Annotated in this window: 108 protein-coding genes (2 of these 108 only partly in view); 62 read left to right on the forward strand and 46 right to left on the reverse strand. The window is 58.9% G+C overall.

The features are described from left to right. Positions 1-263, forward strand: partial view of a plasmid partitioning protein RepB gene (repB, locus tag HQ945_RS19735; protein WP_113280383.1) — the 3' portion only. Its footprint begins 703 nt before the window's first position; 263 of the gene's 966 nt are visible here — the last part of the coding sequence; the start codon falls outside the window, past its left edge; its stop codon occupies positions 261-263. 159 nt (positions 264-422) lie between these two features. Then, positions 423-1,700, forward strand: coding sequence for a plasmid replication protein RepC (gene repC, locus HQ945_RS19740; protein WP_113280384.1), 1,278 nt, complete (start codon positions 423-425; stop codon positions 1,698-1,700). 165 nt (positions 1,701-1,865) lie between these two features. Here the strand turns inward: repC and HQ945_RS19745 are convergent, their stop codons facing one another. From HQ945_RS19745 to HQ945_RS19760, 4 genes are all read right to left on the reverse strand, one after another. Continuing rightward, a complete protein-coding gene (locus HQ945_RS19745; RefSeq protein WP_091924607.1) occupies positions 1,866-2,210 on the reverse strand; it encodes a DUF779 domain-containing protein in 345 nt (114 codons plus the stop codon). Between the two features lie 60 nt (positions 2,211-2,270). Beyond that, positions 2,271-3,788: an aldehyde dehydrogenase gene (adh, locus tag HQ945_RS19750; RefSeq protein ID WP_113280385.1), complete on the reverse strand. Its 1,518-nt coding sequence runs from the start codon at positions 3,786-3,788 to the stop codon at positions 2,271-2,273. A gap of 158 nt (positions 3,789-3,946) precedes the next feature. Then, a complete protein-coding gene (locus HQ945_RS19755; protein ID WP_113280386.1) occupies positions 3,947-4,915 on the reverse strand; it encodes a GAF domain-containing protein in 969 nt (322 codons plus the stop codon). Between the two features lie 81 nt (positions 4,916-4,996). Beyond that, complete coding sequence (locus HQ945_RS19760) at positions 4,997-5,449, reverse strand: Lrp/AsnC family transcriptional regulator (protein WP_027232945.1); 453 nt, start codon at positions 5,447-5,449, stop codon at positions 4,997-4,999. Between the two features lie 122 nt (positions 5,450-5,571). On the opposite strand from HQ945_RS19760, the gene HQ945_RS19765 reads away from it, so the two are divergent. The 4 genes from HQ945_RS19765 to HQ945_RS19780 all read left to right on the forward strand — a co-directional run bounded on the left by HQ945_RS19765 (position 5,572) and on the right by HQ945_RS19780 (position 11,803). Next, complete coding sequence (locus HQ945_RS19765; RefSeq protein WP_113280387.1) at positions 5,572-8,625, forward strand: aminotransferase class III-fold pyridoxal phosphate-dependent enzyme; 3,054 nt, start codon at positions 5,572-5,574, stop codon at positions 8,623-8,625. Between the two features lie 127 nt (positions 8,626-8,752). After that, the gene (locus HQ945_RS19770; protein ID WP_091951863.1) at positions 8,753-9,769 is read left to right on the forward strand and encodes an amino acid ABC transporter substrate-binding protein; all 1,017 of its coding nucleotides are present in this window, start codon (positions 8,753-8,755) and stop codon (positions 9,767-9,769) included. A 167-nt stretch (positions 9,770-9,936) separates the two neighbouring features. Then, on the forward strand, positions 9,937-10,719 hold the full coding sequence (locus HQ945_RS19775; RefSeq protein ID WP_174208428.1) for a ThuA domain-containing protein: 783 nt from the start codon (positions 9,937-9,939) through the stop codon (positions 10,717-10,719). A gap of 34 nt (positions 10,720-10,753) precedes the next feature. After that, positions 10,754-11,803: a Gfo/Idh/MocA family protein gene (locus HQ945_RS19780; RefSeq protein ID WP_174208429.1), complete on the forward strand. Its 1,050-nt coding sequence runs from the start codon at positions 10,754-10,756 to the stop codon at positions 11,801-11,803. Between the two features lie 4 nt (positions 11,804-11,807). Here the strand turns inward: HQ945_RS19780 and HQ945_RS19785 are convergent, their stop codons facing one another. Genes HQ945_RS19785 through HQ945_RS19795 form a run of 3 tightly spaced genes read right to left on the reverse strand, consistent with a single transcriptional unit; the run spans position 11,808 to position 16,666 of the window. Then, entirely contained in the window at positions 11,808-13,358 is a 1,551-nt protein-coding gene (locus tag HQ945_RS19785; RefSeq protein WP_113280390.1) for a SpoVR family protein, read from the reverse strand. Between the two features lie 11 nt (positions 13,359-13,369). Continuing rightward, a complete protein-coding gene (locus HQ945_RS19790) occupies positions 13,370-14,695 on the reverse strand; it encodes a YeaH/YhbH family protein (RefSeq protein ID WP_174208430.1) in 1,326 nt (441 codons plus the stop codon). A gap of 21 nt (positions 14,696-14,716) precedes the next feature. Continuing rightward, on the reverse strand, positions 14,717-16,666 hold the full coding sequence (locus HQ945_RS19795; RefSeq protein ID WP_027232938.1) for a PrkA family serine protein kinase: 1,950 nt from the start codon (positions 16,664-16,666) through the stop codon (positions 14,717-14,719). Positions 16,667-17,133: 467 nt separating this feature from the next. Between HQ945_RS19795 and HQ945_RS19800 the strand changes: the two genes are divergently transcribed. The 4 genes from HQ945_RS19800 (at position 17,134) to HQ945_RS19815 (ending at position 21,939) form a co-directional block, all read left to right on the forward strand. Further along, positions 17,134-17,868 carry a DeoR/GlpR family DNA-binding transcription regulator gene (locus HQ945_RS19800; RefSeq protein ID WP_174208431.1) on the forward strand — a complete coding sequence of 245 codons (735 nt, stop codon included), beginning with the start codon at positions 17,134-17,136 and terminating at the stop codon, positions 17,866-17,868. A gap of 254 nt (positions 17,869-18,122) precedes the next feature. Further along, a complete protein-coding gene (gene deoC, locus HQ945_RS19805) occupies positions 18,123-19,052 on the forward strand; it encodes a deoxyribose-phosphate aldolase (RefSeq protein ID WP_228017049.1) in 930 nt (309 codons plus the stop codon). Positions 19,053-19,056: 4 nt separating this feature from the next. Then, entirely contained in the window at positions 19,057-21,441 is a 2,385-nt protein-coding gene (locus HQ945_RS19810; RefSeq protein ID WP_113280393.1) for an aldehyde dehydrogenase family protein, read from the forward strand. Between the two features lie 42 nt (positions 21,442-21,483). After that, the gene (locus HQ945_RS19815) at positions 21,484-21,939 is read left to right on the forward strand and encodes an RbsD/FucU family protein (protein ID WP_113280394.1); all 456 of its coding nucleotides are present in this window, start codon (positions 21,484-21,486) and stop codon (positions 21,937-21,939) included. 60 nt (positions 21,940-21,999) lie between these two features. On the opposite strand, the gene HQ945_RS19820 is transcribed toward HQ945_RS19815, so the two are convergent. Then, the gene (locus HQ945_RS19820; RefSeq protein ID WP_027232933.1) at positions 22,000-22,659 is read right to left on the reverse strand and encodes a peroxiredoxin; all 660 of its coding nucleotides are present in this window, start codon (positions 22,657-22,659) and stop codon (positions 22,000-22,002) included. Between the two features lie 277 nt (positions 22,660-22,936). On the opposite strand from HQ945_RS19820, the gene HQ945_RS19825 reads away from it, so the two are divergent. Then, on the forward strand, positions 22,937-23,215 hold the full coding sequence (locus tag HQ945_RS19825) for a HigA family addiction module antitoxin (protein WP_162737156.1): 279 nt from the start codon (positions 22,937-22,939) through the stop codon (positions 23,213-23,215). A gap of 22 nt (positions 23,216-23,237) precedes the next feature. On the opposite strand, the gene HQ945_RS19830 is transcribed toward HQ945_RS19825, so the two are convergent. Beyond that, positions 23,238-23,459 carry a cysteine rich repeat-containing protein gene (locus HQ945_RS19830; RefSeq protein ID WP_081815964.1) on the reverse strand — a complete coding sequence of 74 codons (222 nt, stop codon included), beginning with the start codon at positions 23,457-23,459 and terminating at the stop codon, positions 23,238-23,240. A 228-nt stretch (positions 23,460-23,687) separates the two neighbouring features. Between HQ945_RS19830 and HQ945_RS19835 the strand changes: the two genes are divergently transcribed. The 3 genes from HQ945_RS19835 (at position 23,688) to HQ945_RS19845 (ending at position 29,107) form a co-directional block, all read left to right on the forward strand. Then, complete coding sequence (locus tag HQ945_RS19835; RefSeq protein WP_036815042.1) at positions 23,688-24,833, forward strand: efflux RND transporter periplasmic adaptor subunit; 1,146 nt, start codon at positions 23,688-23,690, stop codon at positions 24,831-24,833. Continuing rightward, positions 24,830-27,979: an efflux RND transporter permease subunit gene (locus HQ945_RS19840; protein WP_113280396.1), complete on the forward strand. Its 3,150-nt coding sequence runs from the start codon at positions 24,830-24,832 to the stop codon at positions 27,977-27,979. Before HQ945_RS19835 ends, HQ945_RS19840 begins: the two co-directional genes overlap by 4 nt. A gap of 105 nt (positions 27,980-28,084) precedes the next feature. Continuing rightward, complete coding sequence (locus HQ945_RS19845) at positions 28,085-29,107, forward strand: FecR family protein (protein ID WP_113280397.1); 1,023 nt, start codon at positions 28,085-28,087, stop codon at positions 29,105-29,107. A 24-nt stretch (positions 29,108-29,131) separates the two neighbouring features. Here the strand turns inward: HQ945_RS19845 and HQ945_RS19850 are convergent, their stop codons facing one another. Next, positions 29,132-31,303, reverse strand: coding sequence for a CHASE2 domain-containing protein (locus tag HQ945_RS19850; protein WP_113280398.1), 2,172 nt, complete (start codon positions 31,301-31,303; stop codon positions 29,132-29,134). Between the two features lie 271 nt (positions 31,304-31,574). Next, a complete protein-coding gene (locus HQ945_RS19855; RefSeq protein WP_174208432.1) occupies positions 31,575-32,642 on the reverse strand; it encodes a diguanylate cyclase domain-containing protein in 1,068 nt (355 codons plus the stop codon). A 308-nt stretch (positions 32,643-32,950) separates the two neighbouring features. On the opposite strand from HQ945_RS19855, the gene HQ945_RS19860 reads away from it, so the two are divergent. Further along, the gene (locus tag HQ945_RS19860; protein ID WP_091951839.1) at positions 32,951-33,580 is read left to right on the forward strand and encodes a P-loop NTPase family protein; all 630 of its coding nucleotides are present in this window, start codon (positions 32,951-32,953) and stop codon (positions 33,578-33,580) included. Here the strand turns inward: HQ945_RS19860 and HQ945_RS19865 are convergent, their stop codons facing one another. After that, positions 33,581-36,100: an EAL domain-containing protein gene (locus HQ945_RS19865; protein WP_174208433.1), complete on the reverse strand. Its 2,520-nt coding sequence runs from the start codon at positions 36,098-36,100 to the stop codon at positions 33,581-33,583. Between the two features lie 155 nt (positions 36,101-36,255). Between HQ945_RS19865 and HQ945_RS19870 the strand changes: the two genes are divergently transcribed. Next, positions 36,256-36,492 (forward strand): hypothetical protein, encoded by a 237-nt coding sequence (locus HQ945_RS19870; RefSeq protein ID WP_027232927.1) that lies wholly within the window; start codon positions 36,256-36,258, stop codon positions 36,490-36,492. Between the two features lie 5 nt (positions 36,493-36,497). Here the strand turns inward: HQ945_RS19870 and HQ945_RS19875 are convergent, their stop codons facing one another. Beyond that, positions 36,498-37,094, reverse strand: a complete 597-nt coding sequence (locus tag HQ945_RS19875; RefSeq protein ID WP_027232926.1) for a transglycosylase SLT domain-containing protein — start codon at positions 37,092-37,094, stop codon at positions 36,498-36,500. A gap of 189 nt (positions 37,095-37,283) precedes the next feature. Here HQ945_RS19875 and HQ945_RS19880 point away from each other — a divergent pair, with 189 nt between their 5' ends. The 5 genes from HQ945_RS19880 to HQ945_RS19900 all read left to right on the forward strand — a co-directional run bounded on the left by HQ945_RS19880 (position 37,284) and on the right by HQ945_RS19900 (position 46,984). Then, a complete protein-coding gene (locus HQ945_RS19880; protein ID WP_174208434.1) occupies positions 37,284-39,731 on the forward strand; it encodes a patatin-like phospholipase family protein in 2,448 nt (815 codons plus the stop codon). 281 nt (positions 39,732-40,012) lie between these two features. Further along, positions 40,013-41,722, forward strand: a complete 1,710-nt coding sequence (locus HQ945_RS19885; protein WP_174208435.1) for a thiamine pyrophosphate-binding protein — start codon at positions 40,013-40,015, stop codon at positions 41,720-41,722. Positions 41,723-41,775: 53 nt separating this feature from the next. Further along, entirely contained in the window at positions 41,776-44,628 is a 2,853-nt protein-coding gene (locus HQ945_RS19890) for a peroxidase family protein (protein WP_174208436.1), read from the forward strand. After that, positions 44,625-46,022, forward strand: a complete 1,398-nt coding sequence (locus HQ945_RS19895) for a hypothetical protein (protein WP_113280406.1) — start codon at positions 44,625-44,627, stop codon at positions 46,020-46,022. Before HQ945_RS19890 ends, HQ945_RS19895 begins: the two co-directional genes overlap by 4 nt. Before the next feature lie 152 nt (positions 46,023-46,174). Further along, entirely contained in the window at positions 46,175-46,984 is an 810-nt protein-coding gene (locus HQ945_RS19900) for a DUF2189 domain-containing protein (protein ID WP_027232922.1), read from the forward strand. An 80-nt stretch (positions 46,985-47,064) separates the two neighbouring features. Here HQ945_RS19900 and HQ945_RS19905 read toward each other — a convergent pair whose 3' ends face one another. The 10 genes from HQ945_RS19905 to HQ945_RS19945 form a co-directional block, all read right to left on the reverse strand. Then, on the reverse strand, positions 47,065-47,400 hold the full coding sequence (locus tag HQ945_RS19905) for a cytochrome C oxidase subunit IV family protein (RefSeq protein ID WP_027232921.1): 336 nt from the start codon (positions 47,398-47,400) through the stop codon (positions 47,065-47,067). 10 nt (positions 47,401-47,410) lie between these two features. Beyond that, positions 47,411-48,136: a heme-copper oxidase subunit III family protein gene (locus HQ945_RS19910; protein ID WP_027232920.1), complete on the reverse strand. Its 726-nt coding sequence runs from the start codon at positions 48,134-48,136 to the stop codon at positions 47,411-47,413. A gap of 10 nt (positions 48,137-48,146) precedes the next feature. Then, on the reverse strand, positions 48,147-48,851 hold the full coding sequence (locus tag HQ945_RS19915; protein WP_113280407.1) for a cytochrome c oxidase subunit 3: 705 nt from the start codon (positions 48,849-48,851) through the stop codon (positions 48,147-48,149). Next, positions 48,848-50,623: a cytochrome c oxidase subunit I gene (ctaD, locus tag HQ945_RS19920; protein ID WP_162737158.1), complete on the reverse strand. Its 1,776-nt coding sequence runs from the start codon at positions 50,621-50,623 to the stop codon at positions 48,848-48,850. Before ctaD ends, HQ945_RS19915 begins: the two co-directional genes overlap by 4 nt. Before the next feature lie 49 nt (positions 50,624-50,672). Then, on the reverse strand, positions 50,673-51,488 hold the full coding sequence (locus HQ945_RS19925; RefSeq protein WP_113280408.1) for a cytochrome c oxidase subunit II: 816 nt from the start codon (positions 51,486-51,488) through the stop codon (positions 50,673-50,675). A 395-nt stretch (positions 51,489-51,883) separates the two neighbouring features. Next, positions 51,884-53,779, reverse strand: coding sequence for a CHASE2 domain-containing protein (locus HQ945_RS19930; RefSeq protein WP_174208437.1), 1,896 nt, complete (start codon positions 53,777-53,779; stop codon positions 51,884-51,886). A gap of 4 nt (positions 53,780-53,783) precedes the next feature. Next, positions 53,784-54,317, reverse strand: a complete 534-nt coding sequence (locus HQ945_RS19935; RefSeq protein ID WP_425500677.1) for a FecR domain-containing protein — start codon at positions 54,315-54,317, stop codon at positions 53,784-53,786. Positions 54,318-54,469: 152 nt separating this feature from the next. Beyond that, positions 54,470-54,868 carry a polysaccharide deacetylase family protein gene (locus HQ945_RS22980; RefSeq protein ID WP_246272738.1) on the reverse strand — a complete coding sequence of 133 codons (399 nt, stop codon included), beginning with the start codon at positions 54,866-54,868 and terminating at the stop codon, positions 54,470-54,472. After that, positions 54,865-55,218, reverse strand: coding sequence for a polysaccharide deacetylase family protein (locus tag HQ945_RS22985; protein ID WP_343051280.1), 354 nt, complete (start codon positions 55,216-55,218; stop codon positions 54,865-54,867). Before HQ945_RS22985 ends, HQ945_RS22980 begins: the two co-directional genes overlap by 4 nt. A gap of 88 nt (positions 55,219-55,306) precedes the next feature. Next, complete coding sequence (locus tag HQ945_RS19945; protein ID WP_027232913.1) at positions 55,307-56,254, reverse strand: LysR family transcriptional regulator; 948 nt, start codon at positions 56,252-56,254, stop codon at positions 55,307-55,309. 121 nt (positions 56,255-56,375) lie between these two features. Between HQ945_RS19945 and HQ945_RS19950 the strand changes: the two genes are divergently transcribed. From HQ945_RS19950 to HQ945_RS19990, 9 genes are read left to right on the forward strand one after another with little or no spacing between them, the layout of a single operon-like run. Next, positions 56,376-57,425 carry a class 1 fructose-bisphosphatase gene (locus tag HQ945_RS19950; RefSeq protein ID WP_113280410.1) on the forward strand — a complete coding sequence of 350 codons (1,050 nt, stop codon included), beginning with the start codon at positions 56,376-56,378 and terminating at the stop codon, positions 57,423-57,425. A gap of 12 nt (positions 57,426-57,437) precedes the next feature. Further along, positions 57,438-58,310 (forward strand): phosphoribulokinase, encoded by an 873-nt coding sequence (locus HQ945_RS19955; protein WP_027232911.1) that lies wholly within the window; start codon positions 57,438-57,440, stop codon positions 58,308-58,310. Between the two features lie 10 nt (positions 58,311-58,320). Further along, positions 58,321-60,339, forward strand: a complete 2,019-nt coding sequence (tkt, locus tag HQ945_RS19960) for a transketolase (protein WP_113280411.1) — start codon at positions 58,321-58,323, stop codon at positions 60,337-60,339. A 5-nt stretch (positions 60,340-60,344) separates the two neighbouring features. After that, positions 60,345-61,424, forward strand: coding sequence for a class II fructose-bisphosphate aldolase (gene fba / locus HQ945_RS19965; RefSeq protein ID WP_113280412.1), 1,080 nt, complete (start codon positions 60,345-60,347; stop codon positions 61,422-61,424). 31 nt (positions 61,425-61,455) lie between these two features. Then, positions 61,456-62,916: a form I ribulose bisphosphate carboxylase large subunit gene (locus HQ945_RS19970; RefSeq protein ID WP_027232908.1), complete on the forward strand. Its 1,461-nt coding sequence runs from the start codon at positions 61,456-61,458 to the stop codon at positions 62,914-62,916. 9 nt (positions 62,917-62,925) lie between these two features. After that, on the forward strand, positions 62,926-63,345 hold the full coding sequence (locus HQ945_RS19975; RefSeq protein WP_113280413.1) for a ribulose bisphosphate carboxylase small subunit: 420 nt from the start codon (positions 62,926-62,928) through the stop codon (positions 63,343-63,345). Further along, complete coding sequence (gene cbbX, locus HQ945_RS19980; RefSeq protein WP_113280414.1) at positions 63,338-64,273, forward strand: CbbX protein; 936 nt, start codon at positions 63,338-63,340, stop codon at positions 64,271-64,273. Before HQ945_RS19975 ends, cbbX begins: the two co-directional genes overlap by 8 nt. Before the next feature lie 5 nt (positions 64,274-64,278). Then, positions 64,279-64,968 (forward strand): ribulose-phosphate 3-epimerase, encoded by a 690-nt coding sequence (gene rpe / locus HQ945_RS19985; protein ID WP_113280475.1) that lies wholly within the window; start codon positions 64,279-64,281, stop codon positions 64,966-64,968. Between the two features lie 15 nt (positions 64,969-64,983). After that, positions 64,984-65,541 (forward strand): thioredoxin family protein, encoded by a 558-nt coding sequence (locus HQ945_RS19990; protein ID WP_113280415.1) that lies wholly within the window; start codon positions 64,984-64,986, stop codon positions 65,539-65,541. A gap of 40 nt (positions 65,542-65,581) precedes the next feature. Here the strand turns inward: HQ945_RS19990 and HQ945_RS19995 are convergent, their stop codons facing one another. Beyond that, on the reverse strand, positions 65,582-65,971 hold the full coding sequence (locus tag HQ945_RS19995; protein ID WP_027232903.1) for a c-type cytochrome: 390 nt from the start codon (positions 65,969-65,971) through the stop codon (positions 65,582-65,584). A gap of 312 nt (positions 65,972-66,283) precedes the next feature. Between HQ945_RS19995 and HQ945_RS20000 the strand changes: the two genes are divergently transcribed. The 6 genes from HQ945_RS20000 to HQ945_RS20025 all read left to right on the forward strand — a co-directional run bounded on the left by HQ945_RS20000 (position 66,284) and on the right by HQ945_RS20025 (position 70,901). Further along, positions 66,284-66,493, forward strand: a complete 210-nt coding sequence (locus tag HQ945_RS20000) for a hypothetical protein (protein WP_027232902.1) — start codon at positions 66,284-66,286, stop codon at positions 66,491-66,493. Between the two features lie 10 nt (positions 66,494-66,503). Next, the gene (locus HQ945_RS20005) at positions 66,504-67,487 is read left to right on the forward strand and encodes an ABC transporter substrate-binding protein (protein ID WP_343051282.1); all 984 of its coding nucleotides are present in this window, start codon (positions 66,504-66,506) and stop codon (positions 67,485-67,487) included. Between the two features lie 81 nt (positions 67,488-67,568). Continuing rightward, positions 67,569-68,303 carry an ABC transporter permease gene (locus HQ945_RS20010; RefSeq protein WP_027232901.1) on the forward strand — a complete coding sequence of 245 codons (735 nt, stop codon included), beginning with the start codon at positions 67,569-67,571 and terminating at the stop codon, positions 68,301-68,303. Beyond that, positions 68,263-69,021 (forward strand): ABC transporter ATP-binding protein, encoded by a 759-nt coding sequence (locus HQ945_RS20015; protein ID WP_244532991.1) that lies wholly within the window; start codon positions 68,263-68,265, stop codon positions 69,019-69,021. Before HQ945_RS20010 ends, HQ945_RS20015 begins: the two co-directional genes overlap by 41 nt. A 38-nt stretch (positions 69,022-69,059) precedes the next feature. Then, positions 69,060-69,968, forward strand: coding sequence for a quinoprotein relay system zinc metallohydrolase 2 (locus tag HQ945_RS20020; RefSeq protein WP_162737163.1), 909 nt, complete (start codon positions 69,060-69,062; stop codon positions 69,966-69,968). A gap of 81 nt (positions 69,969-70,049) precedes the next feature. Then, positions 70,050-70,901, forward strand: coding sequence for a quinoprotein dehydrogenase-associated SoxYZ-like carrier (locus HQ945_RS20025; RefSeq protein ID WP_051615265.1), 852 nt, complete (start codon positions 70,050-70,052; stop codon positions 70,899-70,901). Positions 70,902-70,904: 3 nt separating this feature from the next. Here the strand turns inward: HQ945_RS20025 and HQ945_RS20030 are convergent, their stop codons facing one another. Then, complete coding sequence (locus HQ945_RS20030) at positions 70,905-71,255, reverse strand: hypothetical protein (RefSeq protein WP_174208438.1); 351 nt, start codon at positions 71,253-71,255, stop codon at positions 70,905-70,907. A gap of 501 nt (positions 71,256-71,756) precedes the next feature. Between HQ945_RS20030 and HQ945_RS20035 the strand changes: the two genes are divergently transcribed. From HQ945_RS20035 to pqqE, 9 genes are all read left to right on the forward strand, one after another. Further along, positions 71,757-73,610, forward strand: coding sequence for a methanol/ethanol family PQQ-dependent dehydrogenase (locus tag HQ945_RS20035; protein WP_162737164.1), 1,854 nt, complete (start codon positions 71,757-71,759; stop codon positions 73,608-73,610). Positions 73,611-73,778: 168 nt separating this feature from the next. Next, positions 73,779-74,303: a c-type cytochrome, methanol metabolism-related gene (locus HQ945_RS20040; RefSeq protein WP_051615263.1), complete on the forward strand. Its 525-nt coding sequence runs from the start codon at positions 73,779-73,781 to the stop codon at positions 74,301-74,303. Position 74,304: 1 nt separating this feature from the next. After that, a complete protein-coding gene (locus tag HQ945_RS20045) occupies positions 74,305-75,168 on the forward strand; it encodes a substrate-binding domain-containing protein (protein WP_113280420.1) in 864 nt (287 codons plus the stop codon). 15 nt (positions 75,169-75,183) lie between these two features. After that, positions 75,184-75,735 (forward strand): PQQ-dependent catabolism-associated CXXCW motif protein, encoded by a 552-nt coding sequence (locus HQ945_RS20050; RefSeq protein ID WP_162737159.1) that lies wholly within the window; start codon positions 75,184-75,186, stop codon positions 75,733-75,735. 77 nt (positions 75,736-75,812) lie between these two features. Beyond that, positions 75,813-75,908 carry a pyrroloquinoline quinone precursor peptide PqqA gene (locus HQ945_RS20055; protein WP_113280421.1) on the forward strand — a complete coding sequence of 32 codons (96 nt, stop codon included), beginning with the start codon at positions 75,813-75,815 and terminating at the stop codon, positions 75,906-75,908. Positions 75,909-76,024: 116 nt separating this feature from the next. Beyond that, entirely contained in the window at positions 76,025-76,963 is a 939-nt protein-coding gene (gene pqqB / locus HQ945_RS20060; RefSeq protein ID WP_113280422.1) for a pyrroloquinoline quinone biosynthesis protein PqqB, read from the forward strand. Further along, the gene (gene pqqC, locus HQ945_RS20065) at positions 76,960-77,715 is read left to right on the forward strand and encodes a pyrroloquinoline-quinone synthase PqqC (protein ID WP_113280423.1); all 756 of its coding nucleotides are present in this window, start codon (positions 76,960-76,962) and stop codon (positions 77,713-77,715) included. The genes pqqB and pqqC overlap by 4 nt, the downstream gene beginning before the upstream one ends. Further along, positions 77,712-78,011 (forward strand): pyrroloquinoline quinone biosynthesis peptide chaperone PqqD, encoded by a 300-nt coding sequence (gene pqqD / locus HQ945_RS20070; RefSeq protein ID WP_027232890.1) that lies wholly within the window; start codon positions 77,712-77,714, stop codon positions 78,009-78,011. The genes pqqC and pqqD overlap by 4 nt, the downstream gene beginning before the upstream one ends. Continuing rightward, positions 78,008-79,132 carry a pyrroloquinoline quinone biosynthesis protein PqqE gene (gene pqqE, locus HQ945_RS20075; protein WP_113280424.1) on the forward strand — a complete coding sequence of 375 codons (1,125 nt, stop codon included), beginning with the start codon at positions 78,008-78,010 and terminating at the stop codon, positions 79,130-79,132. Before pqqD ends, pqqE begins: the two co-directional genes overlap by 4 nt. On the opposite strand, the gene HQ945_RS20080 is transcribed toward pqqE, so the two are convergent. From HQ945_RS20080 to HQ945_RS20105, 6 genes are read right to left on the reverse strand one after another with little or no spacing between them, the layout of a single operon-like run. Next, positions 79,122-79,754 (reverse strand): hypothetical protein, encoded by a 633-nt coding sequence (locus HQ945_RS20080; RefSeq protein WP_051615261.1) that lies wholly within the window; start codon positions 79,752-79,754, stop codon positions 79,122-79,124. The two genes, pqqE and HQ945_RS20080, sit on opposite strands and share 11 nt — an antisense overlap. Continuing rightward, positions 79,751-80,554, reverse strand: a complete 804-nt coding sequence (locus HQ945_RS20085) for an ABC transporter permease (RefSeq protein WP_051615293.1) — start codon at positions 80,552-80,554, stop codon at positions 79,751-79,753. The genes HQ945_RS20080 and HQ945_RS20085 overlap by 4 nt, the downstream gene beginning before the upstream one ends. A gap of 59 nt (positions 80,555-80,613) precedes the next feature. Then, positions 80,614-81,420: an ABC transporter ATP-binding protein gene (locus HQ945_RS20090; protein WP_174208439.1), complete on the reverse strand. Its 807-nt coding sequence runs from the start codon at positions 81,418-81,420 to the stop codon at positions 80,614-80,616. A gap of 33 nt (positions 81,421-81,453) precedes the next feature. Continuing rightward, a complete protein-coding gene (locus HQ945_RS20095) occupies positions 81,454-81,948 on the reverse strand; it encodes a cupredoxin domain-containing protein (RefSeq protein WP_113280426.1) in 495 nt (164 codons plus the stop codon). A gap of 33 nt (positions 81,949-81,981) precedes the next feature. Beyond that, complete coding sequence (locus tag HQ945_RS20100; protein ID WP_091924740.1) at positions 81,982-82,956, reverse strand: YVTN family beta-propeller repeat protein; 975 nt, start codon at positions 82,954-82,956, stop codon at positions 81,982-81,984. 18 nt (positions 82,957-82,974) lie between these two features. Then, positions 82,975-84,207 (reverse strand): ABC transporter substrate-binding protein, encoded by a 1,233-nt coding sequence (locus tag HQ945_RS20105; protein ID WP_113280477.1) that lies wholly within the window; start codon positions 84,205-84,207, stop codon positions 82,975-82,977. A gap of 161 nt (positions 84,208-84,368) precedes the next feature. Here HQ945_RS20105 and HQ945_RS20110 point away from each other — a divergent pair, with 161 nt between their 5' ends. From HQ945_RS20110 to HQ945_RS20130, 5 genes are read left to right on the forward strand one after another with little or no spacing between them, the layout of a single operon-like run. Continuing rightward, positions 84,369-85,562, forward strand: a complete 1,194-nt coding sequence (locus HQ945_RS20110; protein WP_113280427.1) for a (5-formylfuran-3-yl)methyl phosphate synthase — start codon at positions 84,369-84,371, stop codon at positions 85,560-85,562. Further along, positions 85,559-86,194 carry an amino acid kinase family protein gene (locus HQ945_RS20115; protein WP_113280428.1) on the forward strand — a complete coding sequence of 212 codons (636 nt, stop codon included), beginning with the start codon at positions 85,559-85,561 and terminating at the stop codon, positions 86,192-86,194. The genes HQ945_RS20110 and HQ945_RS20115 overlap by 4 nt, the downstream gene beginning before the upstream one ends. Continuing rightward, positions 86,191-86,742 carry a flavoprotein gene (locus tag HQ945_RS20120; RefSeq protein ID WP_113280429.1) on the forward strand — a complete coding sequence of 184 codons (552 nt, stop codon included), beginning with the start codon at positions 86,191-86,193 and terminating at the stop codon, positions 86,740-86,742. Before HQ945_RS20115 ends, HQ945_RS20120 begins: the two co-directional genes overlap by 4 nt. Next, positions 86,735-88,135: a DUF6513 domain-containing protein gene (locus HQ945_RS20125; protein ID WP_113280430.1), complete on the forward strand. Its 1,401-nt coding sequence runs from the start codon at positions 86,735-86,737 to the stop codon at positions 88,133-88,135. Before HQ945_RS20120 ends, HQ945_RS20125 begins: the two co-directional genes overlap by 8 nt. Next, entirely contained in the window at positions 88,132-88,740 is a 609-nt protein-coding gene (locus HQ945_RS20130; protein WP_091924753.1) for a DUF447 domain-containing protein, read from the forward strand. The genes HQ945_RS20125 and HQ945_RS20130 overlap by 4 nt, the downstream gene beginning before the upstream one ends. Here HQ945_RS20130 and HQ945_RS20135 read toward each other — a convergent pair. After that, on the reverse strand, positions 88,731-89,816 hold the full coding sequence (locus HQ945_RS20135) for a hydantoinase/oxoprolinase family protein (protein ID WP_113280431.1): 1,086 nt from the start codon (positions 89,814-89,816) through the stop codon (positions 88,731-88,733). The two genes, HQ945_RS20130 and HQ945_RS20135, sit on opposite strands and share 10 nt — an antisense overlap. On the opposite strand from HQ945_RS20135, the gene HQ945_RS20140 reads away from it, so the two are divergent. Next, positions 89,815-90,537 carry a HisA/HisF-related TIM barrel protein gene (locus HQ945_RS20140; RefSeq protein ID WP_175585071.1) on the forward strand — a complete coding sequence of 241 codons (723 nt, stop codon included), beginning with the start codon at positions 89,815-89,817 and terminating at the stop codon, positions 90,535-90,537. The genes HQ945_RS20135 and HQ945_RS20140 overlap by 2 nt on opposite strands. Before the next feature lie 130 nt (positions 90,538-90,667). Here the strand turns inward: HQ945_RS20140 and fae are convergent, their stop codons facing one another. The 7 genes from fae to HQ945_RS20175 form a co-directional block, all read right to left on the reverse strand. After that, positions 90,668-91,174, reverse strand: coding sequence for a formaldehyde-activating enzyme (gene fae / locus HQ945_RS20145; protein ID WP_027232877.1), 507 nt, complete (start codon positions 91,172-91,174; stop codon positions 90,668-90,670). Between the two features lie 166 nt (positions 91,175-91,340). Next, positions 91,341-92,192, reverse strand: a complete 852-nt coding sequence (locus HQ945_RS20150) for a triphosphoribosyl-dephospho-CoA synthase (RefSeq protein WP_113280432.1) — start codon at positions 92,190-92,192, stop codon at positions 91,341-91,343. Then, positions 92,189-93,103: an ATP-grasp domain-containing protein gene (locus HQ945_RS20155; RefSeq protein ID WP_113280433.1), complete on the reverse strand. Its 915-nt coding sequence runs from the start codon at positions 93,101-93,103 to the stop codon at positions 92,189-92,191. Before HQ945_RS20155 ends, HQ945_RS20150 begins: the two co-directional genes overlap by 4 nt. 11 nt (positions 93,104-93,114) lie before the next feature. Beyond that, positions 93,115-94,074 carry a methenyltetrahydromethanopterin cyclohydrolase gene (gene mch / locus HQ945_RS20160; RefSeq protein WP_113280434.1) on the reverse strand — a complete coding sequence of 320 codons (960 nt, stop codon included), beginning with the start codon at positions 94,072-94,074 and terminating at the stop codon, positions 93,115-93,117. Then, a complete protein-coding gene (locus HQ945_RS20165; protein ID WP_246272740.1) occupies positions 94,071-95,252 on the reverse strand; it encodes an ATP-grasp domain-containing protein in 1,182 nt (393 codons plus the stop codon). The genes mch and HQ945_RS20165 overlap by 4 nt, the downstream gene beginning before the upstream one ends. Then, complete coding sequence (locus tag HQ945_RS20170) at positions 95,230-96,126, reverse strand: NAD(P)-dependent methylenetetrahydromethanopterin dehydrogenase (protein ID WP_113280435.1); 897 nt, start codon at positions 96,124-96,126, stop codon at positions 95,230-95,232. The genes HQ945_RS20165 and HQ945_RS20170 overlap by 23 nt, the downstream gene beginning before the upstream one ends. Positions 96,127-96,162: 36 nt before the next feature. Next, the gene (locus tag HQ945_RS20175; protein ID WP_174208440.1) at positions 96,163-97,128 is read right to left on the reverse strand and encodes a beta-ribofuranosylaminobenzene 5'-phosphate synthase family protein; all 966 of its coding nucleotides are present in this window, start codon (positions 97,126-97,128) and stop codon (positions 96,163-96,165) included. A gap of 103 nt (positions 97,129-97,231) precedes the next feature. Between HQ945_RS20175 and HQ945_RS20180 the strand changes: the two genes are divergently transcribed. From HQ945_RS20180 to HQ945_RS20200, 5 genes are all read left to right on the forward strand, one after another. Beyond that, a complete protein-coding gene (locus tag HQ945_RS20180; RefSeq protein WP_113280437.1) occupies positions 97,232-97,621 on the forward strand; it encodes a 4a-hydroxytetrahydrobiopterin dehydratase in 390 nt (129 codons plus the stop codon). An 83-nt stretch (positions 97,622-97,704) separates the two neighbouring features. After that, a complete protein-coding gene (locus tag HQ945_RS20185; protein WP_113280480.1) occupies positions 97,705-98,796 on the forward strand; it encodes a molybdopterin-binding domain-containing protein in 1,092 nt (363 codons plus the stop codon). Beyond that, positions 98,790-100,424 (forward strand): formylmethanofuran dehydrogenase subunit A, encoded by a 1,635-nt coding sequence (locus tag HQ945_RS20190; protein ID WP_113280438.1) that lies wholly within the window; start codon positions 98,790-98,792, stop codon positions 100,422-100,424. The genes HQ945_RS20185 and HQ945_RS20190 overlap by 7 nt, the downstream gene beginning before the upstream one ends. Beyond that, positions 100,412-101,320, forward strand: a complete 909-nt coding sequence (gene fhcD / locus HQ945_RS20195; protein ID WP_113280439.1) for a formylmethanofuran--tetrahydromethanopterin N-formyltransferase — start codon at positions 100,412-100,414, stop codon at positions 101,318-101,320. The genes HQ945_RS20190 and fhcD overlap by 13 nt, the downstream gene beginning before the upstream one ends. Next, positions 101,317-102,132: a formylmethanofuran dehydrogenase subunit C gene (locus HQ945_RS20200; RefSeq protein WP_113280440.1), complete on the forward strand. Its 816-nt coding sequence runs from the start codon at positions 101,317-101,319 to the stop codon at positions 102,130-102,132. Before fhcD ends, HQ945_RS20200 begins: the two co-directional genes overlap by 4 nt. A 13-nt stretch (positions 102,133-102,145) precedes the next feature. Here HQ945_RS20200 and HQ945_RS20205 read toward each other — a convergent pair whose 3' ends face one another. The 3 genes from HQ945_RS20205 to HQ945_RS20215 are packed head-to-tail and all read right to left on the reverse strand — an operon-like array spanning position 102,146 to position 104,610. Beyond that, a complete protein-coding gene (locus HQ945_RS20205) occupies positions 102,146-102,847 on the reverse strand; it encodes a hypothetical protein (RefSeq protein ID WP_113280441.1) in 702 nt (233 codons plus the stop codon). A gap of 4 nt (positions 102,848-102,851) precedes the next feature. After that, positions 102,852-103,790, reverse strand: a complete 939-nt coding sequence (locus tag HQ945_RS20210) for a hypothetical protein (protein ID WP_113280442.1) — start codon at positions 103,788-103,790, stop codon at positions 102,852-102,854. A 1-nt stretch (position 103,791) separates the two neighbouring features. Beyond that, entirely contained in the window at positions 103,792-104,610 is an 819-nt protein-coding gene (locus tag HQ945_RS20215) for a hypothetical protein (protein ID WP_113280443.1), read from the reverse strand. Between the two features lie 445 nt (positions 104,611-105,055). Between HQ945_RS20215 and HQ945_RS20220 the strand changes: the two genes are divergently transcribed. From HQ945_RS20220 to HQ945_RS20230, 3 genes are all read left to right on the forward strand, one after another. Beyond that, positions 105,056-106,156, forward strand: a complete 1,101-nt coding sequence (locus HQ945_RS20220) for a helix-turn-helix transcriptional regulator (RefSeq protein ID WP_051615245.1) — start codon at positions 105,056-105,058, stop codon at positions 106,154-106,156. Positions 106,157-106,430: 274 nt separating this feature from the next. After that, on the forward strand, positions 106,431-107,183 hold the full coding sequence (locus HQ945_RS20225) for a helix-turn-helix transcriptional regulator (protein WP_051615243.1): 753 nt from the start codon (positions 106,431-106,433) through the stop codon (positions 107,181-107,183). A 423-nt stretch (positions 107,184-107,606) separates the two neighbouring features. Continuing rightward, positions 107,607-109,235, forward strand: a complete 1,629-nt coding sequence (locus HQ945_RS20230) for an MFS transporter (protein ID WP_027232861.1) — start codon at positions 107,607-107,609, stop codon at positions 109,233-109,235. A 6-nt stretch (positions 109,236-109,241) separates the two neighbouring features. On the opposite strand, the gene HQ945_RS20235 is transcribed toward HQ945_RS20230, so the two are convergent. The 4 genes from HQ945_RS20235 to HQ945_RS20250 all read right to left on the reverse strand — a co-directional run bounded on the left by HQ945_RS20235 (position 109,242) and on the right by HQ945_RS20250 (position 111,899). Further along, entirely contained in the window at positions 109,242-109,664 is a 423-nt protein-coding gene (locus HQ945_RS20235; RefSeq protein ID WP_113280444.1) for a YybH family protein, read from the reverse strand. Between the two features lie 80 nt (positions 109,665-109,744). Beyond that, entirely contained in the window at positions 109,745-110,986 is a 1,242-nt protein-coding gene (locus HQ945_RS20240) for an RNA polymerase sigma factor (RefSeq protein WP_113280445.1), read from the reverse strand. Next, positions 110,983-111,357, reverse strand: a complete 375-nt coding sequence (locus HQ945_RS20245) for a YciI family protein (RefSeq protein ID WP_091951744.1) — start codon at positions 111,355-111,357, stop codon at positions 110,983-110,985. The genes HQ945_RS20240 and HQ945_RS20245 overlap by 4 nt, the downstream gene beginning before the upstream one ends. 128 nt (positions 111,358-111,485) lie before the next feature. Beyond that, positions 111,486-111,899: an SH3 domain-containing protein gene (locus HQ945_RS20250; protein WP_113280481.1), complete on the reverse strand. Its 414-nt coding sequence runs from the start codon at positions 111,897-111,899 to the stop codon at positions 111,486-111,488. Between the two features lie 156 nt (positions 111,900-112,055). On the opposite strand from HQ945_RS20250, the gene tam reads away from it, so the two are divergent. The 3 genes from tam to HQ945_RS20265 form a co-directional block, all read left to right on the forward strand. Next, entirely contained in the window at positions 112,056-112,832 is a 777-nt protein-coding gene (tam, locus tag HQ945_RS20255; RefSeq protein WP_343051284.1) for a trans-aconitate 2-methyltransferase, read from the forward strand. 295 nt (positions 112,833-113,127) lie between these two features. Further along, positions 113,128-114,420, forward strand: coding sequence for an NCS2 family permease (locus tag HQ945_RS20260; RefSeq protein ID WP_091924801.1), 1,293 nt, complete (start codon positions 113,128-113,130; stop codon positions 114,418-114,420). A 72-nt stretch (positions 114,421-114,492) separates the two neighbouring features. Further along, positions 114,493-114,559: the beginning of a deaminase gene (locus HQ945_RS20265; protein WP_113280447.1), read on the forward strand. Its footprint extends 539 nt past the window's final position; only the first 67 of its 606 coding nucleotides appear in the window; its start codon is at positions 114,493-114,495; its stop codon lies beyond the right edge, outside the window.

Genomic DNA, 114,559 nt, shown 5'->3' on the forward strand with positions numbered 1-114,559 from the left:
CGGGCGACGCGCGCTTTGGGCAACTGTTCGATTTGTTGAGCAAGGCCAACAAGCGCCCCGCTAAGGCCGCTGCTTCGCGCAAGAAGGCCTGGGCGCCGACGGACAAGTCGCTCCGCGTCGATATCAACGACAACGGCAAGGCGTTTACCCTGGCGCTCAAAGCCAAAAACGCTTCGCGCTTCGGATCCTATATTACCGACAGGCTGGAGGAGCTTTACCGCGAATTCCAGCAATCGGAAACGGTCAATAAATCAGGAGATTAACCCGCAAAAGAAAAAAGCCCACCTCAACATCGCTGTCTCGGAAGGCTTCTCTCATATCTCTAGCAGGATCGAGAATCGCATTTCCCCGAATCAGTGTCAAGATATTTTGACGTCGTTCTGGCGAGTGGATTTCTTTTGCCTTTAGAAAGGTAAGAGGCAATGCAGACGGGGAATGCATTCACGACGCCCTTTGGGCGGCGGTCGCTATCGCTTGGCATGTTGGCAACCCAACACCTGGCCCTGGAGATAGATCCGGCAACGTCGATCGACAAATGGAAGCTGTTCAGGAGCCTGTGCGAGGCGAGGGCGCTGGTAGGAATTTCGGACCGCGCTCTGGTGGTACTGAACGCTCTGCTGACGTTCTATCCACAGGCGGAGCTCAGCGAAGCAAACGGGCTTGTTGTCTTCCCGTCAAACGCGCAGCTGTCGTTGCGGGCGCATGGAATGGCTCCCGCCACATTGCGTCGCCACCTCGCTGCCCTGATCGAAGCGGGGCTCATTTTCCGCAAGGACAGCCCCAACGGCAAACGCTTCGCACGCAAGGCGCGGGGAGGGGAGGGTGGTGAAGCATTCGGCTTCTCGCTGGCTCCCTTGGTGGCGCGGGCCGAGGAACTCGCAGGAATGGCCGAACAGGTGAGAAGCGAACGGCTTCAGCTGAAACTGATGAAGGAGCGCGTAACGCTGCTCCGGCGCGATATCGTCAAACTCATTGAACTCGGCTTCGAGACTTTGCCCGATCTCGACTGGAGCGTGCAGTACAGGCGGTTTCGCAGTGTCATTGACGGGATTCCGCGTCAAGCGACCATCCACGATCTGGAACCCGCTGTGGACGGTCTGGAATGCATCCACATGGAAGTGTCTAACAACCTGGAGAAACAGTTAAATTCTGAGAATATGAGCGCCAAAGAGTCTCAAACTGAGCGCCACAAACAAAATTCAAACACCCAATCCACCTCTGATCTTGAACCTAGCTTTAGAAAAGACCAGGGGGCAAAAGTCGTGGATCAAACGGGAAGCATGACAGAGACAAAGCAGTCGGTATCAGACAAGATGGCCAGAAGCGCGCAGACGCCGGAAACTGCACAGACCGACAGGCCTATCCCGCTTGCATTGGTTCGCCAGGCATGCCCGAGCATTGCCGCCTATGGGCGCGACGGTATTTCAAGCTGGCATGACCTGATGGCCGCGGCCGTGGTCGTGCGCTCGATGCTTGGGGTGAGTCCTTCGGCCTATGAGGAAGCTTGCGATATACTGGGCCAGGAAAATGCGGCGATTGTCGTAGCATGCATCCTCGAAAGGGCAGACCATATCAACTCGGCCGGCGGTTATCTGCGTTCCTTGACGGACAAGGCGGCACGCGAGGAGTTTTCGGTCTGGCCGATGCTCCTTGCTCAGCTGCGGGCCAATGGCAGCCACGTTCAACTGGTGAAAACATGACGAAGGCCGGATTTATGACAGCCAGGCATGGCGAGCGAACATATGGATGCGCCGATGAAGCGGAAGTGAACGTCGTTTTGTCTTCCGCTTCGACAAAAACATTAACCTAAACAGAGGATTAACGGGTGGGCTGCGCTTGGCCTTTCGGGGGGAGCAAAGCCGCGGTTAGTCGTTGCTGCCAACGGCACAGATCGTGGACCGCGTGAGGAACCGCACTTCACGCCCATTGTCGAGCGAGAACATGCCACCCCGTCCCGGAACGACATCGATGATCAGGTCGGTGTGTTTCCAGACATCGTACTGGGAGGCGCTGATATAGACCGGCGCGCCGCCGATCTCGCCAAGCTTGACGTCCTGGTCACCGATGATGAAATCGCCTTGCGTATAGCACATGGGCGAAGAACCGTCGCAGCAGCCGCCGGACTGGTGAAAGAGGATCGGCCCGTATTCCGATTGCAGGGTCGAAATCAATTCGAGTGCAGCAGGGGTGGCGGTGACTTTTTCTTCCATGCGAGCCTCCAAGTGAAATTGATGGCGCCGGCCTTCCAGCGCCATCAATGATCCAACCGGTCAGAAGAAGCCGAGTTTCTTTGGACTGTAGCTCACAAGCATGTTCTTCGTCTGCTGGTAGTGGTCAAGCATCTTCAGATGATTTTCCCGGCCGATGCCGGACTGCTTGTATCCGCCGAACGCGGCATGCGCCGGGTAGGCGTGGTAACAATTGGTCCACACGCGTCCGGCCTGGATGGCGCGGCCAAAGCGATAGCAGGTATTGGCGTCGCGGCTCCAGATCCCGGCGCCGAGACCGTAGAGCGTGTCATTGGCAATCGACAGGGCCTCGTCATTATCCCGGAAGGTGGTCACGGAAACCACTGGACCGAAGATCTCTTCCTGGAAGATGCGCATGCGGTTGTGACCCTTGAACACCGTCGGCTTGACATAGTAGCCGCCGGCAAGATCGCCTGGAAGTTCGTTGCGACCGCCACCGATCAGGACCTCGGCGCCTTCCTGCCTGCCGATGTCCATGTAGGAGAGGATCTTCTCGAGTTGTTCGCTGGAGGCCTGCGCGCCGATCATGGTCGCTGGATCGAGCGGGTCGCCCTGGACGATAGCCTCGACGCGCTTCAACGCACGCTCCATGAACTTGTCATAGATTGCTTCATGAACGAGGGCGCGGCTCGGGCATGTGCAAACCTCGCCCTGATTGAGCGCGAACATGACGAAACCTTCGATCGCCTTGTCGAAGAAATCGTCATCCTCGGCCGTGACATCCTTGAAGAAGATGTTGGGTGATTTGCCGCCGAGTTCGAGTGTGACCGGAATGAGATTCTGGCTGGCATATTGCATGATCAGGCGGCCAGTCGTCGTCTCGCCGGTAAATGCGATCTTGGCAATGCGCGGGCTGGAGGCGAGGGGCTTGCCTGCCTCAAGGCCGAAGCCGTTGACGATATTGAGGACGCCTGGCGGCAGAAGGTCGCCGACCAATTCAGCGAAAACGAGGATCGATGCGGGGGTCTGTTCAGCAGGCTTCAGCACGACGCAGTTGCCCGCAGCGAGCGCGGGAGCAAGCTTCCAGATCGCCATGAGAAGCGGGAAGTTCCACGGAATGATCTGGCCGACGACGCCGAGCGGTTCGTGGAAATGATAGGCGACCGTGTCGTGGTCGATCTCGGAAATGCCACCCTCCTGCGCGCGGATGGCGCCGGCGAAATAGCGCAGATGGTCGATCGCCAGTGGCAGGTCGGCTGCGGTCGTTTCGCGAATGGGCTTGCCGTTGTCCCAGGTTTCGGCTTCGGCCAGGATGTCGAGGTTGTCTTCCATCACCTGGGCGATCTTGTTGAGGATGACGCTGCGCTCGGCCGGGCTGGTGCGGCCCCAGGCCTCCTTGGCAGCATGCGCTGCATCGAGTGCTGCTTCGACATCACTGGCGTCAGAGCGGGCGATTTCGCAAATTACCTGGCCGTTTACGGGCGACGTATTTTCGAAATATTTGCCGGACCTCGGCTCGACGAATTTACCGCCGATGAAGTTGCCGTATCGCGACTTGAATTTGGGTTTGGCTGTGCGGTTGAACTCTACCTTGTTCATGTGATTTCCTCCCTGACGCGAGCCGGTTTTGACGAACTCGCGCGTTAAATACCGCCTCCTGCGGCAGGGTTGGAGCATCGGCGAGAAAGCCCGGCCTGTCAGCCGGGTGCCGGCAACATGACAGTGCGAGTGTCGCAGATCTGAGACAATTGCCCGCGCTAATTGAGTCCGAGGCGCTTAAGCTTCCGATGCAGCGTGGCGCGGCTCATGCCAAGGATCCCGGCCGCAAGGGAAACATTGCCGCCTGCATTGCTGAGAGCGCGGCGGATGACGCTGCGCTCGGCTGAGGCGAAACCGCGTTCGGGATCGATCTCCTGGCCAAGGAGGTTGGCGGCCGGCAGCGGACCGCTGAGGCTTTCATCGGTTAAGCCGAAGACGTGGCGTGCGGACCGTGACGCGCCGATGACGAGATCGTCCTGGTCGACGGCAATCAGCGCATTGACGACGCGATCACCCGCAATATTGTCGCCGGCCATGACGATGCGCGCCTTGGGAAAAGCAAGACGGAAATTCTCGGCCTCGACCCGGCGGGCCGCATCGACGACCGCCATGGCAATAAGCTTGACAAAGTCTTCCGTGAGATCGGACCGCGCCGACGAGACATCGATCACGGCCATCAAGCGACCGCGATGGTCGAAGATGGGCGCGACAGTGCAGGAAAGAGCGGTATTGCGACTGCGAAAATGCTGGTCGCGGTGGATGGTCAGCGATCGTTGCTCGGCGATGGCGGTTCCAATCCCGTTCGTGCCTTCGCTTTCTTCGCTCCACACGGCTCCCGTCCAAAGGCCGATCTTGTAGAACGTCGTATCGTCACCAGCATAGCCACGACGATCGACAGGCACGCCCTCCTTGTCGGCGAGGAGAACGCAACAACCGGCACCGCCGACGGCTGTATAGAGCCGGTCGAGTGTTCCGGACGCCGTGTCGATGAGCGAACCGAGCCGTTCGCGCGCCTCCGATAGTTCGCGGTCGGTCAAAACGTTCGGCGGGGTGTGTTCCTCCGGGTTGAGACCATAGAGGCGCATGGACCGTCCCCACGATGCGACAAGTGCTGACTGCGCCGCAGCATCGCCGGCAAGCGCCGTTTGGATGTGTTCCGCGTGCAAGCCCTCATGCAGTCTTCCCATGCTCTCCTCCCACAGAGTGCTGGCGATCCGCCGATCCATAGCAGCATAGGTCGCGGCGGTCCGCCGTCAAGTCGGCAACAGCTAAAGTGCGAGGCTGGCGTCGCCTCGGTCGATGTCGCGCCGCAGGATGATCGACGTCGTTACATCGTCGACCTGATCCATCGTCGCGACCCTGTCGCGAATTATGTTGAGGTGATTGATCGATGGCACTTCAATTTCGACGATCAGGTCAAGTTGGCCGCTGACTGACGAGACACGCCGAACTTCGGGATAGGCGGCAAGGCGGTCGAGGACGCCGAGCGAGGGCGTGCGAACCAGGCTGATGAGTAGAAAGGCGCAAATCAGCCCTTCGTTCAGCTGGCCGATATCGGCGCGATAGCCGCGAATGACACCTGACTTTTCGAGAAAGAGTATCCTTTCGCTCGTCGCGCTGCGCGAAAGACCGATCTCGCCGGCGAGAGTCTTGATGGGAATTTTGGCATCGCGCGAAAGAATGCTGAGGATCGCGCGGTCCTTGTCATCAAGCTCTTTCATTGCACTTTCATCCTCGCCGACCAAATGCCGGTCAGGGCCGTCAAAACGACGATGAAACCGGCGGATTAACGGATGCCCGATTTTTTGACCCATGCCAAGCTTGAAGACAATGGAGCCTGCGCATGATTGATCTGTCTCATCCGGCACCGTCGTTCTCGGACGCGGAAGCTCTCATAATCGCTCGTGAGCACTTCGGTATCGAAGGCCGGATCAGCCCGCTTGCCAGCGAGCGGGACCAGAATTTCAGGATCGATGCGAACGAGGGCCATTCCTTCATCCTGAAAATGGTCAACGCCTGCGAGCCGCGTGACCAGAGCGATTTTCAAACGGCATTGCTTGAGCACCTTGAGAAGCACGCCTGCGAACTTGCCATGCCCCGGCTGCGCCGCACCTTGACCGGCCTTGCGCTCGCAAGCGTCGAAGGGCCGAGCGGCGAGCATCACGCCGTTCGCATGGTGTCCTGGCAGATCGGCGAACCACTCGCGACAATGGAGCGAACGCCCGCAACGCTTGGCAATCTCGGCAAAGTTCTCGGCGAGTTGGACCGGGCATTGCAGGGCTTCATCCACGCCGGTGCCCTGCGAACTTTCGATTGGGATATTCGGGCGGCGGGGTTGTCGCGGCAGCGAGTGCAATATGTCAACGACGCAGGCGATCGCGCCTTGCTGGAACGCTGGCTCGATCGCTTCGACCGTGATGTAGCCCCGCGCCTGCCTGCCTTGCGCGCTGCCGTCATTCACAATGATGCCAATGACTGGAATGTGCTGGTCGATGCCTCCGACCCCACTCGCATCGCCGGCCTCATCGATTTCGGTGATGCACTGCACAGCGTGGTGATTGCGGAGGTCGCAGTTGCCTGCGCCTACTCCATTCTGGAGGTTGAGGACCCGATCGGAGCTGCTGGGTCGATTGTTGCAGGTTTCAACGCGCAGTACTCGCTTCTGGAGGAGGAAGTCGACCTGCTCTTCGACCTGATTGTAATGCGGCTCGTCATCAGCGTAACCATGTCGGCACAGCGCAGCGACAAGACTGCCGAAAATCCGTATCTGCAAGTGAGCGAGGCACCTGCCTGGAACTTGCTAAGGCGGCTCGACCGGATGAACCCGGGGCTTGCCACCGCAATCCTGCGACAGGCCTGCGGCTACGACGCATTCCCCGGCGCAAAAGCAATCGTCCGTTGGATAGAGGACAACAACAAGTCCTTCCAGCCGATTCTTGCGACGCATCCGGCGCGGTTCGGGAAGGGCATCGTGCCATATGGCGATCCACAGAACCCCATGACCTTGCTTTCGGCAGGAAAGGAGCCCGAGAAGGCGACCGAGTGGTGGGATGCTTATGCTGCCGACCATAAAATTGCGCTCGGCATCGGTCCCTGGGGGGAGGAGCGCTCGGTCTACACCGGCACGATGTTCGAGTCGCGCTTCATTGCAGGAACACGGCGCACGCGGCACCTCGGGCTCGATCTCTTCATGCCTGCCGGGACGAAGCTCTACACCCCGATCGACGCCATCGTCAGCGAAGTGATGATCGAGGAGGACCCTCTCGGTTATGGCTGTCTGGTCAAGCTGGAACATCGGCCGGAGGGCTGTCCGCCTTTCGCGACGCTTTGGGGGCACCTCGCGCATGAGGCAGTTGGTCGCTTGCGTCCTGGTGAAAAACTCCCCGCCGGCGACCTGATCGGGGAGATGGGTGGTCCTTCGGAAAATGGCGGTTGGGTGCCCCATCTGCATCTCCAACTATCGGTCGATGCGCAGCTGGCCGCGATGGAGATACTGGGTGTCGGCGAGCCGGCATTTCTCCCGGTCTGGGCCGAGCTTTTCCCCAATGCCGCAGCCTTTGCGGGATTGCCGCCGGAGACGTTCGAGCAGTCAGGGCGGAGCCGGAGCGAGATCGTTGCCGAGCGCAAGTCCATCCTTCTGCCCAACCTTTCCATTTCCTATGCCGAGCCGATCAAATTTGTCCGCGGGGAGGGCGCCTGGCTGATCGATGATCGCGGCAGGGCGTATCTCGACTGCTTCAACAATGTCTGCCATCTCGGCCATGCCCATCCCGATGTCGTAGAGGCATTGCGCAAGCAGGCCGGAATTCTGAATACGAACACGCGCTATCTCCACGACAACATCGTCGATTACGCCGAGCGACTGACAGCGACCCTTCCCAGTGACTTGTGCGTGGCAACCCTTGCCTGCAGCGGCAGCGAGGCGAACAGCCTGATGTTGCGGATGATGCGCGCCCATACGGGCCGCGAGGAGGCGATCGTGCTCGATTGGGCGTACCACGGCACGACCCAGGAGCTTATCGATCTCAGCCCCTACAAATATAAGCGGAAAGGCGGCAAGGGCCGGAAGTCGCACGTCTATGAAGCGACTATACCTGACACCTACCGCGCGCCTGCCGATTGGCCAGCGGATAAGATCGCGCAGCGGTATGCCGAGAGCGTTGCCGAGCAGATCGCGGTGATGCGCAGGGCCGGCAAGGGACCGGGCGTCTTCCTGGCCGAGTCCATCCCCAGCGTGGCGGGACAGGTCTTTCTGCCCGAAGGCTACCTTAGGGAAGTCTATGCCATGGTGCGCGCCGCCGGCGGAATTTGCGCGGCGGATGAGGTGCAGGTCGGGTTCGGGCGCGTTGGGAGCCATTGGTGGGCCTTCGAGACGCAAGGCGTCGTGCCCGACATCGTCACCATGGGCAAGCCGATCGGAAACGGCCATCCGATGGCAGCCGTGGTGACGACCCGCGAGGTGGCCGCCTCGTTCAATAACGGGATGGAATATTTCAATACATTCGGTGGCAACCCTGTTTCCTGCGCGGTCGGGCTTGCCGTGCTTGATGTAATCGGGCGTGACGATCTGCGCGGCAACGCGCTCTCGATCGGCAACTATCTGCTGGAGCGTTTCAGGGCGATGCAGGCGCGTTATGAAGTGATCGGCGACGTTCGCGGCCAGGGTCTGTTCCTCGGCATCGAACTTGTTACCGATCGCAAGACCAAGCAACCGGCCACGGAGATTGCCCGCACGATCAATAACGGGGCAAGGGAGCGGGGCGTGTTGATGGGAACCGAGGGACCGCACGACAACGTGCTGAAACTGCGTCCCCCGATGATTTTCAGCCGCGCCAATGCGGATCTGCTGATCGAGGTCATGGAGGAGACCTTCGCAGCGGTCATGGCCGAGGTATAAAAGGCGCAAGCCCGGCACAGTCTGCAGCAGGCGACGCCGGTAAACTCAAACATCGAAACCAATGGGTCTTCGGACATGTGTCCGGCGGCACGGACAGGCTTTGCCTGCCAAAACGAGGGAGAACACAATGAAACTGACATCCGTTATTGCACTGCTGCTGGCGTCGGCAGCGTTCGCGGCATCGCCCGCGTCGGCCGATACACTCGCAACGATCAAGGAGCGTGGCAAGCTCAATTGCGGCGTAAGCGAAGGCGTGCTCGGCTTTTCCAATGCCGACGACAAAGGCGTCTGGACGGGCTTCGACGTTGATTTCTGCAAGGCCGTGGCGGCAGCCGTCCTCGGCGATCCTACTAAGGTGACCTATGTTCCGCTTTCGACGAAGGCGCGATTTGCGGCTCTTCAATCAGGCGAAGTCGATCTCCTGTCGCGCCAGACGACGTGGACGCAGTCGCGCGATACCGGCATGGGCATGCGCTTCGTCGGGACGATCTATTATGACGGCCAGGGCTTCATGGTGAAGAAATCCGTTGGCGTAAAGAGCGCAAAGGAACTCTCCGGCGCGACGCTATGCACCGAAACCGGCACAACCACCGAAATGAACGCCGCGGATTTCTTCAAGGCGAACAACATCAAGTACGACATCATCTCGTTCGAAAAAGCCGATCAGACGATTGCTGCATTCAATACGGATCGCTGCGACGTCTATACGACAGACGCCTCCGCGCTCTATGCGCAGCGTCTTGTCCTGACCGATCCGGATTCATCGCTGGTATTGCCGGAGATCATCTCCAAGGAGCCGTTGGGACCGGCCGTCCGCCAGGGCGACGACCGTTGGTTCGGCATAGTCCGGTGGACCTTGTTTGCCCTGATCAACGCGGAGGAACTCGGCGTCACCAAGGATAACATCGCGGCGCAGTTGGAATCCGACAATCCCGAAGTTCGCCGCTTCCTCGGTGCGGAAGGCAATACCGGCGAATCCATGGGTCTCGACCAGAAGTGGGTTTATAACATCGTCGCTGCGACCGGTAATTACGGCGAGATGTTTGAGCGCAGTCTCGGTAAGGGCAGCCCGCTCAAGATTGATCGCGGCATCAATGCCCTGTGGAATGCCGGCGGCCTGATGTACGCCCCGCCGATCCGCTAACAACGGAAATCCCTTCGTTCATTGGAGGGGGTTTCATGCATCCTGTTTCTGAAGAATATGGAACCAGACCAATGCGTTGATCATTGGTCTGGTTGAAGGCATCGCCTTCTGAGCGTCATACTGGGCGCGTACCCTCCCAATCGTATCCGAGAAACAGGAATAGAGACATGGCTATCCGAACACTCGTCTGGGGCGAAAACGTTCATGAACAGACGAATAAGACCGTTGCCGGGATTTACCCCGAAGGCATGCACACACAGATAGCAAAACTTCTTGCCGCGGACGAAGAGATTTCCGTCAAGACAACGACCTTGCAAGAGCCTGAGCATGGTCTGACCGAAAGGGCGCTCGGTGAAACCGACGTGCTGGTTTGGTGGGGGCACCAAGCCCATGGCGATGTCGGCGATGAGATCGTTGAACGGGTGGCAAAACGCGTATGGGAGGGCATGGGGCTGATCGTTCTCCACTCCGGCCATTTCTCGAAAATTTTCAAGCGGCTGATGGGTTCGCCTTGTGCCCTCAATTGGCGCGAGGCCGGCGAGCGTGAGCGGCTCTGGGTTGTCAATCCGGGTCATCCCATTGCGCGAGGGCTTCCTGCCTATTTCGAGATCGAGAACGAGGAAATGTACGGCGAACCGTTTTCCGTGCCCGAACCGCTCGAGACGGTGTTCGTATCGTGGTTCCAGGGCGGCGAGGTCTTTCGTTCGGGTCTGACCTATCGCAGGGGCGCGGGCAATGTGTTCTATTTCCGGCCGGGTCATGAGACTTATCCGACCTATCACCACGAGACGGTTGGCCTCGTTCTGCGTAACGCCGTGAACTGGGCCTATAATCCTGAGCGGTATCCCACTATAACAACCGCGCCGAATGTGCCGGTCGAGAATGCGCTCGAGCCGATCGAGGCGCGGGGCGGCAGCGTTCACGCCGAAGGCCAGGAAGGCTTTCGCTGATATCGCTGGATTGGCATCAGGAGCAGGTGGGTCGATGCGTCTTTTGATCTTGGGTACCGGCCAGATGGCTAACGCACATGCGCGCAGTTTCGCCGAGATCGATACGGTGACGCTTGCAGGTGCCGTGGATGTCGACCCCGCCCGCGCCGAGGCGTTTTGCGCGAAATACGGTATCGAAAAGGCGTTCACCTCGCTGGCAGACGCACTTGCCTGGGGAAACTTCGATGCCGTTGCAAATGTTACGCCCGACAGCGCGCATTATTCGACGACGCTGCAATGCCTCGCCGCCGGCAAGCACGTCTTCTGCGAAAAGCCGCTGGCCACGAATTCGGTAGATGCGATGGAGATGGCCGAGAAGGCCGAATCCGCCAATCTCGTGGGCATGGTCAACCTGACCTATCGCAACGTTGCCCAGCTGCAGGCGGCGCGCAAGCTGGTCACCAGCGGTCGGATCGGGACGGTCAAGCATGTCGAGGCGTCATATCTGCAAAGCTGGCTGGTCTCAAGGCAATGGGGCGACTGGCGCACGGAAAGCCAATGGCTATGGCGCCTCTCCAAGAACCATGGCTCCAACGGCACCCTGGGGGACGTCGGTGTCCACATTCTCGATTTCGTGGTTTATGCAACGGACACCGAAATCGACGAAGTGTTTTGCCGGCTAAAAGCATTCGACAAAGCCGAGGGCAATCGTATCGGCGAATATGAACTCGATGCCAATGACAGCTTCACCATGAGCGTGAGCTTCAAGAACGGCGCCCTCGGCGTGGTGCATTCCAGCCGCTGGGCGACAGGTCATGTGAATGAACTGCGGCTGCGCGTTTATGGCGACAAGGGATCGCTCGAAGTGCTTCATCGCCACGACGGTTCCAGGCTTCTTGTTTGCCTTGACGCCGATATCGAGACTGCAACGTGGAGGGAGATCAATGTCGATCCGGTACAGACGAACTATCAGCGCTTCGTCGAGGCCGTAGCCATTGGCCTGACCCTCGAGCCGTCCTTTCGCCACGCCGCGAGGCTGCAAATGGCGATTGACCTTGCAAACGTCACCGAGAGTGACCGCCGCGAGCACCGCCTCTCGACCTGAATCGCTATCCGGCGAACTTGTCCGTCGATGTTTCGTAGAGGACGTTGCCGAATTCGGCATCGACGCCGACGAGACTGACGTCATAGCCCCACAGGCGACGAACATGGCGCAAGGTCGCATCCCTGGTGCTTTCGCTGAGCACGATGCCGTCGCGAGCCGTATGCTGCAGCCGAAGGTGGCGATTGCCGAGCAGATCGACATCGACGACCTGGATGTTGGGCTGGTTCATGCCGATGTCATAGCTGCGGGCGAGGGAGCTGCGAATTTTCTCATAGCCCCGTTCGTTATGGATAGACGCGACCTGGTAGTGCTTTTCCTTCGATTCATCATCGAGAGCGAACAGCCGCATCTTGCGGATGAGCGCAGGGCTCAAATATTGCAGCAGGAATGATTCATCCCGGTGATTGGCCCAAGCGTCGAGCAAGGTGCCGCGCCAGTCGCCATTGCCGGCAAACTCAGGGAACCAGTCGCGGTCCTCGGCCGTCGGTTTGGTACAGATGCGCTCGATATCCTGCATCATGGCGAAACCGATCGCATAAGGGTTGAGTCCCGAAAAACGCGGATCGTCAAACCCTGGCTGGAACACTACATTGGAATGGCTGTGAAGCATCTCCAGAAGGTGACCTTCGCTTATTTTTCCCCGGTCGAACAGCATGTTCATGATCGTGTAGTGGACAAACGTTGCGCAGCCCTCATTCATCACTTTGGTCTGCCGCTGCGGATAGAAATACTGGGCGACGACACGGACGATGCGCAGGATCTCGCGCTCCCATGGTTCGAGGATCAGGCTGTTCTTCTCGAGAAAATAGAGAAGGTTCTCTTCCGGCAGGTTGAGGGCTTTCTTGCGCTCCTGCGCCTCCATTTCGGCCTCGGTCGTGTCCTCGCTTTGCCGTGGCTGCGGCAAGGTTCTCCAAAGATCGCTGAAAATCTTTTCCTCATACTCCAAGCGCTCGCGAACGCGCGCCTGTTCCTTGGCCGAGGAAATGCGGGGCGGACGGCGGTAGCGGAAAACCGCCTGATCCATCAGGGTATGCGCTGCATCGAGGATGGATTCGACGGCCGCAAAACCATATCGTTCCTCGCAACGCGAAACATAGCCCTTGGCGAACTCCATATAGTCGAGGATGGCGCTGGCATCGGTCCATTGCCTGAAGAGGTAGTTGTTCTTGAAGAAATGGTTGTGGCCGAAGGAGGCATGGGCGATGACCAATGCCTGCAACGCCATCGTGTTTTCTTCCATCAGATAGGCGATGCATGGATTGGAATTGATGACGATCTCATAGGCGAGGCCGCGCCTGCCCTTGCGGTAGAGATATTCCTCGTAGACGAAATGCTTGCCGAAAGACCAATGCTGGTAGATGAGCGGCATGCCATTGGACGAATAGGCATCCAACATCTGTTCGGAGGAAATGATTTCGAGCTGATTGGGATAGCAGTCGAGCCCGAGATCATCGAGGGCGACCTCCTTGATCGCGTCATAGGTCCGGGACAATGTATCGAAGGTCCAGTCGGACCCGGTGAACAGAAGGTCGGAAGCGCCCGCACTCTTACTCATCTAGACCCCGCTCAGCCGTTCTTGGCGGAAGATGGTTGCTTGGCGAAGAGCTGGCGGAACACCGGGTAGATGTCGCCTGGCTTGGCTATTCGCGTCATCTGGAAGTTTCGCCAATTTTCCCCGACCTGTCGATAGGAACGCCACAGCGAGGTACCATTGTCGGTCGAGCGGAATATGGCGCTCTCGCGTTCGTCCAGAATCTCGACATAGGCATAATACTGGCAAAGCTTCATGATCTCCTTGTTCAACAGATTGACGCAATGCTCGGAATCGCCCGCGAGGTTGTCGCCGTCCGAAGCCTGTGCGGCATATATGTTCCAATCCTGGCTGGGGTAGCGCTCAAGGATAATGCGCTGCATTTCCTCCAGCGCGGTCGATACGACCGTGCCGCCGCTTTGGGTGCTGCGAAAGAACGTCTCTTCATCGACTTCGTGCGCCTGATGGGTATGGCGGATGAAAACGATGTCGATGCGCTCGTAACGCCGTTTCAAAAACAGGTGGAGAAGTACGAAGAAGCGCTTCGCAAGATCCTTCTCGCGCTCGCCCATGGATCCTGAAACATCCATGAGGCAGAACATCACGGCGCTTGCATTCGGCAAGGGCTGCGGCTCGAAGCGATTGAAACGAATATCGACAGGGTCGATATAACCAACCACTTTGCGGCGGCGCTCAAGACGTTCCAGTTCGCTGCGCATTTTCGCAAGGCGCTCGGAGGAAGCGCTGCCGGGCTTCGGGTGCTTTGCTTCGAGTTCCTCGATTTCTTTGGCGATTGCTTCGACCTGGGCAAGCTTGGGGCGCTGCAGTGCGATGCGGCGGCCAAAACTGTTCCGCATGGTTCGCCCGACATTGATGTTGGTCGGGGCGCCGGCAATGGTAAAACCAGCACGGCGCGAGCGAAAGGTAACGGCCTCCTTGAGACTGGACTTGATCATGTCCGGAAGTTCGAGGTCTTCGAAGAAAAGATCGAGCACCTCCTCGCGCGACAGCACGAACTGGAAATCATCCTCCATGTCGCCTTCGGATGCAGCACCCTTGCCTGCACCCGTGCCGCCGCCCTGACCGGGTTTGGCGAGGCGGTCACCGGCGGTAAATTCCTTGTTGCCGGGCAGTACGTGTTCGCGCCTGCCGCTGCTTCGATCCGCCTGAAAGCTGGGCTCGCTGGTGCCGTCCAGTGGAAAGGGAACGCTGTGGCCCGCATCCACATCGACGATCTTGCCCGACTTTATCTTTTCATGGACGACGCGCTTCAGCTCTCCGCGCGCGCGGCGCAGAAAGCGTTGGCGATTGCTCAGGCTCTTGTCCTTGGGGTTAAGGCGGCGATCGATGAAGCTCGGCATGCAAGCACCTTTCTTCGGCGATCACCCCGCCTTGTTCACGCGCATGTACCAATCCACCAGTCGACGAACCTGCCGTTCCGTATAACCCCGCTCGACCATGCGCTGGACGAACTCCGTATGCTGCTTCTCGGTGGCGCCATCCTTCTTCGAACCGAAGCTGATGACCGGCAGCAGATCCTCGACCTGGCCAAACATGCGCTTCTCGATGACTTCGCGCAACTTTTCGTAGCTCGTCCAGGACGGGTTGCGGCCATTATTTTTGGCCTTGGCGCGGAGGGTGAACTTCACGACCTCGTTGCGGAAATCCTTGGGATTGGCGATGCCGGCCGGCTTTTCGATTTGCGATAACTCACCGTCGAGAATGCCTCGATTGAGAATCTGGCCGGTATCGGGATCCTTGTAGTCCTGGTCCTCGATCCATGCATCGGCGTAGGCGATATAACGGTCGAAGAGGTTCTGGCCGTATTCGCTATAGGACTCGAGATAGGCCTTCTGTATCTCGTGACCGATGAACTCTGCATAACGAGATGCGAGTTCGGATTTGATGAAATCGAGGTAGCTGGATTCGATCTCCTGCGGGAACTGCTCGCGCTTGACCGATTGTTCGAGCACATACATCAAATGCACGGGGTCAGCCGCAACCTGCTTGGTGTCGTAGTTGAAAGTTTCCGAGAGAACCTTGAAGGCAAAGCGCGTGCTGATGCCGTTCATGCCTTCATCGACGCCTGCGGCGTCGCGGTACTCTTGCACCGATTTCGCCTTCGGATCTGATTCACGCAGGTTCTCGCCGTCATAGACGCGCATCTTCGTGTAGAGCGGGGAATTTTCGTGCTCCGCAAGCCGGGTTGAAACCGTAAAGCGGCTGAGAATTTCCAGCACTTCCGGTGCGCAGGGATTGTTGACGAGTTCGCTCTCACGCAACAGCTTTTCGTAGATCTGCTTTTCTTCCGTCACCCGCACGCAATAGGGCACCTTGACGACAGACATGCGGTCGAGGAAGGCCTCATTGTTTTTGTTGTTCTTGAACTGGAGCCATTCGGATTCGTTCGAGTGGGCAAGAATGATCCCCTGGAACGGGAAGGCGCCGAAATTCTCGGTGCCGTTGTAGTTGCCTTCCTGTGTCGCCGTCAGCAACGGGTGCAGGACCTTGATCGGCGCCTTGAACATTTCGACGAATTCGAGCATTCCCTGCGTGGTCCGGTTAAGGCCGCCGCTATAGGAATAAGCGTCGGGGTCGGCCTGGCTGAAATTCTCGAGCTGGCGGATATCGACCTTGCCGACGAGCGAGGAAACGTCCTGGTTGTTCTCGTCGCCAGGTTCGGTCTTGGCGATGCCAATCTGGCGCAGCCGCGATGGAGCAAGCTTGACGACACTGAACTTGGAGATGTCACCAGCAAATTCGTCGAGCCGTTTCGCTGCCCAAGGGGAGATCAGGCCGTTGAGGCGTCTGCGGGCAATGCCGTATTTGTCTTCGAGGAGGCCAGCCATGCGATCAGGCTGGAACAGGCCGAGCGGCGATTCGAAGATGGGGCTTATCTGGTTGCCGGCCTTGAGGGTGTAGATGGGGCGGCGCTCCATCAATTGCTTCAGCCGTTCGGCAAGTGAAGACTTACCTCCTCCAACGGGACCGAGCAGATAAAGTATCTGCTTACGCTCTTCCAGACCCTGTGCGGCGTAGCGGAAATAGCCGACAATGCGTTCGATCGTGTCTTCCATGCCGTAGAAATCGGCAAAGGCCGGATAGATCTTGATGGTGCGATTGAGATAGATGCGGCCGAGGCGTTCGTCAGTACTGGTATCGACCAGGGTCGGTTCACCGATGGCATCGACCATGCGTTCGGAAGCAGTGGCAAACATTTTGGGATCGTTGCGGCAGGCGAGCAGATACTCTTGCAGGCTCATCTCTTCCTGCTTTTCGCTGCTGTAGATCTCTGAGAAGAGACTGAATACGTCAGATGCCTGCGTTGTCATTTCCAACCTCCAGCCGCATGCAAGTTCGACGGAACTTGAGCTGAAGGGGCCGCCCCTCCGCTCAGAGGATTGCATGCCGTATCGTTACACTGTCAGGTGAGTCGCTCCACTGTGCAAGACACTAATTGTTGTTATCTTGTGTAGATGCAATTTAGGCACATAGTTGTGTCTGCAATGAGGTGAGGATCACCTTTCGTCGTCTGTCCTTCACCAAAGATGTAAGTAGTCTCTCTGGCAAATTGTATAGGTAACGACAAAGAATCTGCGTCAATATGTCAGAAAAGTGGAGCAACGGCGGTCAAGCTGTGCCGGTGGTACCATAAGCCAGCGATTATGACGGCGGCAGAACTCCTTCGCTTTTCTGCACGAGCAACATAGTTATGCGGCTTCGTTGCGGTTCATTGCTCCTTGAACGCGATCTGTTATGTTTTTAACAGTTGTCACAATGGTTGAGGGGACGAAACGCAATGGTAAGCCGCAAGGCACGGCGAATAGCAGATCTCTCGGGAGCGCTCCGGGCGCGGCGGGTATTGCGTCTCAAGGATGCAGCCCTGCTGCTCAACGTTTCCGAAATGACCGTCCGCCGCGACGTTGCTGAAAATCCCGACCAGTTCGGCTACCTTGGCGGCCATATCGTTCCGGCTGGCGATTTCTGGAACGACAGTCCTTACGATTTGTCGCAGGCGGTGGACACCCATGCCGCCGCCAAGGTGAGGGCCTGCGCGCATGCCGCCAGATATATTCGCCCCGACGATACGATCTTTATCGATTGCGGCACGACGCTGCTCAGCCTCATCGACCATGTTCCCGCCGACTACCGGATCACCGCCATCTGTTATGCGCTTAATGTCGCCGAGCGGCTGACGCGCCGCCCGAACATAAGCGTGGTGATGCTAGGTGGGCTTTATTACGCTTCGTCCGCTTCGTTTTCCGGCGATTCCGGCCTTGAAACCCTCTCCAAGCTTGGCATCAATACTGCGTTCATTTCGGCTGCCGGGCTGGATATGAGCCGAGGCGCGTCTTGCGCGCACTTTCATGAAGCACCGGTCAAGCAAAGAGCGATCGAGTTTGCTGAAATGAACCTGCTTGTCGCCGACAGCAGCAAAATGGGCAAGGTCAAGCCTGTTCTGTTTGCGCCAATTACGGCCTTCCAGGCGATCATCACCGAGGAAGGCGAGATTGACGTGCCTAAAGCCCCTTGACGCCATGGCCATTTTGATGGAAAAATAACAAAAACTGATATTATTCTCACAATGATGGCGAAGGCCGGTGCGAATGTTCTGGTCTGTCGGCGCGAAGCGCCTATGCTAGACTTGCATTCGCTGGAGGAAGTTTTCTCGTGGAAAAAGCCCGGATTATCACTGCATCAGGCGATGGCGGGGTTGTGACAGCCGGTTCCTCGCCAGCGAGGCTGGTGGACCACGCCAGGACGAATGGCTGGCCGCGCAATCCTGGCATGGAACTCGACCTTTCCTGGGTGCTTGACGCGCGGGTTAACCTTTCCGCCGTCGAGCGCCGTGTCGCAAGCCTTCCCGGCAGGCGTACGGTCAAGAAGGACGCCCAGGCAGCGTGGCTGTTGAAGGCGGTCACCTGTATCGATCTGACGACACTCAACGGCGACGACACGGCCGAACGGGTCAAACGCCTGTGCGCCAAGGCGATGCACCCGGTGCGGCAGGATATTCTCGACGCTTTGGGCATGGGCAAGCGGTCGATCACCACCGGAGCCATCTGCGTCTACCATCGCTTCGTAGCGACGGCGGTGGAAGCCCTCGGCGATTCCGGCATTCCCGTCGCCGCGGTCTCGACCGGCTTTCCGGCGGGGCTTAGTCCGCACCACCTCAAGGTGAAGGAGATCGAAGCGTCGGTTGCCGACGGTGCAAAAGAGATCGATATCGTCATCACCCGCGAACATGTGCTGACTGGCAACTGGACCGCACTCTATGCGGAGATGCAGGACTATCGCAGGGCCTGCGGCGATGCGCACGTAAAGGCGATCCTCGCCACCGGCGACCTCAAGACCTTGCGCAATGTGGCGCGTGCCTCGCTCGTCTGCATGATGGCCGGTGCAGATTTCATCAAGACATCGACCGGCAAGGAAGGCGTCAACGCAACGCTGGCTGTTACGCTGGTGATGTTGCGCATGATCCGCGCCTACGAGGAGCGCACGGGGTTCAAAATAGGCTACAAGCCGGCTGGCGGCATTTCTGCGGCAAAGGACGTGCTGAACTATCAGTTCCTCATGAAGGAAGAACTTGGCCGGGAGTGGCTCGAGCCCGATCTCTTCCGAATCGGCGCATCGAGCCTTCTTGCCGACATCGAGCGGCAATTGGAACATCACGTTACGGGCGCCTATTCCGCGCTCAACAGACATCCGATCGGATAATGCCATGACAGTCGCGACCTATTTTGACGAAATGTCCTACGGCCCCGCGCCCGAGGCCGATACCGAAGCCCGCGATTGGCTGGCTCGCCACAAGTCGAGTTTTGGCCACTTCATCAACGGCGCCTTCGTGCCTTCTACGTCGGGGAAGACATTCGACACGTTCGAGCCCGCCACCGGCAAGCGCCTTGCCAAACTCGCCGTTGGCGACAAGGCGGACGTCGACAAGGCGGTCGCCGCAGCCCGCAAGGCACAAGTTTCCTGGGCAAGGCTGCCCGGTCACCTTCGTGCTCGCCACCTCTACGCGCTTGCCCGGATGATCCAGCGGCACGCCCGCCTGATCGCAGTGGTCGAAGCCATAGACAACGGCAAGCCGATCCGCGAGACGCGCGATATCGATGTGCCGCTCGCCGCTCGCCACTTCTATCATCATGCGGGATGGGCGCAGATCAAGGACACTGAATTTGCGGATCACGTTCCGGTTGGCGTCGTCGGCCAGATCATTCCCTGGAACTTCCCCTTTCTCATGCTCGCATGGAAGATTGCCCCCGCGCTGGCGCTCGGCAATACGGTTGTTCTTAAGCCTGCCGAATTTACCTCGCTGACCGCCTTGCTTTTCGCGGAGCTAGCAGCGGCGGCCGGCCTTCCAGCGGGCGTTCTCAATATTGTCACCGGTGAGGGTGAAACCGGTGCGCTGATCGTAGATCATAGCGACATCGACAAGATTGCCTTTACCGGATCGACGGAAGTCGGCCGCATCATTCGCGAGCGCACGGCGGGCAGCGGCAAATCGCTTACCCTCGAACTTGGCGGCAAATCACCCTTCATCGTGTTTGATGATGCCGACGTCGATGGTGCGGTCGAAGGTGTCGTCGATGCGATCTGGTTCAACCAGGGTCAGGTATGCTGCGCCGGATCGAGGCTCCTCGTCCAGGAAGGCATCGCCAAGCTTTTCCATGACCGGCTGAAGCGCCGCATGCAGACGCTGCGGGTCGGTCTCCCGCTCGACAAGGCGATAGACATGGGCGCCATCGTTGCGCCAGTGCAACTCAGCCGCATTGAAGCGCTGGTGAAGAAGGGCCTAGCCGAAGGCGCAGAACTGCACCAGGCGCAGATCGAAATCCCGAAGAGTGGAAGTTTCTACCCGCCGACGCTTCTGAGCGGCGTGCAACCCACCTCGATCGTTGCGACCGAAGAGATCTTCGGGCCGGTTGCCGTGTCCATGACGTTTCGCACGCCCGAGGAAGCGGTCCAACTCGCCAATCATTCGCGCTATGGTCTTTCCGCCAGCGTGTGGAGCGAGACGATCGGCCTTGCGCTCAACGTCGCGGCAAAGCTTGCGGCCGGCGTCGTCTGGGTCAATGCGACGAACCTGTTTGATGCCGCGGTCGGCTTTGGCGGCAAGCGCGAATCCGGCTTTGGACGTGAGGGCGGGCGCGAAGGCTGCTACGAATATCTGAAGCCCAAAGCGTGGATCGGCCGCAAGGCGCGCGTTCTACCGAATTTGCCCGAGCTCAAGCCTGTAGTCGGGGATTTTTCCGCGCCGGCGATCGACCGGACGACCAAGCTCTTCATCGGCGGCAAGCAGGCGCGGCCGGACGGCAATTATTCGCGCCCCGTGGTCTCGCCAAAAGGCAAGATGATCGGCGAGGTCGGCGACGGCAACCGCAAGGATATCCGTAACGCCGTTGTTGCCGCGCAGGCGGCCTCCGCCTGGTCGAGCGCGACGACGCACAATCGCGCTCAGATCCTCTATTACATCGCCGAAAACCTTTCCGGACGTGCCGACGAATTTGCCGCGCGGATTGCCGCCATGGCCGGGTCTTCCGCAGCGGCGGCGAGGGCGGAGGTCGACGCTTCTATCGCACGGCTCTTTACCTATGGCGCCTGGGCGGACAAGTTCGAGGGCGCGGTGCATTCGCCGCCCCTGCGGGGTGTGGCACTGGCAATGCCGGAACCATTGGGCGTAGCTGGAGTCATATGCCCGCCCGAAGCTCCGCTACTCGGTTTTGTCAGCCTTGTTGCGCCGCTTGTCGCCATGGGCAACCGCGTGGTTGCGGTGCCGAGTGAGGCCTACCCGCTCGCCGCGACTGATTTCTACTCGATCCTCGAGACGTCGGATGTGCCAGCGGGCGTCATCAACATAGTGACCGGATCGGCAATCGAACTCGCCAAGACCCTTGCAGCTCACAACGATGTCGATGCTGTTTGGGCGTTTGGCAGCGATGAACTATCCGCCACTGTCGAGAAACTGTCCGTCGGCAACCTTAAGCGGACCTTCGTCGATTACGGCAAGGCCACCGATTGGAACGACCGCGCCGCCGCCGAAGGCACGCTTTTCCTGCGCCGCGCCGTCGATGTAAAGAATATCTGGATTCCTTACGGCGAATAGGAATAGTCAGAGATCAAGGCCCTGCAACTCTGGAGGAATTTCATGCTCAAGAATATCGACCCGGCGCTCAATGCGGACGTTCTCCACGCGTTGCGGTCCATGGGTCACGCCGACACGCTGGTGATTTCAGATACGAACTTTCCCTCCGACGCCATCGCTCGGCAAACGACGCTGGGCAAGCTCCTGCGTATCGACAATATTTCAGCTGCTCGCGCGATAAAGGCGATTTTGTCGGTGATGCCGCTGGATACGCCGATTCAGCCGTCGGTCGGTCGCATGGAAGTCATGGGCGCGCCGGGCGAAGTGCCGCCCGTCCAGCGTGAAGTGCAAGCTGAGGTCGATGCGGCGGAAGGCAAGGCCTCACCCATGTACGGCATCGAGCGCTTTGCGTTCTACGAGGAAGCAAAGAAGGCCTATTGCGTGATTACCACTGGAGAGACCCGGTTCTACGGGTGCTTTATGCTTACCAAGGGTGTCATTCCGCCCGAGACAGCCTGACAAGCAATCGCCGCCGGCGCGAAGGTACTGGCGGCGATGAACTCTTTGCCCAGAAGTATTTTAAGCCTGCGGCTGCTTTGTCTTGCGCAGGTAGGGCAGAACCCGTTCGAACTCGCCGAAGCGCTCCTTCGCCTCTTCGTCCGAAACGGCGGCCGTGATGATCACGTCTTCTCCCTGTTGCCACTGCGCCGGCGTCGCCACCTTGTGCTTGGCTGTCAGCTGGATACTGTCGATCGCGCGCAGGATCTCGTCGAAGTTCCGGCCGGTCGTCATCGGATAGGTAATCGTGAGTTTGATCTTCTTGTCCGGTCCGATCACGAATACCGAGCGCACGGTTGCATTGTCTGCGGGTGTGCGGCCTTCGGATGTATCGCCTGCTTCAGCCGGCAACATGTCGTAGAGCTTCGCGACCTTGAGCTCCTTATCGCCGATCAACGGGTAGTCGACCTCGTGGCCCGTCGCCGACTTGATGTCAGCCTTCCACTTGGCGTGGCTTTCGACAGGATCGACGGAAATGCCGATGATCTTGGCGTTGCGCTTGGCAAATTCGGGAGCAAGGCCAGCCATGTAACCGAGTTCGGTGGTGCAGACCGGCGTAAAATTTTTCGGATGGCTGAACAGCACGGCATAGCTGTCCTTGATCCAGTCATGAAAATGGATCTCGCCCTGCGTCGTGTCAGCGGTAAAATCCGGTGCGGTATCATTGATACGTAGGCCCATTGTAGTTCTCCCAGTCCGATGACGGTTGAAACCAACGCGATTGCTTCCAGGCGCTGCATGGCCAGGCGTTGGATTGGAGCGAAATCTAGCACGGCCCATTGGCGCTGAACAATCACCGGCTCCAATATCTTTGGTATGGGGCCGGCAAAGTAGGGTCACGCGTTATTGATCGGCAACGTCGAACTGCCGCTTTCGCGCCACGATTTTTTCACTCGCCTGACATGCGGCGGAACTATGATTCGAGGCACAAGTGATGCGAGACAGATCGGCAAGCAAGATGAACACATCAGCAAATCGATGGACGCCGCATTGGGCAATCCACCCGGGCCAGCATCTCCTTGAGTGCATCCAATCCCGCGGCCTGTCCGTGGAAGACTTTGCCGACCGGACGGACCTGCCCGCAACGACGCTCGATGCCATCATCTCGGGACGGCATCCCATAACCTACGACATCGCCCTTCGGATCGGACGCTCCTTCGGAATCATGCCGGACTTCTGGTTCCTTTTGCAGTCCAAATGGCACCGCCAGCAGGAAACCATGAAGACGCCTGCATAGGGTGGTTGCCAGGATCAAGGCCTTATTTGGGGGCGTGCGCCTCGACAACCTTCTTGCACGCCGGGGATAGTTGGTCCAACTGCTTTGCCAGGCACTCGAAAATGCGCCCGCCACCGGGCGCTACCCCGCTACAGTATTTCTGATAGTCCGGCATGCATGCTTCCCGCTCGGCAGCTGTCTGTGCCGCTGCCATGCCGCCGGAAAGTCCAATGCCGATCGCAAGTAAACCAAAGACCAACCGCATCACAACCTCCCAAAATATGCCGCTGAAGATCTATCCTCCGATTGCGGAATAACGTAGCATCCGACGGGATTTCCCTGCAACCAACGTCAATCGGGGAGTTTGATGGCAGGTCTATTGGGGTTGCATGCCGGCAGGCGCGAAGACAATGCATATCGCCCGCAAAGACAGCTGGGCGGAGACCCAAATTCAATATTTGCGGCCATTTTGAGAGCCGTGCCCCGCAAGAGAATGGTCCTCTCCGCTGCTTTGCTTACCGGCGCTTTCGCACTCGCCGCCTGCAGCGAACAGAACACCTACGAGCCGCCGCCGCCGCCAAAAGTTGATGTGGCCCTACCGGTCAAGCAAAATGTGACGCCCTATCTTGAAACGACCGGCACCACGGCCTCCATCAATTCGACGGCTCTGGTCGCCCGCGTTCAGGGGTTCATCCAATCGATCAACTACCGGGATGGCGATGCGGTGAAGGCCGGGACGGTGCTTTTTGTCATCGAACCGGAGCCTTACCAGCTGGCGCTCGATCAAGCGAACGCTGCCAAGGCATCCGCCGACGCGGCGCTGAAGCAATCCCAAGCAGAATTTGAGCGCCAGAAGGCCCTCGTCGCCAAGACCTTCGCCACGCAGCAGGATCTCGAAAAAGCCGAAGCCGCCCGTGACGCCAATATTGCTGCCCAGCAGCAGGCGACAGCCAGCATTCAGCAGGCCGAACTCAATCTGAGCTATACGCAGGTCAAGGCGCCCTTCGATGGTGTCGTCACCGCGCGGCTCGTTTCGGTGGGCGAACTTGTTGGCCCCAATAATGTATCGACCCTCGCCAGCATCGTGCAATTCAACCCGATTTATGTCGACTTCAACGTCAGCGAAAAGGAGGTCTTGCGTGTTCGCGCGACAATGCAGAAGCGCGGAGTGACGACGCAGGATCTGAAGAAGATACCGGTCGAGATCGGCCTGCAAACCGAGAAGGGCTACCCTCACGTCGGAGCCCTCGACTACGCCGCTCCGATAATAACGGCGAATACGGGCCAGCTTGCCGTCCGCGGTGTGTTTGACAATGAAAATCGGCAATTGCTGCCAGGCTATTTCGTGCGCGTGCGCGTGCCGCTTTTCGAGGAGCCGGACAGGCTGCTCGTACCCGACCGCGCCGTCGGCAGCGATCAAAGCGGGCGTTATGTGCTTATTGCAGGCAAGGACGATATCGTAGAACAGCGCACGGTTCAGCTCGGCCAGCTTGTCGGCGAATTGCGTGTCGTCAGTTCCGGCGTCACCGCCGATGACCGCGTCGTTGTCTCCGGCCTGTTGACGGCCATTCCCGGCCAGAAGATCGAACCGCATATGACTGTTCTCACCGCCACCGCTGCTGACGGCGTGACGCAATGATCTCCAAATTTTTCATCGAGCGTCCGGTCCTTGCCAATGTCATCGCCATTCTCATGGTGGTCATCGGTTTCGTGTCGCTTTACCGGCTGCCGATTGCGCAATATCCCAACGTCGTGCCGCCAACTGTGCAGGTGACGACCCGCTATCCCGGCGCGAGCGCCCGTACCCTGATCGATACGGTGGCGCTGCCCATCGAACAGCAGGTCAACGGCGTCGAGGGCATGCTCTACATGCAGTCCTATTCCGCGTCCGATGGCAGCTATACGCTGACGGTCACCTTTGCGATCGGCACCGATCTCGATGCGGCGCAGGTTCTGGTGCAGAACCGGGTTTCGGCGGCGCTTGCCGCTCTGCCGCAGTCGGTGCAGGTACAGGGTGTAAACGTACAGAAGAAATCGACGTCGATCCTTGAAATTGTAACCCTGACGTCGCCTGACGATCGCTTCGACAGTCTCTATCTCAGCAACTATGCCACGATCCGTCTTAAGGACGAGCTCGCGCGTGTGCCCGGCGTCGGCAATGTGAGCGTCTTCGGTGCGGGCCAGTACTCCATGCGCATCTGGCTCGACGCCAACAAGATGCGTGCACGCAGCCTGACCGCGCAAGATGTCATCCAGGCGCTGCAACAGCAAAGCACGCAGGTGACCGCAGGGCAGGTCGGCATCCCGCCGGTGCCGGCGGACCAGTCGTTTCAATATACGATCAATGTTGAAAGCCGCCTCAGCGATCCCGAGCAGTTCGGCGCCGTCATCGTCAAGACCGGCACCAATGGGGACTTCACGCGCGTTCGCGATATCGGCCGCGTCGAACTCGGTGCGCAGACCTATGGTCAGTACTTCAAGCTCGACGGCAAGCAGGCCGCGGGCCTCGCAATCTTTCTGTCACCCGGCGCCAACGCGCTGAATGTCGCCAAGCTTGTCAGCGATCGCATGAAGGCGCTCGCCGCCGAATTCCCGCAAGGCGTCACCTATTCGATACCGTTTGATACCACCACATTCGTCAGCCAGGCGATCAACGAGGTCTACAAGACGCTGTTTGAGGCGGCGCTGCTGGTGCTGATCGTCATTCTCGTCTTTCTGCAGGATTGGCGCGCCATGCTCGTGCCGGCAACGACCGTTCCGGTCACGATCATCGGCGCCTTCGCGGCGATGGCGGCCATGGGATTTTCCGTCAACCTGTCGACACTGTTCGCGATCGTGCTTGCCATCGGGATTGTGGTCGATGACGCCATCGTGGTTGTCGAAGGCGCTGCCCACAATATCGAGCAGGGCATGTCGGGGCACGATGCGGCGATCAGTGCCATGGATCTGCTTTTCGGACCGATCGTCGGCATTACCCTCGTGCTGATGGCGGTGTTCCTGCCCGCTTCGTTCCTGCCCGGCATCACCGGACAGATCTTCTCGCAATTCGCGCTGGTTATCGCGGCGACGGCGTTGATCAGCGCGATCAATGCCGTAACCCTCAAGCCGACCCAATGCGCCCTGTGGCTGCGGCCGACCGTACCGATGGAAAAGCGCAATGTGTTCTATCGCGGCTTCAACGCCGTCTACCAGCGCGTCGAAAACGCCTATATCCGGCTGATCGGATCAATGGTCAGCCGCGCCGGACTCATGGCAATCATCGCTTTGGCGATCATCGGCGCGGCGGGTTACGGCCTGACGCGCGCCTCGACGAGCTTCCTGCCCATCGAGGACCAGGGCTATCTGCTGGCAGCGGTCCAGCTTCCTGATGGCGCGGCGCTGGGGCGGACGCAAAAGGTTCTGGAGGATGTCGGGAAGGTCGCCAAGGAGACACCAGGGGTGAAGCAGGTCATCACCATTGCCGGCATGTCAGCCCTCGACAATAGTTCCACCCTCGCCAATGCCGGCCTCGCCTACATCATGCTCAATGATTGGAGCCAGCGCGGGAAGGGTGAAGACCTCGGATCGCTCTACCAAAAGCTGAATGCAAGTCTCGCCACCAATCCGGAGGCCCGCATCATCGTGCTGCCGCCACCGCCGATCCAGGGCATCGGCAATGCGGGCGGCTTTACGATGCAGGTCGAAGTCCGTGACGGGAGCTTCGATCTCGCTAAATTGCAGAGCGTGACGAATACCATGGTCGCTGCTGCGGAAGCGCAATCCGGTATCCAGCGTGCAAGCGCGCCGTTCCGGGCAACCGTGCCGCAATACGATGTCCAGATCAATCGCGAGAAGGTGGAGACGCTGCTGCTCACCGCCGATCAGGTGTTCGATACGCTCGCGAGCTATCTCGGCTCCAGCTATGTCGACCAGTTCAACAAATTCGGCCGTGTCTTCCAGATCTATGTTCAGGGTGATGCGCAGTTCCGCTTGGCGCCCGACGACATCAACAACCTCACCGTGCGCAACAAGAATGGCGACATGATCCCGCTCGGCACTGTCCTGACCATTACGCCAAGCGTCGGTCCTTCGCTGATCAGCCTCTATAACCTTTATCCGTCCGCCTCGATCACGGGCGTTCCCGAAGCCAATTTTTCCTCGGGACAGGCAATGAACCTTATGGAACAGATTGCCGAGAAGACCATGCCGCCGGGCTTCGGTTTCGATTGGACCGCGCTCTCATTCCAGGAAAAGATTGTCGGCAACCAGATGTATCTGGTCTTCGCGCTTGCCCTCCTTTTGGTGTATCTCGTTCTGGCCGGCCAATATGAGAGCTGGATCGCGCCGGTTTCCGTCCTGCTCGCGGCCCCGATGTCGCTCGTCGGACCGGTTGGAGTACTGCTTGGCGCGAACACGCCCATCAATCTCTATGTCCAAATCGGCTTGATCCTGCTCATCGCGCTTTCCGCTAAAAATGCCATCCTGATTGTCGAAATGGCGCGGGAATTGCGGGCCTCAGGGAAATCGATTACCGAATCCGCCATCGAAGCGGCGAGGTCCCGCTTCAGGCCTATCCTAATGACATCGTTTGCCTTTATTCTCGGCGTGGCGCCGCTCGTCGTGGCGACGGGTGCTGGTGCCAGTGCGCGCAAATCGATCGGCATCACCGTGTTCAGCGGCATGATTGCTTCGACCTGCCTTGCAGTGCTGTTCGTGCCATCATTCTTCGTCATTATGCAGCGTTTCGAGGAGTGGCGCTCAGCGCGCAAGCAGCCAGCCAAGGCGCCGATGGCCGAAGCCAAATAGTGGGCGAAAAGCGCGTTCGCCCAAACATCTGACTTAACCCAAAGGGATGACACGACTCTTGACGGGGTGACATGGTAACCTTCCGCCTTTGGTGAAGGGGGTGCCATGACGTGGATGCGTGGTGCCGCGATCGTGGCGTTGAGCCTCTCGCTGTTTAGCCCGAGGCCTCTTGTTGCTGCTGAAGCAATTGGCGAAGCGGTCCGGATCAAGACCGAAGTAACCGGCGCGGGCGGGACGTTGGCCGTTACCGATCCCGTACATCGCAACGAGAAGATCAGCACGTCCCCGGACGGCCTCGGCCAGTTCGTGTTCAAGGACGGCACCAAGCTTGCGGTTGGGTGGGGCTCGTCCGTTACCCTCGACAAATTCGTCTTCGACGATTCCGACACCGTCAAGAGGCTCTCCATCAAGGCCGCAAAAGGGACATTCCGCTGGATCAGCGGCAGCTCGAAATCGTCCGCTTATGAGATACTCACGCCCGCCGGCACGATTGGCGTTCGCGGTACGGCGTTCGACTTCTATATTGATCGCGACGGCACCACTGCCGTCGTGCTGCTTAGCGGTGCTGTCGGATTTTGCGGCCCGGGTGGATGCCGGCAACTGACAAAGCGCTGCGACTGCGTTGTCGCGAAACCCAATGGCCGTATGACGAACCCCGGCCGCGTCAACCAGAGCATCTTCAAGACGCTGGGCAATAACCGCGCCCTGCCGTTCCTGTCCGGCAATCAGCAACTTTCGACCGGCTTCGGAAGGTTTGTAACTGGTTGCGGGCTTTCCAAGGCTGTGTCGGATCCTGCCCAGACCGCACCCGAAAGAAACAGGCCCGAGCGACCGACGCCGGCGGCTCCCGCTCCACCGGCGCCCACGCCGGTGGCACAGAACGAACCGGACCCGCCGGCACCGCCGAGCCCACCGGCGGCTCCGACCCCGCAGGCGGAACCGCCTGATACGCCAACCGTGCCGGATAAGCCGGACGAACCCGATAAGCCTGACAAGCCCGACAAGCCCGACAAGGGGCATCATCACGGCAAACATGATCGCCATGACCATGATCGCGACGACGATCATCATGACGGCGATCGCAGGGGCCGTGGCGGCTGGGATGGTGGCGGTCGACACCAACGTTAGTCGAACTGTTCTCGCCGGCACCGGCTATCTTGAATGGCCGTTGCCTTTGCGCCTCGGCTCATCGAGATAATGTTGGGATCTGCGTGTTATGCGGCCGTAAAATTCCGGCAGCCCAACGCCCAAATCCGCAGCTTTCGACTTGGCGGCATTGACCATTCTGCGGCTGGTTGTCGACTGCGCGCGCATTGCCGCGATAAGTTGCCGGTGAATGGTCTGCAATTCGGCGAATTTCGCCGACGTCGAGACTTGCTCATTACCGACCACGGCAAAGAGTTTCGTCCGCGTGCTCTTGCCCTTTAGCGCAAGGTCGCCGACTTCCAGCAATGCGTAGTCCGGCAGGAGACGCGCGGTGTTGTTGGACACGAGAATATCGAAGCCCACATCCTTGCACGACGATTCGATACGCGCCGCGACATTGACGGCATCGCCGACCGCCGAATAATTGAAGCGTGCCTCGGCCCCCATATTGCCGACGCAGGCGATGCCGGTGTGAATGCCGATGCCAATGCCTACGGGTTGTTCCTCGCCGAATCCAAACGCGTCGCGGGCGTTGAGCTTAACGAGTGTCTCGCGCATGCCAAGCGCCGCCCGCACTGCCTTGCGGCCATGGTCGGCGACATCGACCGGTGCATTCCAGAACGCCATGATCGAGTCGCCGATGAACTTGTCGAGCGTTCCCTCATTGGCAATGACATGCTGGCTCAAGGCGTCGAGAAGCGTATTCAGGAAGCCGACGAGAGCGGTCGGTTCGAGCCGCTCGCTGATTTCGGTAAAATTCCGCACATCGACGAACATCACGGTGAGTTCACGATCATCGCCGCCAAGCTGCAAGGCATTGCGCGTGTGCTCGATGCGATAAAGCAGTGAAGGCGAAAGATAGTGACCGAAGGCCTTGCGAACCTCCCGCCGTTCTCGATCAGTCACCAGAAAGCGGAATGCCGTCGCCCCGAAATGCGTGACCGACCAGCCGACGATCGGGGCGAGAGGGTCAAACAGCAGTCCAGCATAGTAGAAGGCGAGCCACGATGCGGCGAGGCCGAGCGCGGTGATCAGCAAGCCGCAGGCGAGCGCGAAGGCGGGACTGATGAAGGTTGTGACAAGGACAAGGAAGGTACCGCCGACGGCGACGGCAAGGATCTCGAGGCCGTTGGCCCAGTCCGGCCGTGACAGGAATTTGCCGGATAGAATCTGTTCGACAGTCTGCGCATGTAGCGAAACGCCCGGAACATTTTGTCCGAGCGCAGTGGCGCGAATATCCTGCAACCCCGCCGCTGATGTTCCAACGAAGACGATACTGCCTTCGATGGCGGATGCGAGTTCGGGCGAGTTGCCTTCCGCGCCAAGTACGCGCCGAGCCGAGATATAACGTTCGGCTCGGTCTGGGGTAACATAGAGCCACAATTCACCTGCGGCGGTGACGGGCACCGCAAACTCGCCGATCTTCACCTGTGTTATCGTGTCGGGGACATCGGGCGCATCGGCGAGAACATAGGTCGAGGCGCCCTGTGCGACGCGAAGCGCCTCGATAGCAAGGTTGGGGTAAAGCTGCGCACCGTCGCTCAGAAACAGCGGAACCGTCCGCACGACCGATGTGGAACTGCCGGGATTGAGGCTGATATGGCCAAGGCCGGCGGCGTTTGCCTCAAGTTGCGGTCGCAGCGGCGTCGCCGACTTGATACGGGGCGGGGCGCCGAATGGGCTTTCTCCGGTAAACGCAAATCCCGCCTTTACGGGCGGGCGGTAGCTTCCTTCATTCGACAGTCCAAAGCCCAACACGACCGGCTTTCCCAGAACGGCGTTGGCGAAGATCGCATCATTGTCGGGAAACTTGTCGAGGAGCGCGGGATCGATACCCTTGACGTCGCGAACCACGTTGCTCGGAGACAGGCGATCCGGCTCGGCAAAAAGAATATCGAAGGCGATGGCCGAGGCGCCAAGATCGTTCAGCTTGTCGACAAGGGCAGCGATCCGGTCGCGCGGCCAGGGCCATTGTCCGTATTCGAGCAGTGATGCCTCATCGATATCGATCACCTTCACCGGCATGGGTTCGAAGGCGCGCGGCAGGATGCGTTGATATTCATCGAAGGTGACGTCGCGGGCGAGCTTCAGGATGGGTGGATCACCGGCCCGGAGGATGGTGAGCACCGCCACGAAGGCAAGGCCGATAATTACCCCCAATTGCTGCGCGCGTGTCATGACCGCATTTGCCAGCCCTCCCTGGCAGCGCATCGACGGCAATTGCGCTGTCGCCCCTTGCACCGCCAGGAAATGGCATGCTGCCCGTTTCTTTGGCTCTATGCAATCGCTTCAACCCAATGGGATGGGCGCGCTCTTGTCCCGCCGAGCGTTCAACTATGGAGGCGACGGTCAGCGGCTTCGTTGGTATTTGATACCCGATCCCGTGGCTGGCCGAGCACACACGTGCGCTTCACGGGAACAGCATGCCTTCGACAGAAATGAATGCCGATCACGCGCTGAGATCGTGCGGCGGTTCGAACCGTTGGAACCGGTTGCGTCCAGCAGCCTTTGCCGCGTAGAGCGCGATATCTGCCCGCTTGAACACGTCCGAAGGCGAGCCCGCATCGACGAGGGCGATGCCGACCGAGGCACCAAGTCGCAGCGTCCTTCCATCATGCTCGATCGGCTGGCTCAGCGCTTCGACGATAATGCGTGCAAGGTCCTCGGGCGCATCCCTGCCTTGCGATGTCTTTGTAAGAACGGCGAACTCGTCGCCGCCGATACGGGCGACGATCTCGGCGGCGCGGCAAGCATGTGCCAGGCGATGTGCCACTTCCTTCAGACAATCGTCACCGACCGCGTGCCCGAGCGTGTCATTGACTTTCTTGAAACCGTCGAGATCGATCAGGAGCAACGCACCCGCATCGGTCATCTCGCCATGTTGCTTGCACATCTGCGCAAGTTTCGCCTGGAATTGGGTCCGGTTGGCAAGGCCGGTCATCGGATCGTATTCGGCGAGATAGCGGGTCTGATCGAGGAGCAGCTTTTGCTCGGTGATGTCCTGCTTCATTCCAAAGATGCGCACGGGCTCATTGTCGGAGCATTCCACGGTAGCGGTAATGCGCATCCAGCGGTGATTGCCCTTTGCCGTGACGATTTCGGCTTCCATGGTGAATCCGCTATGCTCTTCGACGGCGCGGCTGCGGCGCCGAATGAGTTCGCGCGCGGATTCCGCAGAATAGAACGACATGATCTCGTTTCGATCGAGCGGCGAGCCCCGTGGCAGATCAAAGATATCGTAGACGACATCGGTCCAACGCAGCGTTTCATCGGGAAGGCTGCACTCCCAGATGCCGATCCGGGCTGCCGCCGCCGATTGATCGAATATTCTTTGGCTGTGAGCGAGCGCGGCTGCCTGCTGGCGGATGCGCGACTCCATGGCATCAAGCTCTGCCTTTATGCGCGACGCGGTTTCGGCATCATCGCGCCGACCAAGGGACGCGATCATTTCGGCTACCAGATCGGCAAGTTGGCGTGTCTTCGCGCTGGATACACTGCGCGCAGGCGTATTTGACATGTTGAGCTCAATTTGAAACTGCGAGTGCGGCACATGCAACAGTTGCGTTATAGCGATTAAGACTTTCTATATGAAGACGGCTACAGTCATGGTTGCCTTGCGCTTTGTGATCGCTACGGTAAATGAATTGATCGGCATGGTGAGGATCAAGGAATCTATCAAGGTGTAACGGTGCACCTATGGGTTGAATTTTTCACTCTAAAGTTGAATTGTGTTATTGGGCACCCTTATATTAGAGCTGGTTCAATTGATAAAAACTGTACTGCGATAAACACTGTTCGAAGCTTTTGTGGGGTAGGGGAAACTCATTGACCAAACGCATAGACGCCAAGCTCAAGGTCATTCTATTGGGCGGATCATCCAATGTGGGCAAATCAACCATTGGGGATGTGCTTGCGGGCAAGCTTGGCTGGCGCTGCGTTTCAACCGACAGCCTCGCCAAACATCCAGGCAGGCCATGGCCCAAGCGAAAGGAAAAGGTCCCGAACCACGTTTCGGAACACTACCTCAATTTGCAAGCCGACGAATTACTGGAGTCTGTGATCCTTCATCACAGGCGCATGTCGCCGCTCGTTGCGGAATTCATCTGGTCGATACTAAAGGGCGCCAATGACCAGAGAACTGTGCTCGAAGGCTCCGCTCTCTGGCCGTTTATTACAGCGGGTCATCGCCTGAAGGAAATCGGCGCGGTCTGGCTGACGGCTAGCGCGGAAACGTTGAGGTCGCGCATCCATGAAAGCAGCGGTTACCAGAATGCCGACGAACGAAGCCGCGCGATGATTGCAAGTTTTCTGGAGCGAACCATCCTCTTCGACCAGAAGACCACCGAACTTGTCAGGGAGCATGGCTGCAGGGTGCTCGATACGGATCAGTTCGCAACGACCGACGACATTGTTGGAGAGATCATCAATCAGTTCCCCTCCCAATCGAAGCGATAGCTACGAGTTTGCTTCCCGGACATCGAGATCCTGCAGCAAGTTTCCAAGCGGCTGGGGACGGTGGAAGAGGAAGCCCTGTCCAAAGCCGATGCCGAGCGAGCGCAAGATGCCGACAGCGCCGGTGTCTTCGATATGCTCGGCAACCACATCGACGCCGAGTTCGCGCGCAACGCTGCCGATCGACCGGACGACCGCCTGATTGAGCCGGCTGTTTGAGAGCTTTTCGATGAAGGCACCATCGATCTTGATGCTGTCGACATCGAAGTGGTGCAGATAGCCGAAGGAACTGAGGCCCGCGCCAAAATCGTCGAGACTGATGCGGCAGCCGGCAGCCCGGGCTTCCTTGACGAAATTTTCGGCCGCCTCGTAATTGTTGACGGCCGTCGTTTCCGTGATCTCGAAGATCAGGCGCGCGGGGGAGACGTTTGTACGTTCCGTGGTCGTCTTGATGAACGACCACAAAGTCGGATCGCTGATCGTGTTGGCTGAAAGGTTGAGTGCGATCGCAACCTTGTCGGTCGCCATAAGCCGCTCGCCATATTGCTCCAGCGTGTGTTCGATGATCCAGCGGTCAACGATACCCATCAGGCCGAAGCGCTCCGCCGCCGGGATGAACTCCGCCGGGGCAATCAACGTGCCGTCCGGAGCGCGCATTCGCGACAGGATTTCGATGTAGACCGTATTTTCGGTCGTATCGGAAATCTCCCTGATCTCCTGGCCGTAGATTTCCAGCCGTCCTTCCGCCAGCGCCTCGAGAATGCCCGATGCAGCCTGGACGCTTGCGAGGTTCTCCTTCGCCGCGCCAGTGTTTTCATCGTAAATCGCTGTGCGGTTGCGCCCTTCCGCCTTGGCGGCATAGCAGGCAGCGTCGGCCCGCGCGACTGCCTCGTTAAGAGTGAGGTTGGGGTCGTCGAGAAATGCGATACCGACACTTGCGCCGATTTCCTGCAGTTTCCCGTCCCATTCGAGGCGCACCTTGCGGATCTCTTCGATCAGGCGCTCGGCTATTGCCTTTGTGTCCTCGGGGTTGGCCGAGGGCAGGACCGCGGCGAACTCATCACCGCCCAGACGGCCGATGACGGCGTCATGCGGGAGAACGCTGTTCATGCTCGCAGTTGCAAGCTTCAGCAGCGCATCGCCGGCCGCGTGGCCGAGCGTGTCGTTCACCATCTTGAAACGGTCGAGGTCGATGTAGAGCAGCGCGTGTCGCCGGTCGGGGCTAGCAAGTATCGAGGCGGTGGCCACTTCGAATGCACGCCGATTGAGAAGCCCGGTCAAGGTATCGTGGGTCGCCGCGTGCGAGAGTTCACGTTGCAAATTGCGCGCGTTGGTCACGTCCTGAACGACGAGCACCGAGCCAGTGACCGCGCCGGCTGTATTGAAAATCGGCGATGCAAGGTCACGTATCGAGCGGCGTTCGCCATCGCTTCGGACGACGACCGCGTTTTCGACGCGATCGACCGTCGATCTGTTCTCCATCGCTCGCATCGTCGACGACGTCAAAACGTGCTCGCTCACTTCGTCAACGAGGCGAAGGGCGCCGCTCACCGGGGCGCCGATCAGTTCGCTGGCAGATCGCAGCAACAGCCGTTCAGCGGCAGGGTTGGCAAAGGTGATGATATCATCGACATTCGTTGTCAGCACCGCGTCGCCGATCGATTGCAGCGTGACGCGATAAAGGTCCTTCTCGCGCGCCAGTGCCTCGGCGCTGTGGACCTGCTCGGTAATATCCCAGATGCTGCCCATCAGCATCTCCGGCATGCCTTCGCGCTTAACGAGGCGGGCAAGAGCATATACGTGGCGCACCTCGCCGTCGGGCTTGACGATGCGATAGCTCGTCTTCATGGGAATGCCGGTCTTGAAGGTCGCCTCGACCGCCTGTTCCGCTATGGCAGCGTCTTCCGGATGCAGGAGACGGTGCCAGGTGGCGCGGGGGACCTCGTCGGTGCCCGACCCGATGCCGAATATTTCGCGCATCCGCCGGTCCCAAAGCACTGTTTCGGTCTCGATGTTGAAATGCCACAGGCCAATCTGGCCCGCGTCCAGCGCCAGTTCGACGCGCTGGTTCAGCAGCGCCAGCTGATGTTCGGCATTCTTCTGGTCGGTAATATCCGTCTGAACGCCTATCATGCGGGTAGGCTTTCCGTCCGCATCCCACTCAACCACGCGGCCGCGATCGAGCACCCAGACCCAATGGCCGTCCTTGTGGCGCAGCCGGAACTCCGTTTCGATCTGCGGAATTTCGCCCGCAATATGCCGCTGTCCACTCTCGATGGCGCGCTGCTTGTCGTCCGGATGAATAAGCGTCAGCCAAAGATCGCCGCTGTCACCAAGTTCGTCCTCCCGGTAGCCGAGCATCCTTTTCCAGGTGGAGGAATAGTAGCACTGGCCGGTGACAAGATTGGAATCCCATACGCCCAGACCCGCCGATTCCAGGGCGAAGCTCCAGCGATTTGCCTCGGCGCTGTCGGCAGACTGATTGGGCCTTGTATGGAGGCGCATGTTGCGTACATCGGTCATGGCGGGAAGCTAGCATGGAAAGCAGGAAAATACAGTTAATGCCACCATACATCCTTTAGTCTATGTGCGATGCACAAAAACCCTTATTGCAATGCAGCAAAATTGGGCTATCGTGACTGTACTGGGAGGAGCAAATCGTTGCTGAGGGTGACAACATGCTCCAAATCGTAATCCTGATCTGCGCGACCAGTCTTTCGCCAGCCGAGTGCCAGACCAACACGGCTCTCGATGTGATCATCGGCCCGCAGGCAAACAATCCCATGATGTGTGGATTGCAGGGCCAGGCCTTCATCGCAAGAACTGCCATCGTCGGGCGGTCCCCGAACGAATATGTAAAGATCCGCTGCTCGCCGCCAAAATCCACGAAGGCGGCTGCTATCGAGCGCCTTTAGGGTTTCTATTGCTGGCCGCAGGCCTGCATCTGCGCGCCATAACTATAGGCCATCTCCGCCGTGCTGCGCGCGACCTTTTGCATGTTTGCATTGGTCTTCCAGTCGCCCCGGGCAAAGGCGTTGTGGCCGAAATAGTAGGCGAGATAGAGGTGATAGGCATCGTTGAGCTCGATGCCGTTCTTCTCGTGGCTTTGACTATGGTACCAGCCGACGAAATTCACGGCATCGGCAAAACTATTCCTGTCGGCCATGAACTTTCCGGTCTCGTTCTTGTACCGTGCCCAGGTGCCGTCGAGGGCCTGGGAATAGCCATAGGCGCTTGACGGCCGTTTCCAGGGAATGAAACCCAGCAGCTTGGTGCGGGGTGGGCGCGAATAGGCGTTATATCCGGATTCCTTGCGGATCGTCGCCATCAGGATCGGAACCGGCACACCATATTCCCGCTCTGTCTTCTTGGCCGCATCGTACCAGTTGTCAAACCAGCCGTCCTTCTGGTCGAAGACGGAGCAGACATCGTTGATGCGGCTCGGCGCGGTCGCGCAACCGGCAAAGATGAGCAACAAGCCAATTGCCGCCGATGGAAAAAGGATGGTTCGCCGCATGCCTGTCCTATACGGCGCAAAGGTTAAGAGTTTTTTGCCATGAGGCCCCAACTTTCGGCGTAGATGGCCGAGGCTGAACAGAACCGCTTCTATTTACATGGGAAACGCTTTAGGATGGCATCCGGGAACTTCGATATCTGCCTGCACATGATGATCTGACATCTTGAATGAAGTCGGAGGCGTGAATTGGTGCTTTCGTTCTTTGATATTTTCCGGAACGAACTCGATGTTGTGAATTACCGCCGACGCACCATCCAGGATGGAGCGGTCGCACGCGCAAGATCGCTTACCCGCCGGGGCAGTACCGACCTGTTTCTTCCCGATGTCGAAGTGCCATTCGCGGAAAATCCGCATTTCCTGACCCCGCGCACCGATGCTGCTCTCGCCGAGAGCGTGGTCCCCGGGCGAGAGACAACCCGGACCGTTCCCGGAAGCAATCTTGTCGGCCTTGCGCTTTCCGGCGGCGGCATACGTTCAGCGTCCTTTTCGCTTGGAGTGCTCCAGGGTCTCGACTCCCTGTCGAAGCACAATGAGCCGCGGGTGATCGATGCCATTGATTACGTTTCCGCTGTATCCGGCGGCGGTTACATCGGCACGTCGCTTGTTGCCGGTTTGATGCAGGAAAATGCAACGTTCCCCTTCGACAGCCGCCTTGATGAACAGGAAGCGCCCGAGACGCAGCATCTGCGCGACTATTCGAACTTTCTCACCGCCAATGGCGGCATCGATTACCTCGTCAGCTTCGCGCTGATTTTGCGCGGGATACTCGTCAATGCCGTCATCGTTCTGCCGGTGCTACTGCTCCTTGCGGCCCTGACCGTTGCGATTTATCCGCGACCCGACCTCTACAAGTCTTTCACATTGACGCTGATACTGGCCGGTCTCACGGCGGTCTTCATGGTGGCAAGCGCCATCTACATTTCCTTCAGGCCAGGCACCCTCCGATCGAGGGAGATCCTCGGGCAGGGCATCGGCTTGCTCGTTGTTCTCGTTCTGGTCGCGGCCGTGTTCCAGGCCCAACCCTATATCCTTGCGGCAATTATGTCGCGCGCTGGTGGTCCTGCGAATATGGATATGGCCTGGCTTTCACGGCTGTTTGCGTTGCTGACATCCGTCGCCACGGTGCTCATTGCCGCATCCCAGAAGCTCGCCAATGTGGCGAAGGCGTCAATAGGGGAGGCGACGTGGACTGCCACTCTCAAAAAATATGCAAGCCGCATTGCCCTCTATGTGGCGGCAATTATCGTCCCGCTTTTGCTTTGGCTGGTTTATATCGGCTTGAGTTACTGGGCGATCCAGAACTATTCCGGCAATCGCTGCGCCGCCGGCACGGCCGACTGGATGCGATGGCTCACTCTGTGCGATTTTAGCTCGCTGGCAATCTATCTCGTGGTCGCGCTGGCTATTGTCGTGGTCACCCTCTTCATCGGGCCCAACGCAAACTCCCTGCACAAGCTCTACCGTGACCGCCTGAGCCGCGCTTTCCTGTTCGAGCGGGCGCAGATGGGCACCCACAATGCGCCAAGCGATGTGGATACCTGGAAGTTCTCATCGTTGAAACCGCGCGCGGAAGCGACGGGAAGTTGGCTGCCGTCGGCCGCCTATGCGCCATACCTTTTGACAAATACAGCGATCAATCTCGAAGCCTCCGAAGACCTCAACAAGCGCGGGCGCAACGGCGACACCTTCATCTTCAGTCCGTTGCATGTGGGCAGCTGGTGGACGGGATACGTCCCGACGACGCGGATGGAAACCATCGTGCCGGATTTCAGTCTGGCGACGGCAATGGCAGTTTCGGGTGCCGCCGCCTCGGCGAATATGGGCCGAAATACCATCAAAGTCCTGACGTTCAGCCTGTCGCTCCTCAATATCCGCCTTGGATATTGGCTGGCAAATCCAGCGCGGCTCGATGACTTTCATTCGTGGCGCAATCGCTGGAAAGCTAAAATCGGCACTTGGTTCTTTGCCATGGAGACCCTCGGAAAGCTCAACGAGAAGCGCCTCAACGTCTATCTGACCGATGGCGGGCACATCGAGAATCTCGGCATCTATGAACTGCTGCGCCGGCGCTGCAAAGTCATTGTTGCGGTTGATGCTGAAGCGGACCCCAACATGACGTTCTCCGCCCTGGTCAACCTCGAGGTCATGGCGCGCATCGACCTCGGCATCCGCATCGAACTGCCGTGGCAGGCACTGCAGTCCAGCGCAACCGGCGTCACGGCGAGTGCGCTCTATGGCCCGAACGGTCTTCCCGGCAAGCTTGGGCCACACGCTGTGATCGGTCAGATACGCTACGATGACGGCCAGGGCATCCTTATCTATATCAAGGCCTCGCTGAGCGGTGACGAGAACGATTATGTCCTCGACTACAAGCGGCATAACCCGGCCTTTCCACACGAAACGACGGTCGATCAATTTTTCAGCGAGGAGCAATTTGAAGCTTATCGGTCGCTCGGCTTCCACGCCACGCGAGGATTGTTTGCCGGCGCCGATGATTTTGCCAAGCCACGATCGCCTTCGGCCGAATGGGAAGCGGAGGTTTCGTCCGCCCTCCAATTGCTCAACATTCCCTACGATATGCGAACTGCGATCCTTGGGCACATTGCCGAACAGCGAAATCGCGAGGGCGAGGGATAGCGCGTCAACGAAGTTGTGCGGCCTCCAAAAATTGGGCTAATCCCTATGGGTGAGAAACGCTTAAGTTCATCCGAAGAGATTGCAAGTCATTCAAAGAATGCTATGATCCGTAAAGGGTTTCTGCTCGATAAAAGACAGCATTTATTGACAGTCGTGTAAGACAAGTTCTGCCGAAAATACGATCTGTAATGTAAAGTCATCACTCTTGGTCGGGGCGCTTGCCTCGCTGGTGAGTATTTGTTGTGCAGGAGGAAGTCCTGCGCAGCCGGAGAGCGCTCGCAATGAGGATCTACGAGGCGTTGGTGAAGGGCCTGGAGAGCGTTGGCGTCGGCGCTGCGTTTGGCGGCGCCGGCGAGAACGCTGCCCAGCTGATGCTGGCGCTCAAACATTCCAAGACGATCCGGCCGGTGATCACGCGTCACGAACAGGCCGCAGCCTTCATGGCATGCGGCTACGCCATGTATTCGCGCCGCCTCGGCGTCTGTTTTGCCACGGCGGGCCCCGGCGCCTTCAATCTCTTTTCAGGGCTCGCCGTCGCCATGTCGGATTCCTATCCCATCCTCGCGATTTCGGGTTATTCGTCGCTGGAATGGAAAGGCAAGGGCGCGTTGAACGAGACGTCCGGTGTCAGCCGGACACCCGACTCCCATGCGATGTTTGTGGCGACCACCAAGAAGTCGTTTCTCCTTGAGGATGCGGCCAAGGCTTGCGACGTGCTGGAGGAGGCTGTCAACGTCGCCTTTGACGGCCGTCCGGGGCCTGTTCATATCCACGTGCCGGAAAATCTGACCCATAAGGGCGTTTCCGTTGCCAACTATCGCGACGTCGATTTGCAGATCAAGCCGGTTGTGCCCGAGACGGCAAGGGTCGAGACGGTCGCGGAAATGCTGCTCGCCGCATTGGCAAAAGGCGAGAAAGTACTCGCGCTCATCGGTTTCGGCGCAATTTTGAGCGACGCCGGCGAGCCCCTGCTTCGCCTGCTCGAACGCTACCAAATCCCGTTCGTGACGACGCTCGACGGGAAAGGGATTATCGACGAGAGCCACCCTTTGGCGATCGGCGTTTTCTGCGACAGCGGTCACAAAGCGGCGCGGGAAGCGTTCAAGGAGGCGCAGATTATTCTCGCGATCGGCAACTCCTTTGCCCAGCATGCGACCTTCAATTTCCGCAAGGACCTTCTCAAGGGCAAGAAACTCATTCATCTGAATATTGATGGCGGCGAAGTCGATAAGGTCTACAAGGCGGATACAGCGATCATCGGCGATGCAAAGCTTGCAATAACGGCGCTTTACGACCGCATGTCGGCCGAACTGGAGCCGCAGCCGAAACGAACCTTCCCCCGCTACGACTATGGATCCGACAAGATTCACGATCTGGTGGGCAAGATTCATCCGGGCCAGCTCGCCCAGGCTCTCTCACGCCGCCTGCCTGACGATGCCATCGTGCTTGCAGATGCCGGCGCGCATCTCACTTGGCTCGGATATTATCTCGAACTCAAGTCGCACCAGCGGTTTCGCAAACCAGGCGGCTTCGGTCCCATGGCGGGCAGCGTCAATGGCGCGCTCGGCGTCAAATGTGCTCATCCCGACCGCACCGTCATCGTCGGCTGCGGCGACGGCTGCTATCTGCTTTCCGGCTTCGAATTACTGACGGCGGTTCAGTATAATCTTCCAGTGATCTGGATCATCTTCAATGACAACCAGTTCAAACTGATCAAGATTTACCAGCTATCGACCTATGGCGAATCCGGTCTCGTCGAATTCGAGAATCCGGACTACGTCGCCTATGCCAACGCGTGTGGTGCGCAAGGCTTCCGGGTCGAAACGGTCGGCGCGTTTGAATCGGCCTTGGACAAGGCGCTTGCCCTCAACAAGCCGGTGCTTATCGACGCCCATATTTCACGCATGGAACTGCCTAAATACAGCTCATCGCCCGAGGGAACGCTCGCCGGATTGGTCGAGCGACTGGGAGAGAGGGTTCGTGCGCACTGAAGGCACGAAAAAAGTCGCATATTTTCTGATGTAGCCTGCGTAGGGGAACAAAAATGTCGACGTGGCGTGAGGAATATCAAGGTAGTGCGGAAGCCGAACGGCTGACGTTCGAGCGTCTGGCCCAAGACATGATGGATGTTCAGGTCAAGGCAAAGAAGCATGGCAAGGCGCCGGCAATCCAGCGTGCGTTTCATAGCAAGGCCGTCTTTTCCGCCATTGACGCGAAACTGACGTTCGTTGACGACCTTCCGGAGGAATTCCGCGCAGGATTTGCGCAGCCCGGGGCGTCATACACGACGATCGTCCGCTTTTCGAACGCCAACGGCTATGGGCAGCCTGACTACAAGCCCGACATGCGTGGCGTTGCCTTGCGCGTGAAGGTGTCGGACGACGAATTCCACGACCTGCTTGCCACCAATTTTCCCGTTTCGCATGCGCGCAATGCCGAGCAGTTCGTGGCGTTCGCCAAAGCAACGTCCGGCGGCATTTTCAGTAAACTCGCCGGCCTTGTGCAACTCGTGGTGAAATTCGGGCCGTCCGAGGTCATCCGCATGCTCCGCAATGTCACGACCGCACGCAAACGCAAGGTCTCGAGCGTCGCGCTTGAGTCCTATTGGAGCCGCGGGGCCATCCGTTGGGGCGACACGCTTGCCGTGCGCTTCATCCTGTGCCCCGCTGCCGACGCTCCGTCGGCTCCCGAACCTTCCGACAAGGATCCCGGCTACCTTTCAAACGAGTTCGCGCGCCGTCTCGATCGTGACGACGTCCGCTTCGAACTCTGCCTCCAACCCTACGTCGACGTGGCGTCCACGCCGATCGAGGATACGGCGGTTGAGTGGCTGGAATCGGTATCGCGCCCGATCAAGGTGGCCGACCTCACGATTTCGAAGCCGAATTCGGGCATCGCCGAGGCGTTCACCAATGCGAGGGTCATCGACGAGCTTTCGTTCAATCCCTGGAATACGACCGATGAATTTCGGCCCTTGGGCAATCTCAACCGTGCCCGTAAATCGGTCTACGATGCAAGCTCGGCACACCGGCATGTCTATCGCTGGCGAACTGAAACGCCGCTCCGCAACCGCGTGCTCGGTGCTATTGCACGACAGGGCTTTCTGGTCATCAATCGCTACATCGAGTGGCATAAATTATCGCTGCGCCTGAGCCTGCTCAACCTTGATGCGTTCCGCTATGTGCTGCGCGAGAAGAACCTGATCGACACGGAAGTCTATGAAGCACCGCCGACAGCCCGTCCGGTCCCTCCGTCCAGCGTCGACGAGACAGTTCGCCAGGCGCGCACGTACGATGGAACGTTCAATGATTTGTCCCAGCCAAAAATGGGATCGATCGGCTCCGCCTTCGGACGCAATCTGAAGCCGGTCTTTGAGCCGGATCAGTTCGACAATCCCAATCCGGTCGAGGTGGCTCGTGAACTGCTGCACCGCGATACGTTCATTCCCGCGCGCTCGCTGAACATTCTGGCCGCCGCATGGATCCAGTTCCAGGTGCACGACTGGGTCAATCATGCGCGCAACCCGCTCGGCAAGGACGATGTCATTGTGCCATTGCCGAAGGGGATGACCTGGCAAAGCAGCGTTGGTGGTCCGCGCGAAGACGTCATGCGCATCGCCAGCAACGTGGCCGGGCGCGATCCGGTCGACGGCCAGCCACCCATCTATTTCGGCAATGCTGCCTCTCAGTGGTGGGACGGTTCGGAAGTTTATGGGCCGGACAGCAAGTCCGCCAACCTGTTGCGCGAGGGCCCGAAGCTGCGATTGGTAGACGGGCATCTGCCGGTCGACATGCGCGGCATGGAGGTTACCGGCTTCAACGAAAGCTGGTGGCTCGGTCTCAGCGCCTTGCACACGCTGTTTGCGCGCGAACACAATCTCCTGTGCGACGAGCTTCGCTCGCGCTATCGCAATTGGGATGACGAGCGCGTCTATCATACGGCCCGCCTGATCGTCTCGGCCCTGATTGCCAAGATCCACACCGTTGAATGGACGCCGGCGATCCTCGCAACGAAAGCCATAGACGTCGGCCTCTCCAGCAATTGGAACGGGCCGCCAGCCAATGACTGGCTGACCAAGCTCGGCATATGGCTGCTTGACGCGCACGCGCTGACCGGCATTCCAAAGACCCTGCCGGATCATCATGGCGCGCCATACTGCCTGACGGAGGACTTTGTCACCGTCTACCGGCTGCATCCGCTCCTGCCTGACGATTACTGCTTCTACAACCACGCCAATGGCAGCAAGATTGCGGATAAGGGGTTCCTCGACATCCAGGCAGCGGCGGCCGACGATGCGATGCGGGCGTTCGGCCTGCGCAACACGCTTTATTCGTTCGGCATCGCGCATCCGGGTGCGATCACACTGCACAATTATCCCCGCTCGCTGCTGGCGCTCGAACGCGACAACGAGATCATCGACCTTTCGGTGGTCGACCTCGTGCGCACAAGACGGCGCGGCGTGCCGCGCTACAATGATTTCCGTACCGGCCTGCATCGGCCGAGATTGAGAAGCTTCGAAGAGTTGACGACGAATCCCGCCGACATCGAGCTCCTGAAAAAGTTCTATGGAAGTATCGACCGCGTCGATACGGTCGTCGGTCTCTTTGCCGAACCCGCGCCCACCGGCTTCGGTTTCAGCGATACGGCGTTTCGTATCTTCATACTCATGGCATCACGCCGGCTGCAGAGCGACCGCTTCCTGACCGTCGATTTCAGGCCGGAGGTCTATTCGTCATTCGGCATCGACTGGATCGCCAACAACAACATGACCAGCGTCATCCTGCGGCACTGTCCGGAACTTGCCTCGGTGCTGCCGCGCACCGGCAGCGCCTTTGCGCCCTGGCGCCCGATCCTGCCGAACAGCACAATGCCGTCGATGACGGGAGCGACGCCGTGACCGAGCCGCTCCCCACCAATGCTCCCGCATCCACCGGACACCGGGGGCTCGATGCCCTCCTGAAGCGGCCGCTTTTAGAGACGATCTGGCGCCGGCGTACGCATCGGGTCAGCCAGGGAAGTACGGTGCTGGCGGGTACGATGAGCTACGAGTCGGACAAGCCACGCGAGCCGCTTTCCGAACTCGAGGAAGCCGTGCTCATCGCCATGACCGGCTGTACCGGCCTAACCATGCCGGATCGGCCCTTCGAGGATCCTGCCACGCGCAAGCCGATCATGGCGAAGCCCAATCTCAACATGCCGGGACGAACGGCGGGAAGCCCGGACAACGCGCAAGGAACGCACTTCTTTCTCATCAACGATTCCGGAACCTATTTCCTGCGCAAGCTGCCGCCGCCAGCAGACGGCAACAAGGCATTCAGCACCGAGCTTCTGGTGGAGCGCGCCAATCAGGCTAAAGTCAAAATACTCGATCACCGCCTCGATGTGCCCAACGGCAAGCGCGACTTTCCGGCCTATCTCGATTCCAACCGCTTCCTTTCGAACCTTCCCGGAACGACGGTGCTGCTCCCGGTGGTCGACCTGTCACGGCAATATATCAACGGGATGATGTACATCCTGACGCAGCCTGATGGAGCGCGCCCGGCTATTGTCGACGACCGCAACTTCTATAGGTCGGCGGGCGTGAAGAAATGGGTCGAGAAGGGCTTTCTCAACAAGGACCTGAAGGTGCCGCTCGGCGCCATTGGTTCGCTTCGCACGCAGATCGAAGCCGACCTTCTGTTGCAGAATCTCTTTCTCGTCGCCGATGCGATGGGGCTCGGCGCCTGGATACACGCCTCGATCAGTCCGCCCGTCTTGGTGGGAGACCCGAAGTTCACCAAGGACTACGGGCCCATGCTCGGACTCGATGTGGAGACGCCGAAGTGGCGCATCATGGATCTTCTGCGCTGGCATGTGCCGCTGCCGCGCTACTCCAACCTCAGGAGCAATCCGATCGGCCTGCGCCACAAGGGCGAGCATCTGATCAAGGGCATGTCACCGCCCTACTACGACTCCATGGCGAGCGCCGTTCAGGAGGTCGTACGCGAAAAATTTGGCGAGAAGGGCGGTTTCTACACAGACAAGGCCCTTTTCGCGCAGATTTACAAAGGCGACTACGGCAATCGGTACCTTTCCGAAGCTGCTGTCTACAGTTCGGATGTGATCGAGTGCGTCAAGGATATCTGCACCTATATCTATGATACCCATGGCAGGTTCCCGGCTCACTGCGATGCGATCCATGTTCCCGGCGTCTGGCTGCAGGTGCATCACGTCGATATCGACTACTATGAACGGTTCTTCCAGAACGGGCTGACCGAAGCACACCACAATCACCATAGGGATTGGCCATAGGGCGGCCTTTCTACCAGCGGTTGCCGATAGATCTGGCAAATGCATGCCGATCAGGTTATGTTTTGCTTGTGCAGGTTTAGGTCCCTTGGCCCCGCCTTTGCACGGTGCCCCCGGTACCTTTCCCGCTCGAAACGAGATTGGGAGAATTGTTCATGGCACAATTTCACGTGATAGCTGGTGCGAATGAAACGAACGTCTATCCGGAGGTTCGTCGAATTGGTGTGGCCGATGTTTTTGCCGCGCTGCGCGAGGGGCTCGATGATTTTTGGGACAAGCCCTCGCACTATGTCTTTCTCTGCCTGATATATCCGATAGCCGGTCTGGTCCTGATACGCTGGACATCCGGAGCCAACATGCTGCCGCTGCTCTTCCCGCTGATGTCGGGCTTTGCACTGGTCGGGCCGTTCGCGGCGCTGGGCCTTTACGAGATCAGCAGGCGCAGGGAACTCAATCTCGACACGTCCTGGAGCCATGCCTTCGAGGTACGCCACTCGCCGGCAATCCCATCCATCATCGCGGTCGGCGTCATGCTTCTCGTTCTGTTCGTCGCCTGGATACTGGTGGCCCAGACGCTTTATACGAACCTCTTCGGTGATCAGGTCCCCGCATCGATCGGCACATTCATGAGCCAGGTTTTCGAGACTCCGGAGGGCCTGAGGATGATCCTGCTCGGCAACGCTATCGGCTTCGTTTTCGCCGTGGTCGTTCTGTGCACCACAGTGATCGCTTTTCCGTTGCTCCTCGATCGCGACGTCGGCGCCTTTGCGGCGGTCGTCACCTCCGTGAAGGCAACGCTTGCCAATCCCGTACCGATCGCGCTCTGGGGCTTGATCGTTGCAGCGCTCCTTCTCGTGGGCTTCCTGACTTTGTTCGTCGGCTTGGCCGTGTTCATCCCGGTGCTCGGCCACGCGACCTGGCATCTCTACAAGAAGATTGTCGTGCCTGCGCCGACAGCAGCGTAACGACGATCAATTCATTTAGGCACAATGGAAACGGCGCCAGATGGCGCCGTTTCCAGTTGAGCGAAGCGCGAGAGACTAGATCACGGGCCGGCGCCGAAGAAGTTGACCCGGGTCAGCAGCGTATAGTGCGACTCCGAAACCATCATCGCGACGAATACCAGGACCAGGACGGGCGGCACGATGATGGCGTAGATGAGCGCTAGCCTCTCCCAGGCCATATGCATGAAGACAGCAACGATAAGCCCGGCCTTCAGCACCATGAAGATGAGGATCAGGCCCCACCGCAAATATCCGTGCAGGCCGAAATAATCGACGAGATAGGAACAGACGCTGAGGACGAAGAGCAGCCCCCAGACAAGCAGATAGAGCTTGATCGGATGTTCCTGATGTTCGGCATGTGCTGCAGTCTGTGCCATGTGACCCACCTCACCACAGATAGAAGAAAGCAAAAATGAAGACCCAGACGAGATCGACGAAGTGCCAATAGAGGCCCGTTATCTCGACAATCTCATAGCGTCCCTTGCGGCTCGTAAAGAAGCCGCGCTTTTCCTGATCGAAGTCCCCGCGCCAAACCTTGCGGGCAATGATGATGAGGAAGATGACGCCGATCGTCACGTGCGTGCCGTGGAAACCGGTGATCATGAAGAAACTCGATCCGAACTGGGCCGCGCCAAAGGGGTTCTCCCAGGGACGGACGCCCTCATGGATCAGCTTGGTCCATTCAAAGGCCTGCATGCCGACGAAGGTCGCGCCGAAGAGCGCGGTAAGGAGCATGAGCGCGGCGGTCTTGCGGCGGTCCCGCCGGTAGCCGTACATCACCGCCATGGCCATGGTGCCGCTGCTGCTGATCAATACGAAGGTCATGATCGCAATGAGAATAAGCGGAATGTCCTGCCCGCCAATATTGAGCGCGAAGACCTCACTGGGGTTCGGCCAGGGCACGGTGGTCGACATGCGCGCGGTCATATAGGCAAGGAGGAAACATCCGAAAACGAATGTATCGCTCAACAGGAAGATCCACATCATCGCCTTGCCCCAGGAGACATTCTTGAATGCCCGCTGGTCGGAGGCCCAGTCGGAGGCGAAGCCCTGCATTCCGGGAGCGAGCGGAGGAAGGGCAATGCCAGGCTTGGTCTTTGTGGTTTCGTGCATCGTCACACCTCTAAGTCAGCAATTGCCGGCAGATTTCGACGAAATCGTTCGCCCAGCCCGCAAGCAGGGCGAAAAGGATCAGCCATACGAGCAGCATGAAATGCCAGTACATGGCGCACAGATCGACGCTTAGCCAGATCGCCTTGGCTGGCACGCCTTTGAGAGCCCTGAAGGATGTGCGACCAAGTGCGACGAGGCCGCCTAAAATGTGCAGGCCGTGCATGCCGGTGATCAGGTAGAAGAAGCTGTTCGCCGGGTTGTCGGCGACAAGATACCCTGCCGCTGTCAGTTGACGCCAGGCCAGGATCTGACCGACGAGAAAGCCGACCGAGGTTACGAAGCTGAGGCCAAGTCCGGCCTTCACGGCTTCGAGATTACCCCGCTGCGCCTTTGCCTTGGTCCACTGCAAAGCGAGGCTGCTTGCAACGAGCAGGGCAGTATTGAACCACAACAGGCCCGGGATCGGCACGGCCCACCAGTCATTGAGGCCCATGCGCATGAAATAGGCGCTGATCAGCAGCGTGAACAAGGCGCCGACGACTGCGAGGAAGACGCCGAGCCCGATCTTTGCCGTTGGAATGGAAGATCCTTCGCGTTGGGGCGTGTCGCCGGCATGCCCGACTTCGAGCCAGGGTTTTGACATGAGCCGCTGTTGCGCCATCCACCAGGTGATGATGAGGGCAAGCGCCGCGAGGAAGATGAGGATCGCGCTCAAGACGGTTCCCTCGATATCCGGTCGTCGTTGGGCTGGTTCTGCGGAATGAAATCTTCCGCCGCGCCCGGCACGCTGTAGTCATAGGCCCAGCGATAGACGATCGGCAGGTCCTTGCCGAAATTGCCGTGCGGCGGCGGTGTCGTCGGCGTCTGCCATTCGAGCGTGGTTGCCCGCCACGGATTACCACCGGCGTCCTTGCCGTGCCGGACGCTCCAGAAGAGGTTGAACAGGAACACCATCTGGCCGGCGCCGACGATGAGCGCCACGATGGTGATGAACTCGTTCAGCGAATGTGCTGAGGGCGGCACAAAGGCGGTTTCACCCATTTCGTAGTAGCGGCGAGGCATGCCGAGCAGGCCGAGATAGTGCATCGGGAAGAAGATCAGGTAGGCGCCCAGGAACGTCACCCAGAAATGGATACGCCCGAGAGTCTCGTCCATCATCCGCCCGGTAATCTTCGGATACCAATGATAGATCGCACCAAAAACAACGAGGATCGGCGCGACGCCCATCACCATGTGAAAGTGAGCAACCACGAACAAAGTATCGGATAGCGGAACATCGACGACGACATTTCCGAGGAAGAGACCGGTTAGCCCGCCATTGAGGAAGGTGACGATGAAGGCGAGGGCAAACAGCATCGGCAGCGTGAGATGGATGTCGCCACGCCAGAGAGTCAGCACCCAATTGTAGACTTTAAGCGCCGTGGGCACGGCGATGATCAGCGTTGTCGTCGCAAAGAAGAAGCCAAAGTTGGGGTTCATGCCGCTGACATACATGTGGTGCGCCCAGACGACGAAGCTGAGCGCGCCGATGATGACGATGGCCCAGACCATCATGCGGTATCCGAAGATATTCTTGCGCGCGTGGGTGCTGATGAGATCTGAGACGATGCCGAATGCCGGCAAGGCAACGATATAGACTTCGGGATGCCCGAAGAACCAGAAAAGGTGCTGGAAGAGGATTGGGGTTCCCCCGGCGTGCTGCAACTGCTCACCCATTTCGACAATCGCCGGCATGAAGAAGCTCGTCCCCAGCAGGCGGTCGAACAGCATCATGACGGAGGCAACGAAAAGGGCAGGAAAAGCGAGGAGGGCCATGACGGTCGCGGTAAAAATGCCCCAGATCGTCAGCGGCAGGCGCATCAGCGTCATGCCGCGGGTACGGCCTTGGAGCACGGTGACCACATAGTTGAGCCCGCCCATCGTAAAGCCGATGATGAAGAAGATGAGCGACAGAAGCATCAGGACGATGCCCCAATCGGCGCCGCCGGGGGTGCCTGAAAGAACAGCCTGCGGCGGATAGAGCGTCCAGCCGGCGCCTGTCGGTCCGCCGGGCGCAAAGAAGCTGGCAACAAGTATCAAGACGGCGAGCAGATAGAGCCAGTAGCTCAGCATGTTGGCGTAGGGAAACACCATGTCGCGAGCGCCGACCATAAGCGGTATGAGATAGTTGCCGAACCCGCCGAGAAAGAGGGCGGTCAGGAGGTAGATGACCATGATCATGCCGTGCATGGTGATGAACTGGTAATAGCGCTCGGCATCGATGAAGGTGAAAACGCCCGGAAAGCCGAGTTGCAGGCGCATGAGCCATGAAAGCACGAGCGCAACGAGGCCGATCGCCATTGCCGTCATCGAATATTGAATGGCGATAACCTTGGCATCCTGGCTGAAGACGTAGGTCGTCCACCAACTGTGCGAATGATAGAGCTCCACATCTTCGACTTCCGCCGGCGGGATGGGGTCGTCCATGCTGGATGGAATATTGACCATCAATTGCCTCCCTCAATGCTCATCGCTTCGTCTCCCGAAAAGCGCATGCTCAGTTCACGGTCTTGGTCTCTCCCGATGCCATCAACTGCGTAAAGGTCTGCTGCTGCCCAAGCCACGTCTTGTAATCCTCGTCATTGTCGACGATGACGGTGCCGCGCATCTGCGGATGACCGACGCCGCAAAGTTCGGCGCACAGCACTTCGAATGTTCCGGTGCGGGTCGGGGTGAACCAGAAATAGGTGACCATGCCCGGCACCATGTCCATCTTGGCCCGGAACTCCGGCACGTAGAAATCGTGCAGCACATCAATGGAGCGCAACACCATCTTTACCGGCTTATCCATCGGCAGATGCAGCTCGCCGCCCGAAATGATTATGTCGTCGAGCCCGGCCGGGTCGTTCTTATTGATCCCCAGCGGATTATCGCTGGTCACATCGCGCGTCTCCGACGTGCCGAGTTTTCCGTCGGCGCCCGGCAGGCGGAAGCTCCACAGCCATTGCTGCCCGACAACCTCGACTTCAGTGGCGTCGCTCGGGACGGTCACGAACTGATGCCAGACGAAGAGGCCAGGCGTAAGCATTGCCGCAACGCCGATGGCGGTTACCGTCGCGAGCCAGAATTCGAGCTTACGGCTTTCAGGTTCGTAGTGCGCTTTCAATCCCGGCCTGTGGCGGAAACGATAGACGCAGTAGGCAACGAAAAGGACAACCGCGACGAAGACAACGCCGGTGATCCAGAAAGTGACGATGATTGTATTGTCGATGTAGTGCCAGTTGGAGGCAATAGGCGTCCACCACCAGGGACTCAACAGATGAAACAGAACTGACGCAACCGCTACTAGAACCAGAATGAGTACGACAGCCATTTCTTGCCACCTCCCTGCCGACATCGGCTGTGGACATGAACATGCAATCTGTAGGCGCCCAAAGGTAGCATTGCACAAAGACGAAAAACAGGCAATGACAGCAAAATTTATACCCTAGGTTGTATTGTCCGCGACCGCGAAAGGTTTTGTGCAGTGCACAACTTTATGTCCGGAAGATTTACTGAACGAATACTTATTACCCCTCCCCGCAGGTGGTGTCCGCCGTTAACAGGCAATGACCCCGTCTGGGTCTGCCCGCGCAGTAAGTTGGCTAAAATATCACAACGGCTGCAGCTGCTTAGTTGCCGTACCATTTGCCTTGATGCCAAGACAGGCGTCATCCGCAGCGACGAAACGCCGTCGCGCGCTATTACAGGCGTGTCGGCAACTGATCTTTACTTCGATATTTCAATTTGCCCGCGCGCGCTGTCGGAAGCCTTGCCTCGCCATAGCCATATGGCGATTGACCCTGCGCGCCCGCGTATCCTGGTCTCGAGCGGACCGCGAAGGACGCCCGACTTGAATGGATCGGCATTCTCCCCGGCGGCGCGCAAAATTTCTTCGCTCAACGCCAGTTCCGCCCCGTTGCTTGCGGCCACTTCCATCAACCGGCTCGCGACATTCACCGTGTCGCCCGTCGCGGTGATCTGCTGGCGCGTGCCGCTCCCCAGCCGCGAAGCCACGATCGTGCCGAAATGGGCGCCGACCTTGAAGCCTATACGGGAACTGACGGCCTCAGGCAGCGCATCCAGCCACGCGCGCGTCCGGCCACAAAGGCCAACGCAGCAATGGGCGGCATTGAGCGCGTCATCGGGACGCGACGCGGGCAATCCGAAAAGGATCATGGCGCCATCGCCCATGAAGCTCGTGATCGACCCGCTGCTGGCGGCGACTTCTTCGTCCACCAGCTGGTAGAATCCGTTGAGGAGTTCGCGCGTTGCGTTGGGTCCCAAGGTTTCGCTTAGACCGGTGAACCCTGAAAGGTCGACAAACACGACGGCGGCATCCTGGCGCACCGGCGCTGCGAGGAAATCGGGATTGCGCGCCAGCCAGTTGCCGAGTCCCGGCGCCTGCACTTGCTGCAGAAGCTTGCTCTGTTCAGCAAAATGTTGGGCCCGTCGCCTTCCGATCCACAACTGCGTTGCTCCGAAGGCGAGTGCCGGCGGGATGGCCGCAACCAGCGGCACGGCGGCGCTCAGCCAGACACCGTTGAAGAAGGCGGCGAGGTTGAGTGCGAACCAGGCAAGAACCACGCATAACGCTGCGATAAGGCCAATGGCATTGCGCCGCCAGGCGAGAAGGCTGACCAGGATGACGGGAAGGGCGGCAGCGAATCCCGCATCGACCAGCCTGACGGTGTGATCGCGGATGAGAGCGCCACCGCTCATCAAGTGGGTTATCGCTGTGGAAACAACCTCCACTCCCGGCAATACCGGATCGAATGGTGTCGGAAACACGTCACCACCGCCGGTAACGGTGGTTCCGATGACGACAATCCGGTTCTCGATGCTTTCGCGTGACAGTTTACCAGCAAGCACGTCCGCGGCGCTGATGGTGCTGATCGACCCGCGCGTGCCATAGAAGCTCAGCGGCAGGCCCTGGCCGATATCGGTTCGGATAATTTCGTCGCCGAGCAGCAATCTGCCGGGTTCCACGGCAGGTTCGACACCCTTTGCAATTGAAACCACCCGAAGCGGAAAGGATGCCTCGATGTCGCCGCCACTCTTGAACAGCATCGGAACGAGCCGTGGCGTTCCATTTCGATCGGTCGACACGTTAACGACGCCGGTCGCAGCCACATCGCCAAAGGCAGGCAAGGGCAACAGGAAGCGCTCAGCGTCGGGTACGCCCGATAGCGGGTCGGCGGCGTCATTCTGGGTTCGTTGCTGACCCTGCGGAAAAACGGCCGCCGCCGCAAGCACGACCGGTGCTTTGGCCAGAGACTGAACCAGCCGTTGGTCGCCCTCGGCCGGCCCCGGATCGATCAGCAACGTATCCACGCCGATGACCTTGGGCTTCAAGGCGGCAATTGCGTCGATCAACTCGGCAAGCTTTGCTCGCGCCGGGGGATAACTGCCAGTTTGGCTGACAGCCTCGTCGTCTATGGCAACGATGGTGACGACGTCAGGTGCTGGCTTCTGGCCACGGATGACTGTCCGCAGGTCGGTCATTGTCGCTTCGACCCGATCGATGAACCACATGTCGCCGCGCAGATGCGCAAGGCCAAGCCCTGCGCCCCAAATTCCTGCGACAACGAGGGCGATCAGCGTCTGGAGCGCTTTTCCGCTCATGAAATTATTGGCCGAAGCGTGCCATCAATGCCGCTACGCGGGGACGCGGCCAGCGTTTCACGGTGAGGGGGCTCGTGCCTTGAGCGACATCGACACCTTCGCCGGGCCCGAGAACGACCCCGGCATTTGCGGAGGGTCGCTGCACGCCGACTTGCCCACGCTCAACGAAGACCGAAGTCTTGCCAGCACCAACATCGACCGCCCACTTCGTGCCGCGCACCGCAGCGATCGCCTGTGGCGTTGTGACCTGGAACCCGGTGCCGGAACCCGGGGCGAAGTCCAGGAGCAGCGCCTTGCTCTGCAGCCGGACGCCGTCCACACGGTTGTCCCGGTTGCGGTCGACAAGCGAGTAGCGGGCACCCTTTTCAGCAATGATCGTCAAGCCACCCGTGCACTTGAGCATTTGGCGAGATGTGCCACCGACCTGCTGCAGCGAGCAGCCTGACTTGCCGACCTGCGCCGATGCCATGCTCGCCGAAAACAAGATGGCGAACAGCGACAGCGCCGCACCGCGGAAATAACGGGTCATCAGTCCCATGGAAATCTCCTTGCTTGTACCGGCGACTACGATCGTCCTGGACGATGGTACCACGCCCCTCCGTGAATATAGCCAATCCACTGGCTATAGTCCGCCATTTTGCAACTCTTGCGTGAACCAGATATACCAGGGTTGCAAGTTCATCATTTGAACTAGTCGTCAAAAGCAGAAATCTGTCCAAACTTGTAGCTGCGTTTCTTGAGGGACGCGATGAGCGATTGCAGGTTGGCTGTTCCGTTGAAGCTGTCCTGAAACATTTCGTCATGCATGAGCAGGATCAGCTTGTTCGGTCTTGCCAGCTTACCGTAGGCAAAAAGATGCTCGATCTCGCTGACGAGGTGATCGACACTCTGCACCGGCTTGCCGCTGTCGTCGTGTACCCATTCGTGATCCCAGCCGTAAAGATAGTAGCCGGAGGCAGCCACGAATTCGAAGCCGGGCTCCTCGCGGTGATCCTCCGGTTTGCCGATCGCCATGTCGTCGGATGACATGTCGGGCAGGCGGAAGACGTTTCGCCCGGGCAGGCGTGCATAAATCGGTGGACCCTTCAATCCGAGAACCTTGTTCGCCCTGGCGAGGTCGGCAAGGAGCCCTTCGACCGAAGCATAGAAATATTGTAATGGTTATAGGCATGGCTGTAACTGTGATTGCCGATCGTCACGAAGGGCAGCGACTTCGCTTTTGCCACGAGCGCCTGCCGTTCCTTGCTCGCCTCGGCATGCAAACCGACCATGAACAACGCTGCCGGCACTTGCTCGGCGTCCAGGACATTAAGGATATTCGACGTTCCGTTGAGCGGGCCGTCGTCGAATGTCAGGTAGATCGTTTTGACGGCGGCCATTGCCGGCGCGGGTCCGAGCAAGATTGCAAAGAGCAGAGCGCGATAAAACGGTGAATTCACGAATGACCCCTACGACAATCAGACTGCAACCTATTGCTCGCGAGCAATGAGTCAACCATCGGGCGAAGCATTTTCCGGTCTGTTTGCGCTATCTGTGGATGCTGCCCATATCCGGATAAAGCTTGTCGAAGAAAGGCAGGCACTGCGCGCCCTTGCGGTTGAGAAAATCCTGGAACGCCTTCATGGCAGGCGACAGGGTGCGGTCGGTGCGTACCACGGAGAACCATTGCCGGCGGATTGGCATGCCGACCACGTCGAGCATGACCAGTTTGCCGACTTCGAGTTCGAGGGCGATCGTATGGGCAGAAATGAATGCGACGCCGAGCCCGGCCATGACCGCCTGCTTGATCGTTTCGTTCGACGACATTTCGGTTCCAAGATCATCGAGCCTCCCGGGCAACTCGCTCAGAAAGATCTCGAGAGAGATGCGTGTCCCTGATCCGGGCTCGCGTACGAGGAAGTGTTCCTGGGCTATGCGTTCCTTGGTTATGTCACGGCGTTTGGCCAAGGGATGGTCTGGAGCGGCGATGACGACAAGGGGGTGATCGCCGAATACGGCCGAGCGGAGCGGGATATCCTTTGGTGGCCGGCCCATCAGGGCGATGTCGACCTCATGGCTCTTGAGACTGGCAATGGTCTCGGCCCGGTTGCCGATAAGAAGCTTGATGGCAATATCCGGATGTTCGTTCCTGAAGGTCGCCATCAGCCGCGGCGCAAAGTACTTCGCGGTTGATACGACGCCGAGATTGAGGCTGCCGACCCGCACGCCCTTGATTGCGTCAATCTCGTCATCAAGGACACGCAGCCTCTCTTCGATCATCTGGGCGGCATCCAGAAATGCGAGGCCAGCGGCAGTAGGGCGAAGCCCTTCATTGGTCCGGTCAAACAGCGATACCTTCGCCTCCTCCTCGACGAGCTTCAACTGTATTGTGACCGCAGGCGGGGTCAGGCGAAGCGCGTTTGCAGCAGCAGCGATGGTTCCGTGCTTCATGATGGCCTGGATTGCACGCAATTGCTTGAGGGTAAGATTTCGCATCCAACGAAGTTAAAATAATTTAGTGATCCAGTAAATATATTAAATTTTACTTACGGATATGAAGCTGTTTCCATGAACCCGAAGCTTGACACGGGGAGACGTCAGGCACGGGAGGAATACGATGACCACGGCGACACTAGACGCCTTTCTTGGGTCCTATTGCGAAAAGGGCGACGAGATCCGCATCGCGGTTTCCGCCGTCGTTCGCCACCTTTCTCTCACCGCCGTCAAGGTGCGCAACACCATCAATCAGGGGGCTCTGGGAAAGGCTTTCGCGAGTAGCCAGGGCAACAGGAATGCGGGTGGCGACACACAAAAGGAACTCGATATCCTTGCCGATGACATGTTCATCGAAGCGATGCGGCAGGCCCCCGTGGCGGTCTACGGTTCGGAGGAACTTGAGCATCCGGCCATTCTCAACCCTTCAGCACCCCTGGCGCTCGCCATCGACCCGCTCGACGGCTCCTCGAACATCGACACCAATGTCTCGATAGGGACAATCTTCTCCATCCTCCCGGTGGCTGGTGAACCGGACAGCGAGCCTGATGCTTCCTTTTTGCAAAAAGGGGAGGCTCAGCTCGCTGCCGGCTTTTTTATCTATGGACCGCAGCTCGCCCTGGTTCTGACCCTCGGCAGCGGCACCCACATCTTTGTGTTTTCCTCGAGGCTCGGCACCTTTGTCCAGGCCTATGAGAGCATCGTCATTGCCGACCGTGCCCATGAGTTTGCGGTCAACACGGCCAACTACCGCCATTGGGACGAGGCTGTACGTCTCTATGTCGACGATTGCCTCAAGGGCAATGAAGGCCCCCGGGGACGCGACTTCAATATGCGCTGGGTCGCCTCGCTTGTTGCCGAGGCCTATCGCATCCTCGTGCGCGGCGGCGTCTTTCTCTACCCCGGCGACCGGCGCAAGAGCTATGGCGAGGGACGGATCAGGCTCGTCTACGAAGCAAATCCGGTAGCTTTTCTAATTGAGCAGGCCGGGGGCGCCGCAACCGACACGCAAAATCGCATTCTCGGGCTGACGCCGCGAGGCATGCATCAGCGGGTTCCGCTGGTATTCGGCTCGTCCCGGGAAGTCGCCCGGATCAGCCGGTATCACACGCAGCCAAGCAGCATCGGCGAGCGAGCACCGCTCTTCAGCAACCGTGGCCTGTTCAGAGCCTGATGGGAGACGACCATGTCAGCAAAGCATCCCATCATCTCCATCACGGGCTCTTCAGGCGCCGGGACCACCTCGGTTAAGCGCATTTTCGAACTGATTTTCCGGCGCGAGGAGATCGAAGCGGCGTTCATCGAAGGCGACGCCTTCCATAAGTATGACCGTAACGCCATGAAGGAAAAGGTCGCCGAGGAAGAACAACGCGGCAATCCCAACTTCACGCATTTTCATGCCGATGCAAATGAACTGCACAAGCTCGAGGAAGTTTTCGGGGAATATGGCCGGCGCGGCACGGGCCAGACGCGGAGCTATATTCACGACGAGGATGAGGCGAAGGTGCATGAAGCGCCGGCCGGAACCTTCACGCCATGGCGCAACTTTCCGCCGAGCGACCTGCTCTTTTATGAGGGGCTGCATGGTTGCGCCGTGACGGATGAGGTCGACCTTGCCCGCCATGCCGACCTGAAGATCGGCGTGGTCCCGGTTATCAATCTCGAATGGATCCAGAAGATCCATCGCGACCGGGCAACGCGCGGCTATTCGACCGAGGCGGTCATGGATGTGATCCTGCGCCGCATGCCGGACTATGTCCGCTACATCACACCCCAGTTCACACTTACGGACATCAATTTCCAGCGTGTTCCGATCGTCGATACGTCCAACCCGTTTATCGCGCGCTGGATACCGACTCCCGACGAATCGATGCTCGTCATTCGCTTCGCCAAGCCGCGCGGCATCGATTTCCCCTACCTGCTGTCGATGATCCACGATTCCTTCATGTCCCGGGCGAATTCCATCGTCGTTCCCGGAAACAAGCTGGATCTCGCAATGCAGCTGATTTTGACCCCGCTGATCATGCAGCTGATGGAACGCAAGAACCGAGCCTCGTGAGGAGAAGACGATGAACACCCAAGCTTTCCTTCAAGAGACCCCAACCGCCGAGATTGTCAGCGAAAGCGACATGGCCAATGCGATCCGTGCGCTCGCGATGGACAGCGTGCAGAAGGCCAATTCCGGCCATCCGGGCATGCCGATGGGGATGGCCGACGTTGCGACGGTTCTGTTCAACCGCTTCATCAAGCTTGATCCCCTGCATCCACAGTGGCCGGATCGCGACCGCTTCGTCTTGTCGGCCGGTCACGGCTCAATGCTGCAATACGCTCTGCACTATCTGATCGGCTATCCCGATATGCCGATCGAGGAATTGCAGCGGTTCCGCCAGCTCGGCGCCAAGACCGCCGGCCATCCCGAGTACGGCCATGCCCAGGGTATCGAGACGACCACGGGGCCGCTCGGGCAGGGGCTTGCAACGGCGGTCGGCATGGCCATGGCCGAGCGGCTTCTGCGCCAGCGCTATGGCGAGGAAATTGTCGATCACTTCACCTATGTGATCGCCGGCGACGGCTGCCTTCAGGAAGGGATCAGCCATGAAGCGATCGATCTTGCCGGACACCTGAAACTGGCGCGACTTGTGGTGCTTTGGGACAATAACTCCATCTCGATTGATGGCCCGACATCGCTCTCGACGTCGATGGATCAACTTGCGCGGTTCAAGGCGGCCGGCTTCGAGGTTGAAGAGATCGACGGGCACGATTTCGAGGCGATTGCCGCCGCCATTACGCGGGCGCGTTTATCCGACCGGCCATCGCTGATCTCATGCCGGACGATTATCGGCAAGGGTGCACCAAAGCTCCAGGGAACAGAGAAAACCCACGGCGCACCACTTGGCGAGGCCGAGATCGCCGCCACCCGGCTCGCCATCGACTGGCCTCATCAACCTTTCGACGTTCCGGAAGCAATCGTCGAGACATGGCGCAACGTCGCCCGCCGTGGTGCAGACGAACGCCGTGAGTGGTGCGTGCGGCTTTCCGCGTCGCTCCAGACGGAAGCGTTCAAGCAGGAGGTTCAGAAGGAGCTTCCTGCGGAGCTGTTTGACGCGCTGAATGCGTTTCGCCGGGAGCACGTGGAAAAAGCGACCAAGGCTGCAACGCGCAAGGCCTCGGAGATGGTACTCGGCGTCATCAATGGTGCAACGCAAATCACGATTGGAGGGTCAGCCGACCTTACCCATTCGAACCTGACGATTACCCCAGGGCTTCGCGACATTACGTCTGACGATTTTACCGGCCGCTACATTCACTACGGCATTCGCGAACATGCGATGGCCGCCGCGATGAACGGCATCGCGCTGCATGGCGGCTTCATTCCCTATGGCGGCACTTTCCTGGCTTTTGCCGACTATGCGCGCGGCGCCATTCGGCTGTCGGCGCTGATGGGTCAGCAGGTCATCTACGTCATGACGCATGACTCGATCGGCCTTGGCGAGGATGGCCCGACGCATCAGCCGATCGAACATCTTGCGATGTTGCGCGCAACGCCCGGCATCAACGTGTTCCGCCCTGCCGACATCATCGAGACGGCGGAATGCTGGGAACTTGCCCTGCGCTATACGGACCGGCCAAGCATCATCGTTTTGTCGCGGCAGAACCTGCCCATGCTGCGCCAGGGGCATGTCGAGGAAAATCGTTCGGCCCGCGGCGCCTACGTCCTTCGCGAGCCCGCCGAGCCCCGCGCGGTCACCCTTCTTGCAACAGGCTCGGAAGTCGAGATCGCCTGCACGGCCGCCGATATCCTGCGCGGGCAGCACAAGATCGCCGCAGCGGTGGTTTCGATGCCGTCCTGGGAGCTGTTCGAAGCCCAGACGCCCGCCTATCGCCGGTCGGTTCTCGCTGCTGCGCCGCGCGTTGGAATCGAGGCGGCGGCCCGGCTCGGGTGGGATCGCTGGATCGGCGAGAAAGGGGACTTCATCGGCATGCAGGGCTTCGGCGCGAGTGCGCCCGCCTCCGATCTTTACCGTCATTTTGGCATCACGCCGGAAAACATCGTCGCGACCGCGCGCAAACTCGTTAACAAGGAATAGCGATCATGGCTCGAATTACCCTGCGGCAATTGCTCGATCATGCGGCCGAGCATGGCTACGGCGTTCCCGCCTTCAACATCAACAATATGGAACAGGGGCTTGCCGTCATGGAAGCCGCCGCGGCCTGCGACGCTCCCGTCATCTTGCAGGCCTCGCGGGGAGCCCGCTCCTACGCGAAAGATCTAATGCTGGCGCGCATGATCGATGCGCTGGTCGAGATCTATCCTTCCATTCCCGTCTGCATGCACCAGGACCACGGCAATGACGAAGCCACCTGCCTGACGGCGATCCGGCATGGCTTCACCTCGGTCATGATGGATGGATCGCTCGAAGCCGACGCTGCCACGCCTGCCTCCTATGCCTACAATGTCGAGATCACCCGCCGCGTGACGACGATTGCACATTGGGTCGGGGTTTCGGTTGAAGGCGAACTCGGCGTGCTCGGATCGCTGGAGAGCGGGGAGTCGGAGGCTGAGGATGGACACGGCGCGAGTGGTGTACTCAGCCATGAGCAACTGCTGACCGATCCGGATCAGGCGGTCGATTTCGTCTTGCGCACCAATGTGGATGCACTCGCGATTGCCTGCGGCACGTCGCACGGCGCCTACAAGTTCACCCGCGCGCCGGATGGCGATATCCTCGCGATGGGTGTGATCGAAGAAATCCATCGCAAACTGCCCAACACGCACCTTGTCATGCACGGCTCGTCCTCCGTTCCTCAAGTGCTGCAGGACGTAATAAACCGGTTCGGCGGAGAGATGCCGCAAACCTATGGCGTACCGGTCGAAGAGATCGAGCGTGGCATTCGTCACGGCGTGCGCAAGGTGAATATCGATACGGACTGCCGCATGGCGATGAGCGGCCAGTTCCGCCGCATCGCTGTCGAGCATCCCGCTGAATTCGATCCGCGGAAATTTCTGAAACCGGCCATGGATGCGATGCGCGATCTTTGCCGCGATCGATTCGAGCGTTTCGGAACCGCGGGCCAGGCATCGAAAATCAAGGTCATCGGCCTCGACGACATGGCCAAACGCTACGCCGCGGGCAAACTCGACCCGCAGATCGCTGCAGCCAAGGCTGCCTGACAGGACCCAATCAACGGAAAGGACCCTACAAATGCTGAACAAGTCAGAGACGGTTACGGGAAAGGAGCGCTACAGATCCGGCGTGATGGAATACAAGAAGATGGGCTACTGGGAGCCGGACTACGAGCCCAAGGATACGGACATTATCGCTATGTTCCGCATAACGCCCCAGGACGGGGTCGATCCCATCGAAGCCGCGGCGGCCGTTGCCGGCGAATCCTCTACCGCCACCTGGACGGTCGTCTGGACCGATCGGCTGACAGCAACGGAAAAGTACCGGGCGAAGGCCTATCGCGTCGATCCCGTTCCAAACGGGGAAGGCCAGTATTTTGCTTATATCGCCTATGACCTCGATCTCTTCGAACCGGGTTCGATTGCCAACCTGACGGCATCTATCATCGGCAATGTATTCGGCTTCAAGCCGCTGAAGGCGCTGCGTCTTGAGGATATGCGCCTGCCCGTCGCCTATGTGAAGACTTTCCAGGGTCCGGCCACTGGCATCGTTGTCGAACGCGAGCGCCTCGACAAGTTTGGCCGTCCGCTGCTCGGAGCGACGGTAAAGCCGAAGCTCGGCCTTTCGGGTCGCAACTACGGCCGCGTCGTCTACGAGGCGCTCAAGGGTGGGCTGGACTTCACCAAGGATGACGAGAATATTAATTCGCAGCCCTTCATGCACTGGCGCGAACGCTTCCTCTACTGCATGGAGGCCGTCAACAAGGCGCAGGCCGCCACCGGCGAAATCAAGGGTACCTACCTCAACGTGACGGCCGCCACCATGGAGGACATGTATGAGCGCGCTGAATTTGCCAAGGAGCTCGGCTCCAACATCGTGATGATCGACCTCGTGATCGGCTACACCGCCATCCAGTCCATGTCGAAATGGGCCCGCCGCAACGACATGATCCTGCACCTGCATCGTGCCGGCCATTCGACCTATACCCGGCAGAAGTCGCACGGCGTCTCGTTCCGCGTCATTGCGAAGTGGATGCGGCTGGCGGGTGTCGACCATATCCATGCTGGAACGGTGGTCGGCAAGCTCGAGGGCGACCCGGCGACGACACGCGGCTATTACGATATCTGCCGCGAGGACTTCAACCCGATGCGGCTTGAGAACGGCGTGTTCTTCGATCAGCATTGGGCATCGCTGAACAAGATGATGCCGGTTGCGTCCGGCGGCATCCATGCCGGACAGATGCACCAACTGCTCGATCTTCTCGGCGAAGATGTCGTCCTCCAGTTTGGTGGCGGCACGATCGGCCATCCGCTCGGAATCGCCGCCGGTGCGACCGCCAATCGCGTAGCGCTGGAGTGCATGATCCTTGCCCGCAACGAAGGTCGCGACATCGTCAACGAGGGTCCCGAGATCCTCCGCATGGCCGCGCGCACCTGCCAGCCGCTCCAGCAGGCGTTGGACATCTGGAAGGATGTCACCTTCAACTACACATCGACCGACTCGCCGGATTTCGTTCCGACAGCAACCGCAGCAGAATAGGAGGACAATATGCGTGTCACACAGGGAGCCTTCTCGTTCCTGCCGGATTTGACCGACGAACAGATCGCAAAACAGGCCCAGTACTGCATCGACAATGGCTGGGCGGTGAGCCTGGAATTCACCGACGATCCGCATCCGCGTAACACCTATTGGGACATGTGGGCCCACCCGATGTTCGACAATCCCGATGCGGCGGCGCTGATGATGGAGCTTAGGGAATGCCGCAAGGTCTATGGCGAGCGCTATATCCGCTTCGTCGCCTTTGATAACAGCCATGGCTGGGAGTCGGTGAAGCTTTCGTTCCTGGTCAACCGGCCGGCGGAAGAGCCCGGTTTCCATCTGGCCCGGCAGGAAGCGGGAGGGCGTGTCGTGCGCTATACGACCCGCGCCTACGCAGCCGACAAACCAGCGGGGCAGCGTTATGGCTGATACGGCCGTCCAGGAACTTCCGGCCGAGGACAGAATCGCGGCGGCGCCTGCCGCCGTCGATCTGCGCGCCGAATATGTCGAATCCGGCGTCAAAGACGTGCTTGATGAGCTTGACCGCGAGTTGATCGGGTTGAAGCCGGTAAAACAGCGTATCAAGGAAACGGCAGCGCTGCTCCTGGTCGAGCGCGCCCGCCGGCGCATGGGATTGGCGCATGAGACGCCGACTCTACATATGAGCTTCAGCGGTAACCCCGGTACTGGCAAGACCACGGTCGCGCTGCGCATGGCCGATCTCCTGCATCGCCTCGGCTATATCCGCAAGGGACACCTTGTTTCGGTGACGCGTGACGATCTCGTCGGGCAGTATATCGGTCATACCGCGCCGAAAACGAAGGAAATCCTCAAGAAGGCGATGGGCGGAGTGCTCTTCATCGACGAGGCTTACTATCTTCACCGGCAGGAAAACGAGCGCGACTATGGCCAGGAGGCCATCGAGATCCTGCTTCAGGTCATGGAAAACCAGCGCGACGATCTCGTGGTAATCCTCGCCGGTTATGCGGACCGCATGGACAAGTTTTTTGAAAGCAATCCGGGCTTCCGCTCGCGCATCGCCCACCACATCGATTTTCCTGACTACGGCGATGACGAATTGCTGAGTATTGCTGAAACGATGCTGTCGAAGCAGAACTACCATTTCGACGATGAAGCCCGCGCCATCATGGCAGATTACATCACGTTACGCCGGCAGCAGCCACATTTCGCCAATGCCCGTTCCATCCGCAACGCACTCGACCGGGCGCGCCTGCGCCAGGCCAACCGGCTCTTTGAAAGTTCGGATGGTCCGATCGATTCGCGTGCGCTTTCAACGATCACTGCGCCCGACATCAGGGTCAGCCGCGTCTTCGCAATGTCCAGGCAGGAGGAATGATCATGATAGGCCAGAAGACCATCATCGCCCCGTCCGTGCTCTCGGCGGATTTCGCCAGGCTCGGTGAAGAGGTAGAGGATGTCATTGCGGCTGGCGCGGACTGGGTGCACCTCGATGTCATGGACGGACATTTCGTCCCCAATATCACCTTTGGTCCGCAGATCATCAAATCGATCCGCAACCGGACGAAAGCCATCTTAGATTGTCATTTGATGATTGCTCCGGCCGATGCCTATCTTGCCGCCTTCGCCGAAGCCGGCTGCGACATTATCACGGTTCATGCGGAAGCCGGACCACATCTTGATCGCTCGCTGCAGTCGATACGCAACCTTGGCAAGAAGGCCGGTGTCTCATTGAACCCCTCGACCCCCGAGAACGTCATAGAATATGTCCTCGACCGCCTCGACCTCGTCCTGCTGATGACCGTCAATCCGGGTTTTGGCGGACAGGCTTTCATTCCTTCGGTTATCGACAAGGTACGCAGGGTCAAGTCCATGATCGGCAGGCGTCCGATCCATATCGAAATCGATGGCGGTGTCACACCGCAGACCGCGCCACTCGTAGCGGCAGCGGGCGCCGATGTGCTTGTAGCGGGTTCTGCGATATTCAAGGGAAATGGCAAGCTCGCCTATGCTGACAATATCGCAGCAATCCGTCATGCTGCCGACGCGGCAATGCACGCGCGGGCAGCTTGAACGGAGGCGAGGACAATGGCGGGGATCCCACCCCTATGCGATTTCGGCTGGAAGGCTATCGACTCCCGGCTCACCGGTATCGATGGCGAGACACATTCGATCCTGGCGCAGGCCGGTCGAAGGGGATTGGTGGTGGCTTTCATTTGCAACCATTGTCCTTACGTCAAAGCGGTGATCAAACGCATCGTGCGCGATGCCCGGGATCTCAAGGATTTCGGCATTGGTTTCGTCGCGGTCAACGCCAACGATGCGGCGGCATATCCGGCCGACTCTTTCGAAAACATGCAACGCTTCGCCCGGGGACATGACTTTCCATTCCACTATCTTCATGACGCCGATCAAACGGTGGCACGCGCCTATGGAGCGGTCTGTACGCCCGACTTTTTTGGGTTCAACTCTGCTGGGGAATTACAATATCGCGGCCGGCTTGATGCATCGCGCAAGGAGGAAGGCGATACCGATCTTCGCCGCGATCTTTTCGAGGCCATGAAACAGATAGCAAATTCTGGCCAGGGCCCGCGCGAACAGGTCGCTTCGATCGGTTGCTCGATCAAATGGCGCGAACCGGCGTGAATGCCGGGGAACGCCGCCGCGTTCAGCGGCGGCATTGCGCTTATTTCGAATACTGCTTCAGGTAAGCTTCCAGATTGGCGATATCCGTATCATCCTTCAAACCGGCAAAGGCCATCTTGGTGCCTTTGACCTTGGCTTTCGGATCATGCAGGTAGTCTTTCAGGCTTGCCGGGTCCCAGACGAGACCACCCTTGCCCGCCTCGACCATGGCAGTCGAATAACTGAAGCCAGGATGCGTTCCGGCAGTCCTGCCAAACAGGCCGAACAATGAGGGCCCGACCTTGTTCTTGTCGCTATCGGCGACATGACATACCGCGCATTTCTTAAACACCGTTGCACCTGCCGTGGCATCACCCTCCTGGGCCCGCGCTCCAACAGCTGACAACGAAACAATTGATAGACCGATAAGTAGGGCATTCTGGTATCGCATGGCATTTCCTCATTTTCGCCAAGGGTGCCCTGGACGAAGACTGGCACCAATTTCCATGCATTGGTGTCCACCATTTAGAACTCTTCCAGAGTTACCCGCCGTTCCTGAGAAGTCAATCGCTTACACCGAGAAATTGCGGGTCGATTTTTCCATGCTCGCCGTGATTGACGTTCGCATACGGGAACCGTAACCTGTTGCAATATTTCTCATTCGGGCACCTTGAGAAATCCGATCAGCGTGACTGAGTCTTTCTCGCGCCGGACGTGCGGCTGAGCGTAGGAAGACCTCGGCAGAAGGCGGGAGGTGCCGATAATGAATGTGATCGATCTCGTCCTGACAATATGCCTTGCGTCGAATCCCTCGAGTTGTCGGGAGGAGCGGCTGCATTTCGAAGACCGTGGTGGCCAGCTGAACTGCATGTTTCTCGCCCCTGCCGAGATCGCGAAATGGTCGGAGCTCCATCCCAAGCAGAAGGTAGTCCGCTGGAAGTGTGATTATCCGACAGATGAACGCTCGCTGTGAGGAGAGCGTCGTGATTCGCGTATGCATACGGGCATTTTTCAGTCTGGCAATTCTGCTTCTGGTTTACGAAGTGGGCATCACCCGCGCCTTGGCTGACGAAACGGTACGGATCGGGGTTCTCAAGTTCGGCACGGTGAATTGGGAACTTGATACGATCAAGTTTCATAAATTCGATAAGAAGCACGGTATCGATCTCGATATCCGGTTCTTCGCTGGCGAAGATGCCACCAACGTTGCGATGATGGCCGGCGACGTGGATATCATCGTCAGCGACTGGTTATGGGTATCGCGCCAGCGATCGTCCGGCGAGGACCTGACATTCGTCCCATACTCAAGTTCGGTCGGCGCCATCATGGTGCCAGCACAATCGCCCATTAAAAGCCTTGGAGACCTCAAGGGCATGAAGCTCGGGGTGGCCGGTGGACCCCTGGACAAGAGCTGGTTGCTGATCCAGGGTCTGGCGAAGCAGCAGTACGCGCTCGATCTTGCTGCTGAAAACGAGATTATTTACGGCGCGCCGCCCTTGCTGGCCGAAAAGGCGATGCAGGGCGAGCTCGATGCGGTTCTCAACTTCTGGAATTTCTGCGCGCGGCTCGAGGCAAACGGCTTCCGCCGTCTGCTGAGCGCGAATGATGCCGCGAAAGCGCTTGGCGCGTCCGGCACCACTTCGGCCATCGGTTACATCTTTCATGAAAAATGGGCGAAAGCGCATCCGCAGGCCGTTGCCGGCTTCATTGCGGCCAGCCGCGACGCCAAGGCATTGCTGGCAACCTCGGACGAGGATTGGCGGCGCCTCGCCCCCGTCGTGAGGGCCGAAGGCCGGGAACTGGACGTTTTGCGGGATCGCTACCGGGAGGGAATCCCCGACGATACGATCGAGGAACAGCAGGCGGATGCCACGAAGCTCTATTCTGTGCTTGCCGAACTCGGTGGGCCGAGGCTGGTAGGCCCGGCCAAAACGCTGGCGGCAGGCACGTTCTGGGGAGACGAATGAATGGGGCTGGCAAGCGCTGAATCCGACCGCATGCAACGGGGAAGGGCACCGGCAGATCGCAGCAAACTGACCTCGCCGATCATGATCGCACTATCTTTTGCCGTCCTTTTGGCCGCCTGGCATTTCGCTGCCGTTACATGGCCAAGCCGCTCCCTACCGGGTCCGTTGCCGGTCTTCCAGACTTTCCTGCGCGAAACGGCGAGCGGTGATTTGCCTTACCATCTTGGCATGACGCTTTGGCGCGTCGCGGCATCATTCGTCCTCGCCATGGTCATAGGTTCGGTCATCGGTGTTTTCCTCGGCAGTTTCCGGCGCGCCGACCAATTCTTCAACCCGTGGCTCATACTGTTTCTTAACATTCCGGCGCTTGTCGTCATCGTCCTCGCCTATATTTGGTTCGGCCTCAACGAGGTGGCGGCGATCGGTGCCGTGGCCGTCAATAAGATCCCGAACGTCATCGTCACGATGCGCGAGGGCACGCGCGCGCTTGATCCGCGCTATGCCGAGATGGCAGCCGTCTATCGATTTGGACCCCTCGATCGGCTTCGCCATATTCTCCTGCCGCAATTGCAGCCCTACATCGCCGCTGCGTCGCGTTCGGGTATTGCCCTGATCTGGAAGATCGTACTCGTCGTCGAACTGCTCGGCCGGTCGAACGGTGTCGGTTTCGAGATCAACCTTTTCTTCCAACTTTTCGACGTCGCGGCGATCCTGGCCTATGCGCTTGCCTTCGTCGCGGTCATGCTTTTCATCGAACTCCTCCTGGTACAACCCCTTGAACGCTCATCAACTCGCTGGCGCCGCCGCGCGGCTTAAGGTCAACATCGAAGAGAAATCGTTCCGCACCTCGGACGGCGGAACGATCGAGGTGTTGCGCGACCTCAATTTCGAGGTGGGGGAGAATGAATTTGCCTGCGTGCTGGGACCCTCCGGATGCGGCAAGACGACAATGCTGCGCATCCTGCTCGGGCTCGACCGAGAGTTTCGCGGCTCCGTCCAGCTGCCTGGAAAGGTGGAGGCGCGCATGGGTGCCGTATTTCAGGAACCACTGCTTTTGCCCTGGCGGACCGTAGAACAGAACGTTCGGCTTGCCCTCCCGACGCACCTTCGCGACACCAGCCTGGACCAGCTTTTCGCAAGTCTTGGCCTCGCCAAGATGCGGGGGTTCTACCCTTCAGAACTTTCGCTCGGCCTTGCACGCCGCGCAGCAATCGCCCGGGCATTGGCTATCGAGCCCGATATTCTCCTCCTCGATGAACCGTTTGTTTCCCTCGATGCCTCGACTGCCCAGCAATTGCGGCACCTCCTGCTTGGCGTCTGGTCGGACCGCCCGACGACGGCTCTGATGGTAACGCACAACCTGCAGGAGGCAATCATGCTTTCCGACCGCATTGTCGTCCTCTCGGACAGGCCGACCCACGTCCTTGGCACATTCGATATCCGGTTGCCGCGCAATTATCGCAACGAACAGGTCAATGCCGATCTGCTGCGAGCATTCCGGGAGAAATTCGCCGGCATAAGGACTGAACCATGATTCCGGCGCCAACCCGGCGAAGCATCATCAAGACAGGAATGCTCTTTGCCTGTTGCGGCATGATGCATTCCAGCTTCGCAAGGGCGCAGTCATCGCTGACAGTCACGGAGATTGCTAGCGGGGTTCACGCCTTCAGGGGTGTTCCGGCCCTCATGCTAGCCGCCAACGAGGGGAAGATCTGCAATCTTGGCTTCATCGTTGGCAATGAGAGTGTTGCGGTCATCGATAGCGGAGGAAGCACGGCCGAGGGAAGGGAACTCGTCGCTGCGATCCGCGCCGTGACCGACAAGCCGATCCGCTACCTGATCAACACCCACATGCATCCGGATCACATCTTCGGCAATGCCGCTTTTGCCGAGACGGGCGCGACAATTGTCGGGCACCACAATCTGCCGCGAGCCCTTGCCGCCCGCGGCGAATTCTACTTGCAGAGCTACCGCGATGCAATGGGCGCTGCGCTGATGGCAGACGTCAGGATCATGCCGCCGACACAACTTGTCACCGACGTCGTTGAGATCGACCTTGGCGGGCGCAAACTGACGCTTAAAGCGTGGAAACCTGCCCATACGGACAACGACCTGACGGTTTTCGATCAACAAACCGCGACGTTCTTTACCGGCGACCTTTGCTTTCTCGGGCATCTGCCGACGATGGACGGATCCTTGCGCGGCTGGATGGCCCAACTCGGCGCCTTGGCATCCATCGAGGCCCAACGTGCAGTCCCGGGCCACGGCGACGTGCCCGTGAACTGGCCGCAGGCGCTCGACGCCGAGCGTCGCTATTTCGACGTGCTTGCCGCGGACATCCGCAAGTCGATTGCCGATGGCGTGCCAATGGCCAAGGCCGTCACGAGCGCGGCCAGAAGCGAAAGAGATAATTGGCATCTCTTTGACGACTACAATGAACGCAATGCGACGGCAGCCTTCGCCGAACTCGAATGGGAATGACGGTGTTGTTTGCCAGACAGTTCGGCGTGGTGGTATAATGGCAGTTGGCCGGGCACCGCCAAAACTTGGTGGAGGCAAAGCATGACTTTTAATTTCACAGATCGGCGCAGCCGTTTTGCGATCGTTTTGTCGTTGGCATTTCTTGGCGGCTTGGCGCCGAACGCCATGGCGCAGAGCGCTTCAGGGCCGGAACCGACGACCTGGAACAGCCTCAAGGGCGACGTGTTCGGCGCGAAGCCGATCGAGCCAGCCGATGGCATCATCAGTATCGAGGCACCGAAACGCGCGGAAGATGCGGCGATCGTTCCGGTCGATCTGCGTTTCAAGACCGACGCCGCGTCAGGCAGGCTGAAAGCCGTTACCCTTATCGTCGATGAAAACCCTTCGCCGGTCGCCGCGGTCTTTCAATTCGGCAAGGATGCCGGCGTCACCCATCTCGCCACACGTTTGCGCGTCAACGCCTACTCTTATATCCGGGCGATTGCCGAGACCGAGGACGGCAAGCTGCACATGACAGAGACCTTCGTAAAGGCCTCAGGCGGCTGTTCGGCTCCAGCAATGAAGAACCAGGACGAAGCATTGGCTTCGCTCGGCCAGATGAAGCTCAAGGTTTTTCCGTCGACGGCTGCGGGCACTGAGCCGATGACACGCGCCACGGAGATGCAGCTGATGATCCGGCATCCTAACAATTCCGGGCTCCAGATGGATCAGGTCACGCGCTATTACATTCCGCCGCATTTCATCGACGGGTTGACGATCACTCAGGGCGATCGCTTGATCATGTCCATGGTAGGCGGCATATCGATCTCGGAGGATCCCAACTTCCGCTTCGACTTCAACGCAAAGCCGGACGAAGACATCAAGGTCGATGCCGCGGATACGAAGGGCAAGAAGTTCCAGAACGAGTGGCCGATCCAGTCATCTACCCTTTGAGGATCAGAAGCAGCGCACGTCAGCCTCTGCCTGCGCCCGCTTCAACTCTGCGTTTGCAGCCTTGGCCGGCGCACTCTCACGGAACAGTGCGCCGTTCTCGCCAGGAACCAGTCCCATCTGCTTGAAGGTCTCAGCCGCCTCGTAGTGAGGATAGGTCACGACGGAGGCAATAACGTCAATGGAACACGAGCAGCGCTGCAGCATATCCCGGTTTTCGCCATTGGATTTCATGCAGGCGTACACGTATTCTGCGACCGTCGCCGTGGGGTAGTCTGACGCAGCATTTGCCGGCAAAGTGAAGCCAGATATTGCAACTGCTAACAGGGCGAATTTGGCAACTCTGAACGCGGCCATGGCATTTCTCGCTTTCGTGGCGTTGAAATATACATTTTCCAAGTAGATAGCAAAAGATAACAACGATCTGCAAACATTTATGCCGGTTTTAAGTATCAAATTGTGTGACAGCCGCAAAAAGCAGAATATATGAATAAAATAGGCAGGTTACTGCAGTGCAATAGAAGTGTATTGCAATGCAGCAAATATAAATTGATAATCCTGCTTGCTTAATGCATTTGTTTCTCCTATCGTCGGTTTGTTTCCGGCTTCAAGGACGTTACCGTCAAGGGAGTGGTGACAGTCTTCGTAGGCCAAGCGGGGTGGGCAGTAACGGTGCCCTCTGCTCGCCTGGCTTAGGTCGTGACACGCTGCCGGAAATACTTCCCATTTGCGTGAGCTGATGGAGCGGAGTCGTCCTTTGAGATGGCGCCGTCCGATGGTTCATTAAAGTGAACTTAGGGAGGACTCAGAATGCGTGTACACAAACACTTCATTGGCATTGCACTCGCTACCACAGCCATGACGCTCTCGTTGGTGGGAGGAGCATTTGCCAATGATGATCTTCAGACCCTGTCTTCGGATGCCAAGAACTGGGCTATGCAGACGGGCGATTACGCCAACACTCGATACTCGAAACTGAAGAAGATCACCAAGGACAACGTCAAGAACCTCCAAGTCGCCTGGACGTTCTCGACCGGTGTACTGCGCGGCCATGAAGGCGGTCCGCTCGTAGTTGGCGATGTTATGTATGTCCATGCTCCTTACCCGAACACGGTCTATGCGCTCGATCTCAACAATGACGGCAGAATCCTGTGGCGGTACGAGCCAAGGCAGGATCCGAACGTCATTCCGATCATGTGCTGCGATACGGTCAATCGCGGCGTTGCCTATGGCGACGGCAAGATTTTCCTCTACCAGGCTGACACGACCCTCGTTGCTCTCGACGCCAAGACCGGCGCCGTTGCCTGGTCCGTCAAGAATGGTGAAGCAGCTGACGGCAGCAAGGGTGAATCCGGCACATCTGCGCCGGTTGTCATCAAGGACAAGGTTCTCGTCGGTGTTTCCGGCGGTGAATTCGGCGTCCGCGGTCACCTGACAGCCTATAATATCAAGGACGGCAAGCAGGCCTGGCGGGCCTATTCTATGGGATCCGACAAGGAGACCTTGATCGATCCGCAAAAGACGACAGCGCTCGGCAAGCCAGTCGGACCTGATTCTGGAACGAATACCTGGGAAGGCGATCAATGGAAGATCGGCGGCGGGACGACATGGGGCTGGTACTCATACGATCCGAAGCTGAACCTGATCTATTACGGCACGGGCAACCCATCGACCTGGAATCCTAACCAGCGCCCGGGCGACAACAAATGGTCCATGACCATCATGGCCCGCGATGCCGACACCGGCATGGCAAAATGGCTCTATCAGATGACCCCACACGATGAGTGGGACTATGACGGTGTCAATGAAATGATCTTGGCCGATGGCATCAAGATCGACGGCAAGGATCGCGATGTGCTCGTGCATTTCGATCGCAACGGCTTCGCCTATACGATGGATCGTGCAACCGGTGAGCTTCTGGTCGCAAAGAAATATGATCCGGCTGTCAATTGGGCCACTGAAGTCGACATGGACAAGAGCAGCAAGACCTATGGCCGTCCAAAGGTCGTAGACAAGTATTCGACCCAGGCTCAGGGTGAGGATACGAATACGACCGGTATCTGCCCGGCCGCTCTCGGTACGAAGGATCAGCAGCCTGCGGCCTATTCGCCGAAGACCAAGCTCTTCTATGTTCCGACGAACCATGTCTGCATGGACTACGAGCCCTACAAGGTCAGCTACACCGCTGGTCAGCCTTATGTGGGCGCCACGGTTTCCATGTATCCGGCTCCCAACAGCCACGGCGGCATGGGCAATTTCATTGCCTGGGATGCTGCCAAGGGTGAAATCGTCTGGTCTATTCCCGAGCAGTTCTCGGTTTGGTCCGGCGCCCTTGCCACGGATGGCGACGTCGTCTTCTACGGCACACTCGAAGGCTACCTGAAGGCGGTCGATAAGAACGGTAAGGAACTCTACAAGTTCAAGACACCTTCCGGGATCATCGGCAATGTCACCACCTACGAACATAAGGGCAAACAATACGTTGCCGTTCTGTCCGGTGTTGGTGGCTGGGCAGGCATCGGTCTCGCAGCCGGTCTGCTCGAAGCCAAGAATGCAGCTGCATGGCATGGCGCAGTCGATCAGGGCAGGGCCCAGGGCGACGAAACCAAGTCAGTCGGAACTGCAGGTCTCGGCGCCGTCGGAGGTTACGCCGGTTTGGCCGACTACACCACGTTGGGTGGTCAGCTGACCGTATTCACCGTTCCTGAATGACAGGAACGATGTCGGACACATTGGGAGCGTGCGCAGGCAGGCTCTGAACAATAGGGCCCGGTCCTTCCAGGCCGGGCCCTTCGTGTCTCAAATGCCGAAACATTGATCAATAACAACCGTGGGCCTGTATCGTGAGATGCTGACCGCGGATTGGAAAGAGGACTCCGGATGCCCATTCGAAAGACATTGCTTGCCGTCGCTGCCGGACTCGCCCTTCTGGCGAGCCAGGGCAGCACTTACGCCGACGACGCAGCAACCGCTGCAGTCGCATCCGACGCCAACGGCAAATATGCCGACAAAGAGGGAAATCCCACATACAAGATACAGGAAGATGGCACAGTCGATTGGTACACCTATAGCGGCTACCGGCGGTTCAACTCCGAATGCCACGTCTGCCATGGCGCTGATGGCGCTGGTTCGTCCTTTGCCCCGGCCCTCGCCACTTCGCTGAAGTCCATCAACTACGCAGATTTCATGGCGATCGTTGCCGGCGGGCGCAAAAATCTCAGTGGTGGCAATGAGAAGGTCATGCCTGCCTTCGGCGATAACAAGAACGTCTACTGCTACATGGACGATCTTTATGTCTATCTGCGTGCGCGCGCTGTCGGCGACTTGCCGCGCGGCCGCCCGGCGAAGCACGAAAACAAACCCGACGCGGCCAAGGAGCAGGAAACATCCTGCATGGGTGGTTGATATGAAACTGCGCCTCCGCTCTCTTCCGCAATGGATTGCCGCATTATCATTGGCGGCATTCCTGGCGTCGCCCTCTACGGCGTTGGCGCAGGGGGCGGGGCTCGGTGCGGCCGGTGAACTTGTCGATCCAGACGTTTTGCGGGTTTGCGCCGATCCCTCCGACATGCCGTTTTCCGACGAGAGCGGCAAAGGTTTTGAGAACAAGCTCGCGGAGCTCGTTGCGGCAAAGACCGGCCGCAAGTCGGTTGCCTATACCTGGTATCCGATGGCAACAGGTTTCGTTCGCAATACGTTGCGTGCGCATCGCTGCGATATCATCATGGGTTACGCCCAGGGCGATGAACTCGTCCAGAACACCAACGCCTATTATCGATCGACCTACGTTCTGATCTATAAGAAGGGCGCCGGGCTTGATGGCGTGGACAGCATCGAGGATCCGAAGCTTGCCAACAAGAAGATCGGGGTGGTTGCCGGTACGCCGCCATCGGTAAATCTCGCCAAGGCAGGCTATATGCGCAACGTTCATCCGTATCCGCTGATGGTCGATACGCGCCTCGCTCCGTCCATGGCCGAAGTCATGATCAAGGAACTGAAGAGCGGTGTCATCGATGTCGCCATTCTGTGGGGGCCAATGGCAGGCTACTATGCCAAGCAGATCGATCCCGATCTCGCCTTCGTGCCGCTCCTGAATGAGAAGTCGGGGCACATGGCATTCCGCATCACCATGGGCGTGCGCCCGTCCGACCAGGAGTGGAAACGGACCCTGAATAAGGTGATCAGGGAAAACCAGGCGGAGATCAACAAAATCCTGCTCGATTACCAGGTTCCGTTGATCGATGAGAACAATAAGCCGGTGACGCAATAGGATGACGGAGGACGCTTGAAATTGCAGTGGAACCGGCTTGTGGCGGCAGCCGTTCTGATAGTGGCAGGGACAGGCTTTGCACTTGCCGCAGGAACGGTTCCCGAGCCCGACGGTTACAGGACTGAAGCCTACAGGGCGCCGACGCCGGCGACGCTGAAGGGCGCAAAGGTGATCACGACCGACGAGGCGGTCGAACTATGGAAGAGCAAGGACGCTGTTTTCGTCGATGTTCTTCCCCATGATCCGAAGCCAGCAGAATTGCCGGCTGGCACGATCTGGAAGGAAAAGATTCGAGAGGACATTCCAGGAAGCATCTGGCTTCCCAATGTCGGATATGGGGTCATTAACAAGGAGACAGAGGCCTATTTTCGCAAGGGGCTCAAATCTCGTCTGGGTGATGACGTGAACAAGAAGGTGATTTTCTACTGTATGGAGAACTGCTGGATGTCGTGGAATGCAGCCAAAAGGGCTGTCGAATGGGGATACACTTCGGTGATCTGGTTTCCCCTCGGCACCGACGGCTGGACCGCTGCCAAGCAGGCCACACAAAGAAATGAACCCTACTGATTTCAATCCTGCGCCATTGTGGCGTATGATGCTGGAGAAAGATCGGGAATGATCTTTGATTTGAGAAGGAGGAAAGCATGAAGAAAACCTGGACAAAGCCAGTCATGTGCCAAGTTGCTGCCGGCATGGAACTTTCGCGTTACCTGCCAGCGGAACTGAAGGCCAAGAAATAAGCCACATACCTCTCGCCCCACGCACATATCGAGCGTGGGGCGGCCTTCTGGTTCAATCGTAAGCTGAAAGCACGTGCTAATGCCTTGCTGTTCGGCTGTGAGGATGCGTGCCTGCAATGCGTTTGAAGATAATTGGTTCAGCGGCAGGTGGCGGGTTTCCGCAATGGAATTGCAACTATCGATTGAGCCGGGGTGCCCGGAGCGGCGATATCAATTTTCGCGCCCGAACCCAGTCCAGCCTCATTGCCAGTGCAAACGGCACGGATTGGGTGGTATTTAATGCGTCTCCGGATATCCGTGAGCAGATTGCCGCGACACCCGAGCTCCAGCCTGCTTCTGCAGGCCCATTGCGGTCTACACCAATCCGCGCGGTCGTTCTGACCAACGCCGACGTCGACCATATTGCCGGGCTTCTCAGCCTGCGCGAACGCGAGCCATTTGCGATCTACGCCTCCCAGCGAATCCTGGAAGTTCTCGCAAGCAATTCCATTTTCAACGTGCTCGATCCAGCGATCGTCAAGCGGCGCGAGCTTCTGCTCGATGAGCCTACGAAAATCGCTGACGCCAGCGGCAAGCCCACCGGTCTCGTTGTCGAGGCATTTGCCGTTCCAGGCAAAGTGGCGCTATTTCTCGAAGATCCAAGTTTGGCCGCGCAGGGTTTCGGCACCGAGACGGGCGACACGATCGGCCTTCGTATCTCGTCGTCGCAGACGCCACATGCAGCATTTTACGTTCCGGGCTGTGCAGCCGTGGACGCCAATCTGAAGCGCCGCCTGTCGAATGCCGATTGCCTGCTCTTTGACGGAACGCTTTTCACTGATGACGAGATGATCACTGCAGGCGTCGGCTCCAAGACCGGCGCGCGGATGGGCCATGTGCACATTTCAGGGCCCTCCGGTTCGATCGATGCACTGAGCAATCTCGGGGTCAAGCGGCGGATCTATGTCCACATCAACAATACCAACCCGATCCTGGATGAAGCATCGGCGGAGCGCGCCGCGGTCGGGGAGGCGGGATGGGAAGTCGCCCATGACGGCATGGAGGTAAGGCTTTGAGCGATTTCAGCAATGCGGCGGGAAGCGGCCTTTCGCCGGCGGAACTTGAGAACGTTCTGCGCGAAGTGGGGGCGGTCCGCTATCACAATCGCCATCCCTATCATCACCAGATGACCAGCGGAGCGCTGACCAAGGCGCAGATGCAGGCCTGGGCGCTCAATCGCTATTGTTATCAGTCGGTGATTCCGCGCAAGGATGCCATGATCATCGCACGCGCCGAGGACCCGGAATTCCGCGCCGAGTGGCGCAAGCGGATCGAAGACCATGACGGAAGTGATGGCTGGAACGGCGGAATTGCCCGGTGGCTGAAACTCGCAACGGGGCTAGGCCTCGATGCTGACGCCGTCAAAAGCGAGAAGCTGGCGCTGCCTGCGACGCGCTTTGCAGTCGGCGCCTATCTCTCGTTCTGCACCAACCGCACGCTGCTCGAGGCGGTGGCATCGTCGCTCACCGAACTCTTCTCGCCGGTCATAATCGGCGAGCGCGTTCCGGCGATGCTGGCGAAATACGATTATGTTACGCCGGAGATTCTGGCCTATTTCGACAAACGTCCGACCCAGGCATCGCGCGATTCCGACTTTGCCCTTGCCTATGTCATGAAACATGCAGACACGGCCGAGAAGCAGCAGGCGGTTATCGATGCGCTGGTTTTCAAGTGCGACGTCCTTTGGGCGATGCTCGATGCGCTGGCGCATGCCTATGGCGAAGCGGGCCACGTTCCGCCAGGCGCCTTCGATCCGGAGTTAACATGATCGAAACCGCCCGTGCCCGTTCGCTCGTGTCGATGCAATCGAAACCGATCCTGAAGCGGCATGTCCGTCTGCAATATGATAGAGTGCGTGAAGCATGGGCCCTCCTGTCGCCAGAGCGCGTGTTCTGGCCCAATGAGGTCAGTCTTGATATCTTGCGTCTATGCGATGGGCGGCAGACCGTGGCTGAAATGATTGCCTCGCTCGGCGACCAATATGGAGCGGACGAAGCGGAAATTGCGCCGGATGTGACCGGCTTTCTGCAGGAATGGTCCGACAAATTTCTGGTGACGTTATGACGGAACCTGTCTTACCCCCGATCGGCATGCTGGCGGAATTGACGCATCGCTGCCCGCTGCAATGCGCCTATTGTTCCAACCCCGCTGAATTGCTCAAGGCCAATCGCGAGATGGACACGCAGGGCTGGGTCTCGCTCTTTGAACAGGCGGCCGATCTCGGTGTGCTGCAGGTGCATCTTTCGGGCGGCGAGCCGACCCTGCGCGCTGACCTCGTTGACCTCATCGCGTGCCTTGCGCGGCGCGGCGTCTATACGAACCTTATCACAGCGGGTGTCGGCATTGCTGAGGGCCGCATCGAGTCCTTTGCTGAAGCGGGACTTGATCATGTCCAGCTGAGTTTCCAGGGAGCGTTTGCAGCGACGACCGAAAAGATCGGCAATGCGCGCGGCGCACACGAAAAGAAACTGGAGACGGCGCGACGCATTCGCGCCGCCGGCCTGCCGCTGACCATCAATGCGCCGATCCATCGGCACAATATGGAAGAGGTGCCCGACTTCATCGATCTCGCACTCTCACTTGGTGCCGAGCGGCTCGAAATCGCCAATGTGCAATATGCGGGCTGGGCGTTGCTCAACCGCAATGCCCTGATGCCGCAGCGGGAAGCCGTCGAACGCCAGGTCGAAGTGGTCGAGGCAGCGCAGGAGCGGTTACGGGGCATCATGACCATCGATTTTGTCACACCCGATTACTTTGCCATCTATCCAAAGCCCTGCATGGGCGGGTGGGCCCGCGACGCCTTCATGGTAGCGCCTGACGGCACTGTGCTTCCCTGCCACGCCGCCGCTACCATCAAAACCCTGCATTTCGAACGTTTCGGCGATTGGACTCTAAGCCGCATCTGGCATGAGTCCTCAGCTTTCAATGCTTTCCGTGGTACCGATTGGATGCAGGAGCCGTGCCGGAGCTGCGAGCGGCGCGAGATCGATTGGGGCGGCTGCCGCTGCCAGGCGCTGGCCATTGCCGGCGATGCCGCCGCCACCGATCCAGCCTGCATCAAATCCCCGCTGCACGCGCGCATGGGCGCGCTCATCAACGAAGCGGCCGGAGCCAGCACTTCGGCGAATGGCGCCGAAACATTCACCTATCGGCGGATCGGGCGGGTCACGGAGCCTACGGCTTGACCAGCGACTGGCTGATCGTCTTCGCCAAACCGTAAAGGCGCTGCTCGATGATCGTCGGAACCTCACAGACATAGGTCAGGGATTGGACGCGCTCGTCGAAAATGCGCGTCTCCCATTTCAGACGCTCGTCCTGCCGGTCCAGTTCTTCCGGATCCGCATCGGGCTTGGCGCGCATGGCATCGACAAGGGCGGCTTCCTTACGCAGGTCCTCCGCCATGTCGCGCTGGCGCATGGCGTAGCGTGAAATACCGGTCATCACCTGTTGGCGCTCGCGGCTGAGCGTGTCGAAGACCCCCTGAAAAACCTGAAAGAGCTTGTCGTTGGCCTGGTCTTTGGGAAGTCCGGCGGCAAATTCCGTTATCTGTTTCTGTGCCGCGTCGAGCGGGTTGCGGCGGGCAGCAATCTCGCTGACCAGATCATCGATCTTGGGATCGTTGCCCCAGTCGCTGGCTGTTTCGGGAATTTGCGGTCCGTTCCAGACCTGCCCGACCGAAATTTCCGGCACTTTGCGCTGGATGCAGGGCCAGTCCGGATCGTTGCTCGCCGCCGCATAAGCGGGAAGCGTAGCAAAAAAGGGAAGAAGCGTTGCCGAAATCAGGGCAATATTGCGCGCTTGTCTCACGTATTTCCTCCCTCCTGCTTGCGAATGGTGAGACCCCTCGAAGGGTCGTAGGCAATGATGGCGCCGGTCATGAAGGCAAGCGTAAAGCCGCATACGACGGCAAGCGAAGTCCATTCGACCTGACCATAGAAGGCAAACCGGATCAATTCCACGGCATAGGTAAACGGATTGAGCTGGCAGATTTTGTAAAGCAGCGGGCTTGCCTCCTGCACGCGCCACAGCGGATAGAGCGCCGACGAGGCGAAATACATCGGGAAGATCACGAAGTTCATGATCCCGGCGAAGTTTTCGAGCTGCTTCACCACCGAAGAGAGCAGCATGCCAAGCGCGCCGAGCATCATGCCGGCAAGGAAGAGGGCGGGGAGGGTCAGGAGATAGCCAATGGGCGGCGCTTTGACACCCCAGAACCATGCAATGAACAGGAAGGCATAGACCTGGGTGATCGAAACGGCGACACCGGCCAGGAGCTTCGCTACCAGCAGGAACCAGCGCGGAAACGGGCTGACGAGGAGCGTGCGCATGTTTCCCATCTCGCGGTCATAGACCATGGACAAGGATGATTGCATGCCACTGAACAAAAGGATCATGCCGCACAGGCCGGGGGTGATATAGACCTCATAGAGCACATAGGTCTGATAGGGCGGGATGATCGAGACACCGAGGACCTGGCGAAAGCCAGCCGCGAAGATGAAGAGCCAAAGCAGGGGCCTAACCAGCGAGGAAATGAACCGCTCGCGCTGGTTGAGATAGCGGAGGCCCTCACGGATAAGAATGCCCTTGAGGCAGACAAGATATTGCATCAGGCCGAAGCGTTTGCGCGCCGAGGACCGGGGAAGTGGTACGTTTCCGGCAATGTCCGTCATGGTTTCTGCCCTGGGGTTAACGCCACGATGCCCGTAAGCCGCGAAAATGCTTCGTTGATCGTCTCGGCGCCCGCGCGTTTGATGACGTCGTGCACGGGGCCATTGGCGATGAGCTTGCCCCGATCGAGCACGATCACTTGGTCGGCATGGCTAACCTCGTCGATGAGATGGGTCGCCCAGAGTACGCTGATGCCCTCGTTCTGGACGAGCTTGCGGATGTCGGAGAGGATCGTTGCGCGTGACTTGATGTCGAGCCCGACCGTCGCTTCGTCGAGCAGCAGCAGCGACGGCTGGTGCAAAAGCGCGCGTATGATTTCGACGCGGCGAATCTGGCCGCCGGAAAGGCTGCGCGCCTTCTCGTGCAGGCGGTCGCTCATGTCTATCGACATCAGGAGTTCATTGATGCGCTGGTTTGCCTGCCGCGAGCCAATGCCGTGGAGCGAGGCGTGGTAGGCGAGGTTCTGGTGTACGGAAAGGTCGAGATCGAGCGTTCGCGCCTGGAAAACAATTCCCAGGCGCCGAAGCGCGTCGCCGGACTTGCGGTTTATATCGTGCCCGAAGACATGAATATTCCCTTGCCGCGTGGCAAAGAGGTGGCTGATCAATGAGAACAGCGTCGTCTTGCCCGCTCCATTCAAACCCAAAAGAACGGCAAAACGTCCGGGCGCAATCGAGAATGATATGTCATCCAGCGCTTGTCGTTTGCCATAGGCGTAACTCACCGAAGTCAATTGCAATGCGGGAACGTCTGCTTCCGGCAAAGTCCTGCCTTCGATATTTCTCAGTCCGGCATTTGTACCCATTGAGCTCCACCCTGGTACCGTATGCGGTATCACTTATTTGACGGTAATCTTACCCTTCATTCCCTTGTCGGCAAGGTCGGGAACCGACCATGTGTATTCGCCCGGGCGAACCGCGGTGAATTGAACATTGATCGTGCCGGGTGAATCGAATTCGAGCCAGGCGGGCGCCCCGTTCATGTGCACCTCGAGCTCGTTGATGACGATCTGGTTCATCCAGACGTTGCGGAAAAGGTCGGTAAAGAACTTGTATTCGAAACCGGCGGCCGAGGTGATCTTCCAGCGGTAGCCTTGTCCGGCGACAAGCTCGAAATCCTTCTGATTGACGGCGAAGTCGTCGGTCTTGGAGCCAAGAATGAGTTCCGGGAGGTTCTTGCTCGCACGCGTGACCGCCGGTGCCTTGGTTTGTGCTTCGGCCTTCGGCTTCGGTGCCGCCTGATCGTCGTCGTCATCATCGGCCTGGGCAAATGCCGTTTGGGCGGCCATAATGCTCAGGAATGTCGCGAGGGCGACCGTCTTGAAATTTCTCATGCTTTTCCTCCCTTGATATGCGTCATTCATTGGTCAGTTCGGCGCCACCACGACACCCCAGGGCAGTTGCCCGACGGTAACGGACTTTATCGGCTCGTCCGTGGCCGTATCGATGAAGGTGATGTCATTCGAAAGCCCGTTGGTGCTGATGATGTTCTTGCCATCCGGTGTGAAGGCGAGCTGCCATACGCGTTGCCCGACGAGGATGTATTTCTCCACCTCGTAGGTCTCGGCATTGACGACCGCGACGCGGTTGGCCGGTCCGAGAGCGACATAGGCCTTCTTGCCGTCGGCGGTGATGCGAATGCCGACGGGCTGGATCTGTTCCGACCGCAGCCCCTGGATCTCGAACGTGATCTTGTGGGTCACTTCGCGCTTGGCGTTGTCGATAACCGACACGGTGCCGCCGACTTCGGCTGACACCCAGACCTCGGAACCGTCAGGTTTGAACTGGGCAAAGCGCGGGCGGGAGTCGACAAGGACATTGTCGGTGATTTCGTGGGTGTCGGTATTGATGAAATGCGCCATGTTGGTCGTTTCCGACGTGTTGACGATGGTCTTGCCGTCAGGGCTGACACCCATGCCTTCCGGCTCAACCCCGACCGGTATCTCGGCGATGACATTCTTGCTCTCGATATCGATAACGGTGACGAGATTGTCGTCTTCATTGGCAATGTAGAGCTTCTTGCCGTCAGGCGAGAGCACGAAAAGTTCGGGATCAGGGCCGGAGGGAAGCGATCCTACGATCTCGCCGGAGGCGGTATCGATGATCTCCACCGTATCGTCGTCGCTGGCGCAGACGTAGACGAATTTACCGTCCTGCGAGATGGTAATTCCCCGCGGCCTCTGTCCGACTTCGAGCGTCTTGACGACTTCCATTGATTTCGAATCGACGACGGTGACCGTGTTGTCTTTCTCGTTCGACACGTACACCATATTCGCAAGGCTTGGGCCCGCAAGAAATGGCAGAGCCGCAGTCGCGGCGAGCAGGCGTAAGGTCCGTCGCATTCAGTCCTCCCAGTATTTCTAGTTCAGTTTACACTTGGTCTCCGGCCTGTCGACGCCGAGCGTATCCAGCTCGGAGAATTGATGCAGGAAGCCCTCCTGCGGCGAAGTCGACACCACCCCGTGGCCATCGCCGATCAGAACAGGTTGGCGCAACTGCCAATTCCAATTGCGGAAGGTCAGCTTCTGGCCCTTGAACGCGGCAATCGAGAAACCGTCCGACTTGATGTAGTCCTCGACCTGCTTCGGATCATTGCCTTTCGTCCGTGTGACCGCCTCGCCGACAATGCGGACCGCAGTCCATGCCTGCATGTCCTTTGAAAGCATCCGGCGACCAGTCGCCTTGGCGAAACGGTTCTGGATTTGCGATCCGCCCCATTGTTCGCTGGCGGGATGCCAGCTCGAAGCCACAAGCCCCGCCGTGCCTGCAACTGGACGCGGCGTCCAGGTCCGATAGGGCACATAGCTGCCGAAGACCTCGCTTTCGTCGGCGACGATCACGACGTCATGTTCGGGCAGGTTCTGGGTGAATACCGGCATCTGCTTTTGTACCTGGATGACGCCTGTGTCAGTGCGGCGTGCGGTGCCCTTGTCCTCGTAAAGCCGCTCTTCGACGATGGTCGCGCCGAAACGCGTGGCGGCGCGCCTCATCGCATCGGCGTAAAGCTTGTCGCCGTCGTGGGAGCCATAAAGCAGCACCCATTTGCGCCATTGTTTCCAGACAAGATATTGCGCGAGGCCGTCAGCCAGCATCGAGCGGGTGGGCGCCGTATGGAAGACATTCGAACGGCATTCCTCTTCCCGAAGCGAATCGTCGGTGGCCCCGACATTGAAGAGGATCGCGCCATTTTCCTTGGCAAGATCGGCGATCGAAAGCAGTTGCTTGGCTGAAATGTCGGCGAGGATAAAGCGATCGCCCCGCGCCAGCATTTCCTTGAAAACGGGCACGATGTCGGCCTGCGGCTTGGCTTCCGTTACATCGAGAATAAAGGATTGGCCGAGAAATTTGCCGGTCGTATTGTTGTCGTTAATGGCAACGTTTGCGCCGGCCACGCCCTCGTCGCGCGGCGGAATATCAAGTACGGAGAGCGCAAGTTGCGGCTCATAGGCGCGCAGATAACCGATGCGTACATCAAGCGCAGGTTTTGCAGATTTGTCGGGTTGTGTAGCTTGTGCGTTTAGGGAAGGGACGTTGACGAAGAGCAAAAAAAAGCCGAATAAAAAAACGAGAGTGTTTGGCACCGTACTCTTCATAATCATACCATTCCGTTTTGCCGCCATTCGCGTCATGGCGGTCGCTTAAGAACAGAGGTGCCCAGAGTGTTTTTAAACAAGCCCGCCGAAATCTCAACCCACCGTGTCAGCTTTTCTCACGCGTTGGTTGATGTGATGTTCATTCTGTCGGGAGCGCGCCAATGACGCAGATGCTGGCCAGCGTAAGGGATCGCCAGGAAGCGGAAATCGTCTTTCTGAACGGCGCCGATATCATCGATCTGAAGGATCCGGCAAATGGTGCCCTGGGCGCGGTGGAACTATCCAAGCTATTGGAAGTAAAGGATTATATTGCCGGACGCCGACCGCTCAGCGCTGCCTGTGGCGATCTGCCGATGCACCCTGACACAATCCGCAGCAAGGTCGAGGAAATTGCGGCGGCCGGGATCGATTATCTCAAGGTTGGGTTCTTCCCGAACGCGCAGCTCGATGCCTGCATCGAGGTACTGAAGCCGCTCGCAACGCACGGAAAATTGATTGCCGTTCTCTTCGCGGATCATGTGGCGGAATATGATGAAAACCTTGTCGAGAAGCTGGCCGCTGCAGGGTTTCATGGCGTTATGATCGATACCGCGGACAAGGCTTCGGGCCGGCTGCTCGACCACATGACGCCCGACCAGATCGGCCATTTCATCAAGGAGTGCCATTCGCACGAATTGATGTGCGGCGTAGCGGGATCGCTCGAGGCGCCGGACGTTCCACGGCTCCTTGCCTTCAAGCCGGATTTTCTCGGATTTCGCGGGGCGCTGTGCGCGGGGCTCAGCCGTAATTCGCCTGTTGACGCGCAGGCGACAGCGAAGATACGTGGCCTTATTCCGGAAACGGAGGGGCTGCGTGCGCCTCCGGGTGTCGACTACAAGCTGCTCGCCGCCCGCGCCTATTTTCCCGATCCCGCAGAAGCCGGCCTCGGAACCGACAAGATCTTCGTCAGGGATTTCGTCGTTCCCGTGCAGATCGGCGCCTATAGTTTCGAACACGGCAAGAGCCAGAAGGTTCGCTTCGATGTTACTGCGGATGTGCTCCGCGTGACGCGCAATCCCGAGGACATGCGCCATGTCGTTTCCTACGACCTCATAATGGACGGCATCCGGGCGATCGTTGCGCAGGGCCATGTCGAGCTCGCCGAGACATTGGCGGAACAGGTGGCGGCGCTGGTTCTGGAAAATCCACGCGTGACCCGTGTTGTCGTCCGGGCGGAGAAACTGGAACTCGGGCCAGGCGGCGTCGGCGTCGAGATCGAGCGCAAGAACGACATGCGAAACTCGGCCAAGTCGAGACAGGGCAAGGCCGAGCAGGTGCATGTGCATGGAGGCAGGAAGGGCGGCGCCTCCTCATGAAACCGCTTGTCGTGAAGCTCGGCGGGAGCACGGCGGGAAAGGCGGAAATGCAGCACTGGATCGACGCTCTGGCGAGCTCGACCTTTCCGCTCGTAATCGTCCCCGGCGGTGGCCCCTTTGCGGACCAGGTGCGGCTTGCGCAAAAGCGGTTCGGCATTTCGGATGACGCTGCTCACGCCATGGCGATCCTCTCCATGGATCAGTTCGGCATGATGCTTGCCGAGCGCCATGACAGGCTTCGCCTTGCCCGAACTGTCGGCGAGATAGGTGACGTGCTGGTGGCGGAACGTATTCCTGTCTGGCTGCCTTCGACCATGACGATCGACGCCGCCGATGTCGAGCGCTCTTGGAATGTGACGTCCGATTCGCTGAGCGCTTGGCTCGCAGAAAAACTCGGGGCCAAAGCGCTGCTTCTCATCAAACAGACGGACGAATACCTGCATTGCGCATCGCTTTCCGCCCTTGCTGACGCCGCTATTGTCGATCCGCTGCTGGACAAGATGCTTGCCCCCGACATTGATCTTTATATTGCCGGTCCGCAGACACTCGACGCGTTGAAATTACCCTTGGCAACGATCCCCGGACACCCGATCATGCGTTGCAGTATTGTTGAAGACATGGGTGCTCAATGACACAACTTCATAGGCCGCGCTGGGCCTGGGCCCTTACCGGCTCGGGCCATTTCTTCATCGAAAGCTTCGAGTTGATCCGCACGCTCGAACACTGCGATATATTCGTATCCAAAGCGGCGAATGAGGTCCTGCGCATGTATGGCCTGAAGCTCGATTTCCCCGATACGATGCGCGTTCTCCACGACAAGACGGCCAGTTCAATCCCGATCGGAGGGTTTTACCACGGCGTTTATCATACGGCAGTGATTGCACCGGCTACCTCGAATACGGTGGCGAAATGCGTGGCTGGCATATCGGACTCCTTGCCCACCAATGTTTACGCGCAGGCCGGCAAGTGCCGCGTGCCGTCGATCGTCTTTGCCTGCGACACCGCGCCGGAACTAGAAACCATGGCGCCGGGCGGCATGGTCAAGGTCTATCCACGGCCCATCGACCTGGAAAACACCGAGCGCCTGAAGGCCTATCCCCGTACCAAGGTTGTGGAATCACTTTCCGAACTGCAGGGGCTCATCGCACAGCGGCAAAATGAGATTGCCAGCGATGGCTGAGCGCCTGCTGTTCCTGACCGGGCACTTGGCGCGCTCGCGGCTGGAGCGGGTTCTCGCGGACCTCGGGGAAACGACTTTTTCCTATGAGATCGTCGATATCGGCGTGAAGGTCGCGGCCTTGATGACCGAGGAAATCATTTCGCGCCGTTTGAAGCCGCCGTTCACTGCGGACCGCGTGATCCTGCCTGGGCGCTACCGGGGTGATCTTGCGCGGCTGAGCGACAGGTTCGGTGTGGCTTTTGTGCGCGGTCCGGATGAGGTGGCCGATCTTCCCGCCTTCCTTGGGAGGTCCGGTAGGCCGGTCGACCTTTCGCGCCACGACATGAGGATTTTTGCCGAAATTGTCGACGCATCGGCATTGGGCATCGAGGCGCTGGTGCGGCGTGCAATGACGCTCAGCGCCGCTGGCGCCGATGTAATCGATCTTGGTTGCCTGCCGGAAACGCCGTTTCCGCATCTCGCCGAGGCCGTTCGCAGCCTGAAGGCATTGGGCCTCAAGGTCAGCGTTGATTCCGCCAATATCAAGGAGCTGGAGGTGGGGGCCGCAGCTGGCGCCGACTATCTCCTCAGCCTGACCGAGGAGACCGTTTGGCTTGCCGAAAAATATCGTGCGACCCCCATCCTCATCCCCGCGGCTGCCGGCGATCTCGATTCACTCGGCCGTGCGATTTCAGCGGCGCAGACGGCCGGTGTCTCCTTCATAGCCGATCCGGTTCTCGATCCCATTCATTTCGGCTTTGCGGCCTCGATTGGCCGTTTCATCGAAGCGCGGAAACGCTGGCCGGACATTGCCATGATGATGGGCACAGGCAATCTCACCGAACTTACCGACGCCGACTCTTCAGGGGTTACGGCGGTCCTCGCCGGACTTTGTTCCGAACTCTCGATCCAAAATGTGCTCGTCGTCAACGTCAGTCCGCACACGGTGCGCACCGTTGAAGAGCATGACCGCGCCCGCCGCATGATGTTCGCTGCGAAGGAGGATCACGCCTTGCCGCGTGGTTACGATGCCGGATTGTTGCAGGTGCATGATCGCAAACCCTATCCGCACAGCATTCAGGATATCGATACGCTCGCCGCTGACGTTCGCGATGCGAATTTCCGCATCATGACCGCGCCTGACGGTGTCCATGTTTTCAACGGCAAGGGCCACCGGACGGCACAGGACGTATTCGAACTTTTCCCTGGTCTCGGCGTTGAGGCTGATGGCGCGCACGCCTTCTATCTCGGTGCGGAACTGACGAAAGCGGAAATCGCCTGGAAGCTCGGCAAGCGTTATGCGCAGGACGAGCCGCTCGCATGGGGCGCTGCTGCGCCTGAGAAACAAGAGGACCGCACGAGGCTGGCCGAGGCCGGACATACGTTGCGGACAAAAAAGGATGTGGCGCCATGACCTACATCAGGGAAACGATCGTAACGACTGTGGACAATCAAGGCGCGGTGCATATCGCTCCGCTCGGCATTATCCAGCAGGACGACAAATGGATCATTGCGCCGTTCCGGCCGTCAAAGACGCTGGAAAACCTCGCTGCAGTGCCCTATGCAATCGCCAACTACACGGACGATATGCTGGTTTTTGCCGGATGCCTGACCGGGCGCAAAGACTGGCCCACTGTCGCCGTCAAGGGTTGCAAAGTTCCCCGTCTCCAATCGGCGCTCAGCCACTCGGTTCTGAAGGTTGTTTCGGTCAATGATGACGGCCTTCGACCCCAGCATCTTTGCGAGATCGTGTCGGAAGAGACGCACGCTCCGTTTACCGGGCTCAACCGCGCCAAGGCAGCCATCCTCGAACTCGCGATTCTCGTCAGCCGATTACACATGCTGCCACCTGAAAAGATCGAGGCCGAGATAAAATATCTATCGATAGCCATGGAGAAAACGGCCGGCCCTGACGAGCAACAGGCCTGGTCATGGCTGATGCAAAGAGTGAAGGACCATCGCGATGCCCGCGATGCGAAAGGCAAGGATGCCATCCATCATGAGCATCATCACGGCTGATAGGGAGCTTCAGTTCCTTTAAGATGCATTGAGCCCAAAAGTGCGACCGCAGCAGCCGGCGCCGCCTTGCTCGCATCATCGCGCGCAGCATCGGTTGCCGGGATAAGCGATCCGAAATCGAGAAAGGGGCGTTCAAGTCGCGCTGCAAGACGCTTGATCTGCGGCCGGCCAATGCCCGCACCGACGATAGGTGCCGCATAATTCGACCCTATGCGCCGCGCAACGCGGAAGGCGCCGTCATGGATCATGCGCAGCTGATGCTCGCTGAACCACCGCGCGATATCCACCCACTCGTCGTATTCCAGATCGGCACTGTCGCGCCCGACCATGCGTGCGAGACGCGCCATAGAGCCGGCGACAGACTTTGCCTGGCGATCGGCCGATGGATATTTGTCGTCGGCTTCATCCAGCGTGCCGAGAATGCGGCCGAGATCGGCGGTGTTGGCGAAGTATTCGTTCATCAGGGGTGTCATGCGGCCTTGCACCGGTACCAGCGCCGCGATGCCGATAAGCGCCGAACGGGCAAATCCCGTGTAGACCAGTTCTCCCGTCAAAAGCCGCTCAGCATCGGTATAGCCGTCGATCGCGATCTCGCCGGCCTTGAAGGCAAGGATGTCGGTGGTGGTCGAACCCATATCGACGAAAAGCCCGCTGTCCAGGAGCTTGGCGCTTAAACTTGCCGTCGCGTGCCAATTTGCAGACGCAATGTCGCTTCCAAGCCCGCGCGCCGTCGTGACATCGCAAAATCCCGCCCGTCCCGCATAGATCAGCGTGTCATCGCTACCGAATTCGGCCTCAATAAGATCGAGCAGGCCGGCGATCCCTGAGTCGCGCGACGCAAAGGTGTCGGAAAGTTCGCCGGTCATGGTGAAGACATTGAGGTTGCCCGCTTTGCGCAAAGGCCCCATTTCACGCAGCGCTGCGCGCAATTGGTCGATGCCGAGCCATAGGGGGGTCTTTACAATCTGCGCGGAGACGATCTCACCGCCCAGGCATTTCGCCTGTTTCAGGTGTGCACCGCCAAGATCCCAACCGGTTACGAGGGGCTTTCTTTCATTGGCAAATCGCGGTTTCATGGCACTCTCATCACTTGGATTCGATCCTGTGCATATCATTCCGGTAATCGACATAAAAGACGGCCGCGTGGTGCGGGCGCATCTCGGCGATCGTGCCAATTATCGCCCCATCGAGACCCCGCTGAGCCCGACGGCCGAGATAGGCGATGTCGCACGGGGCCTTAACTCGCTCTATCCGTTTCCACTTGTCTACGTCGCCGATCTCGACGCAATCGAAGGCCGCCATCCGCCACTTCACCTCGTGTCGCAACTGCAGGACGCGCTCGCGCCCTCGGCCATCTGGCTAGATGCCGGATTCTCTGCTCAAGAAGAGGTTGAACAAGCACTGTCGCTCAAGGGAATTGTTCCGGTCATTGGCTCCGAGTCCCAGCGCGATTTGGCGCTTCTCAAGATGCCCGGCATCATTCTATCCCTAGATTTTCGCGGCAACGCATTTCTTGGACCAGAGGGGATCCTCGCGGATGCCCAAACCTGGCCGTCGAATATCATCGTGATGACCCTTGGCAGTATTGGCGCGAACGCGGGTCCGAACTTCAGTTGGCTAGCTGACATAAAGCGGCGTGCCGGCAATCGATCGGTCATCGCCGCCGGCGGTATCCGCGATGCCAACGACCTTCACCAGCTCGCCGCCATGGGCATCGAGGGCGCACTTGTAGCGACGTCGCTTCACAATGGTGCTCTCGCCTCAGAGGCGATCGCATCTTTCATGCACAAGGTGTGAAAAGGCGCAGAGCCTTCGAGGAAGAGGGTGTCCCCTTCCTCGAAACCTAGAATCCCAAGAGTTTTGCCAACCGGCGCAGCAGGCCATCCGGTTCAACAGAGGGCGCGCTCTGTGCGGGGTTGTCTCTTGTCTATGCGCTGAAGGGGTGCTTCACGGAATCGCGCTGGGCGGTTGCTTCCGCGGCCGTCGGCTTGCCCGTTACTGCGCGTTGGATTGCTTCCTTCGTGGCGCGATAGTTGTAGTCCTGGATCTTCGCGTCGCTCTCTGCTTCCCAATGGATGAAAACGCCAACGCAGATGAAGATATCGTCGGCTTCGTCCGCAGGAATCGTTCCGTCGGCAACACTGTCCTGAACCGCCTTGGCAACAGCATGCTGTGCCGGTCCGAACATCTGGACGGCCTGCTTGGCGCCCTTGATAGTAACCTTGTTGAACAGGATCGTATTGGGTTTGCATGCGAGGTTCGGAGCAATGACGGCAAGCAGGGAGGTGAACCCATCCTTGTTGTTCGTCAACGCATTGCAGAATGCCGTCTCAACGGCACTGCCACGCGGCCCGATCAGAAGATCGATATGCGCAACTTCATTTCCGTCGCCAACCAGCGACTCGCCAACCATAACTTTATTGATTTTCGCCACAGCCTATTTCCTCCCTATAGCGGTCCCAAATGGTTCGTCCAAAGATGCCGCACCTCGAGACACGACGCTCGATGGACAGCTATCCTTGTTCGCAGCACCCTTGAGTTGGGGGTCGGTTGGCCAGATAGCAGCGGATGAAATCCACTAACGAAATTCAACCATTTACCTAGGGAATATGCAAGACCAAGTTGAGTTGTAGCGCAAAAAGGGTTGCAACGGTGAGGTCGGCGGACGTGCCGGGGTTGATGCCATCATGCTTGAGCTCGGCATCGAAGGCGAGGAGCAGCTTTTCCCGTTCAGTGCCGTCCTTAAGAGCGTGTACACGCTCCTGTATATGTGCCGCCTTCTTGCGTGTTGCTTCAGCGCGCGCCGCACCGAACTTGCGAGCGATGTGACTGTCGGCAAAGGCCGACAAGTAATGGAGATAGACGAATACGATGGGCCACATCTGCTCCTCGCCCGCTTGGACAGCGGCAGCGTACGCGGCAAATCCGCCGCTGAAGATATCAGCAAAGCCGGTGGCATATTGGCGGCCAATCATGTCACGGTCGGCGGCTTCGCGCATCGCTTCGAGCAGCGTGACTGCGGGTTCTTCTGCCACGTCATGCCTAGGGGCGGAGCCGAGACCGCCGGGCTGCGCAAGGACAATCGCGGCGAACGCATTGCGCGCGTCATCGATGTCGAGCGCCGCAAGCACGGCATCAAGGTTAACGCGCAGGTCGGCGCCGCCGCGCTCCGCAGCCTGTGCCAGCGGCGCACAAAGGAGAACGATGCCGAGATTGGTGTTGGTTTCAACCTTCTGCCGCGTCGCCCTGATCGCGGCAAGGATGCGCGCACCAATGGCAAGTTCAGGGTCCGCAATCGGCGCAGCCGAAGCCTGCGCGCTGTCGAAGAACTGTGCGGCGCTCATCTTGTGGCCGTCAGCAAATCGATGCACGTTTCCCGGTTTGAGCGCGTCGATCTCGTGATAACAGGCATCGATATAGGCACGCCTTATCTGCTCCCGTGTCGGTTTCATGCTGCAGGCCTTTCATCGAGTGCAGGAGCGATGCGGGCGGCGAGGGCACTGGCGATACGATCGGCAATGCGCACCGGCACGACCGATTGCAAGCCGGTCCAGGCCGGCATGCTGTTGACCTCAAGGACTAGAAGGCGGCCATCGGCGGCGGGCACGATATCGATGCCGGCAAAGTCCGTGCCGATGGCTGCAGACGCGGCGAGCGCCAGACCTTCGAGCAGCGGGCGCACGGTACCGATGACGGGTTCGGCCTTGGCGCCCTTGGCCATGTTGGTGATCCAGCCGTCGGCGCGGCGCGCCATCATGCCCAGCACCTCACCCGCGCACGTAAAAACCCGGTAGTCGCAGAAGGGCGGTCCCGAATGCGCAACGTAACGCTGCAGGTAATAGATGTCGTCGACTTCCTCGGGCTGGGGGAGGTCATCGACGCTCCTGATCAGGCGAAGGCCCTTGCCTTGCGATCCAAATAGCGGTTTCAGCACCAGGGGGCCGTGCCCAAGCTCGCGCTCGGCAACGTCGCGCGCGTTGGCGAGGTTCTCGACGGCAAAAGTCTGCGGCGTCGGCAGACCGGCATGCGCCAACAGAAAGGTGGTCGTCGATTTGTCGACGCAGCGCTCGATGGCCTTGGCCGAGTTCCACACCGGAACGTCCATTTGCGCGAAGGCATGCAAAATGCCGAGCCTTCGGGTAATCGCCTCGAACGATCCTGATGATATCGAACGCACGATGACACCCGCTGGCAAAGCGCCGTTCAATCCCGGGATCGCAAGTCCCGATGAGAAACGGGTATCGAAAGCGATATCGGCAAGGTGCAAGGTGAGGATATTGAAGCCGAGACGCTCAAGCGAAGCCTGTAATTGTCTGACCTGCCGATCGGCCCGGTCGGATAGGATCAGTATCGTATCTGGCATTTACGGTCGTCTCATCCCAGGGATTGCTCGAGCATTTCATCATCGCGGCTGCCGCTGCGAAACGTATCGCCGGTTTCGATTGCGGTTACAATCACCTCGGCAGGGCTGAAGAGATGCGGATCGATTGCGTAGAAGTCGCCTTTGAACGCCTTGAATATGTCGGCGAACGGCCGTCCATGGTCGCGTGACCGGTGGCTCGGCAGCTGCTCGGCAAGGTCGCGGGCCGCTTGCGAACTGCCACGCACATAAAGCTGGACGATGCCGCCGTAGATAATGGCGTCGTTGGTTCGGCCCATGGCTTTCAGGAAGTCCGGATGCGGGGCGGGTATTGGAGCCCGTCCCGCGCCGTCGACAATGGCATCGAGCGGAAAGTTGAGATCGTGCGCCTTGTGGAGCGCGACTTCGAGGACCCGTCCCACGATCTGCATCGACCCCGTGAGGCTCTGCGTCGGCGCATAGATGAAGGTCAATTGCGGTGGATCGAGCTTCGTCGCCTTCGCTACTTTTTCGACGATTTCCGCCGGGGGTGGCGTCGCTGCTTCAAGCATCACGACGGAAGACTGCGCCTCGGGCTCGCGATAGGGGATATCCTTGAATAACGGCTCCACTCGAGCGAGAGCCCGCACCGGTCCGGACCCCATGGCGAAGTATTTTTCGTGCGAGAGATTCCAACCGGCGTACTGACTGGCAAGGCAGGCAAGGACCGGCTGCGACGAACGCACGTCCACTGTGTATGGCCATTTACCAAAACTGCGATCGAGGCTGGCCGAGACGGTGGCAAGCCCGCCCATGCAGATTTCGACAATGCGCAGGCCGGCTTCTATTCCCCCGCGAGCCTTGGCCCCGGCGTCGATCAAGTGTTCGCCGAGGCTGCCGCGACTATGGCTTATCCCGAGCCGATCGGCGTCCTCGATCATCGCGTCAGCGAGGCGCTGCGCATTCCTGTTCAGATAGGCATGACCGTCCCTCATGCGAAATCCTCCTCCCAATTGATCGCCAACGTCCTGACGCGGTGCCTTACTGCGCGCTCGGCTGCTGCTGCTGAGGACGCCGAGGCAAACACGGTGCAGACCGGATCCCCCGCACCGAGTGCAGTTCCGGATGTCTGGTGATCGGCTGTCATCGCCGGCCAGTCGACCGGCGGAAAGGCCCTGATTGGCCTATTGGTGTAAGCGATGGCCGATGCGGCCGAGCCGCGATAGGCAGGAACCGTAATGGAAGCGCCCGCTACTGCACGCAAATGTTCACGCAGCAGCGGCGTTGCGTCGCTGTCGAAAATATCGAGCGTTGCCCCCGGGCGGGGATTGATTTCGATAAGACTGAGACCGTTTTCAGCCTCGATGAAATCGGCGCTGCACAGACCGACAAGGCCGGCGCGCTGTGTCAGGGTGGAGAGCCAAGCCTCAATTTGTAAAGCCTTGCCACGGTCGTAGCGGCGCAGCCGCACCGCGCCGCCGTAGCGAAACGGCGCACCGGGATGCGGCGATGGCCACTGCCGACTGAAGCCGACAATATGCGCCGTCGTTGCATCTGCGAGGAACAGCGCTGAAAGGTTTTTGCCTTCGACGAAGCGCTGGAAATAGTGTCCCATTTGCGGGCTATTATGTTCGAAACGGCTCCCCTCCGTCACCGGTAGGGGGGGCTGGATGACATTATGCCCATTCAAGCGCTTGACATGTGAGCCGCCGGCTCCCCCGCCTAGTTTTGTCAGCCAGCCCGTTGCTTCCAAGGGATTGTCGAAGCGGATCTCCGGATGTGGGATGGAAAACTCGTGGCAGAGGCTGGCGAGGCTGGCGGGTTCTTTCACCAGCCGGACGGAGTCGGCCGTATTGCCGCCAAGCGAAAACCTCTTGGAGATTGCTTCCAGCATTTCGGGTCGGCGCTCGAACCCCGATCCGTACACCAACGCGACTGGTTGGGCTTCACCGGCAAGGCCAGCAAGCGTCTCGACAATTGCGTGCGGATCGATCCCGGCCTCAAGGCTGCCGCGAAGCTTGACAGCCCGTTCAGCGAGCTTGAGCGTATCGGCATCGTTGAAAAGATCGGCAACCAGTGGCCGCAGACCGGCGCGCCGAGCGGCGGCCGCCAGCGAGCGCCCGGATATCGCGGCGATCAGGATCGCGGCATTATTTGGCAAGTTCGCGAGCAAGTGTGAAAGCGTCCCGGAAATCATAGACGACCGGCTTCTTTGCCTTGATCATCTGTTCGAACAAACCAGCCTGCGTCTTGTATTTGACGTTGCCGATGGAGAGTGGACCAATGCCGACAGCCTGTGTCGCATCGAGCGGTTCGCCATTGGCATTGACCTTGAGCCCTTCAATGCCGGCCGGAGGTACCGCGTTGACGTCGGCGGCGACGAGCAGCCCGCCTGCCGATCCAAGCTGCGCCTTTGACAGGACCTGCACGCCGGCCTTGGCGGCGGCGAGCACCACCTCTGTCGCGCGCACGATGGCGGTTTTGTACGCATCGGTCGAGCCGTCGGCAGGCTCGACCACGACGCCGAAACGCTCCTTGATCGAGGCTGCGATATCCGCCACGCGATCAATACCGTCATGGCCAACAATGGTAACGTTGGCGCCTTCGCTGGCAGCGATGACCGCCGTGCAATAGCCGACGACCCCGGTTGCGCCAAACACGGCGACAGCCGTTCCGGCGAGGCCGCGATCATGGTGTTTGATAAGGGCCTTTTCCACCTTGGCGACCATGGCAGCGGCAGTGGTGAACGATCCTGCCGGATCGGCAAAAACCGAGACCTCGAACGGCGGAACCATGGCTTTTTTTGCTGCACCCAGCATGTCAAGCGCGAGCGGCGCATCCTTGCCGGCGATGAAGATGCCGGTTGCGACGCCGGCATCGGGCGGACGGGAAAAAATCGCATCCTGGACAAGGTTGCCGATATCGGCAAGGCCGACTTCCGTATAGGGAATTGCCGCATCGAAACCGGCATCGAGCGCCATGTTCACATCGAACGGGCTCATGTGCCGGAGTGGCGTCAACATGTGAAGGATCGTCTTGCGGCTCATCGTGCCCGCTCCTTTCTGGCTGTGGCGCCCATGATTTCAAGCTCTGGCGAGATTGAGGGCGCTGTGCGTGATCTCCGCGCCTGCGTTCCGGCCCGCAACGATCTGGATCGTCGTGCCGGGAGCGCGTCCGCCAATGGCGCTGACGATACGTTCCGCCTCGGCTTGCGTCTGTGTAAACGCAAATCCGGTCGGACCCCAGGAACTTTGCCCGATGCCAAGGGCGCCCGCGTCGGCGAGCCGGTGCAATGTCGCCTCGACCTTGCGACTCGTGAAAACGCCCCCTTGGGCCGGCGCGAAATAGCTGCCGATTTCGGTCTGGATGGATGCAATCCCGCGCGCGAAGTCAGCAAGGTCGCGCTCGACCAGTGACGGCATGATCCCGAGGAGTACGGTGCGTGCGATCGAAGCGGATGTCGTGACAGGAAACAGAGGAAGCGCGCGGAAAGCAGCGATCTCGGCGTCGCCGTGGATGCCATGTGCAGCATTGTCAAAGACGAGAATGATGCGCCAGGCGTCCGGAAATGCGAAACGGGCAACAACTGTCGGTGCCCGGTTGGTATCGCCTTTCCCAGCGTCGATGATGACGCCGCCTTCATCGAACGCCGCAATCCCGATGCCGGAACGCGATCCGCGCTTCAAGAGCACGGCATCGTTGGCTGGCTCAAGCGGCAGTCCGTGGAGAGTGCGCAATGCGGCTGAAACGGCGAGGGCAATCTGTGTACCGGAGCCAAGACCGATGTGGCGGGGAATTGCATGTTGGATGCTGATCCTGTGGTGCGCCTTGATGCCGAGATGTGTGCAGAGCGTTTCGAGGTGCTGGGTGATACGCGCCTCTTCGTCGCCAACCACATGCGTCTCGGCGCTACGTGCAATCGTCAATGTTGTCGCAATGTCTTCGACGGGCAGGCCAATGCTGCCAAAACGATCATCCGGCGAGCGGGGAATGTCGAGAAAGCCAAGATGCAGGCGGGCCGGGACTTTGATAGTGACGGAATCCGACATTTGCTTATTCTTTACATAATCTCAAAAATCGGGCCCACCGCTATGATATCGTCTTTCGAACTCGGCGCAAGCGCGATGCGTGACGAAATAGGGAGGAATGCCAATGACCGATGAACCGAAGATCAAGAAACGCGTCTATTCCGAAAGCGAAATCGTCGCAAAGCTCAAGGAAGAACTGCCTCACTGGCGCTATGAGAACGGTTGGATTCGCCGCAAATACAAAACGCATAGCTGGAAGTCGACATTGATGGTCATCAACACGATCGGTCATCTCGCGGAGGCCGCATGGCATCATCCGGATCTTAAGGCGTCCTATGCCTGGGTCGAGGTCCTGCTCCAGAATCACGCGGCCAAAGGCATTACCGACAAGGACTTCGAACTCGCAAAGAAGATCGAAAGTGTGGTCCAGTGGCAACCCGGCAAGGAGACGGGATCGCTGGAAGGAACGCCGCAAACAGACCAGCGCTTTGCCTATATAAAATACGACGATTGACCGCGTGATTTTTGCCTGGCGTCAGGGTTCACAATCGAAAAAGAAGTAGCTAAGTTAATCTTGGCACCAGAAAGATGCGGAATATGTCGGTTGCATGGATTGGCAGCCAGCCGGTATCCTTGATGGATGCGATACAGAACGTTGCAAAGCTTCTGGTATCAAGCCGCTGTCCAGTATTCACCATAGATGCGGATGTGCATGGTACGCGCAGTGCGATTGCACTCGCGGAAAGAGTTGGTGGCGCCTTCGATCATATCCATGGCGACACGCTCGCAAGGGAGGTGGCGCTGTTCGCCGATCAAGGCGCCATGATCACGACGCCGGGTGAGACGCGGCGCCGTTCCAGCCTCGTCGTTCTCGTCGGTGACATTCCCGTTGCCCATCATGAACTCCTCCTCCATCTGGCAGGATCCAATCCTGATCTCGGCGATCGCAACAAGCGGGTCTGGTTTCATGTCGAGGGCGCATTGGAGCCCCCCTCAGACGCGGGTCGCCTCCATCGCAAGCTCAGACCCGTTGCGATCGGCGGGGAGGGCCTCGGACTTTCGGGCGTGCTCGCTGCCCTGCGCGCGGATTTGCTTGGGCGAAATCAGACTGGTTCGCTGGCAAATGTAGATCGTCTGAAGAGCGCGCTCGGCAAGAGCCGGTTTCCGGTCTTCGTCTTTTCCGGCGCGATGAATTCGCCGGACCTTGCCATGCTCCAGGGACTTGTGGCCGACCTCAACAAGCAAGGTCGCGCCAGCAGTCTGTTTCTTCCCACGGACGATGATGCCTGGGGTACCGCCCTCACATCACTGTGGATGACCGGTTTTCCGCCCCGTACAGGATTTTCCGATAGCCTCCCAAGCTATGACCCCGTGCGATGGGACACCCAGCGTATGGTTCGCGACAAGGAAGCGGACCTTCACGTCTGGGTGTCCGCACGGGGAACAATGCCCCCGAAAGGCAGGATCGGGTTGGTCTCTTTGAGCCGGACGGAAAAGCGGACGGAAGGGGCTGCCGTGACGATATCGGTCGGCAGGGCGGGAGTCGATCATGACGGGGTTGCCTTCTCAAGCAGGATCGGCACGTTTCATTCGCTGACGGCTTCGGCACCGTCCGAATTGCCGAGCATAGCAAGCGTGCTGCAGCAGCTTGCGCTTGTTTTTCCCGGGCGAATGGGTCTGCCATGCTGATCCGTCTCGTGGGGGGAGACGTGATAGATCCGGTCAATGGTACAAGTGGCCGCCGTGACCTGTGGATCAGGGACGGTGTTATCGTGGAAGCTCCCGAGGGCGGCGCAGCAGACGAAACCCACGATGTATCCGGTTGCATCGTCATGGCGGGCGCAATCGACATTCACTCGCATATCGGCGGCGGCAATGTGAATACCGCGCGTCTGCTGCTGCCCGAGCAACACGCAGCGCATCAGCCACGCCCGGCAAACACCCCGCTTTCCAGTGCGGGCTGGTCGACCTATCAGACCGGATGCCTCTACGCTCAGATGGGCTTTACCACGGTCGTGGAGCCGGCCATGGCCCCGAGCACCGCCCTTCACACGCATCTCGAGCTTGCCGACATACCCATCATCGACAAGGCGACGCTCGCCATTCTCGGCAATGACGATTTTACCCTTTCGCTGCTGCGCGATGAAAAATCAACGGCCATGCTCGACGATTATGTTGCTTGGATCGTCGCTTCTTCCCGTGCGCTGGGCGTCAAGGTAATCAACGCCGGCGCAGCCGCAGCGTTTAAGGACAATGTGCGATCGTTTTCGTTTGACGACGTCGTACCGGAGTATGGTTTGACCTCGCGCAGCATCGTCAAGGCGCTGCAGGCATCGGTCACGCGGCTCGGCATTCCGCATCCCTTGCATGTCCATTGCAACAATCTCGGCATAGCAGGGAGCGCCGACACGGCCGCGGCGACGATTGCTGCAACGGAAGGCACGCCCCTGCATCTGGCGCATCTGCAGTTCTATGGCTACGGGACCGAAGGCAAGCGCAAGTTCTCGTCCGAGGCCGCGCGGCTTGCGGAACTTGTCAACGGCAACCCCGACGTGACGATCGATATCGGCCAGGTGATGTTCGGCCAGACGGTGACGATTTCTTCTGACGTTATGCGCCAGTTCTCGGCACTCGGTAATGCAAATCCGAAGAAATCCGTCATTATCGACGGTGACGGCAATAGCGGTGGCGGCATTGTTCCCTACCGTTACAAGCACGACTATTATGGCTCGCTGCAGTGGGCGGTAGGGCTCGAGCTCTTTCTCCTCATTACCGATCCATGGCGCGTGTTCTTTACGACCGATCATCCCAACGGTGCGCCCTTTACCGCCTATCCGGAATTGTTTGAACTGCTGATGAGTGCCGAGGCGCGAGACGCCAAGGCGACCGAGCTCAATGCCGGGGCATTGGAGCTGACGACGCTGGCTTCGGTTCGGCGCGAATACACTTTCGAGGAGATCGCCATCATGACGCGGGCCGCGCCGGCAAAGCTTCTTGGCCTCAAGGATCGGGGCCATCTCGCGGCGGGTGCGATCGCCGATATTGCCGTTTACAGGCGCGGCAAGGACATCGCGAAGATGTTCCGCGAAGCCGCGCTCGTCTTCAAGAACGGCGAGGTGGTCGTCAAGAACGGCAAGGTGACCAAATACCGTTGGGGCAAGGCGTTGCGGCTCAATCCGCCGGCGGACAAGGCCATGGTAAAACGCATGCGGGACTATCACGACGAGCGCTACGGCCTGTCGCTGGAGTGGTTCACCTTTGCTGATACCGCGATTGCCCGCGAAGAGCCGTTTGCGGAGGTTTCATGCAAGAGCTGAGCCGCAATGGGGTCGTTATCGACGATACATTTGCCGAGGCCTTCGGCATGCGGGCCACCGCAATCCTCATTACGGCGCCGACACTGACGTGGGCTCGTCAGGCAGCGATCACCATGACCGGCTTTGCGACGTCCGTGATCGGCTGCGGATGTGAGGCCGCCATCGATATGGACTTGCCGGAGACCCAAACACCGGATGGCCGGCCGGGCTGCCGCGTCATGATCTTCGCAATGAGTACTGACGATCTGCAGAAACAGCTCAAGACCCGGCTCGGCCAATGTGTGCTGACCTCGCCGGGGAGCGCGTGTTTCGCCGCGCTCGACGGAACAGTGCGGCTCGACCTTGGCAATTCGCTGCGCTATTTCGGCGACGGCTGGCAAATCTCGAAGAAGTTCGGCGACCGCCACTACTGGCGCGTGCCGGTCATGGATGGCGAATTTCTGTGCGAAGCGACGACGGGCCTTACCAAGAATGCAGTCGGCGGCGGCAACCTGCTTTTCCTTGCGGCGGACAATGCCAAGGCGCTGCACGCCGCCGAGCGAGCGGTCGCCGCCATCGAAAAAGTGCCGGGTGCAATCATGCCGTTCCCAGGCGGTATCGTTCGGTCTGGCTCGAAAGTCGGCGGGAAATACAAGGGCATGATGGCTTCGACCAACGATGCTTTTGCGCCGACGCTGCGCGGCGTGGTGAATTCCTCACTCACGGCGGACGTCAACGCCGTTTTGGAGATCGTCATCGACGGCGAAACCAGCGATGCGGTTGCCGCAGCGATGCGCGCCGGACTGAAGGCGGCGATCGATCTTGGCCCGAAGCGCGGGGCGCTGCGGATCAGTGCTGGCAATTATGGCGGCAAGCTTGGCAAGTTTCACTATCATCTGAAGGACTTGTTGCCATGAAAGCCATGACCTTCACCCTGCTGTCCGAGCCCGAGGAGCGCCTTGATCTCTCCGTCCTTACGCCAACAGGCATATCAGGGCTCTCGCTCGCACAGATTGAAAGTGTGCGCGTCGGTACAAGCCGCAAACCAGCCGTCGTCGGCGACCTTTTCAAATTGGCCGGAAAAGATGCCGAAAACCTCATCGTCGAGGGCGGAAGCGCCCGGTTCGACCGTGTCGGGGCCGGTATGGGTGCTGGCAGTCTGCGCGTTGTTGGAAATGTCGGGAGCCAGGCCGGCCGCAAGATGTCCGGCGGATCGCTGCTGATCGAAGGGAACGCTGGCGATCATTTGGGATCTGGCATGGCTGGCGGGCGAATCGAACTTACGGGCAACGCTGGCGATCACGTTGCCGCACCGCTTGCCGGCGAGCTTGCAGGCATGGAAGGCGGTGTCCTCATTGTTCGCGGCAGGGCCGGCAATTACGCCGGCGACCGGTTGCGTCGTGGCACGGTGGCAATCGCCAAGGGCTGCGGCGATCATGTGGGCTATCGCATGATCGCAGGAACCATCGTGGTTACGGGCAAGGTCGGTGCAATGCCGGGCTACCTTATGAAACGCGGCTCGTTGCTCTTTGACCGCCACCCCGAGGCACTGTCGCCGACCTTCATCCCTTGCGGGCGGCCGGATATCGCTTTTTCCGGCCTTTTCGACCGCTACCTCATCGCGGAAGGCATCCTCGACCGCCCCCTGTTTGGCAACAGGCCCGGGAAATATGCGGGCGACAATTCCGTGTCGGGCAAGGGCGAGATCCTGTATCGCAGCGCGCGCTAGCCTCCGGACGATACTATGAAGCCTTCCGCGCCGGCCGGGTTTCGACGATACGCGGCCGTTGAAAGCGGATGCGCCCCTTGTCAGGTTCAGCCTTACGCGCTTCCTTGCGGCTGATGACGATACGGGCATCGGTTTCGATGCGGAATACGAGCCCTTGCGTGGCGATCAGCTTGAAGTTCTCGGGGTCGAACTTTTTTCCGGCCGTCACCATGACAGGCTTGAGTTCGCTCACGCGCTTCGCATCCCCCTTGCTGAACTCCACCGTGACGGAACCCTTCGCACTGCCGAGTTTGTTCTCGATGCCGTACCGGGTTGGCTCGAGCAGGGTTAGGGCAAAAATATCGCCTTTCGTCAGACGTGTGCTGTCAAAGCTCGCCTGCTTGCCTTCGCCAACATGTACCGACCATCCCGTGCCGGATGTCGTGTGAAAGACGACATAGCCCTTTGACGACACAGGTTGGCCGGCTTCCGTGCCGCAGCAACAGCCATCTTTCGAGCCTTGCTGGGTCTTGGCGAGATCAATGTCGAGTTGCATCGAGGTCGCATCGTCGCGAACCTCGAAACTGACATTTCCCATGTGCTTTCCGTCTTTGCGCACGGTTGCCGAATAGATCCCGGCGACCGTGAACTGATGGACAATGCTGGTGGTGAGCCCAAGCGCCCCGCTGTCAAAAACGGTAGCCTCGAACAATTGCCGGTTGAGGGTCGCTAACATCGTTTCATCCTATATCTGCTTCCAGAATCATCTCGACATCGTTGTTGAAGACGTTGAGTTTCCGGATCGGGATCTTGACGGGCATGAGCATGGAGGGACCGAAATTGTTCGGGTTGGTGGTTCCCGGCAGCAATGGGTAGGGATCTTCGATCGCCGTCAGCGGAGTTATGTCGCCGAAATAATCGATGATGTACTGGGCGATGATGTCGAGCAGTCCGAAGCTGACATTCAGAAGGTCCGAGATCCATTCCTGAATATCGTCAGGAATGTCGAGGATCGCCCGAACGAGATCGATGACCGGCCCGAGTATCCCCTTCACGATATCCCTCGCCCAGCCGGGAAGGAAAAAGAGAAGGTTGTCGACCGCTGCGTTGACCGCTGCCTCCAGCAAGTCGCCGACTGTATCGCCGACATCGATAGGGTCGATATCGACAATCGGATCATCGAAGAACAGACGCCATTCGCTCGCCAGGGAAGGCACGGCGTCCTGGGCATCCCAGGCGTTCATCCCGGGTGGACGCGCCGGATTGTCAAAATGGCGCATGACAAGGCGCCCGGTCAGCGACACTTCCGAAACGAGCCCGCCGAGCGGCAGCGTGATGGCGATATCGGGATCGTCATCGAAGATGCAGATTTTCGGCAGGCGAAGGGCACAGCCGAATGGCGTCGGGATGATGCACCAGCCGCCAATGCAGATGCTCGGTATATCGATGCCAAGCGACAGGTCGAGCTTGTCCCATTTGATGTCGAGTTCGTCGATCTTTACCGTATTGTCGCCGCGAAGATCGACATTGCCGTTCTCAAGGTGGAAGGCGACGTCATAACTTGCTGTGAAAGGTCCAAAGTCGGCGCTGTCAGCGTCCGCAAAGGTGAAGTTGTCGCGGATGGCATTGAAGAGGCGAACGAAACTCGCTTCGGAAGCGGCAATGGTGAGGTTGGCCATTTCAGATCACCTCCAGGTTGATGAATGCCTTCAGCTGGTCGTCCTCGATTGCCGGATTGTTCGGAACCGCCGCCGAGATCGGCGTTGGCTTGACGACGACGCTCACGACGTTCTTGATGATTTCCAGCGGCGCCCGTTCGAGCAGGATGCGGAGTTTTGGGATGAGGCCGAGCTTCAGCATCATCTCCAGATAGCATTCCAGTATCGCCTCGAGTTCGTCGGGGCGTATATCGACAATCTCGATCCGGTCGAGAAACGGCTCCAGGTAGGGCTTGCCGTTGTAGAAGCGGATCCGCACTCCGCCCACGGCGAAGACTTCAAGACAGAAGCACATCAGGCTGCGCACAGGCAGCGGTCGCGGCGGTACCGGATCCCGGCCTTTGTCATCGCGGTCGGGTTTGTCCTTGGGAGGATCAATTAGCCTGTCGACAGGGAAATCACGCGGGCAGCCAAGACCAAGGCATACCCCGAGCGCCATTGCGAAGCGTTGCGGCGCGAGCTTTCCGAGTTCCGGGGGTAGGGCAATCCCTTTGCCTGGGTGAAAGTCGATCTTGGCCTCGGTGACCTGAACGGCCAGTTCCATGGCGAAGTTGGTCCCCGGTATTTGCAGCGGGTCGATGCGCGTCATCAGTGGATTGTTGCGTTGGGCAACGACGGGGTGCGCATCGATTTGCCGGCACAGCAGCCCAGGGTTGGCGATGACGCCAAGCGAAGCATAATTGAACAATGACGGCCGCTGCCGGCGCACGTGTCCTATCACTGCATTGAACGCATCTTCTTGAAACGAGGCGAAGATGTCGCAATTATCCGTAAATGCCATGTTGGTTCCCCCTCGAATGGCAGTCGCAGCAAAGCACAGGCGGCCGAATCGCTCTCCGCGAGATGAATGAAGATTATCTTGCGATGCTGCTAGAAGTCGTTGGCGGGACGGGACCGCCTTGCGCTGTGAAATAATCTGTGGAATATTTACAGCTGCAGGTTGAATATGGGATGTACGCTCGTTTGTCTCAAATAATACATCGTAGTGCGTTTGATCTATCAATGTTATGAGAAAATATACTGACAGTCGAACCAAATAATGGGCTAATCGGTAATCAGTTGGGGTTATATATTTAGCTAATCGGCTTTGTCCGTACGGAGTTCCCGCGGTCTTGGAGCAAGTTGGCGCATCGGAGCCATTGCTCCGATTATCTAGGGTTGCTGTGGAAAAATTCTCTCGCAGCGCTATACTCGCGCAAGATAAGACAGTTCAGCGGCAAAGTGGGATGAAGCACGACTTGAAGCTTATCGACGACGAGTTCATTGACCTCGTATATGCTTCCCTCCTGGGTGAAACCAGCTGGCAGCATTTTCTCGATCGGCTTGCGGCGACCCTTCCGGACGGCAAATCAACCCTCTTTTATCACGATCAGTACAAGGCAACTGGCGCCTTGTCATTAACCTCCGGAATGACCTCCAAGCAGGTCAACCAGTACGATACTTATTTCTGCCGCATCAATCCTTGGATGCCGAGGGCCGCGAACCGCAAGATCGGAATCGGTGTCACGGCGGAACAGATGCTGCCCTATGACCGGCTGGTGAAGACCGAGTTCTATAGCGACTTTCTTGTGCCGGCCGGCGCCGAATCGGCTGTGGGCGTTACGATCGTCCGCACTGAAGGGCGGTCTTTTCTTTTAAGCATTCTGACCAGCGAGCGAGAAACTGAGCGTACTGCCGAAGCGGCCGAATTGCTGACCCGACTGGCGCCGCATCTCAACAGGGTCTTCAAATATTATCAGAACCGTTCATTCAACAGGTTCAGCAAGGAAGCCCGGGGTCTTGCCTTCGACGCCATCGATGTCGGGCTGATTATCGTCGGCGACAGCTCCCGGATAAAGTCCGCCTCGGAGACCGCGCAGAAGATAATGGAGCAGGGAAACTGTGTGCGCACCTCCGCGCTGGGGAAACTGCACATCGCCTCCCACGATGCCGAAGCCATGTTGCAGAAGATGCTCGATCGCACGTCGCACGAACCGAAATATGCAAGTTTTCAGGTCGATGACGTCAAGGTGACGTTGATCCATGTTCAGAAGGACAGGTTCTCGTTCTTCTTCGAGGGGCCGACTGTCGTCGTGATTCTCGAGCCGCAACGCACGACGCCACGCGTATTCGACCTCGCGGAGTTCCGCGAAATGTACGCGCTTACCGGTGCGGAAGTCAGGGCCTTGAACGGGTTGATCGGCGGCCGGACTGCCGATGAAATCGCGGCCGAGGCGGGGCTCTCCCGAGAGACGATCAGGTCGCAAATCAAGAGCTTATATGCAAAGACCAATGCCGCAAACCAGGTCGAATTGATCCGGATGGTTGCAGGTCTGGAAGGCCTTTAAACTTCCTTTCAAACAAAAAATTTGCAGTTTTTTTTGTTTCACCCCGCAGGGTGAAGCGCTTTGCCGGAAAATCGACAACTATGAGCTTCCGTTAGACAATTCGCTCCCTGAAATATTCAGGCAAGTGAAGGAACGGACACCAAAGTGGAGTAAGCCGTGGCCGGCTGAAAAGTGCTCAAGAGGTCTACCGGCCATCGCAGTAAATCATGTCGTACAACTTAGAGTTACAAACAACTGATGGAAAATCAGTGAGTAAGTTTTAGGGGTGAGTATCATGTCAGGAATCACGTATGAGCGAATACCGGATGGCAGGCCAATTGCCGACCGACGTACAGCTGCCCGTCGTGCCACGCTGCATATCGCTTCGGAAAATCCACGGCCGCAAAAGTCGCTTGCCATCATCGACGGGCGCGTGCTCTCTCGCGAGCACCTCTCCTGGGGTCTCCTTGCGAATGGGCTCGGCCTGCATATCGTCAATTTCGGCTCGGTGAATGATATCGAAGACTTCGATGCCTCGGAGTTTTCAGCCATTCTCGTGTGTGTCGACGATTCAAGATTTATGGATAACTCGATTGTGCTCGAAATCGAGGAACTGGTGCTGAGATTCCCGAACGCACCCGTCATCGTCCAGGCCGATATTTGCGGCTTCCAGCAAATACTGACCGTTCTCGAGCATGGGGCACGGGGCTATCTTCCAGGCAATGCCGGCATATCGGTCTGCATGGAAGCAATTTCGATGGCATTGGCCGGGGGTGTGTTTGTTGCGGCCGAAAATCTGACTGACATCCAGCGCATCCTGGGGACGAGGCGCTACCAATCCAAGCGGGGGGCGATGTTTACACCGCGCGAGGAGGACGTCATTCAGGTGCTGCGGCTCGGTAAGGCGAACAAGTCAATTGCGTATACGCTGAACCTGGCACCGAACACCGTCAAAGTTCATGTTCGCAATATTCTCAAGAAGCTGCGCGTCACGAACCGTTCGGAAGCGATCTACAAGATCAACGCGATGTATGATGAGGTGGCGTGATGTTTAGCCTCGGCATTTTCTTCGCATTGACGACTTTCCTCATGGTGAGCCTGTTGGATCAGGTACTGCGCCAAACCAGTGGGGACCTGGCGGAGAGCCGGGTGGCCAGGTGGTACCGATCCGACGGGGACGAGGCTCGCCATGGGGAAACCATTTGAACAAGGGGCGCGCAAAGCAGCAATTGCACCGTAGATGATGAGTGCAATGCTCAATCGAATTCAAGGGACGTTCGCAATGATGCGGCGTCCCTTTTTTATTGGGCGCCGTCCCCTCGACAAGGAGAGGAAAGGCGAGCCTCACCCACACTTCCTTAAGACCGAAAACGTAAGTTGAACGGACCGGTCGTTCACGAGAACTGGAATTCGCGGCAGGCTCGCCTATAAGGGCACTACGAGCCATCACCGCAAATAGGAAGCATTCGAGGTGCCAGACCGAATATCGCCACTCGCGCCGTTCAGACACGAAACGTTCCGCACGATCTGGATCGCCAATCTCTCCTCGAACTTCGGATCACTCATTCAGGCGGTCGGCGCCGCATGGATGATGACCACGATCTCGAGTTCGGTCGATATGGTCGCACTCGTGCAGGCATCGACCGCCCTGCCGATCATGCTGTTTTCGCTCATTTCCGGTGCGCTCGCGGATAATTTCAATCGCCGTGCTGTCATGATCGTGGCGCAGACCTTCATGGTCGTCATTTCCGTGCTCCTGACTGTCTTCGCCTATCTCGGACTGATCACGCCCTGGCTCCTCCTCGCATTTACTTTCCTGCTCGGTTGCGGAACCGCGCTCAACAATCCGTCGTGGCAGGCATCTGTCGGCGATATGGTGCCCCGCGACGATCTTCCGGGCGCCGTCGCGCTCAACAGCATGGGTTTCAACATTACGCGCAGCGTCGGCCCGGCGGTCGGCGGTGTTATCGTCGCCGCAGCGGGCGCGGCGGCGGCCTTTGCCGTCAACGCGGTCAGCTACTTTCCGATCATATTCGCCTTGATGCGCTGGCAGCCGAAATACCCGCCCAATACTTTGCCGCGCGAGACGATGGGGCGGGCGATTTCCGCGGGCCTGCGCTACGTTGCCATGTCGCCGAATATCGGCAAGGTAATCTTCCGTGGCTTCATCTTCGGTTTTTCGGCGAGCGCCGTGCTGGCGCTGCTGCCGCTCGTCGCGCGTGATCTGGTGGGCGGCGGTCCGCTCGTTTATGGCGTCATGCTGGGATCGTTCGGGATCGGCGCCATCGGCGGGGCGCTCCTCAGCGCGCGGCTGCGCGAATTCCTGTCGAGCGAAGCAATCGTCCGCATCGCTTTCGCCGGATTTGCCGTGAGTTCAGCCATTGCAGCCGTAAGCCCGAGCGCCTGGCCGACCAATGCAGCCCTTCTTGCTGCGGGCGCCTGCTGGGTACTCGCACTCTCATTGTTCAACGTCACCGTCCAGCTTTCGACGCCGCGCTGGGTTGTAGGACGCGCCCTGTCGCTTTACCAGACCACTACCTTCGGCGGAATTGCTGCCGGCAGCTGGCTTTGGGGTGTTATGGCCGGTGAATATGGGGCCGACAAGGCGCTGCTCGCATCGAGCGTCATCATGCTTGCGGGCGCCGCCATAGGTCTCCGCTATGCCCTGCCGGAATTCAAGACGCTCAATCTCGATCCGCTCAACCGCTTCAGCGAGCCCCTGCTGGCGCTCGATCTGAAACCGCGCAGCGGCCCTATCGTCATCATGATCGACTACATCATTGCCGAGGAAGACGTTCCGGAGTTTCTTAGCGTCATGGCCGAGCGGCGGCGCGTGCGCATTCGCGATGGCGCGGGCCATTGGGCGCTGATGCGCGATCTCGAAAATCCAGAAGTGTGGACCGAGAGCTACCACACTCCAACCTGGGTCGAATATGTCCGCCACAACCAGCGGCGGACGCACGCCGATGCCGAGATCTGGGATCGCATCCGTAAGCTTCATCGCGGCGAAGACAATCCGCGCGTGCATCGCATGGTCGAGCGCCAGACCATCGTCCCGCATGATATCGAGGCGCATAAGACCCCGATCGACATGGCTTGATGTCGTTTACGGCTTGAGGTCGAAAGCGCCCTTCATGCTTCCGTCCATGTAAAACGGTACTGAGCTGTGGACATGGGCGATCCTCCAGGTGCCCTCCTGCCTGACGAGGCCAAGGGTCTGGCGGAACCAGAGATCGACATCCTGGCCGTCAGTCTTCGTGCCGGCCATGTGCACGAGGCTCGTTGCGAAGGCTACGTTGCCGCCGACTTCAATGCGCGTATCGCGCGCTTCGCCGCCAATCGGTCCTTCCCAGGTGTCGAACCAGCCTGCAAGATCTTCCGCGTCCTTGCCTTTGTGCTGGAGCGGCGGTGCTAGGGTGAATTGTACGACGTCGTCGGTCAGGTTCGAAATTACTGTTGCGGCATCCTTGGCGGTTATGGCGCTGGACCAGGCCTTGATGGCCGCCTCGACTGCATGTCTCTCGTCCATGGGATTTCTCCTTGATTGATAAACCTCAACTCAAGGACGAACGAAAAGCCGCCAAACCGACAGCAACTGAAACAGATTGTCTAGCCTTCGGCGAGCCTGTCGAGATGCATCCTGATATGGGCCGCTTCGGCCGCCGTATTCGCCAGCGAAATTGCATGATTGAAAGCTTCGCGTGCTTCCTTGGTACGTCCGACCTTCATCAACAGGCCGCCCTTGACGCCGAAGAAGTGGAAGTAGCCTGAAAGTCTTTCCTCCAGCGGCTCGATCAAGGCAAGCGCGGCTTCCGGCCCCTTCACCTTCGCGACGGCAACGGCCCGGTTGAGAGTAACAACTGGCGAAGGGGTCAGCCGTTCGAGCGCGGCGTAAAGCAGATCGATTTCCGTCCAGTCGGTATCCTCGGCCCGCGCGGCCCTCGCGTGCAGCGCGGCAATCGCCGCCTGGATCTGATAGGGACCGGGGCTTCGATGGCGCATCGCCTTGTCAATCAATGCGAGGCCCTCGGCGATCATCTTGCTGTTCCACAGGCGCCTGTCCTGATCTTCGAGAAGAATGACCGCGCCGTCGGCGTCGAAGCGGGCGGCACTACGCGCACTTTGCAGAAGGAGGAGGGCGGTGAGCCCCATGATTTCAGGTTCGGCCGGGAAGAGGCGCAGCAGCAGCCGCCCCAGCCTTATGGCCTCATCGCAGAGCGGGAAACGCGCCTGCTGCTCATGGCCGCCAGCCGAATAGCCTTCGTTGAAGATAAGGTAGACCATGGCGGCAACGACCGCGAGCCGTTCGGAACGCTCGACGGGCCCTGGCGTTTCGAACGGAACATCGCCGCTGCCGATACGAGATTTCGCCCGGGTGATGCGCTGTTCCATGGCGCTCTCGCTAACCAGAAATGCGCGCGCAATTTGCCGGACGGACAGCCCGGAAACGATGCGCAGGGCAAGCGGGATCTGCTGGGTTGCCGGAAGATCGGGATGGCAGCAGATAAAGAGTAGTCGCAATATATCGTCGCGGTAGTCGGAATTGTCGATCTTCTCGGCAATCGCGGTCTCGCGGTCGCCAAGGTCTGACAGCAATTCCTCGGGCGGCAGCGGCTGTTGCTTCGCCTGACGCCTGACGCCATCAATGGCGCTATTACGCCCAACGAAGATCAGCCAGGCTGTGGGATCGCGAGGCGGCCCGTTCGTCTGCCAGTTTTTCAAGGCACGCAGGCATGCCTCCTGAAAGGCTTCTTCGGCGATATCGAGATTGCGGAAATAACGCAGCAGCGCACCCACCGCCTGGGGGCGGGCGGCCGTCAATGCTGCGTCGATCCAGCACCCTTCGCTCATGTCAGATCGACTCCGGGCCGGAAGATGGAGACAGGGCGTATTTCGTAGGAACCGGTGCCCGGATTGGCGACGGCAAGATCCTTTGCCGTGTCGATGGCCTCTTCGAGCGATGCGCACTCAATAATGTAGAAACCGAGCAATTGCTCCTTGGTCTCGGCAAATGGGCCATCGATGATAATCGGCTCGTCACGGCCCTTGCGCAGCGTCGTTGCCGCAGTCGTCGGTAAGAGACGCGCGACGGGCCCGAGCCGGCCCTGCTCCCTGAGCTTGTCCTGGACTTTGCCAAGCCGCTCCATGACGGCATCGTCCTCTTCCTTGGTCCAGGCGCCGACGACATCCTCGGGATTGTAGCAAAAAATGGCGTAGAGCATTCGCGTTCGTTCCTCTCTGAGTGATGACGAACAGGTAACGCCAATCCCGACAGCGGGTCGAGAATTTTATGCGATTTCAGTCGAATAAACCCTGATGCGCCGCCAGCGCGACCAGCCGGTCGCTTGCATTACGGACAGGGGTAGCCCGGCGCGATCCGGCAGTTCGGCCGGGGCCGATAATAGGGTGGCGGCGGACGGTATGCAGGCGGGCGATAATATGGAGGCCGGTAGGGCGGCCTGACGACGATCGTCGGCTGGATGACGACTGCCGGCGGACGCGTCGAAACGGCGCGATCGATGTAGTTGACCGACAGCCAGCCGCGCAGCCCCTGATAGCCGACGCGGCACCAGCTGCCTTCGCAAGCGAGAACATCGACCCGCAACCCTGGCGCGAGAGTCGCGACTTTTGCGTAGCCGGTGCCCGGACCCGTTCGAATGTTCACGTTGCCCGTTGTATAGGCGGTGTAGGCAGCAGCATAAGCGGGCCAGGCGAGAACGCCGAAGCAAATGAAAATAATCGACAGAATCCGTTTATGCGTCATCGCCGCTTCCATCCCGGTTGCTACAACTTCTGTTTGCAATGAGGTTCTGTTTTGCTGAGCTTGTCCAGCCGGTTCCGGCCTGTGATCGATAATGGCTGTAATCTCGGGACCCTTCGGATATCCTGCAGTCGAATCTTTGAAACGGAGGCGCCAAAAGTGGCAAAGGCTGTGTGGTCGCCAGACCAGTATCTGAAATTCGAAGACGAGCGGACGCGCCCGGCCAATGACCTGCTGACCGCTATTTCCAATCAGGACGTAAAGCGGGCAGTGGATCTTGGCTGCGGTCCGGGCAATTCGACCGAGCTCCTCGTCAAACGATATCCGGGTGCGGTCATTGCCGGCATCGACTCGTCTGCGGAAATGATCGAGCAGGCAAAACGTCGCCTTCCGGACCTGTCATTCGCCGTGGCCGATATCGACGCCTGGCAACCTGGGGAGAAGGTTGACCTGCTCTATGGCAATGCCGTCATGCAATGGCTGCCAGATCACGACCAGCTCTTTCCGCGGCTGCTCGGCTTCCTCAATAAGGGGGGCTCGCTGGCCTTGCAGATGCCCGACAACCTCGAGCAACCCACTCACGTGGGGATGCGCGAGGTGGCGAAGGAGGGCGCCTGGGCCAAGAAGATGGCGCAGGCCGATCTTTCCCGCACCAGGGTTGGCGACACCTCATTCTACTATCAGTTGTTGCGGCCATTGGCGCAACGCGTCGATGTCTGGCGCACGACCTACCATCATCCCCTGCAAGGTCTTGATGGGATTATCGAATGGTTCAAGGGTTCTGGCCTGCGTCCTTATCTTGCGGCGCTTGACGAAGACGAGCGTTTGCGTTTTCTTGAGAAGTACAGGGAGCGCATCGCCCCGTATTATCCCCTTATGCGCGATGGCACGGTCTTATTGCCTTTCCCGCGCCTGTTCATCGTGGCAACGCGCTGAACGAGTCTTGAATCTCCAAGGCTGACGGCATTTTCTTTGGCTTTCGAAATCAAGAATTTATTGAAGGTGTTTCGCAAATGAATGCGGAATGGGCACCTAGCATCCATTGAGCGAAAAACGCACAATCGGCTTTGCGGTGGCGACACCGGGAGAATGATGCGCGTGCAGATGAGTGCACGACGATCATTTTTTCAAGTGGAGAACTATTGAAAATCAGAACGGATGCCATGCTTTCTGGTGCATAAACGCACCGGGCGGTAGCCGGAGACTCGGCGTTTTGCCAAGGGGAGGAACAATGCTCGACAGGCTTTTCAAGCTCAAAGGCCACAACACGTCCGTGCGCACGGAAGTGCTGGCCGGTATCACGACATTCCTGACGATGTCGTACATCATCTTCGTCAATCCAGAGATCCTGTCCTCGACCGGCATGGACCGCAACGCCATATTCGTGGCGACCTGTATCGCGGCCGCCTTGGGCTCTGCCGTCATGGCCCTGGTCGCTAACTGGCCGATCGGCATGGCGCCGGGCATGGGTCTCAATGCCTTCTTCGCCTTTACGGTGGTCGGGGCCATGGGCTTCACCTGGCAGCAGGCGCTCGGCGCCGTATTCATCTCCGGCTGTATCTTCCTGCTACTGACGGTAACCGGGGTGCGCAGCTGGCTCGTCGCCGGCATTCCCAAATCGCTGCGCAGCGCGATCGCGGCCGGTATCGGTCTGTTCCTTGCCTTTATTGCCCTTAAGACTTCAGGCATCGTCGTTGCCAATCCGGCAACATTCGTTGGCCTGGGTCATCTCGGCGCGACGGGCACGCTGCTTGCAATTCTCGGCTTCTTCATCATTGCCGCGCTTGACGCCATGAAGGTACGTGGATCGATCCTCATCGGCATTCTCGCCGTGACGGTCCTGTCGGTGCTGCTCGGCGTCAGCGAATTCAAGGGCGTCTTCTCTGCACCGCCGAGCCTTGCGCCGACATTCCTGCAGCTTGATGTTCTGGGCGCACTGCATACGGGTTTCCTGCAGGTGATCCTCGTCTTCGTTCTGGTTGAAGTCTTCGATGCCACCGGTACACTTATCGGCGTCAGCAAACGCGCCGGCCTCATCGAAGAAGGCAAACCGAACAATCTTGGCCGCGCTCTCTTTGCCGACAGCACCGCGATCGTTGCCGGTTCTCTTCTCGGCACCAGCAGCACCACGGCCTATGTCGAGAGCGCGTCCGGTGTTCAAGCTGGCGGACGTACAGGCCTTACGGCACTGACGATCGCCGTTTTGTTCCTTGCTGCCCTGTTCATTGCGCCGCTCGCTGCATCCGTGCCGGGCTATGCAACCGCGCCCGCGCTGCTCTATGTCGCCGGCCTCATGATGCATGAGCTCGTTGACATCGAATGGCGCGACGTGACTGAATCGACGCCGGCTGCCCTGACCGCGTTGATGATACCGTTCACCTACTCGATCGCCAACGGTCTCGCATTCGGCTTCATCAGCTATGTCGTGCTGAAGACGCTGACCGGACGCGTAAGCTCGATCCATCCCGCGACATGGCTCGTAGCTATCCTCTTTGTCGTGCGGTTCGCCCTGTTCCCGGTCTAACAGTGCAACCTGGTCCGGTCGCAATTCAGCGGCCCGGATCAGGTCGTTTCAACCCGAAAAGAAAGACCAAAAATGCCATCAGAAACTTCAACCACAAAGGTGCTCGACGCATTGCTCGATGCAATGGAACAAAAGATCA

It is taken from the genome of Phyllobacterium pellucidum (genome assembly GCF_013327855.1).
Taxonomy (GTDB): domain Bacteria; phylum Pseudomonadota; class Alphaproteobacteria; order Rhizobiales; family Rhizobiaceae; genus Phyllobacterium; species Phyllobacterium pellucidum.

Coding starts and splice junctions, on each gene's coding strand:
- HQ945_RS19795 (WP_027232938.1), bottom strand. CDS start 16,666: ATGACAACGCAGGCATCTGACGTATTCAGTCTCTTCTCAGAGATCTAC.
- HQ945_RS20135 (WP_113280431.1), bottom strand. CDS start 89,816: ATGAAACCGCGATTTGCCAATGAAAGAAAGCCCCTCGTAACCGGTTGG.
- HQ945_RS20225 (WP_051615243.1), top strand. CDS start 106,431: ATGTCAGGAATCACGTATGAGCGAATACCGGATGGCAGGCCAATTGCC.
- HQ945_RS19810 (WP_113280393.1), top strand. CDS start 19,057: ATGACAGTCGCGACCTATTTTGACGAAATGTCCTACGGCCCCGCGCCC.
- HQ945_RS20215 (WP_113280443.1), bottom strand. CDS start 104,610: ATGGCATTTACGGATAATTGCGACATCTTCGCCTCGTTTCAAGAAGAT.
- cbbX (WP_113280414.1), top strand. CDS start 63,338: ATGGCTGATACGGCCGTCCAGGAACTTCCGGCCGAGGACAGAATCGCG.
- HQ945_RS20045 (WP_113280420.1), top strand. CDS start 74,305: ATGAAACTGCGCCTCCGCTCTCTTCCGCAATGGATTGCCGCATTATCA.
- HQ945_RS20000 (WP_027232902.1), top strand. CDS start 66,284: ATGAATGTGATCGATCTCGTCCTGACAATATGCCTTGCGTCGAATCCC.
- HQ945_RS19760 (WP_027232945.1), bottom strand. CDS start 5,449: ATGAAAGAGCTTGATGACAAGGACCGCGCGATCCTCAGCATTCTTTCG.
- HQ945_RS19945 (WP_027232913.1), bottom strand. CDS start 56,254: ATGCGAAATCTTACCCTCAAGCAATTGCGTGCAATCCAGGCCATCATG.
- HQ945_RS20095 (WP_113280426.1), bottom strand. CDS start 81,948: ATGAGAAATTTCAAGACGGTCGCCCTCGCGACATTCCTGAGCATTATG.
- HQ945_RS19825 (WP_162737156.1), top strand. CDS start 22,937: ATGAACACATCAGCAAATCGATGGACGCCGCATTGGGCAATCCACCCG.
- HQ945_RS20115 (WP_113280428.1), top strand. CDS start 85,559: ATGAAACCGCTTGTCGTGAAGCTCGGCGGGAGCACGGCGGGAAAGGCG.
- fba (WP_113280412.1), top strand. CDS start 60,345: ATGGCTCGAATTACCCTGCGGCAATTGCTCGATCATGCGGCCGAGCAT.
- HQ945_RS20170 (WP_113280435.1), bottom strand. CDS start 96,126: ATGAGCCGCAAGACGATCCTTCACATGTTGACGCCACTCCGGCACATG.
- pqqD (WP_027232890.1), top strand. CDS start 77,712: ATGATCGAAACCGCCCGTGCCCGTTCGCTCGTGTCGATGCAATCGAAA.
- HQ945_RS20085 (WP_051615293.1), bottom strand. CDS start 80,554: ATGCAATATCTTGTCTGCCTCAAGGGCATTCTTATCCGTGAGGGCCTC.
- fhcD (WP_113280439.1), top strand. CDS start 100,412: ATGCAAGAGCTGAGCCGCAATGGGGTCGTTATCGACGATACATTTGCC.
- HQ945_RS19990 (WP_113280415.1), top strand. CDS start 64,984: ATGGCGGGGATCCCACCCCTATGCGATTTCGGCTGGAAGGCTATCGAC.
- HQ945_RS19785 (WP_113280390.1), bottom strand. CDS start 13,358: ATGAGTAAGAGTGCGGGCGCTTCCGACCTTCTGTTCACCGGGTCCGAC.
- HQ945_RS19855 (WP_174208432.1), bottom strand. CDS start 32,642: ATGTCAAATACGCCTGCGCGCAGTGTATCCAGCGCGAAGACACGCCAA.
- HQ945_RS19755 (WP_113280386.1), bottom strand. CDS start 4,915: ATGGGAAGACTGCATGAGGGCTTGCACGCGGAACACATCCAAACGGCG.
- HQ945_RS20020 (WP_162737163.1), top strand. CDS start 69,060: ATGCTCTTTGCCTGTTGCGGCATGATGCATTCCAGCTTCGCAAGGGCG.
- HQ945_RS19995 (WP_027232903.1), bottom strand. CDS start 65,971: ATGCGATACCAGAATGCCCTACTTATCGGTCTATCAATTGTTTCGTTG.
- HQ945_RS19870 (WP_027232927.1), top strand. CDS start 36,256: ATGCTCCAAATCGTAATCCTGATCTGCGCGACCAGTCTTTCGCCAGCC.
- HQ945_RS19955 (WP_027232911.1), top strand. CDS start 57,438: ATGTCAGCAAAGCATCCCATCATCTCCATCACGGGCTCTTCAGGCGCC.
- repC (WP_113280384.1), top strand. CDS start 423: ATGCAGACGGGGAATGCATTCACGACGCCCTTTGGGCGGCGGTCGCTA.
- HQ945_RS19975 (WP_113280413.1), top strand. CDS start 62,926: ATGCGTGTCACACAGGGAGCCTTCTCGTTCCTGCCGGATTTGACCGAC.
- HQ945_RS20245 (WP_091951744.1), bottom strand. CDS start 111,357: ATGCTCTACGCCATTTTTTGCTACAATCCCGAGGATGTCGTCGGCGCC.
- HQ945_RS19845 (WP_113280397.1), top strand. CDS start 28,085: ATGACGTGGATGCGTGGTGCCGCGATCGTGGCGTTGAGCCTCTCGCTG.
- HQ945_RS20030 (WP_174208438.1), bottom strand. CDS start 71,255: ATGGCCGCGTTCAGAGTTGCCAAATTCGCCCTGTTAGCAGTTGCAATA.
- HQ945_RS20025 (WP_051615265.1), top strand. CDS start 70,050: ATGACTTTTAATTTCACAGATCGGCGCAGCCGTTTTGCGATCGTTTTG.
- HQ945_RS19905 (WP_027232921.1), bottom strand. CDS start 47,400: ATGGCACAGACTGCAGCACATGCCGAACATCAGGAACATCCGATCAAG.
- HQ945_RS19780 (WP_174208429.1), top strand. CDS start 10,754: ATGCGTCTTTTGATCTTGGGTACCGGCCAGATGGCTAACGCACATGCG.
- HQ945_RS20105 (WP_113280477.1), bottom strand. CDS start 84,207: ATGAAGAGTACGGTGCCAAACACTCTCGTTTTTTTATTCGGCTTTTTT.
- HQ945_RS20100 (WP_091924740.1), bottom strand. CDS start 82,956: ATGCGACGGACCTTACGCCTGCTCGCCGCGACTGCGGCTCTGCCATTT.
- HQ945_RS20055 (WP_113280421.1), top strand. CDS start 75,813: ATGAAGAAAACCTGGACAAAGCCAGTCATGTGCCAAGTTGCTGCCGGC.
- HQ945_RS19835 (WP_036815042.1), top strand. CDS start 23,688: ATGGTCCTCTCCGCTGCTTTGCTTACCGGCGCTTTCGCACTCGCCGCC.
- HQ945_RS20190 (WP_113280438.1), top strand. CDS start 98,790: ATGCTGATCCGTCTCGTGGGGGGAGACGTGATAGATCCGGTCAATGGT.
- HQ945_RS19910 (WP_027232920.1), bottom strand. CDS start 48,136: ATGCACGAAACCACAAAGACCAAGCCTGGCATTGCCCTTCCTCCGCTC.
- HQ945_RS19800 (WP_174208431.1), top strand. CDS start 17,134: ATGGTAAGCCGCAAGGCACGGCGAATAGCAGATCTCTCGGGAGCGCTC.
- HQ945_RS20235 (WP_113280444.1), bottom strand. CDS start 109,664: ATGGACGAGAGACATGCAGTCGAGGCGGCCATCAAGGCCTGGTCCAGC.
- tkt (WP_113280411.1), top strand. CDS start 58,321: ATGAACACCCAAGCTTTCCTTCAAGAGACCCCAACCGCCGAGATTGTC.
- HQ945_RS19820 (WP_027232933.1), bottom strand. CDS start 22,659: ATGGGCCTACGTATCAATGATACCGCACCGGATTTTACCGCTGACACG.
- HQ945_RS20035 (WP_162737164.1), top strand. CDS start 71,757: ATGACGCTCTCGTTGGTGGGAGGAGCATTTGCCAATGATGATCTTCAG.
- HQ945_RS20205 (WP_113280441.1), bottom strand. CDS start 102,847: ATGTTAGCGACCCTCAACCGGCAATTGTTCGAGGCTACCGTTTTTGAC.
- HQ945_RS19790 (WP_174208430.1), bottom strand. CDS start 14,695: ATGCCGAGCTTCATCGATCGCCGCCTTAACCCCAAGGACAAGAGCCTG.
- HQ945_RS19765 (WP_113280387.1), top strand. CDS start 5,572: ATGATTGATCTGTCTCATCCGGCACCGTCGTTCTCGGACGCGGAAGCT.
- pqqE (WP_113280424.1), top strand. CDS start 78,008: ATGACGGAACCTGTCTTACCCCCGATCGGCATGCTGGCGGAATTGACG.
- HQ945_RS20130 (WP_091924753.1), top strand. CDS start 88,132: ATGACCTACATCAGGGAAACGATCGTAACGACTGTGGACAATCAAGGC.
- HQ945_RS19930 (WP_174208437.1), bottom strand. CDS start 53,779: ATGAGCGGAAAAGCGCTCCAGACGCTGATCGCCCTCGTTGTCGCAGGA.
- HQ945_RS20240 (WP_113280445.1), bottom strand. CDS start 110,986: ATGAGCGAAGGGTGCTGGATCGACGCAGCATTGACGGCCGCCCGCCCC.
- HQ945_RS20155 (WP_113280433.1), bottom strand. CDS start 93,103: ATGCCAGATACGATACTGATCCTATCCGACCGGGCCGATCGGCAGGTC.
- HQ945_RS20220 (WP_051615245.1), top strand. CDS start 105,056: ATGAAGCACGACTTGAAGCTTATCGACGACGAGTTCATTGACCTCGTA.
- HQ945_RS19935 (WP_425500677.1), bottom strand. CDS start 54,317: ATGGGACTGATGACCCGTTATTTCCGCGGTGCGGCGCTGTCGCTGTTC.
- HQ945_RS19900 (WP_027232922.1), top strand. CDS start 46,175: ATGGCACAATTTCACGTGATAGCTGGTGCGAATGAAACGAACGTCTAT.
- HQ945_RS19890 (WP_174208436.1), top strand. CDS start 41,776: ATGTCGACGTGGCGTGAGGAATATCAAGGTAGTGCGGAAGCCGAACGG.
- HQ945_RS20120 (WP_113280429.1), top strand. CDS start 86,191: ATGACACAACTTCATAGGCCGCGCTGGGCCTGGGCCCTTACCGGCTCG.
- adh (WP_113280385.1), bottom strand. CDS start 3,788: ATGAACAAGGTAGAGTTCAACCGCACAGCCAAACCCAAATTCAAGTCG.
- HQ945_RS20260 (WP_091924801.1), top strand. CDS start 113,128: ATGCTCGACAGGCTTTTCAAGCTCAAAGGCCACAACACGTCCGTGCGC.
- HQ945_RS19770 (WP_091951863.1), top strand. CDS start 8,753: ATGAAACTGACATCCGTTATTGCACTGCTGCTGGCGTCGGCAGCGTTC.
- HQ945_RS19840 (WP_113280396.1), top strand. CDS start 24,830: ATGATCTCCAAATTTTTCATCGAGCGTCCGGTCCTTGCCAATGTCATC.
- HQ945_RS20010 (WP_027232901.1), top strand. CDS start 67,569: ATGATCGCACTATCTTTTGCCGTCCTTTTGGCCGCCTGGCATTTCGCT.
- HQ945_RS20090 (WP_174208439.1), bottom strand. CDS start 81,420: ATGGGTACAAATGCCGGACTGAGAAATATCGAAGGCAGGACTTTGCCG.
- mch (WP_113280434.1), bottom strand. CDS start 94,074: ATGAGGGACGGTCATGCCTATCTGAACAGGAATGCGCAGCGCCTCGCT.
- HQ945_RS20210 (WP_113280442.1), bottom strand. CDS start 103,790: ATGGCCAACCTCACCATTGCCGCTTCCGAAGCGAGTTTCGTTCGCCTC.
- HQ945_RS19850 (WP_113280398.1), bottom strand. CDS start 31,303: ATGACACGCGCGCAGCAATTGGGGGTAATTATCGGCCTTGCCTTCGTG.
- HQ945_RS20040 (WP_051615263.1), top strand. CDS start 73,779: ATGCCCATTCGAAAGACATTGCTTGCCGTCGCTGCCGGACTCGCCCTT.
- HQ945_RS20250 (WP_113280481.1), bottom strand. CDS start 111,899: ATGACGCATAAACGGATTCTGTCGATTATTTTCATTTGCTTCGGCGTT.
- HQ945_RS20125 (WP_113280430.1), top strand. CDS start 86,735: ATGGCTGAGCGCCTGCTGTTCCTGACCGGGCACTTGGCGCGCTCGCGG.
- HQ945_RS20185 (WP_113280480.1), top strand. CDS start 97,705: ATGTCGGTTGCATGGATTGGCAGCCAGCCGGTATCCTTGATGGATGCG.
- deoC (WP_228017049.1), top strand. CDS start 18,123: ATGGAACTCGACCTTTCCTGGGTGCTTGACGCGCGGGTTAACCTTTCC.
- HQ945_RS19775 (WP_174208428.1), top strand. CDS start 9,937: ATGGCTATCCGAACACTCGTCTGGGGCGAAAACGTTCATGAACAGACG.
- HQ945_RS19950 (WP_113280410.1), top strand. CDS start 56,376: ATGACCACGGCGACACTAGACGCCTTTCTTGGGTCCTATTGCGAAAAG.
- HQ945_RS19925 (WP_113280408.1), bottom strand. CDS start 51,488: ATGGCTGTCGTACTCATTCTGGTTCTAGTAGCGGTTGCGTCAGTTCTG.
- HQ945_RS19875 (WP_027232926.1), bottom strand. CDS start 37,094: ATGCGGCGAACCATCCTTTTTCCATCGGCGGCAATTGGCTTGTTGCTC.
- HQ945_RS19865 (WP_174208433.1), bottom strand. CDS start 36,100: ATGACCGATGTACGCAACATGCGCCTCCATACAAGGCCCAATCAGTCT.
- HQ945_RS20180 (WP_113280437.1), top strand. CDS start 97,232: ATGACCGATGAACCGAAGATCAAGAAACGCGTCTATTCCGAAAGCGAA.
- HQ945_RS19745 (WP_091924607.1), bottom strand. CDS start 2,210: ATGGAAGAAAAAGTCACCGCCACCCCTGCTGCACTCGAATTGATTTCG.
- HQ945_RS20140 (WP_175585071.1), top strand. CDS start 89,815: ATGGCACTCTCATCACTTGGATTCGATCCTGTGCATATCATTCCGGTA.
- HQ945_RS20150 (WP_113280432.1), bottom strand. CDS start 92,192: ATGAAACCGACACGGGAGCAGATAAGGCGTGCCTATATCGATGCCTGT.
- HQ945_RS19885 (WP_174208435.1), top strand. CDS start 40,013: ATGAGGATCTACGAGGCGTTGGTGAAGGGCCTGGAGAGCGTTGGCGTC.
- HQ945_RS20200 (WP_113280440.1), top strand. CDS start 101,317: ATGAAAGCCATGACCTTCACCCTGCTGTCCGAGCCCGAGGAGCGCCTT.
- ctaD (WP_162737158.1), bottom strand. CDS start 50,623: ATGGTCAATATTCCATCCAGCATGGACGACCCCATCCCGCCGGCGGAA.
- pqqB (WP_113280422.1), top strand. CDS start 76,025: ATGCGTTTGAAGATAATTGGTTCAGCGGCAGGTGGCGGGTTTCCGCAA.
- HQ945_RS19830 (WP_081815964.1), bottom strand. CDS start 23,459: ATGCGGTTGGTCTTTGGTTTACTTGCGATCGGCATTGGACTTTCCGGC.
- HQ945_RS19815 (WP_113280394.1), top strand. CDS start 21,484: ATGCTCAAGAATATCGACCCGGCGCTCAATGCGGACGTTCTCCACGCG.
- HQ945_RS19970 (WP_027232908.1), top strand. CDS start 61,456: ATGCTGAACAAGTCAGAGACGGTTACGGGAAAGGAGCGCTACAGATCC.
- HQ945_RS20175 (WP_174208440.1), bottom strand. CDS start 97,128: ATGTCGGATTCCGTCACTATCAAAGTCCCGGCCCGCCTGCATCTTGGC.
- HQ945_RS20110 (WP_113280427.1), top strand. CDS start 84,369: ATGACGCAGATGCTGGCCAGCGTAAGGGATCGCCAGGAAGCGGAAATC.